At 71.6% G+C, this 112,971-nt stretch carries 101 protein-coding genes and 1 riboswitch; of the genes, 43 read left to right on the top strand and 58 right to left on the bottom strand.

Features of this window, described 5'->3' with window-relative positions; all coding sequences use genetic code 11:
• Positions 1–314 precede the first annotated feature (314 nt).
• From ABD346_RS01240 to ABD346_RS01220, 5 genes are all read right to left on the bottom strand, one after another.
• A complete protein-coding gene (locus ABD346_RS01240; protein WP_162952566.1) occupies positions 315–473 on the bottom strand; it encodes a DUF6760 family protein in 159 nt (52 codons plus the stop codon).
• A complete protein-coding gene (locus tag ABD346_RS01235; RefSeq protein WP_344370726.1) occupies positions 470–904 on the bottom strand; it encodes a hypothetical protein in 435 nt (144 codons plus the stop codon). The genes ABD346_RS01240 and ABD346_RS01235 overlap by 4 nt, the downstream gene beginning before the upstream one ends.
• Positions 904–1,347, bottom strand: a complete 444-nt coding sequence (locus ABD346_RS01230; RefSeq protein ID WP_344370724.1) for a phage tail protein — start codon at positions 1,345–1,347, stop codon at positions 904–906. The genes ABD346_RS01235 and ABD346_RS01230 overlap by 1 nt, the downstream gene beginning before the upstream one ends.
• Before the next feature lie 57 nt (positions 1,348–1,404).
• On the bottom strand, positions 1,405–2,988 hold the full coding sequence (locus ABD346_RS01225; protein WP_344370723.1) for a phage tail sheath family protein: 1,584 nt from the start codon (positions 2,986–2,988) through the stop codon (positions 1,405–1,407).
• A gap of 322 nt (positions 2,989–3,310) precedes the next feature.
• Positions 3,311–3,466, bottom strand: coding sequence for a hypothetical protein (locus tag ABD346_RS01220; RefSeq protein ID WP_344370720.1), 156 nt, complete (start codon positions 3,464–3,466; stop codon positions 3,311–3,313).
• Between the two features lie 187 nt (positions 3,467–3,653).
• Here ABD346_RS01220 and ABD346_RS01215 point away from each other — a divergent pair, with 187 nt between their 5' ends.
• Together ABD346_RS01215 and ABD346_RS01210 are read left to right on the top strand one after the other, a co-directional pair.
• Positions 3,654–4,487: a helix-turn-helix domain-containing protein gene (locus ABD346_RS01215; RefSeq protein ID WP_344370718.1), complete on the top strand. Its 834-nt coding sequence runs from the start codon at positions 3,654–3,656 to the stop codon at positions 4,485–4,487.
• Positions 4,477–4,704, top strand: coding sequence for a DUF397 domain-containing protein (locus ABD346_RS01210; RefSeq protein WP_344370717.1), 228 nt, complete (start codon positions 4,477–4,479; stop codon positions 4,702–4,704). Before ABD346_RS01215 ends, ABD346_RS01210 begins: the two co-directional genes overlap by 11 nt.
• A gap of 6 nt (positions 4,705–4,710) precedes the next feature.
• Here the strand turns inward: ABD346_RS01210 and ABD346_RS01205 are convergent, their stop codons facing one another.
• Entirely contained in the window at positions 4,711–6,168 is a 1,458-nt protein-coding gene (locus tag ABD346_RS01205) for a hypothetical protein (RefSeq protein WP_344370715.1), read from the bottom strand.
• 295 nt (positions 6,169–6,463) lie between these two features.
• On the opposite strand from ABD346_RS01205, the gene ABD346_RS01200 reads away from it, so the two are divergent.
• From ABD346_RS01200 to ABD346_RS01190, 3 genes are all read left to right on the top strand, one after another.
• Positions 6,464–9,760, top strand: coding sequence for an AfsR/SARP family transcriptional regulator (locus tag ABD346_RS01200; protein WP_344370714.1), 3,297 nt, complete (start codon positions 6,464–6,466; stop codon positions 9,758–9,760).
• A gap of 26 nt (positions 9,761–9,786) precedes the next feature.
• The gene (locus ABD346_RS01195; protein ID WP_344370712.1) at positions 9,787–11,361 is read left to right on the top strand and encodes a peptidoglycan-binding protein; all 1,575 of its coding nucleotides are present in this window, start codon (positions 9,787–9,789) and stop codon (positions 11,359–11,361) included.
• A gap of 229 nt (positions 11,362–11,590) precedes the next feature.
• Positions 11,591–13,021: a hydrogenase expression protein gene (locus tag ABD346_RS01190; RefSeq protein WP_344370711.1), complete on the top strand. Its 1,431-nt coding sequence runs from the start codon at positions 11,591–11,593 to the stop codon at positions 13,019–13,021.
• Positions 13,022–13,341: 320 nt separating this feature from the next.
• Here ABD346_RS01190 and ABD346_RS01185 read toward each other — a convergent pair whose 3' ends face one another.
• The 4 genes from ABD346_RS01185 to metG all read right to left on the bottom strand — a co-directional run bounded on the left by ABD346_RS01185 (position 13,342) and on the right by metG (position 18,809).
• Entirely contained in the window at positions 13,342–15,333 is a 1,992-nt protein-coding gene (locus tag ABD346_RS01185; RefSeq protein ID WP_344370709.1) for an AAA family ATPase, read from the bottom strand.
• Positions 15,330–16,037, bottom strand: coding sequence for a Pvc16 family protein (locus tag ABD346_RS01180; protein ID WP_344370707.1), 708 nt, complete (start codon positions 16,035–16,037; stop codon positions 15,330–15,332). Before ABD346_RS01180 ends, ABD346_RS01185 begins: the two co-directional genes overlap by 4 nt.
• Before the next feature lie 256 nt (positions 16,038–16,293).
• Complete coding sequence (locus ABD346_RS01175) at positions 16,294–16,971, bottom strand: helix-turn-helix transcriptional regulator (RefSeq protein ID WP_189967466.1); 678 nt, start codon at positions 16,969–16,971, stop codon at positions 16,294–16,296.
• A gap of 257 nt (positions 16,972–17,228) precedes the next feature.
• Positions 17,229–18,809: a methionine--tRNA ligase gene (metG, locus tag ABD346_RS01170; RefSeq protein WP_344370705.1), complete on the bottom strand. Its 1,581-nt coding sequence runs from the start codon at positions 18,807–18,809 to the stop codon at positions 17,229–17,231.
• A 154-nt stretch (positions 18,810–18,963) separates the two neighbouring features.
• Here metG and ABD346_RS01165 point away from each other — a divergent pair, with 154 nt between their 5' ends.
• On the top strand, positions 18,964–19,617 hold the full coding sequence (locus tag ABD346_RS01165; protein ID WP_344371201.1) for a response regulator transcription factor: 654 nt from the start codon (positions 18,964–18,966) through the stop codon (positions 19,615–19,617).
• Between the two features lie 13 nt (positions 19,618–19,630).
• Positions 19,631–20,761, top strand: a complete 1,131-nt coding sequence (locus tag ABD346_RS01160) for a sensor histidine kinase (protein WP_344370704.1) — start codon at positions 19,631–19,633, stop codon at positions 20,759–20,761.
• On the opposite strand, the gene ABD346_RS01155 is transcribed toward ABD346_RS01160, so the two are convergent.
• The 3 genes from ABD346_RS01155 to ABD346_RS01145 all read right to left on the bottom strand — a co-directional run bounded on the left by ABD346_RS01155 (position 20,758) and on the right by ABD346_RS01145 (position 25,217).
• Positions 20,758–22,251 carry a VWA domain-containing protein gene (locus ABD346_RS01155; protein ID WP_344370703.1) on the bottom strand — a complete coding sequence of 498 codons (1,494 nt, stop codon included), beginning with the start codon at positions 22,249–22,251 and terminating at the stop codon, positions 20,758–20,760. The genes ABD346_RS01160 and ABD346_RS01155 overlap by 4 nt on opposite strands.
• Before the next feature lie 495 nt (positions 22,252–22,746).
• Complete coding sequence (locus ABD346_RS01150; RefSeq protein WP_344370701.1) at positions 22,747–23,715, bottom strand: hypothetical protein; 969 nt, start codon at positions 23,713–23,715, stop codon at positions 22,747–22,749.
• Positions 23,716–23,729: 14 nt separating this feature from the next.
• Positions 23,730–25,217: an APC family permease gene (locus ABD346_RS01145; protein WP_344370700.1), complete on the bottom strand. Its 1,488-nt coding sequence runs from the start codon at positions 25,215–25,217 to the stop codon at positions 23,730–23,732.
• 318 nt (positions 25,218–25,535) lie between these two features.
• Here ABD346_RS01145 and ABD346_RS01140 point away from each other — a divergent pair, with 318 nt between their 5' ends.
• From ABD346_RS01140 to ABD346_RS01130, 3 genes are read left to right on the top strand one after another with little or no spacing between them, the layout of a single operon-like run.
• Positions 25,536–25,946, top strand: a complete 411-nt coding sequence (locus ABD346_RS01140) for a hypothetical protein (RefSeq protein ID WP_344370699.1) — start codon at positions 25,536–25,538, stop codon at positions 25,944–25,946.
• A 9-nt stretch (positions 25,947–25,955) separates the two neighbouring features.
• Complete coding sequence (locus ABD346_RS01135) at positions 25,956–26,525, top strand: hypothetical protein (protein WP_344370698.1); 570 nt, start codon at positions 25,956–25,958, stop codon at positions 26,523–26,525.
• Positions 26,522–26,896, top strand: coding sequence for a peptidase inhibitor family I36 protein (locus ABD346_RS01130; protein WP_344370696.1), 375 nt, complete (start codon positions 26,522–26,524; stop codon positions 26,894–26,896). The genes ABD346_RS01135 and ABD346_RS01130 overlap by 4 nt, the downstream gene beginning before the upstream one ends.
• A gap of 16 nt (positions 26,897–26,912) precedes the next feature.
• Here ABD346_RS01130 and ABD346_RS01125 read toward each other — a convergent pair whose 3' ends face one another.
• Complete coding sequence (locus ABD346_RS01125; protein WP_344370694.1) at positions 26,913–27,860, bottom strand: LysR family transcriptional regulator; 948 nt, start codon at positions 27,858–27,860, stop codon at positions 26,913–26,915.
• Between the two features lie 228 nt (positions 27,861–28,088).
• Between ABD346_RS01125 and snpA the strand changes: the two genes are divergently transcribed.
• Positions 28,089–28,733, top strand: a complete 645-nt coding sequence (snpA, locus tag ABD346_RS01120) for a snapalysin (protein WP_344370692.1) — start codon at positions 28,089–28,091, stop codon at positions 28,731–28,733.
• 20 nt (positions 28,734–28,753) lie between these two features.
• Positions 28,754–28,972, top strand: a complete 219-nt coding sequence (locus tag ABD346_RS01115; protein WP_344370691.1) for a hypothetical protein — start codon at positions 28,754–28,756, stop codon at positions 28,970–28,972.
• Between the two features lie 309 nt (positions 28,973–29,281).
• Here ABD346_RS01115 and ABD346_RS01110 read toward each other — a convergent pair whose 3' ends face one another.
• The 3 genes from ABD346_RS01110 to ABD346_RS01100 form a co-directional block, all read right to left on the bottom strand.
• Entirely contained in the window at positions 29,282–31,240 is a 1,959-nt protein-coding gene (locus tag ABD346_RS01110) for an FUSC family protein (RefSeq protein WP_344370689.1), read from the bottom strand.
• 252 nt (positions 31,241–31,492) lie between these two features.
• Positions 31,493–32,503 carry an endonuclease/exonuclease/phosphatase family protein gene (locus ABD346_RS01105; RefSeq protein WP_381225373.1) on the bottom strand — a complete coding sequence of 337 codons (1,011 nt, stop codon included), beginning with the start codon at positions 32,501–32,503 and terminating at the stop codon, positions 31,493–31,495.
• A gap of 129 nt (positions 32,504–32,632) precedes the next feature.
• Positions 32,633–33,523, bottom strand: a complete 891-nt coding sequence (locus ABD346_RS01100) for a hypothetical protein (protein WP_344370685.1) — start codon at positions 33,521–33,523, stop codon at positions 32,633–32,635.
• Positions 33,524–33,620: 97 nt separating this feature from the next.
• On the opposite strand from ABD346_RS01100, the gene ABD346_RS01095 reads away from it, so the two are divergent.
• The 4 genes from ABD346_RS01095 (at position 33,621) to trpS (ending at position 38,109) form a co-directional block, all read left to right on the top strand.
• The gene (locus tag ABD346_RS01095; protein WP_344370683.1) at positions 33,621–34,022 is read left to right on the top strand and encodes a hypothetical protein; all 402 of its coding nucleotides are present in this window, start codon (positions 33,621–33,623) and stop codon (positions 34,020–34,022) included.
• Between the two features lie 82 nt (positions 34,023–34,104).
• Positions 34,105–34,233: a DUF6126 family protein gene (locus ABD346_RS01090; RefSeq protein WP_344370681.1), complete on the top strand. Its 129-nt coding sequence runs from the start codon at positions 34,105–34,107 to the stop codon at positions 34,231–34,233.
• Between the two features lie 434 nt (positions 34,234–34,667).
• Positions 34,668–36,848, top strand: coding sequence for an FG-GAP repeat domain-containing protein (locus tag ABD346_RS01085; protein WP_344370679.1), 2,181 nt, complete (start codon positions 34,668–34,670; stop codon positions 36,846–36,848).
• Between the two features lie 262 nt (positions 36,849–37,110).
• Entirely contained in the window at positions 37,111–38,109 is a 999-nt protein-coding gene (trpS, locus tag ABD346_RS01080; protein WP_344370676.1) for a tryptophan--tRNA ligase, read from the top strand.
• 63 nt (positions 38,110–38,172) lie between these two features.
• Here the strand turns inward: trpS and ABD346_RS01075 are convergent, their stop codons facing one another.
• Positions 38,173–39,075, bottom strand: coding sequence for a LysR family transcriptional regulator (locus tag ABD346_RS01075; RefSeq protein WP_344370675.1), 903 nt, complete (start codon positions 39,073–39,075; stop codon positions 38,173–38,175).
• A 171-nt stretch (positions 39,076–39,246) separates the two neighbouring features.
• Here ABD346_RS01075 and ABD346_RS01070 point away from each other — a divergent pair, with 171 nt between their 5' ends.
• The 3 genes from ABD346_RS01070 to ABD346_RS01060 all read left to right on the top strand — a co-directional run bounded on the left by ABD346_RS01070 (position 39,247) and on the right by ABD346_RS01060 (position 41,715).
• On the top strand, positions 39,247–39,711 hold the full coding sequence (locus ABD346_RS01070; protein ID WP_344370673.1) for a nuclear transport factor 2 family protein: 465 nt from the start codon (positions 39,247–39,249) through the stop codon (positions 39,709–39,711).
• A gap of 65 nt (positions 39,712–39,776) precedes the next feature.
• The gene (locus tag ABD346_RS01065) at positions 39,777–40,715 is read left to right on the top strand and encodes a zinc-binding dehydrogenase (RefSeq protein WP_344370671.1); all 939 of its coding nucleotides are present in this window, start codon (positions 39,777–39,779) and stop codon (positions 40,713–40,715) included.
• Between the two features lie 331 nt (positions 40,716–41,046).
• Positions 41,047–41,715 carry a transglycosylase SLT domain-containing protein gene (locus tag ABD346_RS01060; RefSeq protein WP_344370669.1) on the top strand — a complete coding sequence of 223 codons (669 nt, stop codon included), beginning with the start codon at positions 41,047–41,049 and terminating at the stop codon, positions 41,713–41,715.
• A 37-nt stretch (positions 41,716–41,752) separates the two neighbouring features.
• Here ABD346_RS01060 and ABD346_RS01055 read toward each other — a convergent pair whose 3' ends face one another.
• Both ABD346_RS01055 and ABD346_RS01050 read right to left on the bottom strand, forming a co-directional pair.
• Positions 41,753–42,466: a helix-turn-helix domain-containing protein gene (locus ABD346_RS01055; protein ID WP_344370667.1), complete on the bottom strand. Its 714-nt coding sequence runs from the start codon at positions 42,464–42,466 to the stop codon at positions 41,753–41,755.
• 161 nt (positions 42,467–42,627) lie between these two features.
• Positions 42,628–43,020, bottom strand: a complete 393-nt coding sequence (locus tag ABD346_RS01050) for an SH3 domain-containing protein (RefSeq protein WP_344370666.1) — start codon at positions 43,018–43,020, stop codon at positions 42,628–42,630.
• A gap of 396 nt (positions 43,021–43,416) precedes the next feature.
• On the opposite strand from ABD346_RS01050, the gene ABD346_RS01045 reads away from it, so the two are divergent.
• Both ABD346_RS01045 and ABD346_RS01040 read left to right on the top strand, forming a co-directional pair.
• Complete coding sequence (locus tag ABD346_RS01045) at positions 43,417–44,880, top strand: MFS transporter (protein WP_344371200.1); 1,464 nt, start codon at positions 43,417–43,419, stop codon at positions 44,878–44,880.
• Positions 44,881–45,336: 456 nt separating this feature from the next.
• Positions 45,337–45,789 carry a hypothetical protein gene (locus ABD346_RS01040; RefSeq protein WP_344370664.1) on the top strand — a complete coding sequence of 151 codons (453 nt, stop codon included), beginning with the start codon at positions 45,337–45,339 and terminating at the stop codon, positions 45,787–45,789.
• Between the two features lie 90 nt (positions 45,790–45,879).
• Here the strand turns inward: ABD346_RS01040 and ABD346_RS01035 are convergent, their stop codons facing one another.
• Positions 45,880–47,178: an MFS transporter gene (locus ABD346_RS01035; RefSeq protein WP_344370663.1), complete on the bottom strand. Its 1,299-nt coding sequence runs from the start codon at positions 47,176–47,178 to the stop codon at positions 45,880–45,882.
• Positions 47,175–48,140: a RimK family alpha-L-glutamate ligase gene (locus ABD346_RS01030; protein ID WP_344370661.1), complete on the bottom strand. Its 966-nt coding sequence runs from the start codon at positions 48,138–48,140 to the stop codon at positions 47,175–47,177. The genes ABD346_RS01035 and ABD346_RS01030 overlap by 4 nt, the downstream gene beginning before the upstream one ends.
• A 404-nt stretch (positions 48,141–48,544) precedes the next feature.
• Here ABD346_RS01030 and ABD346_RS01025 point away from each other — a divergent pair, with 404 nt between their 5' ends.
• Positions 48,545–48,997: a hypothetical protein gene (locus ABD346_RS01025; RefSeq protein ID WP_344370660.1), complete on the top strand. Its 453-nt coding sequence runs from the start codon at positions 48,545–48,547 to the stop codon at positions 48,995–48,997.
• 178 nt (positions 48,998–49,175) lie between these two features.
• On the opposite strand, the gene ABD346_RS01020 is transcribed toward ABD346_RS01025, so the two are convergent.
• From ABD346_RS01020 to ABD346_RS01005, 4 genes are all read right to left on the bottom strand, one after another.
• Complete coding sequence (locus tag ABD346_RS01020; protein ID WP_344370658.1) at positions 49,176–49,604, bottom strand: hypothetical protein; 429 nt, start codon at positions 49,602–49,604, stop codon at positions 49,176–49,178.
• A gap of 22 nt (positions 49,605–49,626) precedes the next feature.
• Complete coding sequence (locus ABD346_RS01015; RefSeq protein WP_344370657.1) at positions 49,627–50,010, bottom strand: DUF4279 domain-containing protein; 384 nt, start codon at positions 50,008–50,010, stop codon at positions 49,627–49,629.
• A 79-nt stretch (positions 50,011–50,089) separates the two neighbouring features.
• Positions 50,090–51,403, bottom strand: a complete 1,314-nt coding sequence (locus tag ABD346_RS01010; protein WP_344370655.1) for a putative adhesin — start codon at positions 51,401–51,403, stop codon at positions 50,090–50,092.
• On the bottom strand, positions 51,400–51,780 hold the full coding sequence (locus tag ABD346_RS01005; RefSeq protein ID WP_344370653.1) for a hypothetical protein: 381 nt from the start codon (positions 51,778–51,780) through the stop codon (positions 51,400–51,402). The genes ABD346_RS01010 and ABD346_RS01005 overlap by 4 nt, the downstream gene beginning before the upstream one ends.
• Positions 51,781–52,044: 264 nt before the next feature.
• Here ABD346_RS01005 and ABD346_RS01000 point away from each other — a divergent pair, with 264 nt between their 5' ends.
• A complete protein-coding gene (locus ABD346_RS01000) occupies positions 52,045–52,512 on the top strand; it encodes a hypothetical protein (RefSeq protein WP_344370652.1) in 468 nt (155 codons plus the stop codon).
• Between the two features lie 12 nt (positions 52,513–52,524).
• Here the strand turns inward: ABD346_RS01000 and ABD346_RS00995 are convergent, their stop codons facing one another.
• The 3 genes from ABD346_RS00995 to ABD346_RS00985 are packed head-to-tail and all read right to left on the bottom strand — an operon-like array spanning position 52,525 to position 53,994.
• Entirely contained in the window at positions 52,525–52,752 is a 228-nt protein-coding gene (locus ABD346_RS00995) for a hypothetical protein (RefSeq protein ID WP_344370650.1), read from the bottom strand.
• 28 nt (positions 52,753–52,780) lie between these two features.
• Complete coding sequence (locus tag ABD346_RS00990; RefSeq protein ID WP_344370649.1) at positions 52,781–53,170, bottom strand: DUF397 domain-containing protein; 390 nt, start codon at positions 53,168–53,170, stop codon at positions 52,781–52,783.
• Positions 53,167–53,994, bottom strand: a complete 828-nt coding sequence (locus tag ABD346_RS00985; RefSeq protein WP_344370646.1) for a helix-turn-helix domain-containing protein — start codon at positions 53,992–53,994, stop codon at positions 53,167–53,169. The genes ABD346_RS00990 and ABD346_RS00985 overlap by 4 nt, the downstream gene beginning before the upstream one ends.
• Positions 53,995–54,161: 167 nt before the next feature.
• On the opposite strand from ABD346_RS00985, the gene ABD346_RS00980 reads away from it, so the two are divergent.
• The 5 genes from ABD346_RS00980 to ABD346_RS00960 all read left to right on the top strand — a co-directional run bounded on the left by ABD346_RS00980 (position 54,162) and on the right by ABD346_RS00960 (position 60,390).
• Complete coding sequence (locus ABD346_RS00980; RefSeq protein ID WP_344370644.1) at positions 54,162–56,093, top strand: APC family permease; 1,932 nt, start codon at positions 54,162–54,164, stop codon at positions 56,091–56,093.
• Between the two features lie 150 nt (positions 56,094–56,243).
• Positions 56,244–57,242 carry an alpha/beta hydrolase gene (locus tag ABD346_RS00975; protein WP_344370642.1) on the top strand — a complete coding sequence of 333 codons (999 nt, stop codon included), beginning with the start codon at positions 56,244–56,246 and terminating at the stop codon, positions 57,240–57,242.
• Positions 57,235–58,407, top strand: coding sequence for an acyltransferase family protein (locus ABD346_RS00970; RefSeq protein WP_344370641.1), 1,173 nt, complete (start codon positions 57,235–57,237; stop codon positions 58,405–58,407). The genes ABD346_RS00975 and ABD346_RS00970 overlap by 8 nt, the downstream gene beginning before the upstream one ends.
• A 25-nt stretch (positions 58,408–58,432) precedes the next feature.
• Complete coding sequence (locus ABD346_RS00965) at positions 58,433–59,716, top strand: sensor histidine kinase (RefSeq protein WP_344371199.1); 1,284 nt, start codon at positions 58,433–58,435, stop codon at positions 59,714–59,716.
• Between the two features lie 29 nt (positions 59,717–59,745).
• Positions 59,746–60,390 (top strand): response regulator, encoded by a 645-nt coding sequence (locus ABD346_RS00960; RefSeq protein ID WP_344371198.1) that lies wholly within the window; start codon positions 59,746–59,748, stop codon positions 60,388–60,390.
• 80 nt (positions 60,391–60,470) lie between these two features.
• Here ABD346_RS00960 and mgtA read toward each other — a convergent pair whose 3' ends face one another.
• Positions 60,471–63,197 carry a magnesium-translocating P-type ATPase gene (mgtA, locus tag ABD346_RS00955; protein WP_344370638.1) on the bottom strand — a complete coding sequence of 909 codons (2,727 nt, stop codon included), beginning with the start codon at positions 63,195–63,197 and terminating at the stop codon, positions 60,471–60,473.
• 404 nt (positions 63,198–63,601) lie between these two features.
• Here mgtA and ABD346_RS00950 point away from each other — a divergent pair, with 404 nt between their 5' ends.
• Both ABD346_RS00950 and ABD346_RS00945 read left to right on the top strand, forming a co-directional pair.
• Positions 63,602–63,835 carry a hypothetical protein gene (locus ABD346_RS00950; RefSeq protein WP_344370637.1) on the top strand — a complete coding sequence of 78 codons (234 nt, stop codon included), beginning with the start codon at positions 63,602–63,604 and terminating at the stop codon, positions 63,833–63,835.
• A gap of 38 nt (positions 63,836–63,873) precedes the next feature.
• Positions 63,874–64,485: a trimeric intracellular cation channel family protein gene (locus tag ABD346_RS00945; RefSeq protein ID WP_344370635.1), complete on the top strand. Its 612-nt coding sequence runs from the start codon at positions 63,874–63,876 to the stop codon at positions 64,483–64,485.
• Between the two features lie 13 nt (positions 64,486–64,498).
• Here ABD346_RS00945 and ABD346_RS00940 read toward each other — a convergent pair whose 3' ends face one another.
• The 11 genes from ABD346_RS00940 to ABD346_RS00890 form a co-directional block, all read right to left on the bottom strand.
• Complete coding sequence (locus tag ABD346_RS00940; protein ID WP_344370632.1) at positions 64,499–65,254, bottom strand: ABC transporter permease; 756 nt, start codon at positions 65,252–65,254, stop codon at positions 64,499–64,501.
• Positions 65,247–66,197 carry an ABC transporter ATP-binding protein gene (locus tag ABD346_RS00935; protein WP_344370631.1) on the bottom strand — a complete coding sequence of 317 codons (951 nt, stop codon included), beginning with the start codon at positions 66,195–66,197 and terminating at the stop codon, positions 65,247–65,249. The genes ABD346_RS00940 and ABD346_RS00935 overlap by 8 nt, the downstream gene beginning before the upstream one ends.
• A complete protein-coding gene (locus tag ABD346_RS00930; RefSeq protein ID WP_344370628.1) occupies positions 66,194–66,826 on the bottom strand; it encodes an ATP-binding cassette domain-containing protein in 633 nt (210 codons plus the stop codon). Before ABD346_RS00930 ends, ABD346_RS00935 begins: the two co-directional genes overlap by 4 nt.
• Positions 66,823–68,511, bottom strand: coding sequence for a hypothetical protein (locus tag ABD346_RS00925; protein ID WP_344370625.1), 1,689 nt, complete (start codon positions 68,509–68,511; stop codon positions 66,823–66,825). The genes ABD346_RS00930 and ABD346_RS00925 overlap by 4 nt, the downstream gene beginning before the upstream one ends.
• Positions 68,501–69,040, bottom strand: coding sequence for a hypothetical protein (locus ABD346_RS00920; protein ID WP_344370623.1), 540 nt, complete (start codon positions 69,038–69,040; stop codon positions 68,501–68,503). Before ABD346_RS00920 ends, ABD346_RS00925 begins: the two co-directional genes overlap by 11 nt.
• A gap of 55 nt (positions 69,041–69,095) precedes the next feature.
• Positions 69,096–69,749, bottom strand: coding sequence for a hypothetical protein (locus ABD346_RS00915; protein ID WP_344370621.1), 654 nt, complete (start codon positions 69,747–69,749; stop codon positions 69,096–69,098).
• A complete protein-coding gene (locus tag ABD346_RS00910) occupies positions 69,734–70,267 on the bottom strand; it encodes a stage II sporulation protein M (RefSeq protein ID WP_344370619.1) in 534 nt (177 codons plus the stop codon). Before ABD346_RS00910 ends, ABD346_RS00915 begins: the two co-directional genes overlap by 16 nt.
• Before the next feature lie 105 nt (positions 70,268–70,372).
• The gene (locus ABD346_RS00905; protein ID WP_189967560.1) at positions 70,373–70,654 is read right to left on the bottom strand and encodes a hypothetical protein; all 282 of its coding nucleotides are present in this window, start codon (positions 70,652–70,654) and stop codon (positions 70,373–70,375) included.
• A 150-nt stretch (positions 70,655–70,804) separates the two neighbouring features.
• The gene (locus ABD346_RS00900) at positions 70,805–71,053 is read right to left on the bottom strand and encodes a LuxR C-terminal-related transcriptional regulator (protein ID WP_344370617.1); all 249 of its coding nucleotides are present in this window, start codon (positions 71,051–71,053) and stop codon (positions 70,805–70,807) included.
• Positions 71,054–71,303: 250 nt separating this feature from the next.
• On the bottom strand, positions 71,304–72,155 hold the full coding sequence (locus ABD346_RS00895) for a lytic polysaccharide monooxygenase auxiliary activity family 9 protein (RefSeq protein ID WP_344370616.1): 852 nt from the start codon (positions 72,153–72,155) through the stop codon (positions 71,304–71,306).
• A 126-nt stretch (positions 72,156–72,281) separates the two neighbouring features.
• Complete coding sequence (locus ABD346_RS00890; protein WP_344370614.1) at positions 72,282–74,204, bottom strand: GTP-binding protein; 1,923 nt, start codon at positions 74,202–74,204, stop codon at positions 72,282–72,284.
• Positions 74,205–74,480: 276 nt separating this feature from the next.
• Here ABD346_RS00890 and cbiE point away from each other — a divergent pair, with 276 nt between their 5' ends.
• Positions 74,481–75,776, top strand: coding sequence for a precorrin-6y C5,15-methyltransferase (decarboxylating) subunit CbiE (gene cbiE / locus ABD346_RS00885; protein WP_344370612.1), 1,296 nt, complete (start codon positions 74,481–74,483; stop codon positions 75,774–75,776).
• A complete protein-coding gene (gene cobM, locus ABD346_RS00880) occupies positions 75,773–76,516 on the top strand; it encodes a precorrin-4 C(11)-methyltransferase (protein ID WP_344370610.1) in 744 nt (247 codons plus the stop codon). The genes cbiE and cobM overlap by 4 nt, the downstream gene beginning before the upstream one ends.
• Positions 76,517–76,621: 105 nt before the next feature.
• Here the strand turns inward: cobM and ABD346_RS00875 are convergent, their stop codons facing one another.
• Positions 76,622–77,752, bottom strand: coding sequence for a cobalt-precorrin-5B (C(1))-methyltransferase (locus ABD346_RS00875; RefSeq protein WP_344370609.1), 1,131 nt, complete (start codon positions 77,750–77,752; stop codon positions 76,622–76,624).
• A gap of 36 nt (positions 77,753–77,788) precedes the next feature.
• Here ABD346_RS00875 and ABD346_RS00870 point away from each other — a divergent pair, with 36 nt between their 5' ends.
• The gene (locus ABD346_RS00870; RefSeq protein WP_344370607.1) at positions 77,789–78,535 is read left to right on the top strand and encodes a cobalt-precorrin-6A reductase; all 747 of its coding nucleotides are present in this window, start codon (positions 77,789–77,791) and stop codon (positions 78,533–78,535) included.
• On the opposite strand, the gene ABD346_RS00865 is transcribed toward ABD346_RS00870, so the two are convergent.
• The 3 genes from ABD346_RS00865 to ABD346_RS00855 are packed head-to-tail and all read right to left on the bottom strand — an operon-like array spanning position 78,520 to position 82,072.
• On the bottom strand, positions 78,520–80,025 hold the full coding sequence (locus ABD346_RS00865; protein ID WP_344370605.1) for a precorrin-2 C(20)-methyltransferase: 1,506 nt from the start codon (positions 80,023–80,025) through the stop codon (positions 78,520–78,522). The two genes, ABD346_RS00870 and ABD346_RS00865, sit on opposite strands and share 16 nt — an antisense overlap.
• Positions 80,022–80,669, bottom strand: coding sequence for a precorrin-8X methylmutase (locus ABD346_RS00860; protein WP_189967578.1), 648 nt, complete (start codon positions 80,667–80,669; stop codon positions 80,022–80,024). The genes ABD346_RS00865 and ABD346_RS00860 overlap by 4 nt, the downstream gene beginning before the upstream one ends.
• Positions 80,666–82,072: a cobalamin biosynthesis protein CobG gene (locus ABD346_RS00855; protein ID WP_344370602.1), complete on the bottom strand. Its 1,407-nt coding sequence runs from the start codon at positions 82,070–82,072 to the stop codon at positions 80,666–80,668. Before ABD346_RS00855 ends, ABD346_RS00860 begins: the two co-directional genes overlap by 4 nt.
• Before the next feature lie 419 nt (positions 82,073–82,491).
• A riboswitch (cobalamin riboswitch) is annotated at positions 82,492–82,576 on the top strand.
• Positions 82,577–82,648: 72 nt separating this feature from the next.
• On the opposite strand from ABD346_RS00855, the gene cobN reads away from it, so the two are divergent.
• Positions 82,649–86,275: a cobaltochelatase subunit CobN gene (cobN, locus tag ABD346_RS00850; protein WP_344370600.1), complete on the top strand. Its 3,627-nt coding sequence runs from the start codon at positions 82,649–82,651 to the stop codon at positions 86,273–86,275.
• An 85-nt stretch (positions 86,276–86,360) separates the two neighbouring features.
• Here the strand turns inward: cobN and ABD346_RS00845 are convergent, their stop codons facing one another.
• A complete protein-coding gene (locus ABD346_RS00845) occupies positions 86,361–88,004 on the bottom strand; it encodes a sigma-70 family RNA polymerase sigma factor (RefSeq protein WP_344370598.1) in 1,644 nt (547 codons plus the stop codon).
• A 351-nt stretch (positions 88,005–88,355) separates the two neighbouring features.
• Complete coding sequence (locus ABD346_RS00840; RefSeq protein ID WP_344370595.1) at positions 88,356–89,345, bottom strand: GlxA family transcriptional regulator; 990 nt, start codon at positions 89,343–89,345, stop codon at positions 88,356–88,358.
• Between the two features lie 134 nt (positions 89,346–89,479).
• Between ABD346_RS00840 and ABD346_RS00835 the strand changes: the two genes are divergently transcribed.
• Positions 89,480–90,061, top strand: coding sequence for a cysteine hydrolase family protein (locus ABD346_RS00835; protein ID WP_344371197.1), 582 nt, complete (start codon positions 89,480–89,482; stop codon positions 90,059–90,061).
• A gap of 619 nt (positions 90,062–90,680) precedes the next feature.
• Positions 90,681–91,667, top strand: a complete 987-nt coding sequence (locus tag ABD346_RS00825) for a Dyp-type peroxidase (protein WP_344370591.1) — start codon at positions 90,681–90,683, stop codon at positions 91,665–91,667.
• 346 nt (positions 91,668–92,013) lie between these two features.
• On the opposite strand, the gene ABD346_RS00820 is transcribed toward ABD346_RS00825, so the two are convergent.
• Genes ABD346_RS00820 through ABD346_RS00800 form a run of 5 tightly spaced genes read right to left on the bottom strand, consistent with a single transcriptional unit; the run spans position 92,014 to position 97,681 of the window.
• Positions 92,014–93,000 carry an ABC transporter ATP-binding protein gene (locus tag ABD346_RS00820; RefSeq protein ID WP_344370589.1) on the bottom strand — a complete coding sequence of 329 codons (987 nt, stop codon included), beginning with the start codon at positions 92,998–93,000 and terminating at the stop codon, positions 92,014–92,016.
• On the bottom strand, positions 92,997–94,001 hold the full coding sequence (locus ABD346_RS00815; RefSeq protein ID WP_344370587.1) for an ABC transporter ATP-binding protein: 1,005 nt from the start codon (positions 93,999–94,001) through the stop codon (positions 92,997–92,999). Before ABD346_RS00815 ends, ABD346_RS00820 begins: the two co-directional genes overlap by 4 nt.
• Positions 94,001–94,987, bottom strand: coding sequence for an ABC transporter permease (locus tag ABD346_RS00810; protein ID WP_344370585.1), 987 nt, complete (start codon positions 94,985–94,987; stop codon positions 94,001–94,003). Before ABD346_RS00810 ends, ABD346_RS00815 begins: the two co-directional genes overlap by 1 nt.
• On the bottom strand, positions 94,984–95,919 hold the full coding sequence (locus tag ABD346_RS00805; protein WP_344370584.1) for an ABC transporter permease: 936 nt from the start codon (positions 95,917–95,919) through the stop codon (positions 94,984–94,986). Before ABD346_RS00805 ends, ABD346_RS00810 begins: the two co-directional genes overlap by 4 nt.
• A gap of 13 nt (positions 95,920–95,932) precedes the next feature.
• The gene (locus ABD346_RS00800; RefSeq protein ID WP_344370582.1) at positions 95,933–97,681 is read right to left on the bottom strand and encodes an ABC transporter substrate-binding protein; all 1,749 of its coding nucleotides are present in this window, start codon (positions 97,679–97,681) and stop codon (positions 95,933–95,935) included.
• Between the two features lie 221 nt (positions 97,682–97,902).
• Here ABD346_RS00800 and ABD346_RS00795 point away from each other — a divergent pair, with 221 nt between their 5' ends.
• The 4 genes from ABD346_RS00795 (at position 97,903) to ABD346_RS00780 (ending at position 101,718) form a co-directional block, all read left to right on the top strand.
• Positions 97,903–99,057 carry an NAD(P)/FAD-dependent oxidoreductase gene (locus tag ABD346_RS00795; protein WP_344370580.1) on the top strand — a complete coding sequence of 385 codons (1,155 nt, stop codon included), beginning with the start codon at positions 97,903–97,905 and terminating at the stop codon, positions 99,055–99,057.
• A 55-nt stretch (positions 99,058–99,112) separates the two neighbouring features.
• Positions 99,113–99,427 (top strand): (2Fe-2S)-binding protein, encoded by a 315-nt coding sequence (locus tag ABD346_RS00790; RefSeq protein WP_344370578.1) that lies wholly within the window; start codon positions 99,113–99,115, stop codon positions 99,425–99,427.
• Entirely contained in the window at positions 99,408–100,886 is a 1,479-nt protein-coding gene (locus ABD346_RS00785; RefSeq protein WP_344370577.1) for an FAD/NAD(P)-dependent oxidoreductase, read from the top strand. Before ABD346_RS00790 ends, ABD346_RS00785 begins: the two co-directional genes overlap by 20 nt.
• Before the next feature lie 124 nt (positions 100,887–101,010).
• Complete coding sequence (locus ABD346_RS00780; RefSeq protein WP_344370576.1) at positions 101,011–101,718, top strand: GntR family transcriptional regulator; 708 nt, start codon at positions 101,011–101,013, stop codon at positions 101,716–101,718.
• A 15-nt stretch (positions 101,719–101,733) separates the two neighbouring features.
• Here the strand turns inward: ABD346_RS00780 and ABD346_RS00775 are convergent, their stop codons facing one another.
• Complete coding sequence (locus ABD346_RS00775) at positions 101,734–102,609, bottom strand: AraC family transcriptional regulator (protein WP_344370573.1); 876 nt, start codon at positions 102,607–102,609, stop codon at positions 101,734–101,736.
• Between the two features lie 206 nt (positions 102,610–102,815).
• Here ABD346_RS00775 and ABD346_RS00770 point away from each other — a divergent pair, with 206 nt between their 5' ends.
• Complete coding sequence (locus ABD346_RS00770; protein ID WP_344370572.1) at positions 102,816–105,968, top strand: ATP-binding protein; 3,153 nt, start codon at positions 102,816–102,818, stop codon at positions 105,966–105,968.
• Here ABD346_RS00770 and ABD346_RS00765 read toward each other — a convergent pair.
• The 5 genes from ABD346_RS00765 to ABD346_RS00745 form a co-directional block, all read right to left on the bottom strand.
• The gene (locus ABD346_RS00765) at positions 105,946–106,740 is read right to left on the bottom strand and encodes an ABC transporter permease (protein WP_344370571.1); all 795 of its coding nucleotides are present in this window, start codon (positions 106,738–106,740) and stop codon (positions 105,946–105,948) included. The two genes, ABD346_RS00770 and ABD346_RS00765, sit on opposite strands and share 23 nt — an antisense overlap.
• On the bottom strand, positions 106,737–107,714 hold the full coding sequence (locus ABD346_RS00760) for an ATP-binding cassette domain-containing protein (RefSeq protein WP_344370570.1): 978 nt from the start codon (positions 107,712–107,714) through the stop codon (positions 106,737–106,739). The genes ABD346_RS00765 and ABD346_RS00760 overlap by 4 nt, the downstream gene beginning before the upstream one ends.
• A 265-nt stretch (positions 107,715–107,979) precedes the next feature.
• Positions 107,980–108,399: a TOBE domain-containing protein gene (locus ABD346_RS00755; RefSeq protein WP_344370568.1), complete on the bottom strand. Its 420-nt coding sequence runs from the start codon at positions 108,397–108,399 to the stop codon at positions 107,980–107,982.
• A gap of 355 nt (positions 108,400–108,754) precedes the next feature.
• Complete coding sequence (locus tag ABD346_RS00750; protein WP_344370567.1) at positions 108,755–109,405, bottom strand: disulfide bond formation protein B; 651 nt, start codon at positions 109,403–109,405, stop codon at positions 108,755–108,757.
• A 14-nt stretch (positions 109,406–109,419) separates the two neighbouring features.
• Positions 109,420–109,581, bottom strand: a complete 162-nt coding sequence (locus ABD346_RS00745; protein WP_159047794.1) for a hypothetical protein — start codon at positions 109,579–109,581, stop codon at positions 109,420–109,422.
• A gap of 1,080 nt (positions 109,582–110,661) precedes the next feature.
• Here ABD346_RS00745 and ABD346_RS00740 point away from each other — a divergent pair.
• Positions 110,662–111,885 carry an AAA family ATPase gene (locus ABD346_RS00740; RefSeq protein WP_344370564.1) on the top strand — a complete coding sequence of 408 codons (1,224 nt, stop codon included), beginning with the start codon at positions 110,662–110,664 and terminating at the stop codon, positions 111,883–111,885.
• Positions 111,886–111,959: 74 nt separating this feature from the next.
• Entirely contained in the window at positions 111,960–112,556 is a 597-nt protein-coding gene (locus ABD346_RS00735) for a hypothetical protein (protein ID WP_344370562.1), read from the top strand.
• Positions 112,557–112,971: the final 415 nt, after the last annotated feature.

Below are 112,971 nucleotides of genomic sequence, written 5' to 3'. Positions count from 1 at the left end.
GAGGACGGGGAACCCGTTACCGGGGTCAGGGCGTTGTGGAGGACTCCGTGGGGGGCCGTGGGGGAGACCGCGTGGGTCAGGGGGCGGACCACCGAGAGGTCCTGGTGGGCGGCCAGGGTGGAGCCGAAGGCGCGTTCCGCCGTGAGGCGGGGGGCGGCCAGGGCGCGCTGCATCGGGGGCGCGGCGGCCCAGCCCCCGTCGCCCTGGGCGGGGGCTGGGGCAGGCGAGGGCTCGGGGGTCGCGGAGGCGGGGGCCGCAACCCCTTCGCCTTCCGCCGGCCGGTTACGCCGGCGCTTGAACAGGCCCATCCCCCGTCACCGCTCCCCTTCGCCTTGTTCCACCAGTGCCGCCACCCGCCGTACGTACGCCCGCCGGTCCGCATGCTCCAGGTCGAGGATGGAGTCCATGTCCCAGTGGAAGTGGTAGGCGAGGTACGCGGTCTCCTCCTCGATCCGGTCGGCCGCGTACGTCACGATTCCCCCAGGCGGCTCCCGGCCAGCTCGACCTCGAAGGACTGCTCGCAGTGCGGGCAGGCCACGGCCGCCCGGGTGTGCCCCTCGGCGTTGATCTGCCGGTAGAAGTCCTGGAGGAAGGCCAGGTCGGAGGCGAACATGTTCTCCACCGTGCCGTCGTGGACGTCACCGAGCGTGCCGAGCCGGGTGATGACCCGGCCGAGCAGGACCACCGACAGGTACGCCGGGTTCTCGCGGACCCGTACGTCCCGCAGCGGGACCAGCTCGTCGCGGGCCGTGGCGAGCCGCATCGCGCCGCGCCGGTGCACGGTGCCCGACTCGTCCACGTACCCGCGCGGCAGCTCGAACTCGAACTCGGTGCGCAGGGTCTCCCGCGCGCCCGTACTCAACGGAGCCTCGGCTGCCGCAACTCCAGGACCTTCGCGGCGCATTACTCGATGACCAGCTCTTCGAAGGTGATGGAGACCTGCTCCGTCATGGCGGCGGCGTCGCCGGCCTTGACCGAGCTGATCTCGACCTTGTTGCACCAGGCGTTGCGCAGGTGGTAGCGCTTCACCGGGTTGTCCATGTAGTCCATCATGATGATCGAGGCGTTCTTGCGGGCCGAGCCCATGTTCCCGTCGATGGACTGCTTGATCCACTCGGAGAACGTGGCGGACTGCGTGGCGCCGCGCGTCACCGTGCACTCGCCGGCCTTCTTGACGCCGGGCAGCTTCTTGATGATCGGCTTGCCGTCGGCCGAGACCTGCTGGTACTCGATGACGTCCTGCTCCATCGAGAGGCTGCTGACCTCCTGCAGGTACTCGACCATGATGCCGTCGATCTGCAGGCCGAAATTGTGTGTGGTGAGCGCATCACCGGGCTGAAGCGACATGCTGGGTTACTCCTGTTCGGGCGAATTCGGCAAAAGAACGAGCGAGGTGAGGCGGGCTTACTCCTCCAGCTCGCCGCCGCCGCCCGAGAACTGGGCGAGCCGGAACACGACGAACTCGGCGGGCTTGACGGGCGCGATGCCGATCTCGCAGACCACGCGGCCGAGGTCGACCGACTCCGGCGGGTTGGTCTCCTCGTCGCACTTCACGTAGAAGGCGTCCTCGGGGCGCTGGCCGAACAGGGCGCCGTTGCGCCACTCGTTGACCAGGAAGGCGGAGATGTTGCGGCGGATCCGGGCCCACAGCGCGTGGTCGTTCGGCTCGAACACGACCCACTGGGTGCCGATCAGGATCGACTCTTCCAGGTAGTTGAAGTAGCGGCGCACGTTCAGGTAGCGCCAGGCCGGGTCGGAAGCAAGAGTGCGGGCGCCCCAGACGCGGATGCCGCGGCCCGGGAAGGCGCGGATGCAGTTCACGCCGATCGGGTTGAGGAGGTCCTGCTCGCCGCGGGTGATCTGGAGTTCCAGGTCGACGGCGCCGCGCACGATCTCGTTCGCGGGGGCCTTGTGGACGCCGCGCTCGGCGTCGTTGCGGGCCCAGATGCCGGCCATGTGCCCGGACGGCGGCACGATCTTGGTCTGGCCGGTGGACGGGTCGAAGGACTTGATCCACGGGTAGTACAGGGCGGCGTACCGGGAGTCGTAACCGGCGCCCTCCATCCGCCACTTGCGGATGTCGCGGGCGTTGAGCCCGGGCGGCGGGTCGAGGACGGCCATGCGGTCGCCCATCAGCTCGCAGTGCGCGACGAGGCCGAGCTGGACGGCCTTGACCTGCTCCAGGTCGATCAGGCCCTGCTGGTAGGCGGCCATCAGGTCGGGCACCGCGACCATGTTGATCTCGTCGAGGGCCTCCAGGCCGCCGAAGCCGGTGCGGTCGGCGGAGTCGCCGATGAACTGGCCGGACTCGATCCGGGCGAGGGTGCCACCGGTCGGGGCCGGGGCGGGGGCGGCGGCCGGCGGGGCCAGGGTGACGGCCTGCGCGTCCGGCTTGGCCAGCTGGCCACCGGCCACGGCCTCCTCGACGGTGATCGTCTTGGAGCGCTGCTTGACCTGCGTCACGACGAAGTTGCGCGCCGACTTCTTCGCGCTGACGTCGAAGTTCTCGACGACGGTGTCGCCGTCCTTCACGACCAGCTTGAAGCGGTCGCCATTGGCCTCGCCCTCGGCGTCCTGCACCTCGACGGTCAGCGCGCCGCCGGTGGAGCCCGCCGTGATCGCGGAGACCTTGAACGTGCCGAGCGCCACGGCCTCACCGGCGGTGATCGCCTGCGGCGCGGCGGCGGCCGCGGCCTGCGGGGCACCCTGCCCGGCGCCGTTCTCGGTGCCGCCGACACGCACGACGTAGGCGGCCGTACCGCCGTTGTTGAAGAAGCCGTAGACGGAGTGCGCCAGGTAGTACCCGTCCGTGAACTCGCCGAACTCGGCGACGTACTGGGACCAGTTGGTCACCAGCGTCGGCTCGTTGAGCGGCCCCACGGGCGCGAGCCCGACGAAGGCGGCCACCGAGGTGCCGACCCCTTCGATGGGCCGGGATCCGCTGGCGACTTCCTCGACATAGACGCCGGGGGACAGGTAGTTGGGCACGGGAAGCTGCTCCTTGTTACTGGGTGTACGGAGATATGGGCCAGCGCCCGGAGACCGCGGGGCCAAGGGGGTGCCGGGTCGGACGGCTCACTCAGAATCCGAGCTGCATGCGGTTGTCCCGCCCCCCGAAACGCTGCTACCGGCCAATTACCCCTCAAGCCTCGCGCGGCCCGGCCCGCGCGGGGAGGGGAGAAGGTGCGTGGACGAGGGCAGCACAAGCTGCCCTTCCGGTCATCGGCGCGGGTTCTCCCGGCCGGATCGGGTACGGCAGCCGTCGTACCCGGGCACGGGGCCCGAACGCGGAAGGTCCGGAAGGGAGGGGTCAGGCCTCGCCCTCGTCCTCGGCCGGCGGGACCGGCCCCGGCGGCGGGCAGGGCCGGCCGGTGCTCAGCCGGTTCGCCTCGCGCACCTTCTCCAGCAGCTCCTCCCTCCGCCGGGCGTCCTCGGCCGCCTGCTGTTCCGCACTGCTGTCACCCATGGCGCGCACCCCCTAGGCACGTATGCCGACTCCCGTCCACGCCGCCCCAGTCCGTGATCGTGCAGTAGCTGTCCGTACTTCCAGCAGCGTGCTCCCCCGACGGCTAGCCTGAACAGTGGGCGCGGCTCTCCAACTCCTTTGTACGGAAGCGTCGTTGGACGGATGTGTACGGAAGGGGGTGCTTTCGATGGCCGGTCGGGGACGTGCCGAACAGGTCCAGTCGCCGCGCGAGTTCTACGGCGAGGAGCTGCGGCTGCGCCGCGAGGCCGCGGGGCTGACCCAGAGCGAGCTCGGCGAGCGCGTCATCTGCTCCGGCTCGCTGATCGCGCACTTCGAGGCGGGCCGGCGCAAGCCGCGCCCGGATCTGGCGGAACGCCTCGACGCGGCACTCGGCACCGAGGGCTTCTTCGTGCGGATGCTGCGCACCCTGGACACGTTCCGCTTCGCCGACCACTTCGCGGCCGCCGCCGACGCCGAGCAGCTGGCCACCGTCATCGAGGAGTACGCCCCGATCCTGGTGCCCGGCATCCTCCAGACGGAGGCGTACGCGCGCGCCGTCTTCCGCGCCTACCAGCCGCAGGCGCACCCCGACGAGCTGGAGACCAAGGTCGTCAACCGGCTGCGCCGGGCCGACATCCTGACCGACCACGCCAGCCCCCACGTGTGGGTGATCCTTGGCGAAAACGTTCTGGGCACGGCGGTCGGCGGCCCGGCCGTGATGGCCGAACAGCTGCGGCACGTGGCCGCCCTGGGGCGCTCGGGCCGGGTCCTGACGCAGGTCGTGCCGCGTTCGGTGGGTGCGCACGGGGCGATGGGCAGCATGCTCAGCCTGATGCGCTTCGCGGACGAACCGGACCTCGCCTATGTCGAGGGCACCCACACCGGGGTGCTGCACGACGATCCGGCGGTGGTCGGCCGCTGCCGGTATGCCTACGATCTGGCACGGGCCGCCGCGTTGCCGCCGGAGGCGTCCCTGGCTCTGCTCGAAACGGCGGCGGAGGAATACGACCATGAGCACTGAGCGCACCTTGGACCCGGCCCCAGCCGCCGCCGGCCCCACCGGCTGGCGGAAGTCGAGCCACAGCGCGGGTGACAACGGCAGCTGCCTGGAGGTCGCCGAGTCCGGCTTCGCCTCCCGCCTCCTCGTCCCCGTACGCGACAGCAAGCGGCCGGGCGGCCCGGCCCTGTTCTTCCCGGCGCGGGCCTGGACGGCGTTCATCGAGGGGGTCAAGGGCTGAACTCCCCTACTGCGCGGCGGCGTCGGGTCCGGCCGGCGGGCGGCCGACGCGCAGCGTCATGGGGTTGTTGAAGTAGCCCGAGGCCGCCTGCTGCTCGTGGAAGCTCTCGCCGGGGCCGCCGCCGTAGACGCGGAAGAACCAGGAGCGGCAGGTGTGGTCCTCGAAGTCCTGCTGGAGCTGGAGGCGCGGCATGCCCTTCTTCTTCTTGACCTCGGGGTCCTTGACCAGGGCGGCCAGCACCTCGTCGAACTTCTTCTTGAAGGCCTGCTGGTCGTCGCTCTCAAGCAGCGGCTTGAGCTGGCTGAACCAGCCGCCGCCGCTCTTGGCCCGCTGGTAGAGCACCTCGTACAGCTCGGAGCGTGCCTTGGTGTCGAACTCGTTGCGGGCGTAGTTCTCCAGGGTCACCTGGCAGGTGCCGTCCAGGGAGCGGGCGACGACCGCCGCGAAGTGGTAGCCCCAGACGTTCTCGCCGCGGTCCACGGCCGGCGACACCGAGTGGTCGAGGTTGTCCTGGGCGAGCATGCTGAAGATCCCGAAGCCCTCGCCGGGCCCTGGTGAGGCGTACTTGTTGATGCCGAGGCGGGCCTCGGTGCCGTCCCGGCCGCCGTCGCGGGTGGCCTCGCCGTAGCTGCGGCCGAGGTCCTGGACCGGGGCCTGGCCGCCCTGGGCCGCGGTGACCGCGCCGTCGACGCCGAGCGTGCCGATGGTGTCCTGCGCGACCGCGCTCGCCAGGCGGTTGGCGCGGGCGTCGCTGTCGGAGTTGGGGGTGAGCAGGAAGCTCCCGTCGCCGCCTCCGAGCACCGCCTGCGCCCGCTTCGAGTGCTCGGAGCCGATGAGGCTGCACGCCACCGAGATGCAGGTGGAGCGCAACAGCGAGACGAACGGCCCCATTTGGCTCGCCGGGGTGGCGTCCTTGACCACGCTGGGCCGGACGCGGAGCAGCCGCTGCCCGCCTACACCGATGCTGCGGCCGCCGCCGGTGACCAGCTCGACGCTGCTGCCGACCGCGCGCAGCGCCGTGTTGGCGGTGTCGACGACGGCCTGCACCGCGTAGAACTCCTTGGGTTCGTCCACCCCGTGGACGGCGAGGGTGCCGTCGTCGGCCACCCTGAGCGGGGCGTGGTCGGGGCCGACCTCGGCGAGCTCGTAGCGCAACCGCTCCCGGATGTCGCGCGGTTCACCACCGCCACCCATCGCGACCACCGGCTCCGGGCCCTGCGCGACGAAGTACGGGCCGCGCTCGCCGGGTTGGGGCGTCGCGTCGTACGAGCCGCCGGGATGTTCGGTGATCCGCTGGATGGAGGCCGGGTCCCGGCTCCGGTCGGCGGCCGGGGCGAACAGCTGGGCCACCGCCGCGTTTCCGGCGGTGCGGTGCAGCCGGGCGAGTGCGGACTCGCGCCGCGCCGCGCCGCCCGCCGGGGTGCCCGGGCGTCGCCCGGCCTGCTGTTCCTGCGTGACCCGCACGGTAAGTGCACACTCCCCTCGTTCGCTGCCTCGCGATTCTTGGCACCTGCGATACGGAACGCAGGAGGCACAAGGCCCGTCTTGGGGGCAGGGAGGGTGCCCTTTCGACCGGTTACTCGCGGGATACAAGGGTGAGTTCAAGCCAACTCCGTGTGCGATACATGTGCTGATGGGGGCCCGCGGAAGGTCCTGGCGTAGCGTTCAGTGGGCCGGACGAACAGCATCCGGTGGGCCGAAAGGGCAAACGTCGGGGGACGGATCGGCCGGGCGAGTCGAAGGGAAGAGGCGGCGGCGCGTGACGGAATCCGGCGGAACGGGCGAGGGCGGCACGACGGGCGGCACAGCCGACGGACTGCGGTTCCGGATGCTCGGGCCCGTCGAGGGCGACCTCGGCGGCCGGCCCCTGCGGCTCGGACCGCCCCAGCAGCGGGCGCTCCTCGCCGTGCTGCTGCTGCGCGAGGGCCGCCCGGTCTCCATGCCGGAGCTCCTCGACGCGATCTGGGGCGAACGGCTGCCCCCGCGCGGGGTCGGCACCCTGCGTACGTACGTGTCCCGCCTGCGCACCCTCCTTGAGCCGTCCCGGCCCGCCCGCACCCCGGCCAGGCTCCTCGTCTCGGCCGACGACGGATACGCCCTGCGGGTGCCCTCCGCCGCGCTCGACACCGCGGTCTTCGAGGCGCGCCTGGCCGAGGCGGCCCGGCTGCGCGGCGCGGGCGACACCGCGGCCGCCCACCGCGAACTGACCGGGGCGCTCGCCCTGTGGGGCGGCAGCCCCCTCGCCGGCCTGCCCGGCCCGCACGCCGAGCGCCAGCGCGACCGCCTCACCGAACTGTGGCTCTCCGCCCGCGAGGACCACTTCCACGGCGCCCTGGCCCTGAATCGCCACGCGGCCGTGATCGCCTCCCTGCGCTCCTTCGCCGCGGAGCACCCCCTGCGCGAACGAACCCAGGCCCTCCTGATGCTGGCCCTCCACAGAGCGGGCCGCCAAGCAGACGCGTTCGCGGTGTACGAGACCACCCGCCGCACGCTGGACACAGAACTGGGCGTCCCCCCGGGCCCCGAACTGACGGCCTTGCACACGAGGCTGCTGACCCGTCCCATGCAGGAGCCCCCGGTCCAGGAGACCCCTTCTCATCACGCTGTGGGCACCCGTTCCGCAGGGCGACAGGGCTCTCCCCCGGTCGAGCGAAGCCGAGACCTCGGGGAAGGGCGGGCACAGCGAACGCCGCCCGCCGGAACCCCCGTGACCGCCCCCACCCCGCCGCAGCCGACCCCCGCACCCGGCCCCGCGCAGCGGGTCGACGGGGCCGGGCCCACAACCCCGGCTCCGCCTCACTCGCAGCTCCGCACAAAGAGCCGCCCCGCCCAACTCCCGCCTCCCATAAGCGACTTCACGGGACGGGAGGATCCCCTCAAGGAACTGGGCACCCTCCTGAGGGAGGCCGGAGACGCCCAGGCCATGGGCATGGCAGTCCTCACGGGCCTGGGCGGCGCAGGCAAAACCGCCCTCGCCATAACCGCGGCCCACCGCGCCCGAAAGTCCTTCCCCGACGGCCAGCTCTACGCAGACCTCCGCGGCAACGACCCCGACCCCGCGGACAGCGCGGACGTCCTGACCCACCTCCTCCGGTCCATGGGCGTACCCGAGGGCGCGATCCCCGACGACGCCGGCCAGCGCGGAGCCCTGTACCGCTCCCAGCTCGCGGGCAAGCGCGTACTCGTGCTCCTGGACAACGCCCATGACACCGCCCAGATCCGCCCCCTCCTCCCCGGCACCCCGGGGAGCGCCGTCCTCGTCACCAGCCGCGCCCGCATCGTCGGCCTCCCCGGCGCCCGCCTCCTCGACGTGGAGGCGATGACCGAGCAGGACGCGCTGGCCATGCTGGAGGCGATCGTGGGCGGCGAGCGCGTCCAGGCCGAGCCGGAGGCGGCCCGCCAACTCGTGGTTGCCTGCGGCAGGCTGCCGCTCGCCGTGCGCATCGCCGCCGCCCGCCTCACCGCCCGCTCCGACTGGGCCCTGGCCGATCTGACGGCCCGGCTGCGAGACGAGCGGCACCGCCTGGACGAGCTGGAGGCCGACGGCCTGGGCGTGGACGCGGCCTTCCGGCTCAGCTACGAAGGCCTCGACGCGGACGCCGCCCGCGCCTTCCGCCTGGCGTCCGCCGCCGCCGTGCCCGTCTTCGGACGGGCCACCGCGGCCGCCCTGCTCGGCGTGGACGAGTACAGCGCCGAGGACGCCCTGGAGGCGCTGGTCGACGCCGGGCTCATCGAGGCCTGCGGCGTGGACCGCTACCGTTTCCACGACCTCGTACGGATCTTCGCCCGCCGGGTCCTCGACGACTCGCCGGACGCGGCCGAGCGGCCCGCCGCCCAGCGCCGGCTGCTCGACCACGTCCTGGCCACCGTCCGCAACGCCATCCGCCGGCTTCGCCCGCTCAGCGGCGTACCCGATCTGCTGCACGCGCCGCAGGCGCCCGGGTACCGCCCGGCCGACGCCGAGGCGGCCCGCGCCTGGCTCCAGGAGTCGCACCAGCTGATCCGCGCCACCGCCGAGCAGGCACTCGGCAAGGGGCCCTGGGAGGACCTGGGGGCGGAGGCCGTGCGGCCCGCCGTCGACCTCCTGACCGGCTGGGCCCACCTCGTCCTCGGCACCGCGCGCCGCCGCGAACTGGGCGGCCCGGCCCGCCTCGCCCTGTCCGTGGCGCACTGCCACGGCGACTCCCGCTCGGCGGGCCGCGCGCTGCGCCTGATCGCCGCCGTACCGCAGCAGGGCACCGACACCTACCCGCGCATCGAACGCACCCTGCGCCAGGCCCTGCGGTTCGCGGCGCTTGCCTCCGACCCGCTCACCGAGTCGGAGGCGGCGCACGAACTCGCCATGATCCTGGCCGCGATGGGCCGCCCCGCCGAGGCGCTGCCCCTGTTCGAGCAGGCGTACGCGCGCTTCGTCGAGCTGGACGGCCGGGGCGACGCGGTGCGCGTCCTCGCCCATGTCGTACGCGCCCACATGCTGCTCGGCCACAAGGAGCGCGCCGAGGCGGCGGCCGATGAAGTCCTGCGTACTGCAAGGGAGTTGGGCGACCGGGGTACGCTCGGGCATGTGCTGTACCAGATCGGCTGCGCCCTGCTCGCGGGCGGCCGTCCGGTACGGGCCGCCGCCCATCTGCGGGAGTCGCGCCAGCACCACCAGTGGGTCGGCGACCTGCGCTGGGAGGCGCTGGCCTGGGCGCGGCTCGCGCACTGCGCGCTGGCCCGGGAGCGGCCCGGGGAGGCCGCGGCCTGTGCGACACAGGCCCTGTCCATCGAGGGCGACCTCGGCGACCCGTTCTGCCGCGGTCTCGCGCTCGCGGCACGCGGCCGGGCGCTGCTCACGCTCGGCGAGACCCCGGCGCTGTCCGCCCTTGCCTCGCTGCGCACCGCGCACCGGCTGCTCAGCGCCCGCGGCGCGGCGGAGGCCGACGAGCTGACCTCGCTGATGTCGACCGCGCCCACGGCGGCGAGGCAGCCGACCGGCCCGCCGGGCAGCCCGGTCGCCGGGGCTCCGAGTGCAGCCAGGGCTGCCCTCTGCCAGAGCCTTTTGGGCAGGGGGTAGCGCGGCGCGCCCCCTAGCCTTCGATCATGACCATGTGGACGTCTCTGGACCCGGCCGCCGTCGCCGTAGATCCCGGTGGGCGGGCCACCGCACGGCTGCGGGTACGCAACACCGGGGACACGGTCGAGGAGTACCGCCTCTCGGTGGTCGGCACCCCCGCGGGCTGGGCCCGCGTGGAACCCGACACCCTGCGCCTCTACCCCGGCAGCGAGGGCACCGCGGAGATCTCCTTCGCGCCGCCCCGCTCGCCGGACGCCCCGGCGGGCCCGGCCCCGTACGGCATCCGCGTGGAGCCCCGCGAGCACCCCGACCTGCGGGACGTGCTCGAAGGGCAGGTCACGGTCGCGCCCTTCACCGAGGTGCGTGCCGAACTGCTTCCGCCGAGCCTGGTGGGCCGGTTCCGAGGGCGGGCCTCGGTGGCTGTCGACAACCTCGGCAACACCCCGCTCACGGCGTCGCTGACCCTGCGCGACGAGACCAACCGGCTCACCTACGACATGACGCCGAACTCGGTGCAGATCGCGCCCGGCCGGGCCGCGTTCGCCAAGCTCGACGTCCGCCCCCAGCACGTCCGTTGGACCGGCAGGGCGGAGCAGCACCGCATCACGGTCGCGGTGCGCCGCTCCGGCGACGACACCGGTCTCGAACTCATCGGCACCTTCGACCAGCGTCCGGTGCTGCCGCGCTGGCTGATGGTCGCCGGCAGCGCGATGGTGACGGCGGCCGTCGCGTTCGTGGTCCTTTGGCTGGCCTTCCAGCCGAAGGTGACCACCGCATCCGGCGAGCTGCAGGCCGGGTCCAGCGCGCAGCCGGTGCCGCAGGGCGCCGAATCCCCGCTGCCCTCGGCGCCCGTGTCCGCCCCGCCCGCGGCCCCGCCCGGCGGCGCGCAGGCCCCGGCCGGTGACGGCTCGGGCGGTGGTGGAGGCGGCGGTGGCGGCGACGCCTCGGAGCTCGGCAGCGGGCCGCCCGTCGTGCCGCCCCCGCCGAAGCAGGCCAAGCCCGCTCCGAACGCGCCCGCGGGCCCGGTCTGGGACATGGGCTACAAGCCCGACGACATCGTCACGTTCGCGCAGTACCGCCTGGCCACCCTCGGCAACGAGAACGAGTGCACCCTGAAGCCCGGCTGGACCGCCGGGATCATCGACAAGGCCACCCAGACCTCCCTGGCCTGCTATCAGGCGCACGTCATGCGGGACAAGAAGAGCAGCATGCAGCTGACGGCCACCGACAAGAAGCCGGGCACCCTCGGCCGGGCCACTCTCACCTCGATGTGGGCGCAGGGCATCCGCGTGGAGAACGTGAAGAGCGGCGCGCAGAACTACGACGTCACGAAGCTGGCGGCGGCGCTGTGGTGGGCCAACCAGTCCTCGATCTCCGACGGGGACCTCACCCGCGACCGCTTCTACGCCAACAAGGGCATCGACTACTTCAAGGCGGGCCAGAAGAACGGCTATGCGACGAAGTCGGACGCGGGTCTCGCGCAGGCGATCAAGGACTACCAGGCGAACGTCGGCCTCAAGGCGACCGGTGTCGCCGACGCGCAGACCATCAACTGGCTGATCGGCGGCGACGTCAAGGACCGCGGCAAGCCGGGCCGTTAGCGCGGGCGTTAGCGGACGTTAGGCGCTGCTGATCGCGGCCTGAGAGGCTGCTCGCATCCACAGACTCCCGGGCGGTTGTTCCCCCGCAACCGCCCGGGTTCCCTTTCTCGGGCCGCCCCTCGCCGGGGCCGCCCGACTAGGGGCGATGGCCGCTCGGGCAGCAGGTCCTGCCCCCGGAACTGCCCCTTCCGTCCCTGTACTTCGCCCACCGCCGGAATTAACTCGTGGGGTGAGTATGTGGACTGCCCTGGAGCCCCCCGCCACCACCGTTGCCCCCGGTGACAGCGCCGTCGTACGGCTGCGGGTGCGCAATACGGGCGACACCGTCGAGGAGTACCGGTTCACGCCGGTCGGGGACGCCGCCGGCTGGGCGCACGTCGAACCGGCCACGCTGCGCCTCTACCCCGGGGCGGAAGGGATCACCGAGATCACCTTCGCGCCGCCCCGCACCTCGGACGCCGTGGCGGGCCAGAGCCCCTTCGGCATCCGGGTCGAGCCGCGCGAGCACCCCGGCGAGGCCGATGTCGTCGAGGGCCGGCTCACCATCGCCCCGTTCGTCGAGATGCGCGCCGAGCTGGTTCCGCGCACCGTCAAGGGCCGGCGCGTGGCCAAGGGCCGGGTGGCCGTCGACAACCTGGGCAACCAGCCGCTGACCGCGTCCTTCTCCACCCGGGACAACGGCGACTCCGTCACCGTCGAGGCCAACCCCACCGCGGTCCAGGTCGACCCGGGCCGGGCCGGATTCGCCGAGCTGCAGCTCACCTCGGCGAACGTGAGCTGGTTCGGCGGGATCCGCCAGCACCAGTTCACCGTCTCGGTGCTGCGATCGGGCGATCCCGCCCCGCAGGAGCTGCGCGGCACCTATGTGCAGCCGTCGGTGTTCCCGCGCTGGGTGCTCGCGGTCGGGTCGGTGCTGGTGGCGGCGGCCGTCGCGTTCGCGCTGATCTGGTTCCAGCACGACGTGGGCGTCAAGAGCCAGGCCTCCGAGAAGGCGCCCTCCAAGGAGGAGCCGCTGCCGCAGGGCTCCAACACGCCGCTGCCGTCGGCCCCGCCGGCACCCTCCAAGCAGCCCCCGCCGCCCTCCGTGCCGGCCCCGCCCCCGCCCGCCGGCGACCGGCCGAAGCCGAAGGACCCCGGTGGCGGTGGCAGCGGAGGCGGCGGTGGGGACAGCGCTCCCAAGCCGCCCAAGTACGACCCGAACAAGCAGGTGCGGATCCAGTCCGGGCTCGGATACCTCCTCGTCTCGCCGACGGACCAGAAGCCGGAGGGCCGGCTCGTCTACACGGCGCCGACGAGCTTCAACACGCCCCCCTGGGACCAGTTCTGGCACGTACACCCGCTGCCCAACAACGAGTTCGCCTTCACCTCGTCGTCCGAGCCGTGGGCTGTCGCGGACAACACCCGGGAGGGCAACCAGATCCAGATGTGGGGCGCGTCGGGCGGCGAGGCGAGCCTGTCCAACGGGTCGATGACTGCCAACCAGAAGTGGTCGATCCAGCCGATCAGCGGTGGTGACGGTTTTGTGCGGCTCGTGAGCCGGGACGACAACTGGTGCCTGTCGGATCTGACGCCGAACGACCGCAAGAACCTTCAGGTGGCCGAGGTCCGCCCCTGCGGAGCCCTCCCGGACGACCAGCAGCGCTGGAAGATCCTCCAGTAACCCCGGGCCGGGCGCCCCGGGGCTCCGCCCCAGACCCCGGGATGCGCCCCGCCCACCCCTCCCCGAAACCCTCCGGGGGTTGGGAGGGAGGGAAGGTCCGTTTCCTGGGGCTCCGCCCCAGACCCCGTTCGCGCCTGAAGGGCGCTCGTCCTCAAACGCCGGACGGGCTGGGCATGCCCGCCGGGGCACCCTGCCAGGAGCAGCCCCGTCAGGGGCGCGGGGCTGTGACATTGTGCGGCTCCGCCGCGTGGGCGCGAGCAACTACGGCGCTGCCAGGGGCGCGGGGAACTGCGCAAACGGCGGCCCCCGCACCCAGGGGGCTACGGGGCCCAGGCCATGCCCGTACCCGGCACAAGGCGCCCCGACTTCACGTACTCCCGTCGTGCCCCCGCCCGGACATCCTCCGCGGTCACCGGAGAACCCCGGCCCGCCGCCAGATACCCCGCCGTCACCGCCGCGGAGCGAATCGCACCGCCGGCCAGCTCGAACTCCTTCGCGCACGCGTCCAGTTCGACCCCCAGCCCCTCGTCCTGCGGCACCCCCGCCAGGCAACTCCGCCACAGCGCCGCGCGCAGCGCGACATCGGGGAAGGGGAAGTCGACCACCAGGTCGAGCCGTCGCGTGAACGCCTCGTCGATGTTCGCCCGCAGGTTGGTCGTAAGGACCGCGATGCCGTCGAACGCCTCAAGCCTCTGCAACAGATACGCACTCTCCAGGTTCGCGTACCGGTCGTGCGAGCTCTTCACCTCCGACCGCTTGCCGAACACCGCGTCCGCCTCGTCGAAGAGCAGCACCGAGTCGGTGCGGTCCGCCTCTACGAAGATCTTTTCCAGGTTCTTCTCCGTCTCGCCGACGTACTTGTCGACCACCGAGGAGAGGTCCACCACATACATGTCCAGGCCCAGCTCGCCCGCCACGACCTCCGCCGCCAGCGTCTTGCCCGTGCCGGAGTCCCCCGCGAACAGCGCGACCACGCCCCGTCCGCGCCCGCCGCCCGTACGCAGCCGCCACTCCCCGAGGACCCGGTCCCGGTGCCTGGCCCGTCCCGCGAGCTCGTGCAGCATTCCGAGCGGCTCCTCGGGCAGGACGAGGTCCGCGAACCCGACGGCGGGCCGGACCCGGCGCGCATGCCGGTCGAGCAGCGGCGCCGAGAGCTGCCGGGCACTCTTCTGCACGTGCCCGAGCCCCACCGGCACCCCCTCGAACCCGGCCAGGGCCAGCGCCCCCCGCGCGGCCCGCCGCACCTGCCCCGCGCCAAGCCGGTAGGGCCCGACCGCCTCCGCCAAGTCACCTGCGTACGACGGGAGTTCCTCGGTCCAGGCCGTCAGCGGGTCGGTCTCGGCGGACGTGTCCTCCAGGGCCAGGAGCGCCGCGCCGGGCGCCCATGTGGGGTCGTACGGGTCGGTCCCGGCGAACACCACGGTCACGTCCGGTACCGCCAATTCCCGTACCAGAGGGCCGGATTCCTTGTCCGGCAGCTCCACCACGATCGCCGTGCCCGTCCCGCGCAGCCTCGCCTCGCGCAGCAGCGCTCGGGCCGCCGTCCGGTCGGTCTGCTCGGGACGGTGGCGCAGCACGGTCCGGCCGGCGCCGCGCAGGGCCGCCGTCACCGCGTCCGCCCCGCTCCCCGCCCTGCGCTCGCGCAGATGGACGGCGACCGGGCTCGGCGCGAGCGCGATCCGCGCCGCCAGCCCCTCGTCCGGGGCGCTCCCGCCCGGCGGAAGCAACTCGACACGCACGCCGAGGAGTTGACCGTCCAGGGTGTCATCCCCCAGGAGGTGTGCCACCACCCGCTCCGGGACCCGCAGCGCGCGCCCCGGCAGCGGCCGGTCCTCGTCCTCCAGGGCCACCAGACCGCCCGTGATCAGCGGCGCCGCCGGGTGGAGCCGGCCGCGCGCGTCGGGGTCGTACGGTCCGGTCCCGGCGAGTTCCAGGGCGAGCGCCACGGAGGCCCGGCGCCGGCCCACGTCGTCGTTGAGGTAGCCGTACAGCGGCTCGAAGCGCCGGTCCACGTCGGGGGCGAGCGCCGCGACGAGGAGCAGCTCGTCGACCGGGCCGAGCCCGAAGTCCCGCGCGAGGGCGGTGAGCCGGTCGCCTGCCTCCGGTGCGAATTCCCCGACGGCTGAGGGGAGTTCAGATGCTGCAACCCCCTCGGCACTGGCCAGTCGGGCCGCCGTCTCCGCCGAGACGTACAGGCCACGCAGCGGGTCCTGAGCCGTCGGATCGTCGGCGGAACGGGCCGCGACCAGCGCCGCGACCGCGGTCCGCAGATGGTCGAGCCGGAGCAGCAGGGCGCGAGCGGCCACGTTCACCGGGCGCCGCCGTCCTGCGCGGCACCCTTGCGAGCGCCACCGTCCGACGCACCGCCGTCCCGCGCGCCGGCGTCCAGCACGCCCCCGCTCCGCGAGCCCCGCATGATCCGCGGCTTCGCGTCGTCCGGCACGCCGTCCCTGCCGCGCACCGTGACCACGCCCTCGGTGACCGGCGGCGCCACGTCGTACACCGGCGTGACCGGGAACGGCGTCGTGATCACCACGTCGAGCGACGGCTTCAGCTCGCCGCCGAGCGCCGACCAGATGTCGGCCAGCGAGCGCGACTCGGCCGGGGGCACCCCGACCGTCAGCGGCAGGGACACGTTGTACGCGTCGAGCGCCCGCGGAACGTACTCCTGCGGCAGCATCTCGTGCGGCAGCAGGCACGCCAACGCGCCGGACAGCAGGCGGTGTTCGTCCTCGGGGCGGCTGGTCCACGCCGTCAGGAGGTAGGAGAGGCGGTACCAGCGGGGCGGCTGGCGGCGGCGCAGGACGATGCCGTTGGCGTCCCGTTCCGCGTACGAGCCGCGCTCGCGGCGGGCCACGTCCTCGCGGATGTCGTACAGGTAGGCGTTCAGGGTGGGGGTGTTGCGCCGGGCCGCCCAGTCGCGGGTGGGCGCCTCGAAGACGACATCCCCCGTTCCCTCGGGCAGCGCCCCGCCGCGCAGAATGCGCCGCAGCGCCTCGTCGATTTCGTGGATCATTGAGCCAATTTCCCGAGGTGTCGGATGCGGCCGAAGCGAGTTGCCTCCGGCGGCGATGGAGCATGAAGTCGTGCAGCGTGCAGCACAGTTGAGCGGCCTGTCGACGGCCGGCCGGGCTTGAGGAACACCGGTGCGGTACGCGCCCCTTCGGGGGCGCGGGGAACTGCGCGACCAGCCTCCCCCAAGCTCTCGACGTCGTTCGAGCAGGGGGGACCCCCATCGGCCCGCAGTCGCATACCCGGACTCCGGGCGGAGCCTAGATGTACCCCTCCCGCAGCGCATACGCCACCGCATGCGCGCGGTTGGTGAGCTGGAGGCGGGTCATGAGGGCGTGCAGGATGTTCTTGACCGTGCGTTCCGAGTAGGCGAGCTTCTCGGAGATCTGCCGGGTGTCCAGGCCCTCGGCGACCAGGCGCAGGACGTCCACCTCGCGCGGTGCCATGCCGAAGAGCGGCGCGGTCGAGGAGGACCCGGCCGACGCGGACGTGGTCTCCGAGCGGCGAAGGCGGCCGACCTGCACGAGGAGTCTGCTGATCAGGTCCGGCGGCAGCTCGCCCTCGCCGCGCGCCGCGCTGTGCACGGCCTTCAACAGGCGCTGCTCGGTGGCCTGATGGCGCCACAGGATCGCGCGAACGCCGTACTCGACGACGGTCAGCAGATCGGGCTCGCGCAGTTCGCGGGCTATGAGCACCACGCGCTGCTCGCCGCCGCGCACGACGCGGCGCAGCTCCGCGGAGGCCGAGTCGTCGACCTGGTCGACGAGCATGACGGCGACCGCGGGGTCGGCCTGGCGGCCGTCCGTCTCGCGGGTCTCCCGGGTGTCGCGCAGGACTTCGACGGTGGGCTGGTGCTGCAGGTGGCTGATGACCCCGGCCCGGCTCAGCGGATCGGAGGCGTGAACGGTCACCGTGACACGATTCGCGAGCAATGGCATTTCCCTGTCCTTTCCCTCTCCCCGTGCTTATCGACCGGCCCACTCTGGTCGGGTCCGATCAACAGCGAATCAACAACCGTTGAATGAGCCACCAATCCGGCCATGAGCGATCGAAGTCGTCAGGAAAAGAGGGTCGGGAGAGGGCGGAGAGGGGCGGGAAAGGCTTGCGGGGCCCGGGATCACCAGACCCCGGGCCCCGCACCGTACGTACATCGACGTACGGACAACAACCCCTTGCGCAGCCGTACAACAACCCCTTACGCGGGCTTCTCCTCCAGGCGCGGGAAGAGCACCGCGCCCTTGGTGACCTTCGAACCGGCCGGCAGCAGGCCCCACGCGCCGGCGTCCTGGACGCGCTGCTCGGCGAGCGAGCCGAGCGGTGCCTCCGCACCGAGCGAGTCCCACAGCTTCTGCGAGGTGTCCGGCATCACGGAGTTGAGCAGGACCGCGACCCCGCGCAGGGATTCGGCGGCGGTGTACAGGATCGTCGCGAGGCGGGCCCTGCCCTCGGGTGATTCGTCCTTGGCGACCTTCCACGGCTCCTGCTCCGTGAGGTAGCCGTTGACCTGCTTGACGAAGTCGAAGACGGCCAGGATGCCGCCCTGGAAGTCGAGTTCGTCGCCGATGCGCCGGTCGGCCTCGGCGACGGCCTTCGCCAGACCGTCCTGGACGGCCTTCTCGGCGTCGCCGTCGGCGATCGCCGCGGGCAGCTCGCCGCCGAAGTACTTGCCGACCATCGCGGCGACCCGGGACGCCAGGTTGCCGTAGTCGTTGGCGAGTTCGGAGGTGTAGCGGACGGTGAAGTCCTCCCAGGAGAACGAGCCGTCCTGGCCGAAGGCGATGGCCCGCAGGAAGTACCAGCGGTAGGCGTCGACGCCGAAGTGCGAGGTCAGGTCCTGCGGCTTGATGCCGGTCAGGTTGGACTTCGACATCTTCTCGCCGCCGACCATCAGCCAGCCGTTGGCGGCGATCCTGCCCGGCACCGGAAGGCCCTGGGCCATCAGCATCGCGGGCCAGATGATCGCGTGGAAGCGCAGGATGTCCTTGCCCACGAGGTGCACGTCGGCCGGGAAGATCTCCTCGAACCGGGCCTGGTCGGCGCCGTACCCGACGGCCGTCGCGTAGTTGAGCAGCGCGTCCACCCACACGTAGATCACGTGCTCGGTGTCCCACGGCACCGGCACGCCCCAGTCGAAGGTCGACCGCGAGATCGACAGGTCCTGAAGGCCCTTCCGCACGAAGTTGAGCACCTCGTTGCGGGCCGACTCGGGCTGGATGAAGCCCGGGTTCGCCTCGTAGAACTCAAGGAGCCTCGGACCGTACTCGCTCAGCTTGAAGAAGTAGTTCTCCTCCTTGAGGAGCTCCACCGGCTTCTTGTGGATGGCGCACAGCTCGCTGCCGTCCTCGGCCTTGATCAGGTCGCCGGGGAGCTTGTACTCCTCGCAGCCCACGCAGTACGGGCCCTCGTAGCCGCCCTTGTAGATCTCGCCCTTGTCGTACAGGTCCTGGACGAACTCCTGCACCCGGTCGGTGTGCCGCTTCTGGGTGGTGCGGATGAAGTCGTCGTTCTTGATGTTCAGGTGTTCCCAGAGCGGCTGCCACGCCTCGCCGACGAGCTTGTCGCACCACTCCTGGGGCGTGACGCCGTTCGCCTCGGCCGTGCGCATGATCTTCTGGCCGTGCTCGTCCGTGCCCGTCAGGTACCAGACCTTCTCGCCGCGCTGGCGGTGCCAGCGGGTGAGCACGTCACCGGCGACGGTGGTGTAGGCGTGGCCCAGGTGCGGGGCATCGTTGACGTAGTAGATGGGCGTCGAAACGTAGTACGTCGGCGAAGGCATGCGCGGAATCCTATCGGCCGTCCTATCCGTGTCCGCCCGGGATGTCCGGATGGCGGACGTGGTGAGGCCACGGAGAGGTTTGCGAAACACCCGTTGTCGTAGCAAGGACGCATCCTGGGACGGAAGGGGGCACGTGCACACGAAGGACGAGAACATGCGGGTACTGGTCGCCGAGGACGAGGAGGTCCTCGCCGAGCTCGTCGCCACCGGGCTGCGGCGGGCCGGCTTCGCCGTGGACACGGTCTACAGCGGGGACGCGGCCCTCGCGTACCTCGGCCTTCACGACTACGACGTGGTGGTGCTCGACCGGGACCTGCCGCGCGTGCACGGCGACGAGGTGGCCCGCCGCCTGGTCGCGGACGCCTCCCGCACCCGCATCCTCATGCTGACCGCGTCCGCGTCCATGGAGGACCGGGTCGAGGGCCTCGACCTCGGCGCGGACGACTATCTGGGCAAGCCCTTCGAGTTCCCCGAGCTGGTCTCCCGGGTCCGCGCGCTCCGGCGGCGCAGCGCCCGCCCGGTCCCGCCGGTCCTGGAACGGCACGGGCTGCGCCTGGACACCGTGCGGCGCACCGCGCACCGCGACGGCCAGGAGCTGGACCTCTCGCCCAAGGAGTTCGCGGTGCTCCAGATCCTCCTGGAGGCGGACGGTGCGACCGTCTCGGCCGAGGAGCTCCTGGAGCGCGCCTGGGACGCCAACGCGGACCCGTTCACGGGCGCCGTACGCGTCGCGATGAGCAAGCTGCGCGGAAAGCTCGGTGAGCCGGCGCTGATCCGTACCGTCCAGGGCGTGGGGTACGCGCTGTGAGGGGCGGGTCCCGGTGATCAGGACTCGTATAGCGCTGATCTTCGGCGGCGTCTTCCTGGTGCTCGGCGCGGCGCTGCTCGCCGTCGTGAACCTGCTCTCGCGGGCGGGCACGCAGGAACAGGCGACCGCGATCGCGACACGTGCGACCACCCTCCGTGTCCCCGGCGTGCCCGCCTACAAGGGCCAGGCCATGCCCCTCGAACCGCTGACCGTCTACCGGGTCACCTCGGACGTCAGCGACGCCGCGTCCAGCCAGACCGCCCTGTGGTCCACCCTCGCGCTGGTCGCGATAGCGCTGCTCGCGGTCGTGGTGGGCTGGTGGACGGCGGGCCGGCTGCTTCGCCCCGTACACGTCATGACGGCGCGGGCCCGCAAGCTGACCGCGAGCAACCTGCACGAAAGGGTCGGGGCGGCGGGCCCCGACGACGAGCTGAAGGAACTCGGCGACACCATCGACGACCTGCTCGGCCGCCTCGAAGCCGCCTTCGACAGCCAGCGCCGCTTCATCGCCAACGCCTCGCACGAACTGCGCACCCCGCTCGCCACCCAGCGCGCCGCGATCCAGATCGGCCTCGACGGCGAGCCGGGCCCCGCCGAGCTGGAGGCCACCCGCAGCACCCTGCTCGACAACAACCGCCGCAGCGAGCAGCTCATCGAGGGGCTTTTGATGCTGGCCCGCAGCGAGCGGGGCCTGGAGCAGCGCGAGGAGGTGGACCTCGCGGAGGTCGTACGGGAGGAGGCGGCGCGCTACGACACGGTCGAGGTCGATGCGGCGCCCGCTGTGGTGCGGGGCAACCGGGCGCTGCTCGCCCGCCTGACCGCGAACCTCCTCGCCAACGCGGTCACCTACAACGAACCGGGCGGGGCGGTGGAGGTCACGGTGTACGGCGGCCGTCTCGTGGTGGCCAACCCCACCGGCCCGGTGGTGGCAGAGGACGAGATCCCGTCCCTGTTCGAGCCCTTCCGGCGGGGCGAGGGCCGCGACCGGATGGGCCCGGGGGCGGGCCTGGGCCTGTCCATCGTGCGCTCGATCGCGCTGGCGCACGGGGGGACGGCCACGGCGGAGCCGGGCACCGAGGGAGGCCTGACCGTAACGGTCTCCCTGCCGAAGGCACCCGGCCCGCGTACGAGGACCAGGGGTTAGGGGCGGAACGAGCTGAGCAGCCCCTGGTAGACCTCGGCGTCGCTGAGCTCACGGGGAGCGGGCCCGGCGTGGAAGAACCCGATGTGGTCGTTCTCGGCTTCTGCTCCGCGCAGAAAATCGAACGCCTTGGAGTCGTCCTCACCGAAGGCGACGAATTGCCAGTACAGAGCCTTGTCGGCGACGTCGGCGAGGGCCTGGCGGGCGGGGAGCTTGGCGTCGGGGGCGCCGTCGGTCTGGAACACGACGAGCACGGGCCCCTCGTGCCCCGCCTTCTCGACGTGCTCGACGACCTCCTCGACACCCCGGTGATAACTGGTCCGCCCGAGCCGCCCGAGCCCGGCGTGCGTCGTGTCGACGAGGCCTTCGTACGAGTCGAGGGTGAGGTCGACGACCCCGTCGACATCGGTCGAGAAGAACACGGTGTGCACCGTGGCGTCCTCGTCGAGGTGCGCGGCGAGCGCGAGCACCTGCTCGGCGAGCCCTTGGGCGCTGCCGTCCTTGTAGTAGGGCCGCATGGACCCGGACCGGTCGAGCACGAGGTACACCTTGGCGCGGGCCCCGCTGATCCCGGCCTTCTTGAGCGCGGCCCCGGCAGCCTTGTAGGCCCCGGAGAGCCCGGGAGCCCGGGACTTGACCTTGGCGGGGGAGAGGGCGGACTTGGGGGCGGCCGCCTCGACGGGAACGGCCTCGGGCTCGGAGTCTGCCGGGGTGGGCTCGGGCGCGGCCTCGGAGCGGGCGGGCTCGGGCTCGTCCTGAGTGGGCTCGGGGTGCGGCTCGGCTTCCAGCTGTACGGGCTCAGGCTCGGGGTGCGGCTCGGCTTCGGCTTGCACGGGCTCGGGTGCGACTTCGGCCTGAGCGGGCTCGGGGTCGATGACGGGCTCGGCCGGAATGGCGTCGGCCTGCGGTTCGGCTTCGGTCCGAGCGGGCTCCGCCTCTGCCTGCGTCTCCGCCTTCGCGGGCTCGGGGTCCGGCTCGGGCTCGATGACAGGCTCAGCCTGTACGGGCTCGGGGCCGGGCTCCGGCTCGGCGATGGGGGCGACTTGGGCCTCCACCTGCACCGGAGCGGGCTCGACGACCGCCTCGGGTTCGGCCGCCGCCTCCGGCTCGGGCTTCGCCTCCGTACGGGGCTGAGGCAGCTCGACGACGGCGTTGGCGGAGCCGGGGGAACCAGCAGTGTCGGACACGGACGCCGACGCGGAATCGGACTCAGACCCAGTGTCGGAGCCGGACTCGGACGCGGACTCGGAGTCGGACGAGGACGCAGGCGGGCGAGGCCCGTCGAAGGCGGCGGCGACGAGTTCCTCCGCCGAGGACAGGACGACTTCTTCCGCGGGGGCCGGAATGGAAGGCGCGGCAGCGTCGGTGGTGACCGGTGCCTCGACGGCTTCCGGGGTGCGTTCGGCCTGGGGCGGTACGGAAGCCGCCGTCGGCTCGGCGCGCTCCGCGCGATCGCGTCCGAACACCTTGCGCAGCAAGCTCCGAATGCCCATGGGCGAGGCCTTTCGCATGAGTTGGGTGCGATAAGTACCGCGCTGCGCCACAGTTCCGGGATCAGATCCCTGGCCAGCACGGACACGTAAGGTTAGCGACCCGGAGGACGGTTTCCCGGAAGGGGCCGGTTCCGCGTCCCAAAGCGGAGCGGGCCCGTGACATTGCAAGGCTCCACCATGTGGCGCGCCAGCCGGTGCCGGGTGCCCTACCGGGGGCGTGGGGAACGGCGCGCGCAACCGAGCACGGCCTGCAGCCGAAGGCGGTTTCAGGGACGTGCGCCTGTGACATCGCGCGGCTCCCCCGCATGGCCCCACGCAGCGGCGCCGGGTGCCCACAGGGGCGCGGGGAACGGCACGACCAGCCCACGACGGCCCGCGGTCGAAGGCGGGTTTCAGGGGCGCGGGGAACTGCGCGACCAGCCCCCACCGGGCCCGCACCCGAAAGGCGAGCCCTCTCACCCCACCGGGCCGCACCCGAAAGGCGAGCCCCAGCCCTCAAGCCCCACCCTGCCCGCGCCAGCGGACGATCTGGGAAGCCGGGTCCCCCGTATAAACCCAGGGCACCAACGCGACCCGCTCCCCCAGCAACCCCACCAACGCCGCCCCCTCATGCCTGAGCCCCGCGCAACACGCCGCATGCGCAAGGTAGTTGAGCTCGGCGGCTTCGGAGGAGCGGATGGGCCCCGGGGGCCGCCCGCCGAGCCAGCGGTCATGCGTTCGCCGAAGCTCGGTCACGGCAAGCTCGTGGTTCCAGTGCTGCCCGAACCCCCGGACAGGCCGCCCCTTCGCGGCATCGGAGACGTACCGGTACTCCTCCACCCGGGCGATCTGCACCAGCACAGGAAGCGGCGACCCGGCCGGGGCGGCACCCGCCGCGTCCCGCGCGAAGTCGTACATCGAGCCGTGCGTCCCGTGCCAGCGCGCGGAGAAGTACCGCAGCATCTGGACGTGCCCTTCGAGGTGGTACGGGTCGCGCCGCCGCAACTCGTCCCACCACCCCCTCAGTTCGCGCCGCGCGACCCCGCCCTCGTACAGCCGCACCACCGTGAGGAGCGAGGCCCACGGGGTCGGGTCGGCGGGGCGGGCGTCGGCCGCGCCGAGGCAGGCCATGACGGCGACGTCGATACGGTCGCGGTCGGTCCCGGCGCCGCGCCCGGCCGCGATGGCGCGGTTGAAGACGCGGGTCACCTCGGTGGCCGCGCGCAGCACCGCCGCGTCCGGGCTGTCGGGTTCGGCGGCCCGCCAGGCCTCGACGACGGTCGACCCGGCGGCGGCGTTCGCGAGCGCCCGGATCCGGTGCGTACGCAGCGCCCAGTCGTCGCCGGTGGCCCGCAGCAGATCGCGTACGCCCTGCCAGCGGCCGATGACGATGTCGTGCCGGGCGACGGTGAGCGCGCGGTCGCCGAGGTCGGCGTCGAAGCGTATGGCCGTCTTCCGGTAGGCCCGGCGGCGCAGTGCTGCCATGCGCGTACCGCCTCTCAGAAGTCGGTGGGATGCCCAGCCTGGACGTAACTGGGTGTCTTTGTCCGGGAGTTGGGGGACCAGGTACCCACTTCGAATGAACGGGTCGCGTCCAGCCGTGCGGGACGGTAGTACGCGCTGCCCCGCCGCCAGTACCAGAGCATGGGGACGAGGCCCGCGAGCAGGCTGCCGATGCCGATCGCGACGGCGGCGCCGCTGAGCCGGGTCAGCGAGGCGCCGAACACGCAGAACATGAAGACCGAGCCGAGCAGCGGCCAGGCCCCGCCGAGCAGGAAGGAGCTGACGGATTCGGTGAGGGTGCGGCGGTAGGCGACGACCGCGGCGAGGCCGGCGAGGCCGTAGTACAGGGTGGTCTGGAGGCCGATCGCGGCGAGCGCGTCGGACATGATGTCCTGCACGGAGCCGAGCGCGTTGGAGGCGACGAACAGCAGCAGCGCCACCGCGCCGACCACCACGATCGCCACCCAGGGCGTGTTCCACCGCCGGTGTACGGCACCGAGCCCGCCCGGCATCGTACGGTCGCGGCCCATCGCGAACAGGGAGCGGGTGACCTGGATGAGGGTGGTCTCCAGGGTGGCGATGGTGGAGAGGACCACGGCGAGCACCATGAGCCTGCCGCCGACGCCGGGCCAGATGTGCTCGCCGAGCAGGGCGAGCACGTTGGACTGGCCGGCCGCGATCTCTCCGCTGGTGAGCAGCACGTTCACGGCGACGGTGAAGGCGACGAACAGGGCGAAGACGATGCCGACCCCGACCAGGGCCGCGAGCCCGGCGGTGCGGCGGCTGTCGCGGGTCTCCTCGCTGAGGTTGCTGGTGACGTCCCAGCCCCAGTAGTAGAACGCGGCGATCAGGGTGCCCGCGGCGAACCCGGACACCCCGTCGAAGTGCCCGAACCCCAGCCACCCCCAGTCGAACGGAACGACCCCGCCGCCCTCACCGACCTGAACGAGCGCCCCGACGGAGAACCCGCCGAGAATCACCAACTCGACTCCAGAAATGACGAGTTGGGCCTTGGCCGACAGCCGGGCACCCCCCAGCACCACCCCCAGCATCAACACGAACCACCCGGCACCCGTAGCGGTGGCGAGAGCGGTATTGCGGGCGAGAGCGGGGTCGAAGAGGCCGAGGGTCATCTGCCCGGCGGGCAGCGAGCCGGCCACCATGAACAAGGTGGCGGCGACGACGAGGGCCCACCCGCTGATGAACCCGAGAAAGGGATGCAGGGTGCGCCCGACCCACGAGTAGGCGGCCCCCGCGTTGACGTCGATCCGCCCGAGCCGTCCGAAGGCCAGCACGATGCCGAGCATGGGGATCGCGCAGTAGAGCAGCGCCGCCGGACTGGCGAGCCCGACCGCGCCCACGAGCACGGAGGTGGTGGCGGCCAGCGAATAGGCGGGCGCGCTGCCCGCGACCGCCATGACAACGGTGTCGAACGTGGACAGCACATTGGGCTGAAGCCCTCTGCCACCGGAACTGCTGCTCATGGCTCGAACATCCTTTGACGGCACGACATATGGCGGTATGTCAGAAGCCCGGGTTTTTGCGGTACGTCAACTGGCCTTGCGGCACCCCGACAACCCGAAGCCGACCGCATCGTAGTCGCCGGAACGGGCCCCCCGGCCATCCCGTCCGTGGGGAACGGGCGTCCGCCGGACGGGCGCCCTGGCGTTCGTGATCACCAGGGCGTCGCGCGGCCCCGACCCGCCTCCCTCACCCGTCCGGGTGGTAGCGGGCATAGGCGTGCAAACCATGGGAAGTGTGAGCACGCTCGCCTCGTTCTTCGTTACCCGGGGGACTCCCATATGCGTCAACTCGCTCTCAAATCCGCCCTGTTCGCAGCCGCCCTCGCTGCCGCACTCGTGCCGGCCGCCCAGGCCGTGCCGGTCGGCCGCGCCGCCCCGGCCGCCGCTCCTGCCGTCCACGCCGTTCCGCCGGGGCAGGTGTACTTCTGGCCCGGTCCTAATCAAATGGGGAACGGTGGGGCCTGGGCCTACAAGCCGCCGGGGTACCGGGAGGCCGATCCCCGGATCAAGCGGCATGCCTATTCCTTCGACTCGCACGCGACCGTCACCGTCTACGCCATCAGCCACCAGGGCGGCGGCGGGTGTCTCTACCGGGCGATCCTGCCGGACGACTACGACAACAACTGGACGGCCTGGGCCACCAAGTTCGACGGGGTGAGTGACAACACGATGGGGTGCGAGCCGGGCTGATCCGCGCCGATGCGTTCACCGTTCGAGCGGGGTCGCCCCTGGCTCCTTCTCGCGGCCCTGTTCCTGGCCGCCGGATGCACCGCCCCGCAATCCTCACCGCGCCCCGACCCCGACGACGTCATCAAGGCCGCCACCCAGCGGCTCACCGACCACTGCCTCACCCGGCAGGGGCTCGTGCCGCCCCGGCCGGGGCAGAGCCCGCCGCCCGAGCAGCAGCAGAAGGTCAGTGCCGCGCTCTTCGGCACCGGCCCGGCCCAGCTGTCCGTCAACCTCCCCACCGGCTACGTCGTACGCACCCACACCGACGGCTGCCTCGCCGCCGCCCAGCAGCGGCTCTACGGGGATCAGCCGGGCTGGTTCCGGGCGTCCGTCGTCGTCAACAACCTCAAGCCCGAGGCCGACCACAACCACCAGAGCCTCGCCGAGGTCCGCGCCCGGCACCCTGCCGAGATCGCCGACTTCGAGCGGCTGCGCGCCCACGCGCTGTCCCAGGCCACCGCCCTGCTGAACAGTCCATCGACGAGTCCGTCAACCGGTCCGTCGACGAGTCCATCGACGACAGGAGAACCGTCCCCATGAAGCGATTCACCGCCCTCCTCGCCGCCTCCCTCATCTCCGTCGGAGGTGTTCTGGCCACCTCCGCCACCGCCCAGGCCTCGGCCCCCTGCCGCAGCGGGTTCTTCTGTGTCTGGACCGACGCCGACTTCCAGGGCATGAAGATCGAGCACAGCGGCGACGACCACTGGTGGGAGGGCGACATGTTCAAGCACGACTCGTCGTGGGCGAACCACGGCATCTCCGGCCCCGGGGTCAAGGACCACGTCCAGGTGCACGAGGGGCGTGAGCTGCTCGGACGGGTCACCATCTGCCTCGCACCCGGGCAGGAGGTCGGATACGACCGCGGCGCCAACGACCAGGGCGGGTCCCACACATGGACCTCCGGCTGCTGAGGCCTGCGCGAGCCCGCTAGGGCCGCCGGCCCCGCTCCTCCAGCCACGTCCGGTACGCGGGTGAGTGGGAGGCCGCCTCCCAGTACGCCGACTCCAAGTCGGTGCCCACCCCGGCCAGTTCACCTCCGTACGCCCCGCTGCGGACCGCCAGGAGCAGCCGTACTCCCAGCGGGTCGTCCCGCAGGGGGCGTACGGCCATGTCGGAGCGGGGGCGGGAGGTGGGCTGGCACAGGGTGACGACCTCGCCCGTCGCGACCAGGCCTGCCGCCGTCAGGTAATCGCCGTGCAGGACACGGGGGTTGAGGCCAGCCGCGTTGAGGACCCGGCGCAGGCCCTCCCATTCGCCGTCCACGCTGGGGTCGACCATCCACTGGTCGGCGGCCAGGTCGGCCAGATCCACGAGGGTCTTGTGCGCCTCCGGGTGGTCGGCCGCCAGGCACACGAACTGGGGCTCGCGCTCCACGAGCGTACGGATCTCAAGGCCCGGCGGTATCCGCAGCGGGCAGCCCTCCACTTCGTGGACGAACGCCACGTCCAGCTCGCCCGCCGCGACTTGGCGGAGCAGAGCGGTGGCCGAAACCGCCACCTGGAGTTCCGTCTCCGTGCCGGGCAGCCGCTCCCGCAGACGGCGCAGCCAGCCGGGGATCGCGCGGCTCGCGGTGGAGCCGATGCGCAGCCGGTCGCCTTCGGCGGCGCGGGCTGCCGCGGCCCGGGTGTCGGCGACCAGCGCGCTCAGCGAGGCGAGCAGCGGACGGGCCCGGCCGACCACGCCCCGGCCCAGAACCGTGGGCACACAGCCGGTTCGCTCGCGCGAGAAGAGGCGGCCGCCCAACGTCTTCTCGATGCGCCGCAGTTGGGTCGTCAGGGCGGGCTGGCTCGTGCCGAGCGCCCGCGCGGCGCCGTGCAGACTGCCGGCGTCGGCGATGGCGCACAGCACCCGCAGATGTCTCACCTCCAGCTCCATGGGCTGAGGTTAGGGCGTACTAAGTGATCGCACCAGATGTCCAAAACCCCACTGATACGCGGGAGTTATCGCAGATCGGCATCATTCCCGTACGCCGCTGTGGCCTCCACAATCACCAATCACCGGGACGGCGCCACAGCGCGTCCCCCGGGCACCGATCAGCAGAGCCCCCACCCGCGGACGGCCCACCCAGCCGGGCGCGGATCCCCGACGGATTGGTAACCCCCCATGAGACACTCCCGCACGTTTGCCGTGACCGCCGCGCTGGGCCTGGCCCTCGCGGGCTTCGGCGCGATCCCCGCGACCGCCGCCACGCCTTCCACCGCGGCGGCCGCGCACTACACCGCCGCGGGCAAGCACTCCGCCGCCAACGACCAGGCGTTCTACGACGCGGTCATGAAGTCGGTCGCCAAGAAGCGCGCCGCCAACCCGCTCGCCGCCTCGGTCACCGTGTACTACAGCACCGCCAACGCCCCCAGCTTCACCTCCCAGATATCGCAGGCCGCGCAGATCTGGAACTCCTCCGTCCAGAACGTCCGGCTCGCGCAGAGCAACTCCGGCGCGGACTTCCAGTACTACGAGGGCGACGACCCCCAGAACGGTTCGTACGCCTCGACCGACGGGCACGGCAACGGCTACATCTTCCTCGACTACAGCCAGAACCAGCAGTACTACTCGGTGCGGGTCGTCGCGCACGAGACCGGGCACGTGCTCGGGCTGCCCGACCACTACTCGGGGCCGTGCAGTGAGCTGATGTCCGGCGGCGGGCCCGGCACGTCGTGCCGCAACGCGTACCCGAACAGCACGGAGAAGTCCCGGGTGAACAGCCTGTGGCGCAACGGGCTCGCCTCGGCGGTCAAGCCGGCCGCGTAGGCCTCTGGCAGCATGGGGGGATGCCCAGCGTCTCTCCCCGCCGATCTTGCCCGTCCTGCGGCCGTGCCGTTGCCGTCGTGGCGGGCAAGTTCGTGCGCCACGATCCCCGTACGCGGGAGTCGTCCGCCGAGCTGACGCTCTGCCCCGGCTCGAAGATGCGGGCCCCCGCGGACGCCACCCAACGAACCCTGGACGGCTTCGAACTCGCCCCGTTCCCGGGGCAGTTGCCCCTTTTCTGAGCCCCTCCCCGCCCCTTCCCCCAACCCTCCGGGGGTGGGTGGGTGGGGTGGGGCTCCGGTCGGTGGTGGTTCGGCTGCGGGTTGTTCGTGGCTGGTCGCGCAGTTCCCCGCGCCCCTGGCAGGGTCGATGCTGGTCGGGGTGAGCATCTTCAGCCCGTCATGGGGGTCCCCCCTGGCCCTTGAGGCCTTGGGGGAGTTTGAGGACGAGCGCCCTTCAGGCGCGATACGGGGTCTGGGGCTGAGCCCCAGGAGTCCGGCTCAGCCACCTCACACCCCCGGAGGGTTTCGGGGAGGGGCGGGGTGGGGGCTCTACCGGGCGGGCGAGGCGATGGCTCGGGCGGCTCTCACCTCCTGGCGGAGCGGCGCCAGGACCGACTCCTCGTCGCCCGGGAGATCCGCCCGGACCCCCACCAGCGTCACGCTGGAGCGCAACCCCTCCGCCAGCCCCCGCAGCTCGGTCGCGATCTCCGCAACCTCGCCCGCCGCAGGCGGAACCGCCCCGTGATTCACCCGCACCCGCGCCGCCGTGGTCGCGTCCACGATCCGTTCGACGGCGACGACGAGCGGCCACCACGCCGCAGCCCGGGGGCCCGTCGGCGGCGGCTCGGTCAACGCCCGCTGGAATTCGCTCCGTACGGTCGAGAGGTCCCGGTAGAGCCGGCGGCGGCGCCGGACCCGCTCCGCCCGGTCGTCCTCGGAGGAGAACGCGTACTCCACGTACTCCGCCGTCGCCGCCACCGCGTCCGCGAGCCGCGCCCCGATGCGGGCGTGCCAGCTCTCGGGCCACAGCAGATAGCCGGCGACCAGCGCGATCGCGCAGCCGATGAGGCTGTCCCACAGGCGGGGCATGACCAGGTTGAAGCCCTGGTGGTTGAGGACGTCCGAGAGGAGCAGGATCACCGGGGTGATGGCCGCCGTCTGGAAGGCGTACCCCTTCGCGGAGAAGGCGGGGATCAGCGCCGCGAGCAGCAGCATCACCGGCACGTCCCACCACCCGCGCGGCACCTCCGCGAGGACGGCCGCCGCGATGACGAGCCCGCCCGCCGTGCCGACCGCCCGCATCAGGGCCCGCGCGAAGACCGAGCCGAAGTCGGGCTTGAGGACGAAGACGATGGTCAGGGCGACCCAGTACGAGCGTTCCACCGGGACCACCGAGACCAGGGCCTGCGCGAGCCCGATGCACAGGGCGAGGCGGAGTCCGTAGCGCCAGGAGGCCCCGGAGAGCAGGACGTTGCGGGCCGCGCGGCGGAAGCGGATGCGCAGGGCGGCCGGTCGGCCGAGGCGGTCGTCGATGTTGGAGTGGTCGACGTCGGGGTTGTGCACCACGGCGAAGGCGTGCCGCAGTGCGGTGTCCAGGGCCCGCTCGGCCGGGGTCGCGGGCGCGGGCAGGTCCGGTTCGACCGCGCCGGTGCGGCCCTCGACGACCGCGTCCGCCAACTGCCGTACGGCGGCGGGGATCGCGGCGTCCACGCCCCAGCCGCGCAGGTGCACGGCGGGCGCCGCCTCGACGATCGGAATGACGACGTTGAGCTGGGCGAGCAGGCGCACCAGCTCCTCGCGGCGGCCGTGTTCGCGGGCCCGGCGGGCGAGGATCAGGTCGTAGGCGGTGTTGAGGGCCTGGGTGACGGCCTGGCGTCTGGTGTCGTACGCATCGGTCGTCGCGGCCTCGATCGCTTCGGCAACCGCGCGATAGGTCCCGGCGACGGCGTCCCGTTCGGGTTCGGTACGCCGCAGGGGCCAGCCGAGCAGGCTCAGGAGCAGCACGAACAGGCCGCCGAGGCTGAGCAGCAGCGGCGCCTTCCACCAGGGTCCGGGCATGGGCAGGCCCGCGCCGACCACGGCGTTGAGGAGGAGCAGGAGACCGGAGACCGAGGCCACCGCGCCGATCGTGGAGATCATCCCGGAGGCGAGCGCGACCAGCGTCAGCGCGGCGACCGCGAGCCAGCCGTGCCCGAAGACGAGGCTGCCGACGGTCACGCCGAGCGCGCCGAACAGCTGGGGCACGGCGATGTTGAAGATCCGCATCCGGTACGCGTCCGCGGTGTCGCCGATGACCCCGCTGAGCGCGCCCATGGAGGCGAGCGCGCCGTACGCGCTCTGCCCGGTCGCCATGCCCACGGCCAGCGGCGCGGCCATCGCGATCGCGGCGCGGGCGACGGCCGGCCAGGGGATGGGGGTGGGGGCGGGCCGCAGCCCCCCGATGAGCCATTCCGGCGGCGCGAGCCGCCCCTGCCGTACGCCGTCCCCCGCCCGCTTCTGATCAGCCATGACCACACGACACCGTATGGAGATCACTTGGTGCAAACAGGGCGGCCAACGGAACCGTAAATGTTGTCCACAGCCTGTGGATAATTCTTTCGATTCCGACCACTCAGCTTCCGACCACACCGAATCCGGCCGTCCTGATGTGCCGCCGCTTGCGGATCATCCCCGAAACCGTCGCCCACCCGGGCTCCCTACGATGCTGACCCGCCGGGGCGGGGCCCGCATGTCGGCGCTGCGGCCGTACACGGTGAGATGTCAGCCGCCGTACAGGCTGAGCCCCACGAGCAGCGCCCGGTGGTCGGTGCCGCGCAGTTTCAGGAAGCGCGCGGACGTCGCCTTGAAGGAGTCGCCGTTCACCAGGACGTGGTCGATCTGGGTGCGCAGCGGCGTGGTGCGGTCGGCGGGCCAGGACCAGGTGCGCGACTGTCCGGTGAGCCGTGCGCTGTCGTGCAGGGCGCCCTCGTCCAGCACGGAACGGAACAGGGCGTGGTCCTGGGTGGCGTTGAAGTCCCCGGCCAGGATGACCGGCTGTCCCTTCGCCGACTTCGCGAACTCCCGGATCCTGCCCAGCTCTTGACGCCATTTTCCGTCGTCGCCGGGCAGCGGAGGCGAGGGGTGCGCGAGCTGGAGCCGTACGTCGCGCCCGCCGATGGTGGCCACCGCGCCGGGCATCGCCATCACCGACTCGATGGGCCCGGCCGGCTTCAGCGGAAACCGGCTCAGGATCGCGGAGCCCGCCGAACCGTCCTCGCGTACGACATCGCGGTACGGGTAGTCGGCCTCGGGCAGGTCCGCGGCGAGCGCGTCGGAGCAGCGGAAGCTGCACTCCTCGACGAACACGAGGTCGGGCTTCTCGCGCTTGACGGTGGCGATCAGGTCGTCCGTCGCCCAGCCGAACTCGGTGTTGGACGCGAGGACGGTGAACTCCGCCAGGATCGGCCCCTTCGGCCGGGTCGTGTCGGCGCCGTACGGCTGGGTGTACCAGCCGGTGACCGCGAGGACCGCCACGCCCCACACCATGCCGGTGCGCCACCGCCCCAGCGCCGCGAGCGCGAGCCCCGCGCCGCCCGGCACGAGCAGCCAGGGCAGGAAGGCGAGGGCCTGCGGCACGGGCGTGACCCCGTCCGAATCGGCGGCCCGGCACCCCACCACCACGCTGACCCCGGCCAGCAGGAGCGCCCCGGCCAGCGCGGACACCACCCGCCAGGGATGCCGTCGCCGTACGTCGGGCGCCGCCGCCAAAGCCGGTACGGTCCCGGTGCCCAAGGTGTCCAAGGCGGCCTGCCTCCCGCTAGCCGGTCACAGCGTTCGCATCCTCCCCCAAAGACGGCCCGGCGCCCGGCACGGTTGCTCAAGCCTTTGCCCGCGCCGACCGCCAGGCGATTGCCGACGCGGTCAGGACAGGTCTGTCGACCCCGCCCGTACCGGTCCTGGCCGGGGCCCTTCGGCGGCCGGCCGCCCTCGTTTCCCCAGCCGGCCCGCGAGCCAGGCCCCGAGCGCCAGCGCGAGCCCGAACGCGAGGACGGCCCACGCCGCCGTGCTGAGGAAGTCGGTGAGCGCGTCGTAGACCGCCCCCGCTGCCGACGGATCGGAGTCCGCGGGGAGCCCGTCCAGCGTGAGCGACCTGCCGACGGCGACCAGGACGTGCAGAACCGCCGCGCCCACCGCAAGCCCGATCCCCACCCCGATGAGGGCGCGGCGGCGGCGTACCGCGACGGCCACCGCCCCGCCCGCCGCCGCCAGACAGACGACCGCACCCCAGACGCCGACGCGCCGGAGCCACCGGAAGACGGTGCGGACCGGCCCGAGTCTCGTCGACTCGACGACGGTCAGGTCGGTGTGTTCCACGGGAATCTCGTTCGCGAACGGCACGCCGCGCGCCTCCAGTTCGGTCTTGATCTGCCGGATCGCCGGGGCCAGGTCGATGCGTACGTCGTTGCCGTCGCCGTTGTGGGTGAGGGCGGACACGACGCTCGCGTGCGCGGCCCGGTTGGCGGTGTTCCACACGTCCTGGAAGGCGGAGGTGGTGGTGAAGGACCGCACGGCCCCGCCGATCAGCGAGGCGACCGAGGCCTGGAGCGGCCCCACGTCGATGTTCCGCATGATCGCGTCGGTGACCTTGGCGGCCACCTCGCCGCGCACGGCCCGGTTCCCGGCGAGCGGAGCCATGGCGGCGACGTAGCGGTCACTGCTGCCGATCTCCGTCTTCGCCCAGGCGGCGATCGCGCCCAGCGGGACGAGGACGGCCGCAAGCACGATCAGCACCGCCGACAGGAAGCTGCGCACCCGTCCACGAAATCCCGGGTTGCCCATCGGCGCGCGCGGGTGTGGGCTATATGGGGGACGCACACACGTGCCCCGGGCAAGCGGAAGGAGTGCTGCCATGGCCGCACACGCTTCGGTACCCGCCACGAGCCGTCGCACGGCTCACCCTCACCCTCTGAGCAGGGCCGTCCTCGCGATCCCCGTCGTCCTGGGGGTGATGTACGGGCTGTACACCTTCGCCAACCAGCGTGGCGGCGGCGCGATCACCGGCGGCCAGATCGTCCTCGGCGTCGTGTCGGGCCTGGTCGTGATCGGCCTGGGCATCGGCCTCCTCAGCATCCAGTCCGCCCTGCCCCGCGAGCTCCGCGCGGCGGCGTACGGCACGCTGTTCGGCGCCGCGATGGGCTTCCTGTACAGCCTGTCCGACCACAGCGTGCTGAGGTCGTCGGGCATGGGGGCGATCTTCGGCGGGGCGATGTTCCTGGTGTCGTTCTACGTGTTCTACACACACGAGGACTGAGCGCCCACCGGTCCTCCCGGCCCCGGTCCGCCTCCGCCCCCGTACCCTGGAACGCACCAGTACGGGGCGGAGGAGGCGACCGGTGGCCGACAGCGAGAAGAGCCAGGAGCGCAGCATCGCCCTGCGCGCGGGCTTCTACATCTTCGGCACCCATGTCTTCGCCGGCTTCGTGTGGCTGCTGTTCTATGTGGGCGGCCACGCCCACCAGTAGGGGGGCAAACGAGCCCCAGCCACGTGTGGGCTCCGCCCGCAAGCCCGGGCCACATGGAGCCCCGGCACATGGAGCCCTGGCACATGGAGCCCCGGCACATGGAGCCCCGGCACATGGAGCCCTGGCACATGGCTCCCAGCCACATATGCGCCCCGCCCATGGCCCCCGGTCATATATAGCTCCCGGCCGCATATGAGCCCTGCCCATGGTGCCCAGCCACACCTAGCCCCCACCCATGTGCCGCACACCCACAAGTAGCCCCGAACATCCCCAACAACTAGTCCCCGCAGGGGAGTTCGGGATTCCGAATCTGCTGTTAACCTCCCGGCTACTCGCATGCTGGGCCCGAGCCGGGCGGCTTCTCTATCCTCGCGCGGCATGCACGCGCGGCTTCGCGTACCCCGCATGCTTCCCACGCATGAGGCGGAGTACTTGTGGCAGAGAACAGGCACGCCCGACGGAGCACGCTGCTGCGCAGGGTGTTGAGCACGACGCTGACGTCCGGACTGGCGCTCGGCGCGCTCGGCGCCCTCGGTACGACGGCCGCCGAGGCCGGCCCCCGACCCCACCCGGCCATCGAGACCGACCAGTGGGGAGCCCCGTACGCACTCACCGACGGCACCACGATCCAGACGCTGGTCGACACCAGAACGACCAAGGACGGCACGGTGGTCGCCCTGTGGTCCAGACTCGCCGCCAACCGCTCGCAGCGTGATCTCCTGGTGGCGGTGCGTCCGGCGGGGACCACCAAGTGGGGGCCCGTGCGCACCCTGGCGAGCTCCACGTACGACACGTCCTCGCCCGTCGACGCGCACCTCCTCGCCGCGCCGGACGGCTCGGTCACTGTGGCCTGGGTCGACGTGGCCGCCACCGGCGCCGTGCTGCGCACCTCCGCGCTGCCCGCCGGGGCCACGTCCTGGTCGTCCCCGGTACAGATAGCCGCGGCCGACCGCATCCAGGACATCCAGCTCGCGGGCACACCCTCGGGACGCACCGTCGTGGTGTGGGCACATGGCGTCGACCCGCAGTACGAGGTGTTCGCGGCCGAGCGCACCGGCGCGGGCGGCACCTGGTCGGCGCCCGCCCGCCTCGACGCCACGGGCGCCGGGGCACAGGACGCGTACCCCCGGGTCGCGGTGGCCGCGGACGGCTCGGTCGACGTCGTGTGGACCGAGTACGGGTCCACGGGCGCGGCCTTCAAGTCCGCCGAGCAGGGTGCGTCGACCGCCACCTGGAGCGCCCCGCACGACACGTTCCCCACCCCGGTCCCGGCCGCCGAGGCCCGTCTGGCGACGGGCCCGGGCGGAACCCTCGCGCTGACGTGGCTCGCGGGCGGCGCCCTCAACTACGCGCAGAAACCGGCCGCGACCGGCACCTGGGGCCCCGTCGAGAGCGCCGCGAGCACGGACAGCTTCGGCGACGCCGTGCCGTACCCGCTGACCGGCCCGAACGGTGACGTCACCCTCGTCTGGTCCGACTACCAGTCGGATGCGGACGGCTTCTACATCCGCACCTCGACCCGGGCCGCCGCGACCGGCACCTGGTCGGCGGTGCAGACCCTGTCGACGCAGTACGCGGGCATGACGCCCTTCGGCGCGGACATCTCGGCCGACGGCACGGTGCACGCCGGGTGGAGCCAGCCCGCCGACGACGGAAACTCCGACCGCTTCGTGGTGGCCACCCGCATGGCAGGCGCCTGGAGCACGCCCAAGGAGCTCAGCGCCAACCCGTCCGGGTATGCGCGCGGCGGCATATCCGTGGGCGGCCCCGACAACCGCCCGACCGCCCTGTGGGAGGACCCCACCGGCACCTCCACCACCCGCCTGATGACCGCCACGACCGCCCCGGGCCCCGCCACCTGGCGCGACTACAACGGCGACGGCAGGGGCGACCTCCTGGCCCTCACCCCCGGCGGCACCCTCACCATCCGCACCGGCAACGGCAGCGGCGACGTCACCCCCGGCCCCTCCGCGCCGGGCTGGCCCACCACCTCCCGCTACGTCCCGGCCGGAGACCTCACCAACGACGGCAACAACGAACTCCTCGTACGCGACGCCTCCGGGCAGCTCACCCGCTACGACGGCGCCACGAACAAGCCCTTCGCCCCGAGCGGCCCGCACCTCGCGCTCGGCGCGGGCTGGAACGCGTACGACCAGCTCACCGTCCCCGGCGACCTGACCGGCGACACCCGCCCCGACCTCCTGGCCCGCACCCCCTCGGGCGACCTCTACATGTACGCCGACAACGGCGCGGGCCGCTTCAAGGACCCCGTCAAGATCGGCTTCGGCTGGGGGATCTACAACACGGTCATCGGCGCGGGCGACCTGAACGGTGACGGTTTCGGCGACCTGCTCGCACGGGACACGTCCGGAGTGCTGTGGCGCTACGACGGCAACGGCCGGGGCACCTTCGGCGACCGGGTCCGCCTGGGCGCGGGCTGGGGCATCTACAACGCGCTCGCCGGAGTCGGCGACATCACCGGCGACGGCAAGGCGGACCTCGTGGCCCGCGACACCGACGGCGTCCTGTGGCGCTACCCCGGAAACGGCGCCGGCGCGTACACCGACCGCGTACGGATAGGCGGCGGCTGGCAGACGTATCTGAACCTCTACTGACCCCGGGCTCCGCGCGGCGCGTGCCGAAAGACCCTGGGCACGCGCCGTGACGCCGGGCTACAGTGAACCCATGTCGTCCGTGTCGCAGTGCCGTACTCACCTCTGCTGGTGGCGCTCCTCCTAGGAGCGGCCACGACTCACACGCGCGACAACGTCAGCGGGCCGTTCATCACTGGACGGCCCTTTTTGCTGCCCTCGCCGGCTTTGCGCAGGGGGCGCCGTCCAGGCCCGCCCCCACCCCACTGCCCACGAGGAGCCCACGATGAGCACTGCGACCACCACCGACCGCATCCTGACCGGCGACCGCCCCACCGGCCCCCTGCACCTGGGCCACTACTTCGGCACCCTCCAGAACCGGGTCCGCCTGCAGAACGAGGGCGTGGACCTCTTCCTCGTCATCCCGGACTACCAGGTGCTGACGGACAGAGACGTGGCGGAGCGCCTGACGGAAAACGTGGAAGACGTGGTCCTGGACTACCTGGGAGCGGGCGTGGACCCGACGCGATCGACGGTCTTCACCCACAGCGCGATCCCGGCCCTGAACCAACTCCTGCTCCCCTTCCTGAGTTTGGTGTCGGCAGCGGAGTTGAGCCGCAACCCCACCGTCAAGGACGAGATCGCGCACTCCCGCCAAGCAGCGGTCTCGGGCCTGATGTTCACCTACCCCGCCCATCAGGCCGCCGACATCCTGTTCTGCAAGGCGAACCTGGTCCCGGTCGGCAAGGACCAGGTCCCGCACCTGGAACTGACCCGCACGATCGCCCGCCGCTTCAACGAGCGGTACGGCCCGGTCTTCCCGGAACCGCGCACCTTGCTCTCGAACGCCCCGCTCCTCCTCGGTACGGACGGCACGAAAATGAGCAAGAGCAGGTCCAACTCCATTGCTCTGAAGGCGAGTTCGGACGAAACGGCCCGCCTGATCAGATCCGCGAAAACGGACACGATCCGCGAGATCTCATACGACCCGGAGCACCGCCCAGAGGTGAGCAACCTGGTCCTGCTGGCAGCCCTCTGCCAGGGCCGCGACCCGCACGAGGTCGCCTCCGCGATCGGCGACGGCGGCTCGGCGGCCCTGAAGGCAACGGTGACGGAGGCCGTCAACACCCACTTCGCCCCGCTGCGGGCCCGGCGCGCCGAATACGCGCAGGACATGGCGTACGTACGCAAGCTGATCGCCGAGGGCAACGAGCGAGCGAACGAGATCGCGGAGACCACGCTGGACGAGGTGAGGAAGGCGATGGGCACGTTCCGGATGCCCTAGGCGCGGGGAACTGCGCGACCAGCCCCCACCGGGCCGCAGCCGAAGCGCGGGACGCGGGAGCTCCTACGCGTGCAGCCACCCTTCACTCCGGGCCGTCTCCGACGCCGTCCGCAGCAGATGGGCGACGGCCGGCCGACGGCCCCGCCCCCGGGTCAGGAGATGGAGCTCGATCGTGGCCGAGGGGCGCAGGGGGCGCCACACCAGCGTGGCAGGGAGCCCGTCCACCGCCGACTCCCCCAGGACGGACACCGCCTCCCCTCGCGCCACCGGCGTGTGCGCCGCGTCGAACGACAGCTGCCGCAAAAGGAGTTGGGGCGAAATCCCCGCCCTCTCGAAGATCCCCAGAATCGCATCGAAGTGCCCCGGGTTCGCCTCGCGCGGGTGGACGAGGAGCCGCTCGCCCGCGAGCGAGGACACCGCGACCGCATCCCGCGCGGCCAGCGCGTGCGAGGAAGGCAGCAGCACCCCCTGCGGTTCGAGGCGTACGACCGTGCGCACCAGCTCCGGGGTCGGGGGCGGGCACCTGACCAGGCCTGCGTCGAGCGTGCCGTCGGTCACCCCGGACACGATGTCGGCGGTGGGCAGGAGCCGGGTGGTCACCGCGAGGTGAGGGTGCGCCGAGGCGAGGGCCGCGAGCAGGGCGGGCGCGGTCCCGTACCCCGTGCTCGTGCTGTACCCCAGCGTCAGCGCGTCCCGCTCGGACTCGGCGAAGCCGCGCACGTCACGCCACAGCCGGTCCGCCGACTCGCAGAGCTCCGCCCCGCGCTCCATCAACAGCCGCCCCGCTTCCGTCGGTTCGACGGAGTGCGTGGTGCGGTCCAGGAGGCGTACCCCGAGCTCCTGCTCCAGCTGGCGGACCTGGCGGCTGAGCGCGGGCTGGGCGATGTGCAGACGTTCGGCGGCACGCGTGAAGTTCCGCTCCTCGGCGACGGCCAGGAAGTAGCGCAGGCGACGGAGTTCGGACATGCCGAGCAGCTTACGACCGTGGGTGAGCAGCCGTTATGCCGGTACGGCATGGGGCGGTCCCGAACAGGTCTTTCCCTCCGCACACGCCCCCTTCCTAGTGTTCAGGTGTCGGAACGAGGCACCCCGGACAACCCCGGAGACCTCGGCGAAACCCACCCCAGGGAGCAGGAAATGACCACCTCGACCAGCACCCCCGCGGACACCACCACCCCTGCGAACGCCGCCGCCACCGCCAGCACCACCGAGGCCAGCCGCGCCGTGATCCTCAACTACATGGACACCCTCACCACCGGCGACTTCGACGCCCTGCGGGAGTTCTTCGCGCCGGACGTGACCTGGACGCTCGCCGGTGACCTGCCCCTGTCGCGGACTTGGGTCGGCCCCAGCGCGATCCTCGACGAGTTCATCCCGGCGATGGTGTCGCGGCTCGACGCGGAGTCGCTCGAGCTCGAATTCGAGGGTGTCATGGCCGACGGCGAGCGGGTCCTCGCCGAGTGGAACACGCGGGCCGTCGCCAAGTCGGGCCTGCCGTACGACCAGCACTGCCTGGCCATCTTCACCGTCCGGGACGGGCGGATCGTCGAGGTGCGCGAGTACTTCGACACCCTGCACGCCAAGAACGTCGTCTTCGTCTGACCCCTGGGGCCCCCACCCCCCACCCCTCCCCACCCCCCACCCCCGAGCCTCCGAGAGGAAACGTCATGAAGGCCCTACTGCCCGGCTCTCCCGACGAGGCCGACAAGCCCGTCGTCCTCGGTGAGGCACCCGAACCAGGTCCCGCCGACGATGAGTTGGTCGTCTCCGTCGAGGCGTATTCGGTCAACCGGGGCGAGACCTTCCAGCTCGACGGGCAGCTCGACCGAACGTGGCCGGGCTGGCGGCCCGGCAAGGACGTGGCCGGTACGGTCGTACGCCCCGCCGCCGACGGGAGCGGCCCCGCTGTGGGCACCCGGGTGGTGGCGCACCCGCCCGCGTTCGGATGGGCCGAACGGGTCGCGGTGGCGAGCGCGAGTGTCGCCCAACTCCCCGACAGCGTCGACGCCGTGACCGCCGCAGCTCTGCCGCTCGCGGGCATGACCGCACTGCGGCTGCTCCGCGCGGCGGGCCCCGTCGCCGGCCGCCGCGTCCTGATCACCGGCGCGAGCGGCGGCGTCGGCCACTATGTGACCGAGCTCGCCGCGTCGTCGGGCGCCGCCGTCACCGCCGTCGTCGCGACCCCCGAACGAGGCGCCCGGTTGGTCGAGTTGGGCGCGACCGAGCTGGTCACGGCCGTAGCCGAGGCCGAGGGGCCGTATGACATCGTCCTCGAATCGGTCGGCGGAGATTCGCTCCCCGCGGCCCTCGCCCGCCTCGCCCCCGGAGGACTGCTCGTCTGGTTCGGCCAGGCCAGCCGCACCCCTGTGACCCTGAACTTCTTCGACTTCTTCAAGGGCCCGAACCAGGCCCGCCTCGCTCACTTCGACTACACCTCCTCCGACACGTCGTACGCCTCCGACCTCGCCACACTCGTCCGCCTGGTCGAAGCCGGGCGGCTGCACCCCGAGATCGGCTCGGTCCGCGACTGGTCGCGGACGGCCGAGGTCATCGCCGACCTGCGGGCCCGCAAGGTGCGCGGAAATGCCGTACTCACCTTGTCCTGACGGTATGCGAGCAGCCGCCGGAACGGCTCCCCCGCGCGGGGGAGACGGATGGTTCGCTCGGGGGATGGAACGGGTCGTGCCGTGCGAGAACCTGAAAGGGCACGGGGGAGCGGACGGGGGAGTGGCGGCGACAGTGGCCCACGGGGCCCGGTGCGTCGCCACTCGCACCCCCACACCTCCCACACTCCAACAGGGCCGCACATTCCCCCTCGGCATTGATTGGGGGGAGTGATTCCCCCTCATGCAGTCGGGTCGCTTCGAAGGGCGCTTTCCTAGACTGGGCTTTCCTGGAACGGGCGCGACGGGCCCGGACCCGACAGACAGGGTGGCGATGGCTGAACAGCGCAGGCGCGGGCGTGCCCAGTGGTTGCTGCTTCCGATTGCCGCGCTCATCGGCTGGGGATGCGTACACGTCGGGCTGCTGGGCTCGGATTCGGGGAGCCCGGCGCGTACACCGCCGGCCGGGGCGTCCTCGTCCGCGAAGCCGTCACCCGCCCCGTCCTCGCCGAGTGGCTCGTACGACCCCGCCGACTACGCACCCCAGGTCCGTACGTACGCGAAGAAGGCCGGGGTCAGTGCGCAGCTCCTGATGGCGATCCTCTACAACGAGGACTACAAGCCGCACGACGCGGCCTTCGAGCGGAGCTGGCAGAAGTACAAGCCGGACGCGGCGTTCGGCATCGCGAACATGCACCGGGCGGCGTTCGACCAGACCAAGCGGGGGCGGGACTTCGCGTCCCGCAAGTGGGAGGAGCTGCCGGACGACCGGGCGCTCGCGGTGGAGGCGGCGGCCTGGTACCTGCACGACATGTCCGCGCAGCTCCCCTCGCACTGGGCGGGTTCGTACACGCGGGAGGAGCTGATGGCGCTCGGATACAACGCGGGCGGCGGCAATATGGCGGCGTTCGCGCGGGGGGCGAAGACGGGGAGCCAGGCGTCGGACTATCTGACGCGGCTGCGGGACAACTGGAAGAAGGCGGGGACGGCCGTCGGGGGTTAGGGCTCTTCGGCCGCGTCTTCGAGCAGCGGGCCCAAAGTCAGGGCTGTCCCGGCGGCACGTCGCCCGTGCACAGCATCTTGTGGTTGACCTCCGCGCACGCCTCGGCCTGCTGCGGGTCGGGGGCCACCAGCATCGGGCTCTCGGTGTCCGCGCCGGTCGAGCTGTTGCGTACTTCGGACCAGATGGTGTCGCAGGACGGGCTGTAGCGGAGCCTCACCGCGTACGAGGCCGTGGTCAGGGCGCTCTGCGTGCGGGCGTCGGTGCGGCAGGGGGAGGCGGAGGGGGCGTCGCCCTGGCAGCTCGCACCCTGGCAGGCGGTCGGCGCGGGGGCGCCCGGGGCCGCTTCGTGATGGTGCGGCAGGGCGGCCCAGGCGGCGCTGGTGACCAGCGCGAGCGCGGCGGCGACGGTGATCGTGCGGCGGTGGGGGCGGCGGGCGGAGGGCGCCCCGGGCAGCTCCGGCTCCGGTTGCGGCGAGGCGGTGGGCCGAGGGGGCCGTACCGCGCGTTCCCAGAGGTCGAGGAGACGCGCGTGGTGCTCGGCGCCGCCCAGGGCGCCGAAGGCGTCGACCGCGTCGCGCGGCGGGAGGTTGTCGCCGTTGAGATAGCGGTGCCAGGCGGATTTGCTGTACGCGGTTCGGGTGGCCAGACCGGCCAGGCTCAGGCCCGAGGTCTGTTTGAGGTGCCTCAACTCCTCGACGAGGAGCCTGAGTTCGGGTCGGGTCGACTCGGGCAGCTGTCGCCACTGGGCCACGCGGTCCCTCCCAAAAGTCCACAACATCCTGTTCCGGGGGCATCTGTACCCCAGAGGGGCCGGAGTCAAGCTCCGGCCCCTTGGGCGAACGGGCGAGGTGGTGGGTCGGGCCCCGACCGCAAGTCCCCGACGGTCAGGGCCCGACCGTCAGATCCCGGTGCTCAGCACCACGGCAGGGAGGACCCGGCCGGGACCCGTACGTAGTGGGCGGAGACGTAACGGCCGTGGTGTCCGGCCAGGCGGTACCAGACACGGTTGCCGTGCACCGAGGTGCCGTTCGTCTTGCAGGTCAGATACACCTTGCGCCCCGAGCGGAGGGTGCCGGTGGTCCGGTAGGAGGTGCCGGCGCCGGAGCGGATGTGCAGCCGGTGGCCGTACGCGGTGACCACCACACCACGGGCGTGGATCCGGTGGTGGTGATGGGCGGTGGCAACGGTCGCCTGCGCCGGGGCGGCGGACGCGGCGGCGGGGGTCGCGGCCATCGCGGTGGCCGGGAACAGCGCGAGCAGGGCGGCGACGGCGACGACGCCGCTACGCACGGTGCTTCGGTTCATGTGTGTCTCTCCAAGGTGCGGGGTCCCCGAGTAAGTGACCCTGTGTCAGCAACTGTGTCCGGGGAGCAACGGCGGAATTCGTCCCAGCCGTGCCTGGGACGAATAGGGACGGTGCCGCCGGGGCCGGGCCCGGCACGGCAGGCGCGTACGGGCGCTCGCGGGGCCCGCGTTCACTCGCGTGGCGGAACGCCTGGGCCTCACTTAGCGTGAGGAAGGGGTCCAGGAGACCACCGAGGAGACCGGCACATGGGCCGTCACACCAAGGACTCTGTCGAGGTAGGGCGCGCCGAGCGCATAGCGGCCGCGTCCGAGCGGCCGAGGTCGCTCGCCGCCCCGCAGCCGGGCACCGCTCCGCCGCCGGGCGTCGCGTACGCCCGTGAAGGCGTGCCGCCGCCGATGGCCCCGCACACCGGGGCCAGGCACGAGCACCGCTGGCTCGTCCTCGGTGTGATCGCGCTCGCCCAGCTCATGGTCGTCCTCGACGCGACCATCGTGAACATCGCGCTGCCCTCCGCGCAGCGCGATCTCGGCTTCACCGACGGAAACCGCCAGTGGATCGTCACGGCGTACGCGCTGGCCTTCGGCTCGCTGCTGCTGCTCGGCGGGCGGATCGCCGACCTCGTCGGACGCAAGGTCGTCTTCCTGACCGGCCTGGTCGGCTTCGCGCTCGCCTCCGCGATCGGCGGCGCGGCGCCCAACTTCGACGTGCTGGTCACCGCCCGGGCCCTGCAGGGCGTGTTCGGCGCGCTGCTGGCACCGGCGGCCCTCTCACTCCTGACCACCACATTCACCGATCCGAAGGAACGCGCGAAGGCGTTCGGCATCTATGGCGCGGTCGCGGGTACGGGCGGCGCGGTGGGACTGCTGCTCGGCGGAGTGCTGACCGAGTACCTCGACTGGCGCTGGTGCCTGTACGTCAACCTCCTCTTCGCCGCGCTGGCCTTCCTCGGCGCGCTGCGCCTGCTGCACCCGGGGGCCCCGCAGGACCGCCCGAAGCTCGACATCCCGGGCACGGTCCTCGTCTCGGCGGGCCTGTTCTGCATCGTGTACGGCTTCTCCAACGCGGAGACGCACGCGTGGAGTTCGGTGCAGACCTGGGGATTCCTGGCGGTGGGCGGCGTGCTCCTGATGGCATTCGCCGCATGGCAGACAAGGGCGAAGCACCCCTTGCTCCCCCTCCGCGTCGTACTGGACCGGGACCGGGGTGCCTCGTACCTGGTCATGTTCATCTCGGGCGCGGGCATGTTCGGCGTGTTCCTGTTCCTGACGTACTACCTCCAGCAGATCCTGCGGTACTCGCCGGTCAAGACCGGGCTCGCCTTCCTGCCGATGGTGTTCGCGATGATCGTGAGTTCGGTGGTCGCGCAGAACAAACTGGTCCCCCGGCTGGGCGCGAAGCCGATCGTGCCGCTGGGCATGGGGCTGGGGGCGGCCGGGCTCGCGTGGATGACGGCGCTCGACGCGACGAGCGGATACGCCGGGCATGTGCTGCCCCCGCTGCTGGTGATGGGCGTCGGTATGGGCCTGATCTTCGCTCCGGCGATGAGCATGGCCACGGCGGGGGTGGCCGCGCACGACGCGGGCGTCGCCTCGGCGATGGTCAACACCAGCCAGCAGGTGGGCGGTTCGATCGGCACGGCGCTGCTGAATACGCTGGCGACGAGCGCGGCCACGAACTATCTGGTGGGCCGCCGGCCCACCCCCGCGGTGAGGGTCCAGGCCCAGCTGCACAGCTACTCGACGGCGTACTGGTGGTCGGCGGCGTTCTTCGCGCTGGGCCTGGTGGTGTCGGTGATCCTGTACCGAAAGGGCCCGCCACGCCCGGCGGTCGGGCCTTCGGAAGGGGTGGTGCATATGTGAGGGGGGTGGGGGAGGGACCACCGGATCACCCGGGCTTGTCGTCCACTGGGTCGTAACGCCGACCAGTTCGACCTCGCGCTGCGCGGCTACCGGGACCGCTTCCTCGGTGCCTCGGCGATCGGCCCGGGACGACCGGCCCGTTCGGGCTTTCCGACCCGGCCGGGCCCGCAGGCTGCTCACCGAGGCGGGCTTCCGCGAGCCGCATGTCGAAGGCCTTGCCGCGCCGATGCACTTCGGCGCCGACGCCGACAGCGCGCACCGTTTCGTCCTCGGCCTGCTCGGCTGGATGCTCAACGGACCGAGACGTCGGCCATTGGGGGGCGCCGGTCGGCTCCCGGGACATTTGTCCTGTGGCAGTCGGGATTCTTCGCTCTGCCGTGGGGCCCCTCTCCGGCGGGAGTATTTGTGGTGTCGGCAAGGGGTCGGCGGGCAGTGGGAAACGGTGAGGGGAACGCCATGAGCGCCACGGTTGTGATGGAGATGCCGGTTCAGGTCGAGGAGTCTGGCGTCGAGGGTGTCGTGCTCAAGGGGCTGCCGAACTGGTACTTCCCGCTGGTGGGGCTCTTCGCGGGGATCTTCGACATCGCTCGTGCCTACCCGGTGCTGTACGCGCTGATTCCGGTGGTGGCGATCGTGCAGATCGTGCTCGCGTTCACGGTTCTCAAGGCCCGTATGCGGTACATGAAGTCGCTGTGGAAGAACAAGCGCACTCGGTTCCTGGCGCTCGGTCTCCTCGTCGTCCGGTTCGTCATCCGGTACGGGCTCGGTGTCGCCGGTCTCGCGCTGGGTGCGGCCGCTGGGCAGCTCACGCTCGGGATCGTGATGGCGGTCATCGGTACCGCGATGGCCTGGGGCGACCAGTGGCTCATCCTCCGCACCCTCAAGCACGCCCAGGTCAAGGCCGTCTGACCTCGCTACCCCCGGCGCCCCCGCTCCTCCAGCCCCCAGGAGGACGGGGGCTCCGGCATGTTCAGGGGCCGAGTCTGCGGAAGGGCGTCGTCACCGCGCCGGGGCGGGTGTCGTGACCGGCGGGCGGCCGTTCGTCAGGGGCGACGGCCTCCGGTGGAGCACGCCGACCGTCACCGCCGCCGCCGCTGACACCGCCCCGCCCAGGGCCAGGGCGGCCCGGGGCCCCGCGGCGTGGGCCAGCCAGCCGATGCAGGGGGCGACCAGGGGTGTCGTGCCGAGGGAGGCCAGCATGTACAGGCTCATCACCCGGCCCCGTATGTCGTCGCCGACGCCGAGCTGGAGCCGGGCCTTGGCGGCCGTCAGGAACACCAACAGTGCCGTGCCCGTAGGAATCAGCATGAGGAGGAAGGCCAGTTGATCCGGCATCAGGCTGCTCGCTGCTTCCAGGACGCCGAAGACCGTCGCCGCGGCTGCCATGTGGCCGCCGCTGGGCCGCTGGTAGCGGACGGCGAGCAGGGAGCCGAGTACGGATCCGGCGGCGAGTGCCGCGTTGCCGAGTCCGAAGGTGGCGGCCGGTGCCCGGTAGACGTGGGTGGCCATGAGGGCGGTGGTGATCTGGAAGTTCATGCCGAATGCGGCGACGATCGCGACGAGCACCAGCGTCCGTGCGAGATCGGGGTGGTCGCCCACGTAACGCAGCCCCGCCCGCACCTGGCCCGCCGCGCGGGTGGTGGGCGGGGCCGGGTTCAGGGACGCGGGGTCCATGCGGAGCAGGCAGACGACCACGGCCAGGTAGGACAGCGCGTTGGCCACGAAGGCCGGTGCCGGGCCGCACACCACGATGAGGGGGCCGGCCAGCGCCGGGCCCGCCATGCGGGCGAGGTTGAGGACCGCGCTGTTGAAGGCCAGGGCGCTGACCAGCTGGCCCGGGCCCACGGATTCCGCGATGAAGGCCTGAAGGGCCGGCTTCTCGACGACCATGGTCAGCCCGAACGCCAGGGCCAGGGCATACAGGGCGTCCAGGTCCACCGTGCCCGTCACCACCAGGGCGGCGGGAGCCAGCGCGATCACGCCCATCACCGCCTGGGTGACCATCAGGATCCGCCGCCGCGAGTACCGGTCCACGAGGACGCCGCCGTACGGGCCGAGGATCAGCAGCGGCAGGAACTGCAGGGCCGTGGTGATGCCGAGGACGGTCCCGTTTCCGTGCGACAACTCCAGGGCCAGCCAGTCCTGGGCCACCTTCTGCATCCACGTTCCGGTGTTGGACGCGGTCTGGCCGAGGGCGAAGAGCCGGAAGTTGGGGCTCTTCAGCAGGGGCCAGCGCCGCGACGGGCGGGACGGCAGGTGCAGGGCCCATCTCCTGGCCGGCGAGGAGTCGATGTTCACCAGACGGCAGGCACCTTCTGGGCTGCCGCGCGCAGGCGGGTCCGGCAGGCCGCCACGACGGCCCGGGTGACGCCCGGCATCGCGGGTCGCCAGCCGACATTCGCATTGACCTCGCACAGGGTGAAGCCGCCGCCCGGCGCGAAGAGCAGATCGACCCCCGCCACGCCCAGGCCCAGCACCTCCGCGGCCCGCACGGCCAGCTTCTCGCCCTCCGGATAGCGGCCCGTGCACACCCGCGCGGTCCCGCCCAGCGCCAGGTTGGACCGGAACTCCCCGTCCGGCGCGGTACGGACCTGTGCCGCCACCGCACGGCCCTCGACCACGATCACCCGCAGGTCACGCCCGTACGAGTACTCCAGATACTCCTGGAACAGGTACGGGCTGTCCTGGCCGAGGCTGCCCTGGATGCCTTGGAGCATCGCCCGGTGGGGAGCCAGGAACACCTGCTCGCCGCGGTGGCCGCGCACCGCCTTCACGACACACGGCTGCGGTGCCCCGGCCCGGATCGCCTCCGCCAGCGGCGCATCGGCGTACGTCCAGGTGTCGGGCACCGGAAGGCCCGCGAGGGCGAGCTGCTGCAGGTGCCAGAACTTGTTCAGACATGCCAGCACCGCATCGACCGGGTTCAGCAGAACGGTTCCCATCGCCTCCAGGTGCCGCAACAGCGTGATCTCGCGGTCGGTGCGCGCCGCGGGCGTCCACACCCGTGCGTACGCGAGCTTCGGCGCGGCCAGTTCGCACCCGTCCAGGTCGAACAGCGCCGGCCGCCCGCCCTGCACGGCCATCAGCAGATCCTTGCTGCACACCACGGCACACCGGTCACCGAACTCCGAGGAGAACGCCTCCGCGATACGTCCCGTCAGTTCCCGTCCCTTCAGGCCCGCCCCCAGGACGAACCAGAATTCGGCCGCACGCCCCCCCAGGCACTCACCACCGGTCGACTCGACATCCGCCACGGACACCCAACTCCCCTCACCCACCAGGTACGCGGACTCAGTCCGGGCCGCCGGGGTGCGGCCGGGGCTGCCTCAGGAGTGCCCGTCGTACGCGGCGCTCGGGCCCGGCGAGGGTGGATCCCTCCGATCCGCTGACCGCACTGAACGTACACACTGATTGGCATTTCATAGCGTTAATAACTCCCGCTCTGTGGCATATGGGTGAGTGTGTCTCAGGCCACCGCCGACGCGAAGAGAAGCCTCGGCCTCGTCCCGTGCCGTCGGCCATTGGGGGGCACCGGTCGGCTCCCGGGACATTTGTCCTGTGGCAGTCGGGATTCTTCGCTCTGCCGCGGGGCCCCTCTTCGGCGGGAGTATTTGTGGTGTCGGCAAGGGGCCGGCGGGCAGTGCGAAACGGTGAGGGGAACGCCATGAGCGCCACGGTTGTGATGGAGATGCCGGTTCAGGTCGAGGAGTCTGGCGTCGAGGGTGTCGTGCTCAAGGGGCTGCCGAACTGGTACTTCCCGCTGGTGGGTCTCTTCGCGGGGATCTTCGACATCGCTCGTGCCTACCCGGTGCTGTACGTGCTGATTCCGGTGGTGGCGATCGTGCAGATCGTGCTGGCGTTCACGGTTCTCAAGGCTCGTATGCGGTACATGAAGTCGCTGTGGAAGAACAAGCGGACCCGGTTCCTGGCGCTTGGGCTCCTCGTCGTCCGGTTCGTCATCCGGTACGGGCTGGGTGTCGCCGGTCTCGCGCTGGGTGCGGCTGCTGGGCAGCTCACGCTCGGGATCGTGATGGCGGTCATCGGTACCGCGATGGCCTGGGGCGACCAGTGGCTGATCCTGCGCACCCTCAAGCACGCCCAGGTCAAGGCCGTCTGACCTCGCTGCCCCCGGCGCCCCCGCTCCTCCAGCCCCCAGGAGGACGGGGGCTCCGGCATGTTCAGTGCTTTCCGGCGTCAGACCTGTTTCCCGGGGACGGGATCAGGTCGTACGTCACGGATTCGTCCTGTTGTGGATGGCCCGGAGTGCGGGGGTAGTGGCGCCGGACCCTGTCCCGTCAGTCGAGCCAATCCAGCGGGTCAGTTGCTGGCTCTCCTGTAACGGAGAGGACCGTGCACCTCACCGGAAGAGCCATGACGGCAAGCTGCTGCTGGGAAGCAGGGGAAATGAAAAGGGTGTCGCCTGTTTCGGCAACCCCGGAGATTTCGATGTGCACCGAATAACCCAAGGAGATCAGTTCCCTGATCTTTGCGGCGCGCGGTTGGATGTGGCTCGCGAGCGACTTCAGCTGCTGCTCCAGGCGTGGGGAGTTGGTCTCCGAATACACGAGGGCCCACCAGCCCTCTTGGGAGACAACGCCGACGCCGGCCTCACTGATGCTGCCTGCCCGAGGCAGTTCAAGCGCATCGCTGATGGCTTGCGGGTCGAGGACGGTTCGAGTCACCACGAGCGACGTCGAAACGGTTTTCCAGGACTGTGCAGACAATTTGGTATCTCCGCGCCTAAGCTCAGCGTTCGTTCAAGTTGGGGGTCAGCACGAGAGGGATCCCGATGCTCGCGGCACGCGCCATCTGCTCTGCGGTGAACGGCAGGGAACCGTCATGGCCCGCGAACCCGTACACCGAAAGGATGGCCTCATACCCCTGCGCTACCAGGTTCGCGATCTGTGCCCTCTTGTCCTCGGCGACGGACAAGAGCGCGTCCATCTGCAACGAGAAATCCCGTGAGTAATCGTTATCGAACTCAAGCCGCCACCGCCCATCCGTTGAACCGCTCGTATCCCACCGGTCGTATCCAGGCGCTCGGGTGGAGGTCGGATTGAGCACCAGTTCCTGTGTGACGACAGCAGGGTCCATGTCGGCGCCTTTGATGACGAGCGCGGCCTCGGTCATTACCCATGGCCACGTCGAGTGAGTGTCGCTTCCCATCGAAGCCCCTCCCGTATTAATTGCATTACCAGTCAAGCAGGGCCTACTTTACCTCCTCCCTGCATGCGGCCCAGTGCACATTTCCCATATCGGGTTTCAATAGGTCCGACAAGCTGGTTTTTCGGCCGACTGTAGTCGAATTCTCGTATACGGTGAATCCGCCCTGTCCCAGTGCTTCAGGCGGGCCAAGTGTATAGTTCGGTATTTTGTCGCCCGGATGGAACGTCTCGACTGCCGCTCCAGGATAGGAGCCGCCTTCCACTGCTACCCCATTTAGTCCAGGGATCATTTTACCGTGCTCGATATAGAAAGAGAGGGTTGTCCCTGGAGGCACCGTGATATCTCCGGCACCAGATTTGTAGAAGCCATGCCCGGCCAGCACTGTTTCCCCGTCCGGTCGGCCGCCCTCCAGTACTCGCGTCGCGTAGTAGCGGCCGTCGGTATCTGGCCATTTCCCCGCAATGGGCTTGGGGTTGCTGCCTATTACGGCTTGTTTGACTTCGGCGAATGACGGCAGTTCGGCGGGGTTGCTCCCTCTGCTCACCTCAAACGGTGAACGCCCCGACGTCGGCATTCCTGGCAACCCTTGTCCCGGCAGCTGTGCAAAAGGATTTCTGCTGAGGTTCAGTGGGGTACCGAAGAGTTCTTTGAAACCGCCTGCTTCGGCGCCTACTTGAGCCGTGCTGCCGGCGGCGCCGAACAGGCCCCCGTAGAGCATGCCGTCGGTAACTGCGCCGCTTGCCTCGTCGAGGCTGAAACCGCCCTGCAATCCAGCGGCAATCTTGAGTGGCTGGGCGACGGCGAGGTCGACGGTGACGGACTCGATGCCTGCGATGGCGGCGGTGGCGAAAGCTGTGCCCGCGATGGTGGCGACCTCGGTGGTGAGGGCTATACCGGCGGTGGTGGCTACTTCGACGATCGCGGTGGTGGCAGCCGCGGCAGCCGCCTCGGAGATGCCGAGGGTGAAGAAGGCGAGGCCGGTGCCTACGGCGATGGTGGCTCCGGCGATCTCCAGCTCGTGGTCGAGCTTCTTCTTGGCCTCGGCCACGGCGTCGGCGTAGCTGTCGATCCCCTTCGCCAGGTCACGAGGACCGTCGACGAGATCTTGGAGCCAGCCCTTCTTGTCCCGGTAGTAGCGGGCCCAGAACGGGTCGGCGAAGGCCGCGATGGCCTCGCCCTTGTTGTTGTGGATCAACGCCTGGGCGGCCTTGTTGGCGGCTGCGGCTACGTCCTCCATGTCGTCGGCGAACTTCCGCCAGGCGTTGGCGATGTCGCGCAGCTTGCCCACATCGCCGGCGGGCCACTCGATACCGGTGACGTCAGTGACGATCTCCCGGACCTTGTCGCCGGCACTCACTGACCCGGACTCCCGTCGCGGTTTCCGGCGTCATCATGCTGCTGGTTGGGCCGCGGCACCGGCTTGCGGAACATGGAACCGATCAGGGCGTCGTTGTCGATGTGCCCATCTGCCATGTCGACCATGGCCAGGTTGATGCTGGCCAGCCCGTCCTTGACGATCCTGGCTGACTTGTCGATCCGGGCGATGAGCGGGCCGTACTTGTCATGGAACTGCTCGCCCGGCTTGTCATCACCCCACGCGGCCCCCGCCTTGGCCAACGATCCCGCCAGCGTGCTCAGAGCACGCTCCATCGCCACGCTCTGCTCGTGGAACGTCGGTGCGGTCGCCTTCAAGTCAGCGGTCTTGATGTCGAGGATCTCGCCGTCATCGCCCACTGGATGTCCCTCCCCGTAGTCTTCGCGGCCGTATGACCCTAACCAGAGGCCTCAGTTGAGTCGCGACGGGGTTGCGGCTGGCGGGTGTGGCCGTGGTCCTCGATGACGCCGAACTCACTGTGCGCCCCGAGGCGGTCGACGGCGATGACATTTGTCCTGTGGCAGTCGGGATTCTTCGCTCTGCCGTGGGATGCCTTCCCGGCGGGAGTATCTGTGGTGTCGGCAAGGGGCCGGCGGGCGGTGGGAAACGGTGAGGGGAACGCCATGAGTGCCACGGTTGTGATGGAGATGCCGGTTCAGGTCGAGGCCGAGGAGTCTGGCGTCGAGGGTGTCGTGCTCAAGGGGTTGCCGAACTGGTACTTCCCGCTGGTGGGGCTCTTCGCGGGGATCTTCGACATCGCTCGTGCCTACCCGGTGCTGTACGCGTTGATTCCGGTGGTGGCGATCGTGCAGATCGTGCTGGCGTTCACGGTTCTCAAGGCTCGTATGCGGTACATGAAGTCGCTGTGGAAGAACAAGCGGACCCGGTTCCTGGCGCTCGGTCTCCTCGTCGTCCGGTTCGTCATCCGGTACGGGCTGGGTGTCGCCGGTCTCGCGCTGGGCGCGGCTGCCGGGCAGCTCACGCTCGGGATCGTGATGGCGGTCATCGGTGCCGCGATGGCCTGGGGCGACCAGTGGCTGATCCTGCGCACCCTCAAGCACGCCCAGGCCGCCCAGCCCAAGGCCGCCTGACCCCGCTGACCGCTACTTCCCCGGCGCCAGGATCCCCCGGTTCTCCAGGAAGAGCAGCATGTGTCCGCAGTCCACGCAGGCCACGGCATCGAGCGCGCTCGTTCTGGCGAACATCTTGTCCGGACGGTAGAACTTGACCGTGGGAAGGGACATGCCCGCGTAGACCGTGACGGACTCGACCTTCCCGTCGCACAGCGGGCAGGACTCCGGTGGTACGGAGGGCAGTTGCGGTATCGCCATGGCGCCGATCCTATGCAGCCGCCCCCGCTCAGGACGCCTTGACCTCGCCCACGAAACGGGCCCACGCGGTGACACCCACGACGAGTACCGGTCCGGTTGGGTTCTTGCTGTCCCGGACTGGGATGACCGTCCCGAAGCCGTCAGCCACTTCGAGGCAGTCGCCGCCGTCCGCGTTGCTGTGCGACGACTTACGCCAAGCCCCGTCGGCCACCTCAAGGCAGCTTCCGCCCTCAGCGTTGCTGTGTGAGGACTTACGCCATGCGCCGTCGGCTACCTCCACGCAGTTACCGCCCTCAGCATTGCTGTAGGACGACCTGCGCCACGCGCCCTCCGCCACTTCGAGACAGTCCCCGCCTTCCTCGTTGCTGTAGGAGGACTTCCTCCAGCGGGCAGCGGCCAGGGAACGCGTTATCTTCATGCTGCGTAGTCCTCCATCGCCGCCTGGATCATGGCCAGGGACGCCGTCGGCGACAACGCGACGGCCCTGGCGAGATCGTAGGCTTTGAAGTAGCTCGCCACCAGGGCCGGGCTGTCCAACAGCTGGCCAGAATGGGCTGCTTCGAGGTAGACGACCGGCGGGGCATCGGTGAACGCCATCACCTTGACCGATGCGTGCATGAGAGGCAATGGCCCTGCGTCGAACGGCAGCAGCTGCACCACTACGGCACCGCTGTTCGCCAACTCGCAGATGTGAGCCAGCTGTTCACGCATCACCTCGGCGCCGCCCACGGGGATCCGCAGCGCGGACTCATGCAGGATGCACCACAACTCAGGCGCCGTCGGTCCATCAAGAAGCTTGGCCCGTTCCCTGCGGGTCGACACGTTGTGCTCGACGTCCTCCTCGGACGCGAAAGGCCGACCCGCACGGGTCAGGGCGCGGGTGTACGCCGGAGTCTGTAGGAGGCCCGGCACCACCATGGGCGTCCAGTGGAAGATCGCGGAAGCCATCGCCTCAAGCTCCGCCGCAAGGCGGAAGTACTCCGCATGCTGCGAAGCCTGCTCCATCGCCTCGCACATCCGGGTCAGGATGCCGTCCGTGTGCAGCGCAGCGTCGAGCAGCTTGGCCATTTCCTTGGTCGGGCGGCGGGTCGCCGACTCCATCAGGCCGATGTACGCGCCCGAGCAGAAGACCAGCGCGCCCAGTTCCTCCTGGGAGAGGCCCGCCTCCTCGCGTTTGCGGCGCAGCTCGGTGCCGTAGAAGGCGCGGGGTGAGTCCCACGGGTTGAGGTCCTTGGGTCGCATGGGCAACTCCCTTGTGCCACACCGGTGTTGGATGGGTCGGGCGTACTGCCCATCGAGGGTAGCTCCGTACGGTCACCGTCCGCGCACGGAACGTGAAATCACCCGTACGGCCGCAGCCGGTGCGGCAAACCATTAGATATGGGGCATTACGGCTACTTTCCTCAGTTATGGGAGTTTCGAGTTCCGCGAAGCGGATGCTGGTCGGGCGGCCGCTGGACACCAGCCGGCTGGGTGAGACGCTGCTGCCCAAGCGGCTCGCGCTGCCGATCTTCTGTAGCGACCCGCTCTCCTCGGTCGCGTACGCCACCGAGGAGATCCTGCTGATCCTCGCGCTCGGCGGAGCCACCCTGCTGCACCTCACCTGGTACGCGGCGGCGGCCATCATCTTCCTGCTGGTGGTTGTGGTGGCCTCGTACCGGCAGACCTGTTACGCCTATCCGGGGGGCGGCGGCGCGTACGTCGTCAGTGCCGAGAACCTCGGGCCCACCGCCGCGCTCACCGCGGCCAGCGCGCTGCTCGTCGACTACGTACTCACCGTTGCGGTGTCCGTGGTCTCCGGCGTGGCGGCCATCACGTCCGCGATTCCTTCGCTCGCCGATCACCAAGTCGCCCTGTCCGTCACGTTCGTGGTGATCCTGACCGTCATGAACCTGCGGGGGGTGCGCGAGTCGGGGCGGGTCTTCGCGATCCCCACGTACGGCTTCGTGTTCGTGATCTACGTGATGTTCGCGTTCGCCGCGGTGCGGCTCGCCACCGGCGCCACCATCCGCGCGGAGTCCGCCGCGCTGCCCATCCAGGCGGCCGGGACGTACGCCGGGATCGCCGTCGTGCTGCTCGCCATGCGTGCGTTCGCCTCCGGGTGTACGGCGCTGACGGGTGTGGAGGCGATCAGCAACGGCGTCCCCGCGTTCCAGAAGCCGAAGAGCCGCAACGCCGCCAACACCCTTGCCGCGATGGGCCTGTTGTCGGTCACCATGTTCGCCGGGATCACCGCGCTCGCCATGGTCTACAAGGTCCATGTGGCCGCCGACCCCACGGAGTTGGGGCTGCCCGCCGGGACCGCGATGTCCACCGCGCTCGCGCAGATCGCGCGGGCCACGTTCGGGCACGTGGACATCATGTTCTACCTGGTGCAGACGTTCACTGCGGGCGTGCTGATCCTGGCCGCGAACACCGCGTTCAACGGGTTCCCGATGCTCGCCTCGATCCTGGCCCGCGACCGGTACGCGCCGCGCCAGCTCTACAACCGGGGCGACCGGCTCGTCTACTCCAACGGTGTCGTGCTGCTCGCGCTGGCCGCGATCGCGCTGATCGTGGCGTTCGACGCGGAGCTGTCGCGGCTGATCCAGCTGTACATCATCGGCGTCTTCGTCTCGTTCACGCTGTCGCAGGCCGGCATGGTCAAGCACTGGCGCAAGGAGCTGGCGACCCCGAAGGGTCGGGAGAACCGGCGGCACATCCACCGCTCACTCGCCATCAACTCGGTCGGCGCGACCATGACCGCGATCGTCCTCGTCATCGTCCTGATCACCAAGTTCACGCACGGGGCGTGGCTGGTCATCATCGCGATGCCGCTCCTGTTCTTCGGGATGAAGGGTGTACGGCGCCATTACGAGCAGGTGGCGAGGGAGGTCGCCGTGCCCCCGGACGCCAAGCCGCGCAGGCCCTCCCGCCACCACGCGTTCGTCCTCGTCGCCAGTGTGCACGCGCCCACCCTGAAGGCGATCGGCTTCGCCCAGGCGCTGCGGCCCGACACGCTGACCGCGCTCACGGCCGCCGCCGACGAGGACGCGGTCAAGCTGCGCGAACAGTGGGCCGAGCATGACCTGGGCGTACCACTGAAGATCATCGACTCGCCGTACCGCGAGGTCGTCGCCCCGGTGCTCGCCCACGTGAAGGAGACGGCGGACTCCGATCCGGGGGCGATGGTGTCCGTGGTCATCCCCGAGTACATCGTGGGCCACTGGTGGGAGCAGCCGCTGCACAACCAGAACGCGCTGCGGCTGAAGGCGCGACTGCTGTTCATGCCGGGGGTGACGGTGATCGATGTGCCGTATCGGTTGCAGTCCGCGCGGAAGGACGAGCCGGTCAAACGGTGACTGCGTAGTGCTCCCGTAGTACTCGGGAGCCACCCCCTCGCTCTCAGGAGCCACCCGAGAAGTGAGCTCTCCAGGGCGACGCCGATGACATGGGCCGATTCATAACTTCCTTACCGACAGCAGCAATGCACCGGTACGGAAGGGTCCCTCATGGCGTCGCGCCGCTCGCCGCACGGCCAGCAACCAGATGGCAGACATCCGCATCCGCGTACCGGGCGGTTGCGCCGGTCCCTGGTCGCGCTGCTCGTCGCCGCGTCGGTGGCGGTGCCGCTGTCGGGTGCGGCCCGGCCTGCCGCGGTGCCCGCACCCGCTCCGGCCGATCTCGGCCCGCTCACGGTGGCCGGTCTCGACGCCCGGTACGCGGCCAACCGCGCCGCCGTCCTGGCCGCCGGGAAGATGGCCGACGACTACGGGGACCGGCGCAGGGCGCGGGCACTGGACGCGATGGCGGAGCCGGGCCGGACCTTCCTCTCCTTCGACGGGCGCGACGGCGGACGCACCGCCGAGGTGTTCGGCGACCTGGCCCGCGCGGAGCGCATCGCGGTCCTGGTCCCGGGCTCGGACACCAATCTCGACCAGTACGCGCGGCTCCGGAACGGCGCGCTGGCCCTGTCGCAGCAGCTCGGCCCGCGCGCGGCGGTCATCGCCTGGATGGGGTACGAGACCCCTGCCACGGTGAGCCCCGAGATCCTGACGCCGGGCCGGGCGGATGACGCTGCACCCCAACTGACGTCATTCGTACGAGAGTTGGTGGCAGCCAAGTCCGCCGCCCGCACCACTCTCCTCTGCCACTCCTACGGCTCGGTGGTCTGCGCGAAGGCGGCGTCCGGCGTCGATGTCGCCGCCGTCGTCCTGTACGGGAGCCCTGGAACGGGGTTCGACACGGCGGCCGCGCTGCACACCCGGGCCGCGGTGTGGGCGGGCCGGGGCGGTGCCGACTGGATCTCCGACGTACCGCACGCCAGCCTCCAACTCCCCTGTGTGACGGTCGGGTTCGGCACCGACCCCGTATCCCGTCACTTCGGCGCCCAGCTCTTCGACGCGGGGCCCGGCGGGCACAGCGACTACCTGAAGCCCGGCTCCGTACCGCTGAAGAACATCGCCCGGATCGTGAACGGAGAGGGGCTGGAGGGGGGTCGTCATGCGTGACCTAGTCCGCCGTATCGAGGACGCGACACCGGCCGGCCGTGACCGTGCCGTGGACGCGCTGCGGGCCTTCGCCATCCTCGGGGTGGTGCTCGGCCACTGGCTGGTCACCGCGCTCGTCTTCGACAGCGGCACGGTACGCGCCGCGAGCCCGCTCCAGCACATGCCCCAACTGGCGCCCATATCCTGGGCGTTCCAGACGCTGGCCGTGTTCTTCCTGGTGGGCGGGCAGGTTGCGACGAAGAGTTACGCGTCCGCCCGCGCCCGGGGTGTGACGTACGGGCAGTGGCTGCGAGCGCGGCTCGGGAGGCTGTTCCGGCCGGTGGCGGCGGTGCTCGTGGTGTGGCTGGTCGCGGCGGGCGGGATGCTCGCGTCGGGCGTGGGGCTCGACACGCTGCACACCCTGGTCAAACTGGTTCTGTCGCCGCTGTGGTTCCTGCTGGTCTTCGCGGCCCTGACGGCGGCGACGCCGCTCGTGTCCCGAGTGCATCCGCTGTGGCCGCTCGCGGTCGTCCTGTACGTGGACGTGTACCGCTTCGGGAACGGCGGAGCGCCGTGGACGGGGTGGCTCAACCTGCCCGCGGGGTGGCTGGTGCCGTACTGCCTGGGGGCGCTGTGGGCCCGGCGGGGCGTGGGTACGTCGCTGCGGGCGACGGGGTGGGTGCTGCTGGCCGGGGGTGCCCTGGGCACCGCGCTGCTCGTGCTGTTCGCGGGGTATCCGGCCTCGATGGTGGGGGTGCCGGGGGCCGCGATATCCAACCTGAACCCGCCGACGCTGGCCGCGGTCACGTTCGGGCTCGCGCAGTGCGGGGCCGCGTTGTTGCTGCTCGGCCCGCTGCGCAGGGCGCTGCGGCGGCCGACGCTGTGGGCGGTGGTGGCGCTGGTGAACCTGTCCGCGATGACGATTTTCCTGTGGCACCAGACGTCGATGATGGCGGTCACGTGCCTGGGCCTGTTCGCGGGCGGGGACCTGCCCGGCCTGCACACCGTGCCCGACGGCGGCACATGGGTGCTGGCCCGCCTTGCCTGGCTGCCGGTGTTCGCGCTGATGCTGACGGTGTGCTGGGTGACGTTCCGTACGTACGAACAGTCCAGGCGCGGGCGCCGGGGGACGAGAGTGGTGCGCGAAGGGCGTCCCGCTCGGACGGGGGAGATGCGGCGTGCCTAGGGTGAGCTTCGTGAAACAGGGGGACATGGAACGGGCGCGGCAGGTGGGGCGATGGGGCACTTCGCGGCTGCGGGCGGTGCCGCGCGTCCTGCGCCAGGACCTGCTGACCGTCTCCGGGCCGGCGCCGGGCAGGGCGCAGGAGGGCTGGCTCGCGTGGCGGCCGGCGCTCGTGGTGCCGCTGCTGATCGGCGCGGTGGTCACGATGGTGGGCGGCGCCAACCAGTACGTCAACGACTTTCACCTGGGCAGGGTGGCGGGGGTGACGCTCGCCGCGCTGCAGTCGGCGGCGCTGATCGCGGTCCTGTACCGGCCGCTGGCGGCGTGGTGGGCGACGACGGCCGTCACCCTCGTCACCGGGCTGTGGGCGGCGGGCCACGCCGATGGGGACGCGCCCTATCCGTGGAGCGGTGTGGGGGTCGTGCTGTCGGCGCTGGTCCTCTTCTTCGTCGCCCTCAGGCACCGGCCGAGGGTCGCGGTCGAGACGTTCGCGATCAGCTACGGCGCGGGGATGCTGTGCACGGCCTTCCATGTCGGGGAGCAGACCACCGGCGGGCTCGCGCTCGTGCTGTTCTCGATCGCGGTCGTGGTGGGGGCGGCGCTGCGCGGCCGCAGGGTGGCCCGTACGCAGCTCGTCGAGCAGGAGGAGATCACCGCCGAGGAGCGGGCCCGGCGCACGCTCCTTGAGGAGCGCAGCCGGATCGCGCGCGAGCTGCACGATGTGGTGGCCCACCACATGTCGGTCATCTCCATCCAGGCACAGGTCGCCCCACACCTTGTGGAAAACCCGTCGGACGAGCTGAAGGAGAACCTGGCGGGGATACGGCAGAACGCGGTGGAGGCGCTCACCGAACTACGGCGCGTGCTGGGCGTACTGCGTTCCGAGGACCCGGCGGCCGAGGGTGCTCGCCATGCCCCTCAGCCGTCGCTCGACCGTCTTGATGAGCTGGTGGCGAACGTGCGGGGGGCGGGGGTGTCGGTGACCGCCGATGTGGTGGGTACGCCGCGCTCCCTCTCCCCCGGGGTGGAACTGTCCGCCTTCCGCATCGTGCAGGAGGCGCTGAGCAACGCGATGCGGCACGCTCCGGGGGCGGCGGTGCGGGTGCTGCTCGGCTACCACCGGGCCGTCCTGGTCGTACGGGTCACCAACACGGCCCCGGACCGCCCGGTCGCACCGTCGCCCGGGGCGGGGCACGGGCTGCTGGGGATGAGGGAGCGCACTGCGATGCTGGGCGGTGAACTGGCGTCGGGGGCGACGCCGGACGGAGGGTACGAAGTGAGCGCGACACTTCCGCTGGAGGGCAGGCCGTGACGATCCGGGTGCTGATAGTCGACGACCAGATGATGGTGCGTCAGGGGTTTACGGTGCTGCTCAACGCGGAGCCGGACATCGAGGTGGTGGGGCAGGCGGTCGACGGCCTGGACGCGGTCGCGCGTACCGCCGAACTCGCCCCCGACGTCGTGCTGATGGACATCCGCATGCCGGCACTGGACGGCATCGAGGCCACCCGTCGCATCACGGGGGTGGCCGGTCCGGAGGCGTCGGAGGTGAAGGTGCTCGTTCTCACCACCTTCGACCTCGACGAGTACGTGTACGAGGCGCTGCGCGCGGGGGCGTCCGGGTTTCTGCTGAAGGACGCCTCCGCCGAGGAACTCGCCCATGCCGTACGGGTGGTGGCGTCCGGGGACGCCCTGCTCGCCCCGAACATCACCAAGCGGCTGATCGCGGAGTTCTCGCGGCTGACGGAGGCGCCGCGGGCTCCGGCGAAGGGGAGGGTGGGCGACCTCACGGACCGCGAGACGGAGGTGCTGTGCCTGATCGCGCAGGGCCTGTCGAATGCGGAGATCGCGGGGCGGCTGGTGCTGGCGGAGCAGACCGTGAAGACCCACGTGAGCCGCATCCTGGTCAAGCTGGGGCTGCGGGACCGGACGCAGGCGGCGGTGTTTGCGTATGAGTGGGGGGTGGTGAGGGCGGGCGGCGTGTGAGGGGGGCTTGCACGCCCGCCCGTTGCTCGGGGTGGGACGGCCCAGCCGCTGAACGGGCGGGCGGGAAAGGGGAGAGCCCTCTACAGCCACCCGAACCGCCGCGCGTACCACCCCTTCACCAGCTGCGTCAGCGTGCAGTACGCCAGCAGCACTCCCACCAGCCACGGGAAGTACGACATCGGCACCGGCACGAAGCCCAGCGTCGCGGCCAGCGGTGAGAAGGGGAGGTACAGGCCCGTCGCCACCGCCAGGATCGTCATCACCATCACCGGCCACGTCGCCCGGGACTGGATGAACGGGATCTTGCGCGTACGGATCATGTGGACGATCAGGGTCTGCGACAGCAGGCCCTCGATGAACCAACCCGACTGGAACAGCGCCTGGTTGTCCTCCGAATTCGCTCCGAAGACATTCCACATGATCACGAACATCGCGATGTCGAAGATCGAGCTGATGGGCCCGATCGTCACCATGTAGCGCCCGATCCCCTTCGCGTCCCAGTTGCGCGGCTTGCGCAGGTACTCCTCGTCCATGCGGTCCCACGGCGTGGCCAGCTGGGCGATGTCGTACACCAGGTTCTGGACGAGCAGCATGATCGCCAGCATCGGCTGGAACGGGATGAAGGCCGACGCCACCAGTACCGAGAAGACGTTGCCGAAGTTCGACGACGCCGTCATCTTGATGTACTTGATCGTGTTGCCGAACGTCGTGCGGCCTTGCACCACACCCTGTTCGAGAACCGTCAGGTCCTTCTCCAGGAGGATGATGTCCGCCGACTCCTTGGCGATGTCCACCGCCGTGTCGACGGAGACGCCGACATCCGCGTCCCGCAGCGCCGCCGCGTCGTTGATGCCGTCCCCGAGGAAGCCCACCGTGCGCCCCTCGGCCTGCAGAGCCCGTACGATACGGGCCTTCTGGACGGGGTTGACCTTCGCGAACACCGTTGTGTCCGCGGCCAGTCGACGCAGCGCCGTCTCGTTCAGGGCGTCCAGCTTGGGGCCCGTCACGACCGTACCGACCTCGATGCCCACGTCCGCGCAGACCCGCGCCGCGACCAGCTCGTTGTCGCCGGTGATCACCTTCACCGCGATGCCGTTGTCCGCGAGGCCGCGCAGCGCCGCGGCCGCGTCCGCCTTCGGCGGGTCGAGGAAGGCGAGGAAGCCGACCAGGGTGAGGCCGGATTCGTCCGCGACGGTGTACGTGTCGCGGGCCTTGGGGATCGTACGGGTCGCCACGGCCAGGACCCTCAGACCCTGGCGGTTGTGGTCCTCGGCGGTGCGGGTGACGTGCCACCGGAGCTGATCGGTGAGCTCGACTTGCTCGCCCCGGTCCCTCATGTGCGTACAGAGGCCGAGGACCTCCTCCACCGCACCCTTGGTGATCAGGATGTGTTCGGGGCGGCCCGCTGCCCCGAGCAGGCCCTTGCGATGGAGAACGACGGACATGCGGCGCCGGGCGAAGTCGAAGGGGATCTCGTCGACCATCGAGAACCGTGCGTCGACGACAACCTCCTCGGCCTCGTCGACGCGGTCGATGACCGCCTGATCCATGAGGTTGCGCAGGCCGGTCTGGAAGTGGGCGTTCAAGTACCCATACTCCAGGACCTCGTTGTCCTCCCGGCCGTGGACGTCGAGGTAGCGGTCGAGGACGATGCGGTCCTCGGTGAGCGTGCCCGTCTTGTCGGTGCACAGGACGTCCATCGCGCCCAGGTTCTGGATCGCGTTGAGCCGCTTGACGACGACCTTCTTCTTCGCCATCGCGACGGCTCCGCGCGCGAGGTTCGCGGAGACGACCATCGGCAGCATCTCGGGCGTGAGCCCGACCGCGACGGCGATGGCGAACAGGAACGCCTCGTCCCAGTCGCCCTTCGTGATCCCGTTGATCGCGAACACGACGGGGACCATCACCAGCATGAAGCGGATGAGCAGGAAGCTGACCTTGCGCACCCCGTGGTCGAAGTTGGTCTGCGGACGCTCCCCGACGAGCGAGCCCGCCATCGAGCCGAAGTAGGTGTCCGCGCCGGTGGCGACCACAACTCCCGTCGCGGTACCGGATGTCACGGACGTGCCCATCAGGCAGAGGTTGTCCGCGTCGACGGGGTCGGTGGCCGACGGAGACCGGTTGTCCTCCCCGCTCCTCGCGTCGGCCTTGGCGACCGGCAGTGACTCGCCCGAAAGGGCTGCCTGACTCACCATCAGATCCTTGGCGGTGACCAGCCGCAGGTCCGCCGGGATCAGGTCGCCCGCCCCCAGCTTGACCATGTCGCCCGGGACCACCTGGTCCATCGGGATCTCGACGGTGGTCGTCAGCGCCCCGCGGCCGGAGCGGCGCTGGACGGCGGTGGTCGTGGTGACCAGCTTCTTCAGCGCGTCGGCGGCCCGCCCGGAGCGGAACTCCTGCCAGAAGCGCAGCAGTCCGCTGACGGCGACCATCACGGACAGGATGACGACACCGGGGTCCGCCGGGTCCTGCCAGTACATGACGGCGGCGAGGAGGATGAGCACGGCGATGAACGGGTTCGCGTACGCCCTGGCCAACTGCGCGTACCAGCGCGGGGCGCGCTCCTGGGCGACCACGTTGAGTCCGTGCCGCGCCTGGCGGTCGAGCACCTCGGCCCGGCAGAGCCCGTCGCGGTCGACGCCGTAGTCCTTGAGTACGTGTGCGGTGGGCTGCGCGGCGATGGCGCCGAGCCGCTCGCCGACGACGCGGGTACGGGCCTCCAGCTCGGCGGCCCGCCGCTCGCGACGCCCGAGCCGGCCCGGCGGTGCGAGCTTCTCGGGGGTGGGGGCAGGGGTGAGCATGGTCATGACGAAACCTCCCTGGGGTCGTCAGGGGTGGGGCGGGATGGGGTGCGCCTGTGGGTGTGTGCCGCGCTTGAGCGCATGCCGACCGCGTGTGCGGAGGGTGCGCTCGGCTCCGGGAAAAGGGCCGGCCGGCCGGTTCAGCCGACGGGCAGGGCGCGGCGAGGACTTCGGTCGGGACTCATTCCCGAACACCTCCTCGCTGCGGGCACGGGGACGACGGCCGTGCGTGTATTTGCGTCGATACGAAAGTAACATACTTGCGCGGATGCGAAAGTAGCCCGAAAGGCCTGGTGGAGGCTGAGGTCCGGAGCCCGGCCCCGAGCTCATGCTTTCGGCGGGTCGTGAGGGCCGGGGACCCGGCCCAACGGCCGATCCGCGGAGTGCGCACCACCCGGCACGATCGGGGGATGGACTTCACCCGTCGTATCGCGGTGACCGCGGTACTGGCGGGAACCCTGGCCGTCCCGGCTGTGTGCGCCGTCCCGGCTCAGGCGGCGTCCACCGCTGCGGCCCACGCGGCCCCGGCCCGTGCGGCCTCGGCGGCCGAGCGCGATGATCCGGCGCTCGACGTCGTGGCGGTCTCGATCACCGCCCTGGCCTCCGTGGGCGGCCTGCTGATCGCCCGCCGCCGCCCGCGCTGAACCACGTTCTTCCTGCTTCTCCACCCGGGGGTGTCCTCATGCTGCTGCACGTGCTGTACCTGATCGGTGTCGCCGCGTTCGCGGCCAGTGGTGTGCTGGCCGCGCACCGGGCGAACATGGACCCCTTCGGCGGCCTGGTCCTGGCCTTCGCCGCGTCGGTGTCCGGCGGCACCCTGCGCGACCTGATCCTCGACCGCCACCCGCTGTACTGGACGCACGACTGGGTCCTGCTGACCGTCATCGCCTGCACCGCCGTCGCCACGATGCTGTACCTGCGGCGCCGGGAACTTCCGCAGCGTTCGCTGATGGTGGTGGACGCGGTGGGCCTCGCCGTGGTCACGGTGATGGGCGCCCACGCCGCGGTGGACGCCGGGGTCACCCCGGCCGCGGTGGTGATCCTCGCCGTACTGACCGGCGTCACGGGCGAGGTCGTACGCGACGTGCTGTGCGGCCAGTTCCCGCCGCTGCTGCTCCGCGAGGAGGTGTACGCGACCGCCGCGCTGACCGGCGCGGTCTGCTACCAGGTCCTCCACTGGCTGGAGGCGGGCCCGGTCCTGACGACGGTCGCCGCCGCCGGGGCCGTCCTCGTGCTCCGGCTGACGGCGATCTTCCGGGATCTGCATCTGCCGCGGTTGCAGGGGGTGCGCTGATTCCGGTGGTGCGTCAGACCTCGCGCCGGGAGAACAGCGCGTACGCCGCGAACGCGGCCACCAGCGTCCACAGCAGCAGGACCCCGCCGCCCGCCGCGGGTGTCAGGTCGCCGGGTTCCTGGTGGACCTGCATCAGCCGCAGCCCGGCCCGGTCCGGCAGCAGGCGGGCGAAGGAAGCGAGTCGGGACGAGGCGCCGAGCAGGCTGGACACGAGGAACAGCAGCGGCAGCAGGATGCCGAGCGCGGCGATCGACCGCCGCACCATGAAGGTGACCGCCCCCGCGCAGACCGCGATGAGCGCGCCATAGAGACCGGCCCCCAGCGTCGTACGCAGCACGGCGGCGAGCGGGAGTTCGGACGGCGCCGCGCCCAGGGCCCGAGTGCCGCAGAGCAGGGCCGCGCCGCCGGTCAGCAGGCCCCAGGCGAGGCCGACCGCCGCGAGCAGGGTGAGCTTGGCCGTCAGGAACCGGGCCCGGCCGGGCACCGCGGCGAGCGAGGTGCGGATCATGCCGGTGCCGAACTCCGACCCCACCGACAGGACGGCCAGGACCACGAGGGCGAGCTGGCCGAGCTGCATTCCGGAGTAGGAGAGCCCGATGGGGTCGAAGCCCCTGCGGTCGGCCGGTGACGCGCGCCGGAACTCGGGTCCGATCAGCAGACAGAGCAGCAGGCCTGTCAGCACGGTCACGAGGAGCCCGGTGAGCAGCAGTGCCGGGGTGGAGCGCAGCGAGCGCAGTTTGAACCACTCGGCGGCGAGCGCGTCACGCACGGCCTGCCACCTCGCTCCGGCGCTCGCCGGTCAGGGGCGTGCCCGCCCGGTACTCGGCCGCCTCGTCGGTCAGCCGTAGATAGATCTCCGCCAACTCCGGCTCCACGGGGGTGAGTTCATGGACAGCGCAGCCCTGCTGCGCGGCGAGGTCGCCGATCCGGCGTGCGGACAGGCCGGTCACGAGGGCCGGTCCGTTCGGGCTCTTGTCGTGGGTCAGCTCTCCTCCGGCTCTTCTCAGCACATCCGCCAGGGCGGGGAGTTGGTCGGATCGCAGTCTGACCGTGGGGGTTCCGCCGCTCAGGAGGTCGCCGAGCGGGCCGTCGCTGAGGACCCGGCCCTGGCCGATGACCAGGACGTGGTCGGCGACCAGAGCCATCTCGTTCATCAGATGGCTGGAGACGAGCACGGTGCGGCCCTCGTCGGCGAGGGCGCGCACCAGCGTGCGGAACCAGCGGATGCCCTCCGGGTCGAGGCCGTTCACCGGCTCGTCCAGGATCAGCAGTTCGGGATCGCCGAGCAGGGCGGCGGCGATGCCGAGCCGCTGCCGCATACCGAGCGAGAACCCGCGTACCGGTCTGCGCGCGGCGGTGGCAAGGCCGACCAGTTCGAGCACCTCGTCCACCCGGGCCGGTTCGATGCGATGGGTGCGGGCGAGCCAGCCGAGGTGGGCGCGCGGGCTGCGGGCGGGGTGGACGGCCGACGCGTCGAGCAGCGCGCCCACGGAGCGCAAGGGCGTGGGGAGTTCGCGGTAGGGGACGCCGAGGACGGTCGCGGTCCCGGAGTCGGGCCGTCCCAGACCCATGACCATGCGCAGGGTGGTCGACTTGCCCGCCCCGTTGGGTCCGAGGAACGCGGTCACCCGGCCCGGAGCGACATGGAAGGAGAGGCCGTCCAGGATGCGTCGGCCCGCGTAGGTCTTCACCAGGCGCTGTACGTCGATCATTCGCCGTCTCCGGTCGTGGGGGCGAGGGCGCCGAGGTCGATGGTCCGGTCGATGAGCAGGGGCTCACCGGTGTCCAGGTGCGACACCAGGACGGTGGTCAGCCCATCCCGGACCCGTCGCCGCAGGTCGTCGGTGACCGAGGCGACGGCGTCCGGGTCGAGCGCGTTGAACGGCTCGTCGAGCAGCAGCAGCCGGGGCTCGTGCGCGGTGGCACAGACGTAACCGAGCTTCTTGCGCTGGCCGAGGGAGAGTTCCCCGACGAGTACGTCCCGGCGGTCCGCGAGCCCCAGTGCCCCGGCGCGATCGAGCAGTGCCTTCTTGCGGACCCCCCACAACCGGCCCACCAGCGCCAACTGTTCGCCGGTGGTGAGGTGTTCGTACAGTGGGGGCGGCTCCTGCAGGAAGCCGCGCAGGGCACGGACCGCCCGGTCGCCGGGGTCGCGGCCCGCGATGGTGACCGAGCCGGCCGACGGTGTGCACAGGCCGGCGAACACGGCGAGGAGGGTGCTCTTTCCGCAGCCGTTGGGTCCCGCGAGACGGACCGATTGCCCCGCCTCGATATGCAGGTCGAGGCCGCCGAAGAGCTCGGTCCCGCCGCGCCGGACGGAGAGGCCTGATGTCGCGATCACTGTGGTTTCCCCGGGGGTCGGTGGGCGAGTGGTGGGCGTGGTCCGGGCAGGTCCGTGCCGCTCAGGCGGCGCAGACCGAGCGCGTACACCGCCAGGACGGCGCCGAGGAGCGCGCATCCCAGCAGGCTGTTCACGGTGCTGTCGGTGAGCGATCCGATCAGCGCGAGACCGGCTGTCGCGGGCAGCGTGAGGAGGGCCGCGAACACGCCCTCCACCAGGTCCGCCGTCGGGGGCCGGGAGACCCGCCCCGCGTCGAAGCCCTCGGTGCGCGGTACCGCGTACCAGGTGAGGACCGAGGCGCCGCCCGCCGCGAGCGCCACGACGGGCAGCAGCAGGACGGTTACGCCCCACTCGGCGCCGCTCACCCCGCCCAGCGCGGCCACCCCGAGGAAGAGCGGTGCGGTCACGGCGAGTACGGCCAGCGCGCAGGCGACGGCCTTCGCCGCCGGCCAGGCGCCCGACGGCAGTGGGGACTGGCGCAGCAGGTCCCAGGAGGCCCGGTCGGCCTCGATGCCGCAGCTCTGGATCACCTCGCCGGTCGTCGTCAGCGCCGCCGCGATGAGCAGACCCGCCAGCGCGGGCGCGGGCAGCTGCCACAGGGGGCGGTCGAGAGCGGCCGCGATCCCCGCGCAGAACGCCCCGCAGGCGATGCTCAGCCGCTGGAGCCGGGCGAGCCCGCCGACCACCGCCGGGTCGCCGCGCCGCAGCCGCAGCCGGGTCAGCTTCACGACGAGGGACAGGGGGGCCGGCCTGCGGGGGGCGGTGCGCGGGCGCCGGGCGGTGCGGTGGTGGATCCGGTACGGGGCCGAGGGGTTCGCCGCGTCGCGCCGGGCGGTGGCCCGCACGCGCAGGGCGGCGGTGGCGGCCGCGAGTACGGCGACCGCGAGGTAGCCGGCCGCGGTCCAGCCGAGACGGGCCGGGGTGTGCAAGGTGGTCCACAGGCCGGGTCGGCCGGCGGCGAGCGCGTCCGCGACCAGGCGGGTCACCGTGGCCTCGGCCTCGTCCGGAGTCGCCCCGAGGTTCCGGACGAAGGGAGCCGCGAACAGACCGGCGCAGCAGCCGGCCACAGCGGCGAGCAGCGCCCGGGGCAGCTGCGCGATCCGGGTGACCCGCACCATGAACAGGGCGACCAGCAGGACGCGCAGGGCCCCGGCCACGGCGACGGTCCCGCAGGCGTTGACGGCGAGGACCGGCAGCAGGTCGCGGCCGTGGCCGGTGGCGGCGAGCCAGGGCAGCGCGACCGCGCCGAGGGCCACCAGGAGCGCGAGGGCGGTCCCGGCCGTGGGGACGACGAGCCGGGCGGCGACCACCTGGCCCCGGGACACCGGCAGCGTACGCAGGACGCTCGTGTCCGCGGGACGTACCAGGGAGCGGGCCGACGACAGGTCGGCGCCCAGGAGTTGAGCCGCAGTCCAGGCCACCGCCGGAGCCCAGGTCAGCGAGGCGAGACCGGCGGGCGTGAGGCCGCCGACCGGGGCCAGCGCGCCCAGGGTGCGGCCGAGCAGCGCCAGGGCGCCGAGCACCGCCGCCGTACCGGCGGACAGGATGACGACGGCCGCGCGCCGCCGCCGACGCCCCTCGGCGCCCGCGCCGGACATGAGGTTCAGGCGTCGGCGGGTGTCGGCAAGGCACAGCGCGGCGGCCACGTGCGGCCACCGGGCGGGGCCCGTGGAGTCAGGCCTCATCCGGCGCGGGCTCCTTCCGGCGCCGCCGGGCCCCACCGGCATACCGCTGGGCGGGGCAGAGCACCGCGGCCGGGATGACGAGCGCCACGAAGACCCCCGCGAGCAGGTGCAGACCGGGCGCCCCCGGGAGCCTGAGGCCGAGGAAGCCGAGGGGAGCCCACCACACCACGCCGCCGACGACGAGCAGGAGGCCCCCGGACCGGGCGAAGGACACCATCAGACCCATCACGACCAGCACGATGCCGCTGATCAGCCAGACGAAACCGAGCAGGTGGAGGATGTCCATCACGTTGCCGGGGTCCCCGGTGAGGTCGTCCGACGCCTCCACCGCCCGTCTGGTCGCGTCCATACTGGTGCTGAACCGTGCGAAGTACGCGAGGGCGCAGGCACCGGACGCCACCGCCGCGACCCCGCCCGCGATCCGCACGGCCGGATGCACCAGGCCGTCCGCGATCACGGCCCAGCAGCGCAGGGCGAGTCCGATGACTTTCCGGTTCCCCAGGATGCTGAGGACAAGACGCTGGATCACAGTTCTCCGGCCGTACGGTGTGCGTCGGGGCGGTTCTTCTCGGGGGGTTCGGGGCTCAGGAGGGCAGCAGCAGAAGCGTCCCGGCGTACAGGACGGTGAGGGCGCCCGCCGTGGCCAGCGCGCGAGGCCAGGCGGCTCCCGCGAGGGCCCGGGCGGCCCAGAGGAGCGCACCGAAGAGCAGCGGAAGCCAGGCATCGGTACGCGTCAACGCCGGTACGGCATCGGCCAGTTGTGCTCTGCCGAAGAAGGCCAGGATGCCCTGTCCGGCCAGCTTGGCGAGGACGTACAGGCCCCAGGCGAGGGTGAACGTGCGGCGCACGCCGGTGAAGTCGAACGTGGCCGGGTCGGGGGTGCGCCACCGCAGGGCCAGTGCGCCGAGCACCCCGAAGAGCACGCCGAGCACGCCGATCGTCACCAGGTTGGCCAGGGTCGCGGTGCTCCACCCGATGGCCGTGCCGATCCCCACCGCGCCGTCCGGCGCGTCCGGCAGGCGGACCTGGAGGCGCGCCCGGATCTCGTCCCACAGCGGTACGCAGAACACGGCGGTGCAGAGCAGCAGCAGCGCGATGCCGAGCGCGTGGGCGCGCCGGGTCGGGAGCCGGTCCGACGGCCCGCCCGCGGCCGACGGCATGGCCGGCGCCCTGCCGAAGTCGCCGACGTACACCGGAAGTCGGGCAGCTTCCGGCGTACGTCCTATGTGCTCACCCATGTCTCCACTCCCGCAGCTACGACAAGACCTGCCAGCGACACCGCCCAGAGCCGGGCGGCATCGACGATCTGGGACCACCACTCGGTACGGCCGACCGGGCGGCCGAGGCCGGAACGGGCCCAGGTCACCAGCGGCACCAGACCCGCGCCGGCGGCGACCGCCACAGCCGCCAGCTCCAGCGGCATGTGCGGCAGCAGATGCCGGACCACCCCCTCGCCGCCGAGGGCTGGGGCCGCCTGGCCCCAGCTGTGACCGGCGAGCGCACCGGTGACCAGGGCCACCGGCACCGTGGCCAGACCGGCCGTGACGAGGCCGAGGAACAGGGCGCCGGAAACGCCGACGTTCCTGAGCAGGATCGACTGGAAGAGCTCCCAGTCGCCGTCCTGCCGGACCCGGGTCAACGCGCTCGCGTCCGTCGGCGCGTTGAGCCAGCCGACGCCGAACGCCGTGAACCAGAGCACCGCGCCGCACAAAAGGCTCGGCCATTGCCGGCGGAGGAGGCCGGCCGTCGTCCTCATCGCATTTCCCGACCCGTTGTTGCTTTACCGAATGAATAACACTTGAGCGGCCCGTGACCGCCGGGATTCCACTGGTACGAATCCCGGCGGCACATGAAATGCACGTCAGGCGACGAAGGCCTTGCGGCCACCGCGCTTGATGGCCTGCTTGGCGGCCCACATGAGGGCGCCGCCGATGGCCAGACCGCCGGACGCCAGGCCGATCGCCGAGGCGATGTCCATGCCCGCCATGATCGACTGCCAGGCGGCCGAGGCCGCGTCGTTGCTCATCTTGAACGAGCTCTTGAGGAAGAACGGCGCGGCGACGGCGGCGACCATGAAGGCGCCGAAGACGGCCGAGCCGACGGCGGCCGCGGGCATGACGCGACGGATGGTCGAACGGTTCATGAGGTGGGGATTCCTTCCCGGAGGCTATGGATGATCCGGGCGCGGATGCCGCGCTGCGCACCGTCCCGTGCGCCGCTCCGGCGTCCCGGGCAGCACCTTTGATCTTGCCGTCCGTGATCGACTTGTTCCATTGCCTCTTAGGGCAATGCCCTAAGAGGCAATGGAATCCGGGGTCAGAGCTTCGCGATGCTGGACGGACACCAAGGTCGCCTCAAGCCTGGAGTCGAGGTCGAGTTTGCGTACGACGCTCGTGATGTGGGCCTTGACCGTGCGCTCGGCGATGCCGAGGCGCCGGGCGAGCGCCCGGTTCGGCTCGGCCTGGGCGAGGTTGCGCAGGACCTCTCGTTCCCGGCAGGTCAGCCGGTCCAGCTTTCTGGTGTCGAATTCCACCACGCTCATCGCTTCAACTCCCCCTGTCGGTTCTCCGTGCCGCTGCCCGGGGTCGATGGGGGCGGCACAACAGAAAGAGCCGGACGATGCTGTTCGTGCCAGTCCTGGTCGGGACTACCGCGACGCCGTCCGGCTCGCTGACTTGACCTGAAGTTTACCTATTCGGTCGGAATTTGCGAGCTGTGCGTGGGCTGACTCACATTTACCTCCGGGAAACTTCACGGCTCAACGGGTGGAGCGCTCGGGCGGGTTGCCCGGCTCAGCCGCGGCGGCGGCGCAGGAGGAGGAGGCCCCCTGCTGCGGCGCTTGCGGTGGAGACGGCGGCCAGGGCCTGGGGGGCTGTGGAGTCGGACGGGCTCGGCGGGGTCGCGGCGGGGGGTGTGGGGTCGCCGCCGTGGCCGTGGTGGGCCACGGTGGAGTGGGGGGCGTCCGCGGTCATCTTCTGCTCCGACGGCGCCGCGGCGGCCTTCGTGGTGCTGCCGTACACCACGTCCGAGCAGCTGTAGAACGCCTCCGGGCTGTCATCGCGCTGCCAGACCTTGTAGATGATGTGGCGACCCGTGCGGGCCGGCAGCGTACCGGTGAAGTTGTAGTAGCCGTCGGTCGCCGTTCTGGAGGTCCGGTAGGTGGCTACGGGGGTGTCGTCCAGGTCGGACCACTTCAGCGGCTTGGTCGGGTCGAAGCCCTGCTTGGTGATGTACACCGTCATCGTGCCCGAATGCGCCGCCGTCACCCGGAACTTGAAGTCGAACTGCCCCGCCGCGACGCCGGTGGACGGCCAGTCGGTACGGGCCCAGTCGAGGGCGCGGTACTTGTCCCGGTTGGCCGAGCACAGTCTGCCGTCCGGGATGAGCTGGCGGGACTGGCCGTTGGCGTTGGCGATGTTCACTTCGTTCCAGTCGTACAGCGGCTGGGTGCCCGAGTCCGCGACGAGGTCCTTGCACACCTGCGACACCGGGTGCTCCGGGCCCTCGGCGTAACAGGCGGCGATCCGGCTGACCGGGTTGAACATGGCTCCGTGTGCGGAGGCGGGCGTCGGGGTGAGGGTGAGGAGCGTCAGGGAGGTCGCCCCGAGGACGCCCAGGGACGCTGCGGTACGCCGTGCGGACATGCGAGTGCTCCTTGATCGTGGGGAGGCGGGGCGACTGCGACGGTTCGCGGACGCGCCAAGTCGCCCTCTGGTAGCGGTAGTTGAGAGACTGGCATTGGTCTGGACCAAGTCGCAAGAGGTCTGCGACTACCTGTCCGCCCGGGGAGGCCGGTGGTCCGTCGGCCGGGGCGCCGGCCTGTCCTTCGCCGGGCGGGACCACCAGACGGCCTCGCCGTGGGTCAGGCCGGGCAGGCGCCGTTCGATCGCCGCGACCCGGCGGGCCGCCACCGTGCCGCGCAGCAGCCATCCCCCGGCGGCGGCCGCGCTCTCCTCGATGAGCGCGCCCAGGGAGGTGAGCCGGCCGGTCACCGTCGCGAGAGAGGCGGGCGGGATCTCCAGCTCGAAGGTCCGGTACGGCTCGTAGAGCGTGGTTCCGGCGTCGTGCAGGGCGCCCTCCAGGACGATCCGGGTCAGCGCGCGGAAGTCGCCCGCCGTACTCATGACGCTGTCGAAGCCGGAGCGTACGAGCGTGACCGCGCAGTCCGTGACCGCCCAGCCCAGCGGGCCCGTACGCAGTGCGTCGTGCACCGTCTCCTCCACGGCCTGGTGGAACGCGCGGGGCAGCGCGCCCAGTTCGGTCTCGTACCGGAAGGTGTTGCCACTGCCGTACGGGGCGGGTTCGACGCGGAGTCCGACGGTGGCCCAGTGCCCGGTGGGCGCCGGTCCGCGATGCATCTCTCCGGCGAACTCCCCTGTGGTGGTGGGGCGTTCGGTGTGCACCGTTCGGCTCGGCTCGAAGACCGCCTCGATGCCGTACGTGTCCGCGAGCGTCGCGGCGATGACCTCCTTCTGCACCTCCCCGTACAGGAACACCGAGGTGGCGCCGCCGGGTTCGGTACGGGCGCGGATCAGCGGGTCCTGTTCCGCGAGGTCCTTCAGGGCGGCGTCGAGCCGGGCGGCCGTCGCGGTGCCGGGGTCTCGGGGGCGTACGACCGACTGGAGGGTGGGGGCGGCGAAGCGGGGGCCGGGCTCGTTCGGGTGGCCTGGGTGGCCCAGGTGGTCGCCTACGCGGATGTCGGGGAGCCCGCGCAGTTTGCCGATGTTGCCGGGGGTGAGGGCGGGGCCGGGGTCGGCTCCGACGATGCTCAGTGAGGTCAGGCGGCCGGTGTGGGTACCGGTGGGGGTGGTGAACGTCAGTGTCTGACGTACCTTCACCTCGCCTTCGAAGAGGCGGAGGTATGCCGTTTTGTGGCCGGTCGCCGCGTCGCGTTCCACCGCGAAGACCGTGCCCCGGGGCGGGGCCGTGGGGTTCGGCTGCGGTGCTGGGATCAGGGTGACCATGGCGTTGATCAGGGCTTCGATGCCCTGGCCGCCGATCGCCGAGCCGAAGTGGACGGGGTGTACGAGTGCCCTTGCGGTCTGGTCGGCCAGGGCTTTGCCGAGTTCGGCGGGGGTGGGGGGCGGGCCGTCCACGACTCGGGCGAGGAGCTCGTCGTCGTGGTCCGCCAGCAACTCGCCGACCGCGGTGGTGAATTCGGTGTCGTACGGCTTCGGTGAGGCGGTCGCCGCTTTTGTGCCCGCGTTTCGTACCGCCGTCATGGCGACGATGTGCGGGGTCAGTCTGCGGCGGATGTCCGCGAGGAGTGCCTCCGTGCGGGCACCGGCACGGTCGATCTTGTTGACGAAGATCAGCGTCGGGAGGCGGCTCTCGCGCAGGGTGCGCATGAGGATGCGGGTCTGTGCCTGTACGCCTTCCACCGCGGACAGGACCAGGACCGCGCCGTCCAGAACGCCCAGGGCGCGCTCCACCTCGGCGATGAAGTCGCTGTGGCCCGGGGTGTCGATGAGGTTGACCTGGGTGTCGCCCACGCGGAACGACGCGACGGCGGAGTGCACGGTGATGCCGCGCTGCCGCTCGATCGCGTTGGTGTCGGTCTGGGTGCTGCCGGCGTCCACGCTGCCGAGCCGGTCGATCGTGCCGGTGTCGAAGAGCAGGCGCTCGGTCAGGCTGGTCTTACCGGCGTCTACGTGGGCGAGGATGCCGATGTTCAGGGTGCGGGTGGGGCGCATGAGTGCGGAGGTCTCCGGAGGGGGCCGTGAGGTGTGGGCTCTGGGCGGTCTCGGAGAGTCGGCGCACGGGTCGCTCCGCGGGGATGAGGGGCTTGGCTGGGCTCGGTCAGGGTAGGGCGGGGCGGGGTGGGGGTGCGAGGGGTTTTTGGAGCGGGGTCCGGGGCGGAGTCCCGGTGCATCCCGGCGGCCCGCACCCCTCCCCGGGACGTTCGGCTCCGGTGGGTGGACAGTAGAGTGCGGCTCCGTCCCCCGCGCACTCACACCGAGGTACCCACCGTGACCCCCCACCCCCCCAACCCCCTCCCCGACGTCACCGTCATCGGGATCGGGGCCGACGGGTGGGACGGGCTCGCTCCCGCCTCGCGGGACGCGCTCGGCGCCGCCCACGTCGTCATAGGCGGGGCCCGGCAGCTCGCTCTGCTGCCCGAGGTGTGCGACGTGGAACGAGTTGCCTGGCCCACCCCGCTCCGGCCCGCCGTCCCCGTACTCCTCGAAGCGCACCGCGGGCGCCGCATCGCCGTGCTCGCCAGCGGTGATCCCATGTTCTACGGGATCGGGCGCACCCTCACCGAGGTCCTCGGAGTCCCGCCCCGCGTTCTGCCGCATCCCTCCTCCCTCTCCCATGCCTGCGCCCGCCTCGGCTGGGCCGTCGAGGAGACCGAGGTCGTCACCGTCGTCGGGCGGCCGCTCGGCCGGATCGCCGCCGCCCTCCACGACCGGCGCCGGCTCCTCGTGCTCAGCGCCGGTGCCGACACCCCCGCCGACGTCGCCGCCCTCCTGCGCGACCGCGGGTTCGGGCCCAGCCGGATGCGCGTGCTCGAACGGCTCGGAGCGGAGGACGAGCGCTGCGTCGAGGGGGTCGCCGACGGGTGGGACCTCCCGCCCGGCGACGCCCTCAATGTCATCGCAGTCGACTGCCGCCGCGCCCCCGACGCCCTCCGCCTCGGTGCCGCGCCAGGGCTGCCCGACGCCGCGTACGAGCACGACGGGCAGCTCACCAAGCGGCACATCCGCGCCGCCACCCTCGGCGCGCTCGCGCCCGCGCCCGGCGAACTGCTCTGGGACGTCGGCGGCGGCTCCGGCTCCATCGCGGTCGAGTGGATGCGTACGCACCCCTCCTGCCGGGCCTTCACCGTCGAGCGCGACCCCGTACGGGCCGGCCGCATCGCCCGCAACGCCGACCGGCTCGGCGTGCCCGCGCTGCGCGTCGTCACCGGCGCCGCCCCTGCCGCACTGGCCCAACTCCCCACCCCCGACGCCGTGTTCATCGGCGGAGGGCTCACCGCACCCGGGCTCCTCGCGGCCTGCTGGGACGCACTTCCCGTCGGCGGACGGCTCGTCGCCAACACCGTCACCCTGGAGTCCGAGGCGCTGCTCGCCGAGTGGTACCGGCGCCGTGGCGGCGAGCTCGTACGGCTCGCGGTCGCGCACGCCGTGCCGGTCGGGGGGTTCACCGGGTGGCGGCAGGCCATGCCCGTCACGCAGTGGTGCGTCACCAAGTCCTCCGATCGGTCCTCCGGTCCGATCGACCTCGCCCCCGACCCCGACCTTTCACCAGGAGCAGCCACATGACCGTGTACTTCATCGGCGCGGGGCCCGGTGCCGCCGACCTGATCACGGTGCGCGGCGCCCGTACGCTCGCCTCCTGCCGGGTCTGCCTGTACGCGGGCAGCCTCGTCCCGCGCGAACTCCTCGCCGAGTGCCCCGAGGGGGCTCGCTTGGTGGACACCGCGCAGCTCAACCTGGACGAGATCGTGGGGGAGTTGGTACGCGCCCACGAGGCCGGGCAGGACGTGGCCCGGCTGCACTCCGGGGACCCGTCCGTGTTCAGTGCCGTCGCCGAGCAGATGCGGCGGCTCGACGCGGCCGGGGTGCCCTACGAGGTCGTGCCGGGGGTGCCCGCGTTCGCCGCGGCCGCGGCTGCCCTCAAGCGGGAGCTCACCGTGCCCACGGTCGGCCAGACCGTCATCCTGACCCGCATCGCCCAGCGCGCCACGGCCATGCCGGAGGGGGAGGATCTCGCGACGCTGGGGCGCAGCGGGGCGCTTCTCGTTCTGCACCTGGCCACGGGATATGTCGACCGGGTCGTCGAGGAGTTGCTGCCGCATTACGGGGCGGACTGTCCTGCGGCGGTGGTCGCCTTTGCCTCGCGGCCCGAGGAGCTCGTTCTGCGCGGGACGCTGGCCGACATCGCGGGGCAGGTGAAGGAGGCGGGCGTTGTGCGTACGGCTGTGATCCTGGTGGGGCGTGTCCTGGGCGCTGCGGGGTTCAGGGACAGCCACCTGTATTCGGCCGACCGCCACCGCTGCTAGCCCCGGGGGCTCCGCCCCCGCCGCCCCGCTCCTCGAACGCCGGAGGGGGGGTGGGGCGCCTCCCGGGTTCCGGGCGGAGCCCCGGCACCTCCGGGTTCGCGGGCGTCACGGACCGGCCGGGTCGCTTCGGCCCACCACATTCCCCGCCCTGTCGATGCAGATCACATCCACCACCACCGGCGCCCCCCGCAGCACCCCCAGCGCCTCGTCCCGCGCCCGGGACGCCACCAGGTCGCCCAGCGGCACCCCCGCCGCAGCGCACAGCTGCAGGGCGGCCAGGCCCGTGTTGGCCTGCTCCACCTCCGCTGCCAGCGGCGCCGACGCGCCGCCCTCGCGCGCCAGGTCCGCCAGGAACTGTTTGTTCACCTGGGAGCGGGCCGAGTGCAGGTCCAGGTGGCCCGCCGCCAGCTTCGAGAGTTTGGCGAAGCCGCCGCAGATCGTCAGGCGGTCCACCGGATGGCGGCGTACGTACTTCAGGACCGCGCCCGCGAAGTCCCCCATGTCCAGGAGCGCGTCCTCGGGCAGGCCGTACTCCGTCACCACCGTCTTCTCGGACGTCGAGCCCGTGCACCCCGCCACATGCGTACGGCCCGCCGCCCTCGCCACGTCCACGCCCCGCCGGATCGAGTCGATCCACGCCGAGCAGGAGTACGGGACGACGATGCCCGTCGTGCCCAGGATCGACAGGCCGCCCAGGATGCCCAGGCGAGGGTTCCACGTCGAGCGGGCGATCTCGGCGCCGTGGTCCACGGAGATGGTCACCTCGACGTCGCCCGTCGCGCCGTGCCGACCCGCCACCAGCGCCACATGGTCCCGCATCATCTGGCGCGGGACCGGGTTGATCGCCGGTTCGCCCACCGGCAGCGGCAGGCCCGGCAGGGTGATCGTGCCCACCCCCTCGCCCGCCCGGAACACCACTCCCGAGCCCGGCGGAAGCAGCCGTACCGTCGAGCGGATCAGGGCGCCGTGCGTCACGTCCGGGTCGTCGCCCGCGTCCTTCACCACCGCCGCCATGGCGTGGCCGGCCGCCAGTTCCTCCGCGGCCAGCGCGAACGCCGGGGTCTGGCCGCGCGGCAGCGTGATCGTCACCGGGTCGGGGAACTCGCCGGTCAGCAGCGCGGTGTACGCGGCCGTCGTCGCCGCCGTCGCGCAGGCACCGGTCGTCCAGCCGGGGCGCAGCCCGGTGTGCTTGAGTTGGGCGCTGCGTCCGCCCTTCGCCTCACCCGCGGAACTCATGGCCCTCGGCCTCACTCACGAACGGAATCCGATCCTGTGCACGTCTTGATTCTGGGGGGTACGGGCGAGGCCCGTCGGCTGGCGGGGCTGTTGCACGGCGCCGAGGTCGCCGGGCTGCGCGTGACCAGTTCGCTCGCGGGGCGGGTCGCCGCGCCCCGGATGCCGGACGGGGAGGTCCGCGTCGGCGGGTTCGGCGGTGCCGAGGGGCTCGCCCAGTGGCTGCGTACGCACGAGGTGGACGCGCTCATCGACGCCACCCACCCCTTCGCCCGGACCATCAGTTTCAACGCGGCGGCCGCCGCGGCCGCAGCCCATGTTCCCCTGCTCGCGCTGCGCCGGCCCGGCTGGGTCCCCGGCGAAGGCGACCGCTGGCACCCGGCGGACTCCCTCGACGAGGCCGCCGCGCTGCTCCCCGCGCTCGGCCGCCGCGTCTTCCTGACCACCGGGCGCATGGGTCTCGCAGCCTTCGCCCATCTCGATCAGTTGTGGTTTCTGATGCGGTCCGTCGATGCGCCCGAGCCGCCCTGCCCGGTACGGATGGAGGTGCTGCTCGACCGTGGGCCCTTCACGCTCGAAGGGGAGCGCGAAGTGCTGCGGCGCGCCGCCATCGACGTGCTCGTCACCAAGGACAGCGGGGGCGCCGCCACCTCGCCCAAGCTCACCGCCGCCCGCGAGGCCCAGATCCCCGTCGTCGTCGTGCGGCGGCCGCCCGTGCCGGACGGGGTCGCCGTGGCGGCCACCCCCGAGGAGGCGGCCGCCTGGGTCCGTCAGTTCTCCGGGTAGCGGCGCGGGGTCCAGACGATCTCCTCGCCGTCCCCGCGCCGTACGGTCCGGGTCTGCGAGGAGCCGATAAGGAGGATCGTGCGCATGTCGACCTCGGCCGGGTCCAGGTCGGTCAGGCGCACGATGCGGACCCGCTCGGCGGGGCCGCCCACGTCCCGGGCGACCACGACCGGGGTGTCCGGCGCCCGGTGTTCCAGGAGCAGTTCGCGGGCCTTGGCGACCTGCCACGTGCGGCTCGCGGAGCCGGGGTTGTAGAGCGCGAGGACGAGATCGGCCGAGGCCGCCGCGCGCAGGCGCTCCGCGATGACCTCCCAGGGCTTGAGCCGGTCGGACAGCGAGATCGTCGCGTAGTCGTGGCCGAGCGGGGCGCCCGCGCGGGCGGCGGCCGCGTTGGCCGCGGTCACCCCCGGCAGGACCCGCACGGGAACGTCCGCGTACTCCGGCTGCGAGGCCACCTCGAGGACGGCCGTCGCCATCGCGAAGATGCCCGGGTCGCCGCCCGAGACGACCGCGACTCGCCTTCCCCGCATGGCCAGTTGGAGCGCGAACTCGGCGCGCTCCGACTCCACCTTGTTGTCCGAGCCGTGCCGCCGCTGCCCGGGGCGCTCCGGCACCCGGTCCACGTACGTCGTGTAGCCGACCACGTCGTCGGCGGCGGCGAGCGCGCCCCGCGTCTCGGGGGTCAGCCACAGCGGGCCCGCCGGACCCGTGCCGACCACCACGACCTCGCCGCGTTCGCGCTCCGGCGGGGTGGCGTCGATACGGCTGGGGAGCACCGCGACGGAGAAGTACGGCACCGACTCGGCCTCGATGTCGGCGAGTCGGCCCGTGCGCTCGCCCTCCATGGTGGCGCGCTCCACGTACCGCGCCTCGTCCAGGCGGCCCGAACGCTCAAGCGCCCGGCGCACCTTGGTGAACGTACGGCCCAGCTTCATCACCACCGCCGAGTCGGTCGCGGCCAGGCGTGCGGTGAGCTCCTCCTCCGGGAGCGTGCCGGGCAGGATCGTCAGCACCTCCTCGGCCTCCACCAGCGGCTCTCCGAGCCGGGCGGCCGCGGCGCTCACCGAGGTCACCCCGGGGATCACCTCGGTCGGATAGCGGTGCGCGAGCCGCTTGTGCATGTGCTGGTACGAGCCGTAGAACAGCGGGTCGCCCTCGGCGAGCACGGCGACCGTGCGGCCCGCGTCGAGGTGCTCGGCGAGCCGGGCCGAGGCCTCCTCGTAGAAGTCGTTCAGGGCGCCCCGGTAGCCGCCGGGGTGGTCGGTGGTCTCCACCGTGAGCGGATAGACCAGCTTCTCCTCGATGTGGTCGGCACGGATGTGCTTCGCCGCGATCGAGCGCGCTATGGACCGGCCGTGCCGCGCCGAGTGGTACGCCACCACGTCCGCCTCGGCGATGGCCTCCACCGCGCGTACGGTCATGAGGGAGGGGTCACCGGGCCCGAGCCCGACCCCGTAAAGACGGCCCGTGTTGTCGTTCTTCTCGTTCATTCCGTCTCGCTCGCGATCGCGTTGAGTGCGGCCGCGGCGATCGCGCTGCCGCCGCGCCGGCCCCGTACCACCAGGTGTTCCAGGCCCGAGGGGTGCGCGGCGAGCGCGTCCTTGGACTCGGCGGCGCCGATGAAACCGACCGGTACGCCGATGACGGCGGCCGGCCGCGGCGCGCCCTCCTCGATCATTTCGAGCAGCCGGAACAGGGCGGTGGGCGCGTTGCCGACGGCCACCACCGCGCCGTCGAGGCGGTCGCGCCACAGCTCCAGGGCGGCGGCGCTGCGCGTCGTGCCCATCTTCGCGGCGAGCTCGGGCACCGACGGGTCGGCGAGCGTGCACAGCACCTCGTTGTCGGCGGGCAGCCGCTTGCGGGTCACCCCGCTGGCCACCATCCGCGCGTCGCACAGGATCGGCGCGCCCGCGCGCAGCGCCTCGCGGGCCCGGGCCACGACGCCGGGCGTCCAGCCGAGGTCGCGGGTCAGGTCCGTCATGCCGCAGGCGTGGATCATGCGGACCGCGACCTGGCTCACGTCGGCGGGCAGGCCGGTGAGGTCCGCCTCGGCGCGGATCGTGGCGAAGGACTGGCGGTAGATCTCCGCGCCGTCCTTCTCGTAGTCGAACACTGTCACTGTGCGCTCGCTCATCTCGTCGTCGTCCCTGTTCCCGTTCCGGTTCCCGTCGCCTGCGTGCGGGCCGTTCCTGTTGCCGCCGTGCCCCGTGCCGCGGCGACGGCAATCGCCAACTCGCCATCGTCCAGGGGTACTTGTCGTTCTCCGTCGCCTCGTACCATCACCGTGTAGTGGCCGTCGGGGGTGGCCGTCACGTCCACCCAGTCGCCGTGCGGGTGTCCGCAGCGGCGTTCGCAGCCCGACCAGTAGACCGGGAGTGCGCCCGGGCCCGGCAAGGCGTCCCGGCGGACGTCGGCCAGCGCCTTGGCGCAGCCGGGGCGGCCGGTGCACGCCCCGACCCCGGCCCATGGGGCGTCCGGAGTGGTGATGAACCCGGCGTCGTGGAGCCGGCGCAGCTTCTCGTGAGCCGCGCGCTCGTCGAACCCGGGGAGGACGAATCCGCGCCACGGGGTGATCCTGACCTCGCCGCCGGGGCCGGCGAGCGCCCGTAGCTGGGTGCTGGTCACGCGGCCGAGTACGGGGGCCACGATCACGGCGTACGTTCCGTCGGGGGCGGCAGCGGTGCCGGGTTCCGGGGCGGTGGTGTGCGCGTCCGGTACGGGGGCGGGCTCGGCCGGGATGCCCGCGCAGGCCAGGGTGCGGGTGAGGGCGACCTCGTGGCCCGGGGGGAGTTCGCGCACGCGCCAGGCGCCGGTGCCCGCGGCGGCCGCGGAGGCGAGGAAGGCGCGGGCGGCTTCCAGTGCCGCGCGGGGGGCGTCGGCCGCGGCCACGCCGACGGCGCTCGCCCCGACCCGTACGACCGCTCTGCCCTCCGCCTGTGCGAGCAAGGTCACATCGGCGCCGAGGTCCGCGACGTCTCCGCGGCCGTCGTCCAGGGCGAACAGGAAGCGGCCCGAGAGTGCGGGCGTCCAGTCCTGTGTGCACAGGAGGGTGTCCAGTTCGCGCAGCCAGGGGTGCAGGGTGCCGTGGCCCCGGCCGTCGAGGCCGGCCAGGGGGGAGGCCACGATGTTGCGGATCCGCTCGTGCCGCTCGGAGGGCAACAGGGCGGTGTGGCGCTGGAGTTCGGCGAGGCCGGTGCCGCAGGTGTCGCCGATGCCGCGCAACTCGGCGTTGCCGCGGGAGGTGATGCCGAGGTGGCCGTCCCCGTACCGCTCGGCCGCGGCGGCCAGCGCGTTGACCTGACGATTCGTCAGAATCCCGCCGGGGAGCCGGAGTCGGGCCAGCTTGCCGTCGTCCGCGGTGTGCAGGCGGAGGGCGCCGGGGCAGGCGTCGTCGCGGTCCCGTACGACGGGGGTGGGGCGGGTGGGCGCCTCGGCGGCATCCCGGGCCGTCGCCGGGGCGCCGTGCACGACAGCTCCCAAGGGGTCCGCCATGCGGGGTTTGCCCTGGTTGGGGGGTGTTGTGGAGGGGGGCGGCATGGCGGCGAGCATACCCACGACCGAGGCGGCGGCCACCCGGGCGGGCTTTTCCCCCACCCCGCCCCTTCCCGAGACCCGCCGGGGGTTGGAGAGGGGTGAAGCCGGTTTCCTGGGGCTCCGCCCCAGACCCCGTATCGCGCCTTAAGGGCGCTCGTCCTCAAACGCCGGACAGGCTAAAGATGCTCGCCCGGCCAGCACCGACCCTGCCAGGGGCGCGGGGAACTGCGCGACCAGCCACCCACGGCCCGCGCTGAACCTCACCACCCGCGGAAGCGCCCCGCACCCACCCCGCGGAAGCGACCCCCACCTCCGGAGCCCGGATGGGCGGCGGGTGCCCCGGCGCCCCGGGGCCACTCCGCCAGGTCGCTACTATGCAGGCAACGGGCCACCGGCCCGTCGCGCCGGTGACGGCGTCAGGGGAGGAAGCCCGGTGTGATTCCGGCGCGGTCCCGCCACTGTGAGCCCGGACCCGAGCCCCCGCTCGGCCGGGCGAGTCAGGAACTCCCCCCTCCCTTCGGGGAGACCCATTCCGACACCACCCGGGGCGCGGACACCCCGAGGAAGGCCTGACGCCGCATGCTTGAGGACCCCCAGGGCACCCGCCCCCGCCCCATCCTGCTTCTGTCGACGTCCGACACCGACCTCCTCAGCGCCCGCGCCGCGAACGACGGCCCGGTGCCCTACCGGTTCGCCAACCCGTCCCGGCTCGCCCTCGACGCCCTGCCCGGGCTCATCGACGGCGTCGGGCTCGTCGTCGTACGACTGCTCGGCGGCGTACGCGCCTGGCAGGACGGGTTGGACCAGCTCACCGCGAGCGGGCTCCCCGTCGTCGTGCTCACCGGCGAACAGGCCCCGGACGCCCAGCTCATGGCCGCCTCCACCGTCCCCGTCGGCATCGCAGCCGAGGCGCACGCCTACCTCGCGCACGGCGGCCCGGCCAACCTCGACCAGCTCGCCCGCTTCCTGTCCGACACCGTGCTGCTCACCGGCCACGGCTTCGAGCCGCCCGCACCCGCCCCGTCCTGGGGGCCCCTTGAGCGCACGGCCCGTACGGTCGAAGGCCCGACCGTCGCCGTTCTCTACTACCGCGCCCACCACATGAGCGGCAACACCGCGTTCGTGGACACCCTGTGCGGGGCCATCGAGGACGCCGGGGGCCGCCCGCTCCCGCTGTACGTGTCCTCGCTGCGTGACCCCGAGCCCGCGCTCATCGACGAACTGCGCGCCGCCGACGCCATCGTGACCACCGTCCTCGCGGCGGGCGGCACCAAGCCGGCCACCGCATCGGCCGGCGGCGACGACGAGTCCTGGGACGCGGGCGCCCTCAGCGGCCTCGACGTACCCATCCTCCAGGCGCTCTGCCTCACCGGCTCCCGCAGCGCATGGGAGGAGAACGACGAGGGCGTGTCCCCGCTGGACGCGGCCAGCCAGATCGCCGTCCCCGAGTTCGACGGCCGCCTCATCACCGTCCCGTTCTCCTTCAAGGAGATCGATGAGGACGGATTGCCCGCCTACGTTGCCGACACCGAGCGCGCCGCTCGCGTTGCCGGGATCGCCGTGCGGCATGCCCGGCTCCGGCACATCCCGGCCGCCGACAAGCGGCTCGCCCTCGTGCTCTCCGCGTACCCCACCAAGCACTCCCGGATCGGCAACGCGGTCGGCCTCGACACCCCCGCCAGCGCCGTCGCGCTCCTTCGCCGGCTGCGCGCCGAGGGCTACGACTTCGGGCCCGAGGACGAGATCCCGGGCCTGGTCTCCGGCGACGGCGACGAGCTGATCCGCGCCCTGATCGACGCGGGCGGCCACGACCAGGACTGGCTCACCGAGGAGCAGCTGGCCGCCAACCCGGTCCGCATCCCGGCCGCCGACTACAAGCGCTGGTACGCGACCCTCCCCAAGGAGCTGCGCGAGAACGTCGAGCAGCACTGGGGGCCGCCGCCCGGCGAGATGTTCCTCGACCGGTCCCGCAATCCCGAGGGCGACATCGTGCTCGCGGCCCTGCGCCGCGGCAACCTGCTGATCCTCATCCAGCCGCCGCGCGGCTTCGGCGAGAACCCGATCGCGATCTACCACGACCCCGATCTGCCGCCCTCGCACCACTACTTGGCCGCCTACCGCTGGATCGCGGCCTCCACCGCCGACGGCGGATTCGGCGCCGACGCGATGATCCACCTCGGCAAGCACGGCAACCTGGAGTGGCTGCCCGGCAAGAACGCGGGCCTGTCCGCCGCCTGCGGCCCGGACGCCGCGCTCGGCGACATCCCGCTGGTCTACCCGTTCCTGGTCAACGACCCGGGCGAGGGCACCCAGGCCAAGCGCCGCGTGCACGCCACGCTCATCGACCACCTGGTGCCGCCGATGGCCCGCGCCGACTCGTACGGCGACATCGCGCGCCTGGAGCAACTCCTCGACGAGCACGCCCAGATCGCGTCCATGGACCCGGCCAAGCTGCCCGCGATCCGCGCCCAGATCTGGACGCTGATCCAGGCCGCCAAGCTCGACCACGACCTGGGGCTGGAAGACCGCCCCGAGGACGAGGGCTTCGACGAGTTCATCATGCATCTCGACGGCTGGCTCTGCGAGATCAAGGACGTCCAGATCCGCGACGGCCTGCACGTGCTCGGCAACGCCCCGGCCGGCGCCGACCGCGTCAACCTGGTCCTCGCGATCCTGCGCGCCCGCCAGATCTGGGGCGGCACCACCGCCCTGCCGGGCCTGCGCGAGGCCCTCGGCCTGGACGAGTCCGCGGCCACCCGCACGGATGCCGACGAGGCCGAGGAGCAGGCCCGCGCCCTCGTGCAGTTGATGGACGACGCCGGATGGGACCTGGCCGCGATTCCCGCCGACCAGCCCCAACAGGTCCGCGAAATCCTGGAGTTCGCGGCCCGCGAGGTCGTTCCGCGCCTCGCCGCGACCACCGCCGAACTCGACCACACCGTCCACGCCCTGGGCGGCGGCTTCGTCCCGGCGGGCCCCTCGGGCTCCCCCCTCCGCGGCCTGGTCAACGTCCTGCCGACCGGCCGCAACTTCTACTCCGTCGACCCCAAGGCCGTCCCCTCCCGGCTCGCCTGGGAGACCGGCCAGGCCCTCGCCGAGTCCCTCGCCAACCGCTACCGCACCGACAACGGCGACTGGCCGACCTCGGTCGGGCTCTCCCTGTGGGGTACGAGCGCGATGCGCACGGCGGGCGACGACGTGGCCGAGGCGATGGCGCTGCTCGGCGTCCGCCCCGTCTGGGACGACGCCTCGCGCCGGGTCACCGGCCTGGAGCCGATCCCGCTCGACGAGCTGGGCCGCCCCCGCATCGACGTGACCCTGCGCATCTCGGGCTTCTTCCGCGACGCCTTCCCGCACACGATCGGCCTCCTCGACGACGCGGTCCGCCTCGCGGCCTCGCTCGACGAGGGGGCCGACCAGAACTACGTACGCGCCCACACCCAGGCCGACCTCGCCGAGCACGGCGACGAACGCCGGGCCACCACGCGCATCTTCGGCTCCCGCCCCGGCACCTACGGCGCGGGCCTGCTCCAGCTCATCGACTCCCGCGACTGGCGCACCGACGCCGACCTCGCCGAGGTCTACACGGTGTGGGGCGGCTACGCGTACGGCCGCGAACTGGACGGCCGCCCGGCGCGGGACGAGATGGAGACGGCGTACAAGCGGATCGCGGTCGCGGCGAAGAACACCGACACCCGCGAGCACGACATCGCCGACTCGGACGACTACTTCCAGTACCACGGCGGCATGGTGGCGACCGTCCGCGCCCTGCGGGGCACCGCCCCCGAGGCGTACATCGGCGACTCGACGCGCCCCGAGACGGTCAAGACCCGCACCCTGGTCGAGGAGACCTCGCGGGTCTTCCGGGCCCGCGTGGTGAACCCCAAGTGGATCGAGGCGATGCGCCGCCACGGCTACAAGGGTGCCTTCGAACTCGCCGCGACGGTGGACTACTTGTTCGGCTACGACGCCACGACGGGCGTGGTCGCCGACTGGATGTACGACAAGCTGACCGAGACGTACGTCCTGGACCCGGCCAACCGCGAGTTCCTCCAGAACGCCAACCCGTGGGCCCTGCACGGCATCGCGGAACGCCTCCTGGAGGCGGAGTCCCGCGGCATGTGGGCGAAGCCCGACCCGGCGGTCCTGGAGGCCCTTCGCCAGGTGTACCTGGAGACCGAGGGGGACCTGGAGGACGAGGGCTGAGTTTTTCGGTGGGGATGGCGGGCCCGGGTCTCTTCTGATCCGGGCCCACTTTCTTCGGCGTTATCCCTGGGTGCTTTCCTCGGCGTTATCCCTGGGTGCCGAAGTCCTGGGTCCACCAGGGCCCGCCGGACCCGTAGTGCACGCCGATGCCGATCTCCTTGAACGCGCAGTTCAGGATGTTGGCGCGGTGACCGGGGCTGTGCATCCAGGAGTCCATGACGGCGGCCGCGTCGGCCTGACCCCGGGCGATGTTCTCGCCGTACGTACTCCACTTGTACCCGGCGGCGGTGATGCGTTCGCCGGGACCGGCGCCGCTGGGGTCGGTGTGGTCGAAGAAGTTCTGCGCGGCCATGTTCTCGGAGTGCTTGAGTGCGGCGTCGTAGAGCTTGGCGTTGCTGGTGAGCGCGGAGCAACCGGCCTTGGCCCGCTCGGAGTTGACGAGGGCGAGCACGTCCTGGGCGGCGGCCGGCTCGCCGGATTCGGTGCTGGCGGCCGCACGCTTGGCGGTGGGGCTGGGCTTGGGCGGCACGGGGCGCGAGGAGGGCTTGGCGGGGGGAGCGGAGGGCTTGGCGCTGGGGCGGGCCGAACTGCTCGGCCTGCCCGGTGAGTTGGAGGCGGAGGGGGTGGGCGGCACCGGCTTCGTGCTGACACCGTCGGGCGCGGCCTCGGTCGTGGTGAGGGGCGCGTCGGCGACGGTGTGGGATGCGTCGTCCCCCGAGTCGATGAAGAACTGGAAGGCCCCGCCGAGGGCGGCGATCGCGGCGACCCCGGCGATGACGGCGGCGGCCCGGCGCCGGCGCCGCGCCCGCTGGTCGCGCCGGTCGCGCCGGGAGGTGGGGCCGCGGCGCTTGTGGGCGGCGTGGGCGGCTCGGGGGGACACCGGGGCTTGAGGGGTGGGCCGGGTGGTGGCGTGGGCGGCGGTCTGCAGGTCGGGCGTCTGCCCGTGCAGCGCGGCGAGAAGACCGGCCGTCGCTGTCGCCGGGACGAGGGCGAGGCCGACAAGCAGCCCCTCGGCGGGTATGAGCCCGCTCCAGTGCCCGGAGCAGACGGCGCAGGTGCGGGCGTGCCGGGCTATGCGCTTGCGCCAGAGGGCGGAGGGCAGGCCGTCCCAGGAGAGAGCGAGCCCGGAGAGCTCGCCGCAGCGCTCGACCCCGGCGAGGGCGCGCACGACGACGCGGGCGGTCTCCAGCTGGCCCTTCATCCGCTGGATGCGTACGGCGGCGTGCTCGGGGGACAGGTCGAGTGCGGAGGCGACCTCGCCCCGGGTGAGGACGCCGGCCGCCTCCAGCCACCACAGCGACAGGAGCGCGCGGTCGTCGGTCTCCAGCCAGCGGGTGGCCTCGGTGACCTCCTTGCGCTGCCCGGAGAGCCCGAGCTTGACGATGGTGAGGTCGACGAAGTCGGCGCCCGGGTCGGCGACGTCGTAGGCGTCCTGGAGTCCGCCGTCGACGGGGGTACGGCGGTGGCCCTGCCAGTACCGCCGGATCTCGTTCATGGTGACGGCGACCAGCCAGGACCGGAAGGCCTCCGGCTCACGCAGCGAGCCGAGCCCGTCGAGCATGCGCAGCAGGCTCTCCTGCACGACATCGTCGACGTCGGCGTGCCCGTTCAGCGCGCGGCCGACGATGTTGTACACGAGCGGCAGATACCCGGCGACGAGCTCGTCCCGCGCCCGCTGATCCCCGTCCCGGGCCGCGACGACCACTGCGGCTGCCTGTTCACTGATCACGCCTAGTCCACTCTCCCCGGAGCATCGAACCTAACTGACCCGACGGAGAGGAGACAGTGCGGAGGTGACCGGATAACAGAAACCTGCGGGCAGATAGGGGATGCCTTCTGCCAAGTGCTGGCTGCTTCTGACAGGTTTTGGCTGGTGGGGGCGGTGCGGCGGCCAGGGGGTGCTGAGGGTGTGGTCCTCGTCACGCCCGTTGAGCCGATCGGGTGAGTCCGTTCGGGTGAGGGCGGCGGGGCCCGCCGGGGTCATGCGGCGAATCCGCACGAAGTCGCAGCCCCGCGCCCTGGCGGGATGGGTGCAGGCTCCCCCCGGGGCTGAGCCGGGGCGAGACCCAAGTCGCGCTGCCTACACGGTGGTTGGGGTGGAGGCGAACGAGGCCCGATAGGCGCGTGGGCTTGTCGTGAGGCGGGTGGCGAAGTGCTGGCGCATGGTGATTTCGCTGCCGAAGCCTGCTCGGCGGGCCACCTCCGGCATGGGCAGGTCGGTGCGTTCGAGGAGTTTCTGGGCTGTTGCGAGGCGCTGGTCGAGCAGCCAGCGGCGGGGCGTCGTGCCGGTGGTCGCGGTGAAGTGGCGGGCGAAGGAGCGGGGGGACATCCCGGCGCGCTCGGCGAGTGCGGGGACGGTCAGCGGCTCGTGAAGGTGGCTGAGCGCGTACGCCCGTACGTCGGCCAGGGCGTCCAGGTCCCGGTCGGTGCGCGGGGTGGGATGTTCGATGAACTGGGCCTGGTTCCCCATTCTGAACGGCGCGGTGACCATCGAGCGGGCGACCGTCGCGGCGGTCTCGGCACCATGTGCGATGCGTACGAGGTGCAGGCACAGGTCGAGGCCCGCTGCCGTGCCGGCCGAGGTCCAGATGTTGCCGTCCTCCACGAACAGCGCGTCCTGTTCGACGCGGACCCGCGGATGGCGGGCCCGGAACAGGTCGGTGAGCGCCCAGTGGGTCAGGGCGCGGCGGCCGTCGAGCAGTCCGGCCTGGGCCAGGGTGAACGCGCCGCCGCACAGGGAGGCGATCGTGGTGCCGCGGGCATGGGCGCGGCGCAGTGCGTCAAGTACGGGTGCGGGGGCGGGGGTTGTGTGGTCGTCCAGGCCGGGGACGAGGATCAGCTCGGCGCGGTCCAGCCAGGCCAGGGTCCGGTCCGGGATGAGGGTGAGGCCGCCGCGCATCGGCACGGGCGCCGGGTCCGCGGCGACCCGGCGCAGGTCGAAGGCGGGCACGCCCCGGTCGGTGCGGTCCGCACCCCACACTTCGGTGATCACGCTGACGTCGAAGGCCCGGATGCCGGGGAAGGCCAGCAGGGCGATGCGGTGGAGGGGACTGCGCGGCAGGCTCGGCATGCTGGCAGTAAATCATCGATCGCTGACTTCTGTACCTCTGGGACGGGGTGCTCCACAGCGGCAGCATGGTGGCCATGAGCAGCGCCAAGAGCAGCAATGACGAGAAGGTGCAGAGCATGGGCACGGGCAAGGGCATGGACATCGCGCCGAACGCGGCGCTCGTCGTCGTCGACGTACAGCAGGGCTTCGACGAGCCGTTCTGGGGGCCGCGCAACAATCCCTCCGCCGACGAGAACATCGCCGCGCTGATCGCCGCCTGGCAGGAGACCGGCCGGCCGGTCGTCTTCGTACGGCACGACTCGTCGAAGCCGGAGTCGCCGCTGCGGCCGGGGTACGCCGGCAACGACTTCAAGAAGTACGTGGAGGAGCGGCGGGGGCTGGGCAGCGGGCCGGAGCTGCTGGTCACGAAGACCGTGAACTCGGCGTTCTACGGTTCGCCCGACCTGGACGCCTGGTTCAAGGCGGCCGGGATCCGCCAGTTCGCGGTGACCGGGATCCAGACCAACATGTGCGTCGAGACCACGGCCCGGATGGGCGGCAACCTCGGCTACGAGGTGCTGCTCCCGCTCGACGCCACCCACACCTTCGACCTGGCCGGCCCCTTCGGCTGGCACCGGTCCGCCGACGAGCTGGCCCGGGCCACCGCGGTGTCCCTGCACGGCGGCGGCTTCGCGACCGTCGTGACGACGGCGGGGCTCCTGGCGGCATGCCGGTAGCGGGGAAATCGCGGTGCCGGGCTGGGTAGGCTCCCCGGGTGACCCACGCCCCTGGAAGGCACCCGGAGCCCGGGCCCGCACCGACGCCGGACATCACGTACACGCGGTGCAAGCGGTGCGGTACGGAGTTGGCGGGGCTGGACGGGCGGTATTCGTGCGGGGTGTGCGGGTGGTCCAACCACTGGTCCGAGGGGCATCGGCCGTTGCCCGTCGCCGGGGACGACCCCGATGCGCCTCCGGCGCCGTTCAATCCCTTGGGGGAGCGGTAACGGCTCGGCGCGTACGGGGAGTTGGGGCGGGCGAGGTGCGCCGGGGCTCTCCCCCAGACCCCGGGTGCCCCCACCCGCCCCTTGCCCCGGAGGCCGCTCGCGGCACGCAGGGCCGAGGGAACCCGGTGACCCGGCGTTGCAGGTGTATCGTGCGCAGCACCTTCGTCGCGAAATGTACTGTTTTGTACGATGACTTGAGTGCTTCCAGGCCCGCCCGGCTCCGTCGCCGCACCCTCCTCACCACCCTCCCCGTGGCCTTCGCGCTGGGCGGATGTGACTCCGCGCCCCCGCGCGAGGCTTCGCGGCGGCCCGCTCAAGGGGCGCTTCGGGGGCCCGTGCGGCAGGCCGGGGTGACCGAGCCGCGGGCTCAGCACGCGCTCGTCCTCTCCTACGACCTGACGCCGGGCACGCACGGGGCCTCCGGGCGGGACGCCGTACGGCGGCTGCTCGCGCGGTGGAGCGAGGCGCTGTCCGGGCTTGAGCCGGGGGCCACCGCGACCGTCGGGATCGGGCCCGCGCTGCCGAAGCGGCTCGGGGTCGGGGCGCCCGAGGGGCTGCGGGAACTGCCCGCGTTCGACGGGGAGCACCTCGATGCCGGGGCCGGCGGCGGCGAGATCGGGGTGCAGATCTGTGCGCCGGACCCGTGGGCGTGCGAACGGGCCGCCGGGCTGCTCGCGGGCGCCGGCACCGGGGTGTTGCAGCCGCGCTGGCGGCAGGCCGGGTTCCTGCCGGGCGAGCTGCCCGGGCCGCAGTCCGGTCCCTTCACGGCCGTGCGCGACGGCGAGACCCCGCGCGATCCGCTCGGGTTCAAGGACGGGACGACGAACCCCACCGACGCGGAGAGCGAGCGGTGGGTGTGGCTGCCGGGCCCCGGTCCGTACGCGGACGGCACCTTCCTCGTCGTCCGCCGGGTACGGCTGCGTGCCGAGGAGTTCGGGAGGCTGCCCGTTGCCCGGCAGGAGCAGATCATCGGGCGCCGCAGGCGTGGTGGCGAGCCGCTGGGGGGTGGCTCCGAGCGCGAGGGGGCGGACCTGGACGCGCGGACTCCGGAGGGCGGTTACGTGCTGCCCGCCGATGCGCATGTGAGGCTTGCGAACTCCCGGCTCGATGACGGGGCTCGCATGCTGCGGCGCGGCTACTCCTACGAGAACAGCCGGGCTGACCGGGGGTTGCTCTTCCTGGCCTACATGAAGGATCCAGAGCTCTTCGTGCGGGTGCAGCAGCGGCTGGTCGCGGGCGACGCGCTCAACTCCTTTGCGGAGCACTATGGTTCGGCGCTCTTCTATGTGCTGCCGGGGGCGGGGGCGGGGCGGCCACTTGGCATGGGGGTGCTCTGACGCTCCGCGAGGGGTGGGGACATTTGGGGCGCGGGCCCCTCCGGGCTGCGCCCGACCCTCCTGACAGCGGTCAGCCCGCGGGCCGTGGGTGGCTGGTCGCGCAGTTCCCCGCGCCCCTAAACCCGTTCTCGGCCGCGGGCCGTGGGTGGTTGCTCGCGCAGTTCCCCGCGCCCCTGGCAGGGTTGATGCTGGCCCGCACCGGGGCATTTCAGCCTGTCCGGCGTTTGAGGACGAGCGCCCTTCAGGCGCGAACGGGGTCTGGGGCGGAGCCCCAGGAAACTATGCTTCACCCCTCCAACCCCCGGAGGGTCTCGGGGAGGGGCGGGGTGGGGAAGCCCCCCCGGGGTCACCCCGCCCCCGGGAAGTGGCAGGCCACCTCCCTTCCCTCCCCCGGCACCACCCCCCGCAACACCGGCGCCTCCACCCGGCAGATCGCCGCCGCCCGCGCGCAGCGCGGATGAAACGCGCACCCCGGCGGCGGCGACGCCGGGCTGGGGGGGTCCCCCAGGAGCGTGATCCGCTCCCGGGCCCGCTCCGCCGCCGGATCCGGCAACGGCACCGCGGACAGCAGCGCCTGCGTGTACGGGTGGGCCGGCGCCGCGTACACCCGCTCCTTCGCGCCGATCTCCACCACCCGCCCCAGATACATCACCGCCACCCGGTCACACACCCGCTTCACCACCGACAGGTCATGCGCGATGAACAGGTACGCCAGGCCCAGTTCCTTCTGCAGGCGCTCCATCAGGTTCACGATCTGGGCCTGGACCGAGACGTCCAGCGCCGACACCGGCTCGTCCGCCACCACCAGCTTCGGGTCCAGGGCCAGGGCCCGGGCTATCCCGATCCGCTGGGCCTGGCCTCCCGAGAACTCGTGCGGGTAACGGTCGATGTGCTCGGGGATCAGGCCGACCAGATCCATCAGCTCCACCGCGCGAGCCCGCGCCGCCGACTCCGAGCGGCCGTGCGCGAGCAGCGGGTCCGCGATGATGCGGGCCACCGTCTGGCGCGGGTTCAGGGACGAGTGCGGGTCCTGGAAGACCATCTGGAGGTCCTTACGCACCGGCCGCAGCTCACGCCGGTTCAGGCGGCTGATGTCGCGGCCCTCGTACGCGATCGTCCCCGAGGTCGGCTCCAGGAGCCGCACGATCATGCGGCCCGTCGTGGACTTCCCGCAGCCCGACTCCCCGACCAGTCCCAGCGTCTCGCCCGCCGCCACGTCGAAGCTCACGCCGTCCACCGCCCGCACGGGCGCCGAGCGACTCCCGCGGCCCGGGAAGTGCATTCTCAACTCCCTTACGGACAACAAGGGGTGGGCAGTGGAAACATCGCTCATGACGTCACGCCTTCGTACGCGGGGAGGTGGCAGGCCACCGGGTGGCCGGACGGCCCGTCCAGCAGCGGGAGTTCGTTCGAGCAGCGCTCCCTCACCTCGGCGCTCGCGCTCGCCGCGCGCGGGCAGCGGGGTGCGAACGCGCAGCCCGGGGCCGGGTCGAGCAGGGAGGGCGGGCTGCCCGGGATGGCCCGCAGGGGGGCGTCGTCGTCATCGTCCAGGCGGGGGAGCGAGTCGAGCAGGCCCCGGGTGTAGGGGTGGGCCGGCGTGGCGAACAGGTCGTCCACCGGGGCCTGTTCGGCCGCCCGGCCCCCGTACATCACCAGGACCTCGTGGGCCACCCGGGCCACCACCCCCAGGTCATGGGTGATCATCACGACCGCCAGGCCGCGCTCCTGCTGCAACCGGGCGAGCAGTTCCAGGATCTGGGCCTGGACGGTGACGTCGAGGGCTGTGGTCGGCTCGTCCGCGATGAGCAGCTCCGGCTCGCACGCCAGCGCCATTGCGATCATCGCGCGCTGGCGCATGCCGCCGCTGAACTGGTGCGGGTACTCGCCCGCCCGGCGCGCCGGCTCCGGGATGCCGACCTCCGCCAGCATCTCCACCGCCCGCTTGCGGGCCTGTGAGCGGCGGGAGCCGAAGTGCACCCGGTGGTGCTCCGCGATCTGCTCGCCGACCGTGTAGTACGGGTGCAGACTGGACAGCGGGTCCTGGAAGATCATCGCGATGCGGCGGCCGCGCACCCGGTTCAGGGCGCGTTCGGGCAGGCCCACCAGTTCCTGTCCGTCCAGGGTGATGGAGCCGGTGACTTCCGCGCCGGTGTGCAGGCCGAGCAAGGCCATCGACGTGACGGACTTGCCCGACCCGGATTCGCCGACGATGCCCAGCGTGCGGCCCCGGTGCACGTCGAAGGAGAGCGAGTCCACGGCCCGTACCGGACCCCGGGGGGTCGGGAACGTCACACTCAACTCCCTTACGGACAACAGGAGTTCATCCTCAGCCATTACAGCCTCACTCGCGGGTCGACTACCGCGTACAGAAGGTCGACGGCCAGGTTGGCGACGACGATGAAGGTCGCGGCGAGCAGGGTCACGCCGAGGATGACGGGCTGGTCGCCGGTGGACAGGGCGCCGTAGAAGAGCCGGCCGATGCCGGGCAGGCCGAAGATGGACTCGGTGATGACCGCGCCCGCCAGCAGCCCGCCCAGGTCCATGCCGAACAGGGTCAGGATCGGGGTCATCGCGGAGCGCAGGCCGTGTTTGACGACGACCGTGCGGCGCGGCAGGCCCTTGGCGCGGGCGGTGCGGATGTACGGCTCCGCCATCGTCTCGATCATCGAACTGCGGCTCTGGCGGGCGTACATGGCGGCGTACAGGACGGCGAGTGCGATCCAGGGGAGCAGCAGGTTGGACGCCCAGTGCACGGGGTCGGAGGCGAGGGAGACGTACTGGGGGTAGGGGAGCAGGCCCGCCACCCGGATCAGGCCGTAGATCAGCATGACCGAGGTGAAGTACACCGGCATCGAGGCCGCGGCGACCGCGCCGACCATCAGGGCGCGGTCGGTGAAGGTGTCCTTGCGCAGGGCGGCCGCGACGCCCGCGGACAGGCCGAGCAGGAGCCAGAGCGCGGCCGCGCCCAGGGCCAGGGAGGCCGAGACCGGGAGGCGGTCCATGAGGAGCGACCAGACGGACTCGCTGTTCTCGTACGAGTAGCCCAGGCACGGGAAGCCGCAGTGCAGCGCGTACTGGCCGGTGCCCATGGTGCGGCCGGTGAAGATCCCGGAGGCGAAGTCCCAGAACTGGCGCCACAGCGGCTGGTCCAGGCCCATGTGCGCGCGGATCGCCTCCAGGCGCTCGGCGCTGCACGACTTGCCGCAGGCGGCGGCCGCCGGGTCGGAGGGCAGGACGTAGAAGATGGTGAAGGTGACGGCGGCGATCGCGATCAGCACGCCGATCACGCCGAGGATCCGGCGGGCGAGGTAGCGGGTCATGTGCGGCTGCCCCTCGGGTCGAGTACGTCGCGCAGGGCGTCGCCGAGCAGGGTGAAGGCCAGCACGGTGAGGAAGAGGCAGGTACTCGGGATGACGAAGTACATCGGGTCGGTGTCGTAGAACGACACGCTCTCGGCGATCATCTGGCCCCAGGACGGGGTGGGCGGGCGCACGCCGACGCCGAGGTAGCTGAGCGCGGCCTCGGTGGCGATCATGCCGGGGACGATGAGCGTGGTGTACGCGATGACGGGTCCGGCGACCCCGGGCAGGATGTCGCGGGTCAGGATGCGCCAGGGGCCGGAGCCGCCGACGCGGGCGGCATCCACGTACTCGCGGTGTTTGAGCGAGAGGGTCTGGCCGCGGACGACGCGGGCGATGCCGGGCCAGCCGAACAGGCCGATCACGGCGGTCATCAGCAGGATGCGGTTGACGTCCTTGGCCACCGACATCATTGCGATCATGAAGATGAGGGACGGGAAGGACATGGTGAGGTCCATCAGGCGGGACAGGACCGCGTCGGTGCGCCCGCCGAAGTAGCCGGCCGCGATCCCGGCGGCCGTGCCCGCGACCACCACGATCGCGGTGGCGGTCAGGGCGATGAGCAGGGAGACCTGGGCGCCGTACACGACGCGGGCGAACAGGTCGCGGCCGGTGACGGGTTCGACGCCGAGCCAGTGGTCGGCGGAGATCCCGCCGAGCGGGCCGAGCGGCTGGCCGCCGAGGTAGGGGTCGACGGCGGTCTTGTCGAACGCGTCGGGCGACCAGCCGCCGAGCGCGCCGAGCAGCGGGGCGCCGGCCGCCATGACCAGGAAGAGCACGACGACGGCGAGGGAGATCTTCACGGAGGTACGGCGGCGCAGTTCCGCGCGGGCGAGCTGCCAGGGCCCGCGGCCGGCCACCGGTGCCGGCGGTTTCACCAGAGTGGTGGTCATGGTCGGACGGGCCTCAATTCCCGCTCTTGGCGGGGTTCTTGAGCCCGACGGTGGCGTAGTCGAGCTGGCCGCCGAAGGACGTCTGGCCGTAGCCGCCCGCGATGTTGGTGCCGAGCACCAGCGGCCAGCGCCGCACCAGGACCGGGACGGCGGGGGCCTTGGTGAGGATTTCGCCGTCGAGCTGCTGCCAGGCCTGGGAGGCGGCCTTGGTGTCGGTCATCGCGGAGATCTCGTCGACCCGCTTCATGGTCGCGTCGTCGCGGAAGAGCGACTGGTTGCCCTGGTTGCCCTTGTCCTTGATGTAGCGGCCGTCGAAGACGAACGGCAGGAACGTGGAGCCGGACGGGTAGTCCGGGCACCAGCCCGTGTACACGACGTCGGTGCGGTTCTTGGTGTCGCCGATGGTGGCGTAGAACGCGGACGGGTCGACGGTCTCGATGGTGACCTTGATCCCGGCCTTCGCGAGCGACTCCTGGATGGCCTCGGCGCGGCCCTTGTCGCCGGTGGAGACGGTCATCCTGGTCTCGAACCCGCCCGGCTTGCCCGCCTCCTTGAGGAGTTCCTTGGCCTTGGCGACGTCACCGGTGGTGGGGATCTTGAGGGTGTCGGGCTGCTTGCCGTCGAAGAGGGTGGCCGGCATGTACGCGGTGGACAGGTCGTTGAACGCGGGCCCGCCGGAGGAGGTGAGCACCGCGTCCTTGTCGAGCGCGTACATCACCGCCTGACGCACCTTCGCATCGGTGAACGGGGCGCGCCCGGTGTCCATTTGGACCATGTCGGTGCAGTTGGTGGACTCGGCGAGGAGGCGCGAGCGCACGGACGCGTTCGGCAGGACCTTCGACGCGCTCTCGGGGCGCAGCGCACCCCAGGAGACGGCGGAGGCGTCGGCGCCCTGGCTGGCGATGAGGCGGTCGTCGATCTGGGTGGCCTTGAGTCCCATCGTCACGACGATGCGGTCCGGGTAGGCCTTGCGGACCTGGTCGGTGGCGGGGTCCCAGTGGGTGTTGCGGACGAGGGTGAGCTGCTTGTTCCGCTGGTACGACTCGACCTTGTACGGGCCCGAGGAGAAGGGTCTGTTGTCGTACTTGGGCCCGTTGTCCTGGGCCTTGGGCACGGGCGCGAAGGTCGGCATGACGGTGGCGTTGGGGAACTCGGCGAAGTGCTTGCGGAGTTCGAAGACGATGGTGTGGTCGTCCGGGGTCTTGATGGAGTCGAGGTGCTTGCCCTGGGCGGGGCCCTGGTATCCCTCGGCGCCGGTGAGGTAGCGGGCCGCGTAGTCGGCGCCGCCGGGCAGGTCGGGCGAGAAGGACCGCTCGACGTTGTACTTGACGTCCTGCGCGGTGATCGGGGAGCCGTCCTCGTAGGTGAGGCCCTGTTTGAGATGGAACGTCCAGGTCCTGGCCCCGTTGGAGGAGGTGCCGAGGTCGGTGGCGAGGTCGGGTGTCAGCTCGTTGCCGCCGGCACCGGGGACGGCCTTGTAGGTCACCAGGGTGCGGTAGAGCAGCCGGGTGCCGAAGTCCATGTCGCTCATGACCCAGTTGCGGGCGGGGTCGAGGTGGGTGAAGTCCTGGTTGGACAGGACGGTGAGGGTGCCGCCCTTGACCGGCGTGCCGCCGACGACCTTGCCCACGTTCGCGACGGCCGGGTTCTTGCCGCCCCCCTCGCCCGCGCCCGTGTGCTTCCCCCCGGAACAGCCGGCGGCGCCGAGGGTGAGCGTCGCCGCGAGGGCGACGGCGAGGGCGGTGCAGGTGCGCTTGTTCATCAGTGGTCACTCCGTGAACGGGTCGGAACAGCCGGACGGCCGGACGGTCGGACAGCCGGTCGGCCCGAGGTGGCTGGCGGCTGGAATGTGACCCGTAACATAGTAATGTGAAATTGCACTGACAAGGTGTCGGGAAGTCTTTTATCCGATCCGGGCGAGTTCTTGGCAGGGACAGTGCCATGTGAAATATTACCGAGGTGCCCACGGGATCTGCGAGCTCCATGAGAAGCGCCTCGGACGTCATCGTCGTCGGGGCGGGGGTCGTGGGGGCCGCCTGCGCCTACTACGCGGCCCGGGCCGGTCTGAGCGTCACCGTGCTCGACCGGGGCCCGGTGGCGGGCGGCACCACGGGATCGGGCGAGGGCAACCTCCTCGTCTCCGACAAGGAACCCGGACCCGAGCTCGAACTCGCCCTGTTCTCCAGCACGTTGTGGCAGGAGCTCGCCGGACTGCTGCCGCGCGGGGTGGAGTACGAGCCCAAGGGGGGTCTCGTCGTCGCCCGTGACGAGCCCGGCATGGCCGCGCTGCGCACCTTCGCGGCGGGCCAGGAGAAGGCGGGCGTGACCGTGAGCGAAGTGGCGGCCGACCGGCTGCCCGACCTGGAGCCGCACCTGGCGCCCGGTCTCGCGGGGGGCTTCCACTATCCCCAGGACGCCCAGGTCATGCCCGCCCTCGCCGCCGCCCACCTGCTGCGTGCCTCGGGCGCCGAGGTCCGGCTCGGGCCAGGCGAGGAGGTCATGGGCCTGCTCACCGGGCCGGGCGGTGCGGTGCGGGGGGTGCGGACCGCCTCCGGTGCGCTGTACGCCCCGCACGTGGTGAACGCGGCCGGCACCTGGGGCGGCGAACTCGCCCGCCTGGCGGGGGTGTTGCTGCCCGTGCTCCCTCGCCGCGGCTTCGTCCTGGTCACCGAGCCGCTGCCGCGCGTGGTGCGGCACAAGGTGTACGCGGCGGACTACGTGGCGGACGTCGCCAGCGGTTCGGCGGCGCTCCAGACCTCGGCGGTGGTCGAGGGAACCCCGGCGGGCCCGGTCCTGATCGGCGCGAGCCGCGAACGCGTCGGCTTCGACCGCACGCTGTCCGTGGAGGTCCTGCGCCGGCTCGCAGCCGGGGCGACGGAGCTCTTCCCGGTCCTGGCAGGGGTGCGGACGATGCGGACGTACGCGGGCTTCCGCCCGTATCTGCCGGACCACCTTCCGGCGATCGGACCGGATGCGCGGGTGCCGGGGCTCTTGCACGCGTGCGGGCACGAGGGGGCGGGGATCGGGCTCGCCCCGGCGACGGGCCGGATCATCGCGGACGTGCTGACCGGAGCTCGACTCCCGTTGGAGACAGGGCCGTTCGACCCGGCGCGGTTCGAGCCCGAGGAAAGCCGTTGATCGCGTGGACACTACGGACACGCGCACGCTTGGACGCTTGGAAAGGAGGGCCGTGGTGGCCCGAACCCCCAGGGAGCTGGCCGGGGCGCGGCCGGACCCGGCCTTCGAGATCACGCTGGACGGCCGCCCGGTACCGGCGCTGCCGGGCCAGTCCGTCGCAGCCGCGCTGTGGGCGGCGGGCATCCTGTCCTGGCGGACGACCCGGGAGGGCGGCCGGCCTCGCGGGGCGTTCTGCGGGATCGGCCAGTGTTACGAGTGCCTGGCGGTGATCAACGGGGTGCCCAATCGGCGGGCCTGTCTGGTGCCGGCGGGAGCGGGGGATGCGGTCACGACGCAGGAAGGGCATGGGCATGCGGGACTTGGTGTCTGAAGTGCGCTCGGCGGACGGGGACGAACCGTACGACCTCGCTGTCGTCGGAGCCGGGCCCGCTGGGCTCGCCGGGGCCGTTACCGCGGCCGACCTCGGTCTGCGCGTCGCTCTGTTGGACCTCTCCGACCGGATCGGCGGACAGTTCTACCGGCAGCCCGCGGCCGGTCTGCATGCCACGTGCCCCGAGCGGCTGCACCACGACTGGGAAGCGTTCGCGGACCTGCGCAGGCGGCTGGAGGCGAGCGGGGTTGCCCACCTCGCCGGGCACCACGTCTGGACCGTCGAGCGAGGCGGGGGCGGTGCCGAGTGGGTGGTGCATGCGCTGACCGGGGCCGATGGCGGGGAGGAGCGCCCCGTACGGGTCCGGGCGCGGGCCCTGTTGCTTGCCACCGGGGCCTATGAGCGTCAACTCCCTTTCCCCGGCTGGACGTTGCCCGGGGTTGTCGGGGCCGCCGGGGCGCAGGCCATGCTCAAGGGCGGGCTCGTGCTGCCCGGGAAGCGGGTGGTCGTCGCCGGGAGCGGGCCGCTGCTGCTTGCCGTCGCTTCCTCGCTCGCCGAGGCCGGCGCGGAGGTTCCGGCCGTTGTCGAGGCGTCCGGGTATCTGGGGTACGCCCGCCACCCCCGCGCGCTCGCGGCCAACCCGCACAAGCTGGCCGAGGCCGTGACGCATGGCGCGGTGCTCCTGCGCCACCGGGTCGCGTTGCGGACTCGCAGTGCGGTGACCGAGGTGCACGGGGCCGAACGCGTGGAGGCCGTCACTGTCGCGCGGCTGGACGAGCAGTGGCGGCCGGTGCCGGGTACGGGGCGCAGGATCGCCTGCGACGCGCTGGCCGTCGGCCACGGCCTGATCCCCGGGATCGAACTGGCCACCACCCTCGGCTGCGCCACCCGCCGCACCCCGGACGGTGCCCGCGCCCTGGTCCTGGACACCCGCCAGGAGACCTCGGTACGCGGACTCTGGGCGGCGGGTGAGCCGGGCGGCATCGGGGGCGCCCAACTGGCCCTTGCAGAAGGGGAGTTGGCGGCGCGGGCGATCGCGGCCCGGCTCGGAAGGGACCCCGGCCCGGGCGGGCGCGTGCGGCAGCTGAAGTCCCGCCGCACCCGGCTGCGCAGCTTCGCCGAAGCGATGGCAACCCGGCACGCGCCGGGGCCCGGCTGGACCGACTGGCTCTCCGATGACACGGAGGTGTGCCGGTGCGAGGAGGTGAGCGCGGGCCGCATCCGGGAGGCGGTCCAGGAGTACGGCGCCCGGGACGCCCGTACGGTCAAACTGCTGACCCGGGCGGGGATGGGGTGGTGCCAGGGCCGTACGTGCGGGGCGGCGGTGTCCTGCCTGTCGGGCGACCCCGAACCCCCGGCGGAGCGCCGCCCGTTCGCGACGCCGGTCCCGCTGGGGGTGCTGGGGGGCCTTTCCCCCACCACGCCCCTCCCCGAGACCTGCCGGGGGTCGGAAGGGTGAAGCCGGGTTCGGTTTCCTGGGGCTCCGGGGCGCGGGGCGCAGTCCCGTAAGCGGGGCGGGACCCACCCATGGAAGCAACGTGACATTGTACTCTGGGTCTCCGCTCGGTACGGAGGAACAGCGCATGGGTCACCTGAAGCAGAGCAAGGTCATCACCACCACCGAGCGCCTGCGCGACCAGGTCGCCCACGCGCTGCGTGCCGCGCTGATCTCCGGCGAGCTCCGCCCCGGCCAGGTCTACTCCGCGCCCGGCCTCGCCGAGGACTTCGGGATCTCCGCGACCCCCGTGCGCGAGGCCATGCTCGACCTCGCGCGCGAGGGTCTTGTGGAGCCCGTCCGCAACAAGGGCTTCCGGGTCACCGAGGTCAACGAGCGCGACCTCGACCAGTACACCGAGATCCGCGCACTGATCGAGGTCCCCATGGTCGGCCGGATCACCCGCACCGCGGACCGCGCCGACCTCGAAGCGCTGCGGCCGGTCGCCGAGGAGATCGTGCGGGCCGCCCGCGACCACGACCTCATCGGCTACCTGGAGGCCGACCGGCAGTTTCACCTCTCGCTGCTCGCCCTGGGCGGCAACGAGCGCCTGGTCGAGACCGTCGGCGACCTGCGCAAGCGTTCCCGCCTGTACGGTCTGACCGCCCTCGACCAGCGCGACGAGCTCATCCCCTCCGCCGAGGAACACGTCGAACTCCTCGACCTCATGCTGGCCGGTGACGCCCGCGCCGCCGAGAAGTGCATGACCCGCCACCTCGGCCACGTCCGCTCCCTGTGGGCGCGGAGCGAGGCGGCCGAACCCAAGCCGAAGCGCCGCCTCGGCGCGGGCCGCTGAGCGGGCCCGTACCGTTTACGCGTCCCCGGGCTCGGTCCGCTCGATCGGGATCCAGAGGACGGCGTCCGTCACGTCGCCGGTCTCCGCCGGCCGGGTGCGCAGGATTTCCGGGCCCGGGCGGCTCTGGTACGGGTTCGACGGGAACCACTCGGTGAACACGTCCCGCCACAGGTGCTGGAGCGCCTCCGGGAACGGGCCGGTGCTCTCGAAGACCGCCCAGGTGCCGGCGGGCACGAGGAGCGAGTCGAGGTCCTCGGGCGGCGCCGTGTGGGTCAACACGGCGTGCCAGTAGTCGAGTTCGGTGCCCTCGGCCCGGCTGGGGTCGAGGTCGTCGCAGGCCGAGACGATGCCCTCGGGCTCCTGGTCGGACAGGGGGTGTATGCGCTGCGACGTCTCCTGCCCGATGCTCCGGACGAACTCGGCGATGGCCGGGTTCACCCCCTCGTGCACGAGCGGAACCCGCGCCTTCCGACCCACCAAATGAAACGCTTCCTTCTCCACGACCCGGTATCGCATGCTGGTGCTCCCTTCGACGATGAGACGGAAGGACATCCGGGGCTGGGACCGCAGGGCCGCGCCGGTACGGCGAGCCTCGCCGGGGCCGACGCCGTGCACGGCACGGAACGCCCGCGCGAACGCCTCCCCCGACGTGTAGCCGTACCGCACCGCCACATCGAGCAGCGTGCGCTGCCCCGCGAGCACCTCGGCGCCGGCGACGGTCAGCCGCCTGCGCCGCACGTATTCCGACAGCGGCATTCCGGCGAGTGCGGAGAACAGCCGCCGGAAGTGGTACTCCGACGTCATCGCGATGCGGGCGAGTTCGCCCACGTCGATGTCCCCGTCGAGCCGGTCCTCGATGTGGTCCATGGCCTGGTTGAGCCGTTTCAGCATCCCGGCCCCCCTTCCTTCCTTACGCACCCCACGCTAGGAGCGCCCCACTCCACCCGACCCGACATTCTGTGCCCGCCCCGATCGGTCCCTCGAACGCCCCGGAGTCCCGGTGCTGCGGTCCGGGGCGCGGCCCCGGGGAGCCCGGACGGTGGGTCAGGATGGCCCGGGAGGGGGCCCGAAGCCCCGGCGCTGGCTACTCTGCACGGGTGACCACCGAGTTGACCTTGCTTACGCGCGTCGCCTACCGGGGCCAGGAAGTGACCGCCCCCCGCCTGCGCGGCCTCCTCGCGCTGCTCGCCGAAGACCTGCGGGCGGGCTGCAGCACGGGCCGGCTGGTCGAGGGGCTGTGGCCCGAGGAGCAGCCCGAGCGGCCCGGCAAGGCCGTACAGGTGCTGGTCTCGCGGGCCCGGTCGCAGCTCGGCGCGGATCTCATCGCCAGCACCCCCACCGGGTACCGGCTCGCCCTCGCCGAGGAACAGGTCGACAGTTCCGCCCTGCTGTTGCACGCCGCGGCGTGCGAGGCACGGGCCCGGGCCGGCGAGCACGACGAGGCACTGGCCGAGGCCGAGGCCGGGCTGGCCCTGTGGGACGGAGCGACCGGTGACGGGGACGACCTGCACGACCCCGTCGCCGCCCTCTGCCTCGCCCGCGCCGGAGCCCACCGCACCCTCGCCCGCGGCCGCGCCCTCGCGCTCGCCCGGGTCGGCAGGAAGGCCGACGCGGTCAAGCCGCTCGCCCGGCTCGCCCGCGAACTCCCCCGGGACGAAGAGGTGCTGGCCGAACTCATACGCTGCGAGGCCGCCACCGCCGGCCCCGCAGCGGCTCTCACCCGGTACGACTCCTACCGCCGCGCCCTGCGCGACGAGCTCGGGGCCGACCCGGGCCGTGAACTCAGGGCGATCCACCAGGAGTTGCTGCGCGGCGAAGCCCCCGTCGTCCGGCACGGCGTGCTGCACGAGCCGAACCCGCTGCTCGGCCGGGACGCCGACGTCGCCGCGGTCACCGGGCTGCTGCGCAGCGCCCGGGTCGCCACCGTCGTCGGCCCCGGCGGGCTCGGCAAGACCCGGCTCGCGCACGCGGTGGGCCGCGCCGCCGAGCAGCGCGTGGTGCACTTCGTGCCGCTGGCCGGTGTCACCCTCGACGACGACGTGGCCGCCGAGGTCGCCTCCGTGCTCGGCGTCGCCCTGCGCACACCGGGGGCCGCCGGGATCATCGCGGGCATCGTCGGCGCGCTCGGCCAGGGCCCCGTGCTGCTCGTGCTCGACAACTGCGAGCACGTCATCCGGGGCGCCGCCGAGCTGGTGCGGGCGCTGGTGGCGGGCTCGAAGGAGCTGCGGGTACTCGCCACCAGCCGCGCCCCGCTCGGCCTGACGTCGGAGTCCGTGTACGCGCTGCCCGAGCTCGGCCTCGTATCGACGGTGGAGTTGTTCCGTCAGCGGGCGCGCGCCGCGCGGCCCGATGCCGAGCTGCCCGAGCGGGCCGTCGAGGAGCTGTGCCGCCAGCTGGACGGGCTGCCGCTCGCGGTCGAGCTGGCCGCGGCCCGGGTCCGGGTGCTTTCCGTGCCCGAGATCGCCCGGCGGCTGCGGGACCGGTTCGCGCTGCTGCGCGGCGGCGGAAGGGACGTACCGGAACGCCACCGCACCCTGCGCGCCGTCGTCGAGTGGAGCTGGAACCTCCTGGAACCCGAGGCCCAGGCCGCCCTGCGGATCCTGTCGGTGTTCCCCGGCGGCTTCACCGAGGACGCGGCCGAGCACGTACTGGCCGGCGACGACGCGCTGTTCCTCCTGGAGCAGCTCGCCGACCAGTCGCTGATCAAGGCGGCCGACACCGCGTCCGGGGTGCGCTTCCACATGCTGGAGACCGTGCGGGAGTTCAGCGCGGGCCGCCGCGAGGAGGCCGGCGAGGAGGAGCTCGTCACCGGCCGCTTCCTCGGCTGGGCGAGGGACTTCGGCCGGGCCCACAACGACGCGCTGTTCAGCCCCGAGTCGCTGAGGGTCTGGGAGTTCATCAGGACCGAGCAGGACAACCTCGTCCTCGCGCTGCGGCACGCGCTGGCCCGTGACGACTGTCCGGCCATCGCGGCGCTCACCGCCGTACTCGCCTCCCTGTGGGCCACCGACTCCAACTACACCCGGCTCACCGACCTCGCCGCCGATTCCGGAAGGCCGCTCTCCCACTTCCGGCCGGGCCCCGACGACATCGAGCCCGTCCGCAGTGCCGCCGTGGTGTGCGCGCTGAGCCTGTTCATGGGCTACGGACCGCACGCCGTACGCCAGTTGGTCATCGTGCGCCGGCTGCCGCCCGCCGAGCCCGACACGCTGCTCAAGGCCATGGACCGGGTGCTGCGCGTCCTGCCCGAGGTGCGCCCGCCGCACTACACCCGGCTGCTGGAGCTGTGCGACTCCGAGCACCCGCTGCTCGCGGGGGTCGCCGAGTGCTTCGCCAGCTATGTGTGGGAGCACGAGCACGAGATGGACCGCGCGCTGGACTCGGCCCGCCGGGGCCTGGAGGCTCTCACCCAGGTGCGCAATCCGGCGACCGAGATGCTCGGCCACGGCCGCATCAGCGAGCTGTGCCTGCAGAGCGAGCGGGGCGAGGAGGCGTACCGGCATCTGATGGCCGCGCTGAACGTCCTGGAGCGGACCGGGGACTGGTCCGACTCGGCCGGCTGGCACGACACGGTCGGCGTGCGCTGGGGGCTCGTACTCGCGTGCCTGCAGCTCGGTGACGTCGACGAGGCGGAGCACTGGCTGAACATGGCCACGCTCGAACTGGAGCCGGAGTCGGTGCGGGCCTTCAGCCCGGATCTCGCGGACCGCGCCGAGATCGCTCTGCTGCGGGGTCTGACCGAAGTCGGGCTCGGCCTGTGGCGGAAGGCGGTGGGGCAGATCCGCGAGGTCGACGCGCTGCATGCCAACGACCCGTTCGTACAGGCGTGGTCCCTGCAGATCCAGTCGGCCGCCGTGGCCGCACACGCCCGGCACGGCCGCCTTGAGCCGGTGGCCGAGCTGGTGCCCCGACTGAGCCTGCGTGTACTGGGGTTGCTGACCAGCCCGCGCCCCGAGGACAGCCCCGCCGAGCTGCCCGTCTCCGGCACGATGCTGCTCGCCATCGGCCTCGCCCGGATCGCGAAGGGCGACGCCGCCTCGGGCGTACGGCTCCTCGCGCTCTCCGAACGGCTGCGCGTGCACCGGGAGTTCCCGACCATGTCGACCGTCCGGTCCCGGCAGTCCGCCGAAGACGCCGACGGGGCGGCCTACGCCGACGCGGTGTCGGAGTACGCCGCCCTGGGGCGGAGCGACCTCGAAGCGGCCGCCGTGCACGTGCTGCGCGGCATCAGCGCTGCGGATCCTGATTGAACTTCGCCTTCGACCAGAAGTAGCCGAGGACGGTGAGGCCGAGCGACCAGGCGATCGCGAGCCACGCGTTGTTGCCGATCCCGGTGCCGAGCAGCAGGCCGCGCAGCGTCTCGATGGCCGGGGTGAACGGCTGGTACTGGGCGATCGGCTGGAACCAGCCCGGCATCGAGTGCAGCGGCACGAACGCGCTGGAAAGCAGCGGCAGCAGGATCAGCGGCATCGCGTTGTTGCTGGCAGCCTCGGCGTTCGGGCTGATCAGGCCCATGCCGACGGCGATCCAGGTCAGCGAGAGCGAGAAGAGCACGAGCAGTCCGAAGGCCGCGAACCACTCCAGGACGGTGGCGTCGGTGGAGCGGAAGCCGATGGCCACGCCGACCGCGCCGACGAGGACCACGCTGACGATCGACTGCAGCACGCTGCCGACGACGTGCCCGACGATCACCGAGCCGCGGTGGATCGCCATCGTACGGAAGCGGGCGATGATGCCCTCGGTCATGTCGTTGGAGACGGAGATCGCGGTGCCGACCACGGTGCTGCCGATGGTCATCAGGAGCAGGCCGGGGACGATGTAGGCGATGTACTTGGCGCGGTCGGGGCCGCCGCTGCCGATGCCCATGCTCATGGTGTCGCCGAAGATGTAGACGAAGAGCAGCAGCAGCATGATCGGCGTGAGCAGCAGGTTCAGGGTGAGCGACGGGTAGCGCCGGGCGTGCAGCAGGTTGCGGCGCAGCATCGTCGAGCAGTCGCGTACGGCGAGGGACAGGGAGCTCATCGGACGTTCTCCTTCAGGGCGGCCGGGGCGGCGGCGGTGGTGGGGTGGCTGGTCAGGGCGAAGAACACGTCGTCGAGGTCGGGGGTGTGGACGGTGAGTTCGTCCGCCTCGACGCCGGCGGAGTCCAGCCAGTCGAGGATGGCGCGCAGCTCGCGCTGGCTGCCGCCGCTCGGGATCTGCAGCGACAGGGACTCGTCGTCGCGGGTCGCCTCGCGCAGGGCGGCGGCGGCACTCTGGTACGCGGCCGGGTCGGTGAAACGGAGCCGGACGTGACCGCCGGGGACGAGCCGCTTGAGCTCGTTCGCGGTGCCCTGGGCGACGAGCTTGCCGCCGTTCAACACGGCGATACGGTCGGCGAGTTCGTCGGCCTCGTCCAGGTACTGGGTGGTGAGGAAGACGGTCACGCCGCCCGCGACGAGGCCGCGGATGATGTTCCACATGTTGTGCCGGCTGCGCGGGTCGAGGCCGGTGGTCGGCTCGTCGAGGAAGATGATCCGCGGGCTGCCGACCAGCGTCATGGCGATGTCGAGGCGCCGGCGCATGCCGCCGGAGTAGGTGGAGGCGGGCTTCTTCGCGGCCTCGACGAGGTCGAAGCGTTCGAGGAGTTCGGCGGCGACCCGGCGGCCCTCGCGGCGGGACAGGTGGTGCAGGTCCGCCATGAGCAGCATGTTCTCCTCACCGGTGATCAGGTTGTCCACCGCCGAGAACTGCCCGGTGACCCCGATCGCGGCGCGCACCGACTGGGGATGGGAGGCCAGGTTGTGGCCGCCGACCCACAGCTCGCCCGCGTCGGCGGTGATCAGCGTGGAGAGGATCTGCACGGCGGTGGTCTTCCCGGCGCCGTTCGGCCCGAGCAGCGAGAAGACGGTGCCCGCCGGGACGTTCAGGTCGATGCCGTCGAGAACGGTCTTGTCCCCGTAGGCCTTCCGCAGCCCGGTGGCTGCGATCGCGAGTTCGTTCGTCGTCGAGTTCATGCCGCAGAGCTTGCGGCGGCCCGGGTTCAGCGCGGTTTCAGCGCGGTTTCAGGGGCCCCGGTCCGGTGAATCCGGCACGTGGGGAAGGCCGGCCGGATGCGTGCGCAGGGCTGCTCGGGGGCTGGTCGGGGGCAGCTCGGGAGGGCCAACTGATCATTTTCGTACGGGAGTTGGCGGGTGTCCGGGCTCCTGGGGGGGCGACATGATGATGGGCCCCGTACCCGACCAGGTACGGGGCCCATCGGCGCATGCGTGGCGGGGTCGATCAGGCGGCGGCGAGGGAGATCTCGGTCGACTTGATCAGGGCGACGACGGAGGTGCCGGCGGCCAGGTTCAGGTCGGCGACGGCGTCCTTGGTGATCGCGGCGGTGAGCTCGCCACCCTGGACGTCGACCTTGACGGAGGCCATGGCGCCACCGGTGGCCACGTCGGCGACGGTGCCCGGGATCTGGTTCCGGATGGACAGGCCCTCGACCGGCCCGGTGGCCAGCGAGACCTCGGTGGACTTGATCAGCGTCTTGACCGCGGACCCCTCGGCGAGACCGAGCTCCTTGACGGCTTCGAGGGTGATCGCGGCGGTGATGTCCTGGCCGCCGTCGAGACGGACCTTGACGGTCGCCATGGCCTCGCCGGGGGTGATGGCGGTGACGGTGCCGGCGATCTGGTTGCGGATGCTCAGGCTCATGAAGAAAACGCCTCACGTGGGTGGTTCCGTTTTGTCAGGCTTTGGCCTGCAACATGGTCCACGCTATAGGCGTCCGGGGGCCGCGTTTCGAAGGGTGTCGCATCCGCGAGCCTCGTTCGGGGGAGAGGGGGGGGGCAGATTCGACGCGTCCGAAGGCCCCGAGTTTCCCGGGCCGTGCGGCTCGGCGATATGGGGGCTTTGGGCCGGGAGGGGGCGTGCGCTCCGGTAGGGGGCGAACTCGCCCAGGATGAAGAACGCCGCCCGCGTCATGCCCCTCGAAGCCATGCCCTCACTATCGCTCGGCTTCCGATACGTATCGGAAGCCGAGCGATAGTGAGGGCCGGCGAGAGGACCGTCAAAGGCCGAGGTCGGTGAAGAACTGGTAGCTGGTGGGGTCGCCGGACATCTGCCAGTTGATGCCCTGGAGGAGGAAGCAGGCGACCAGGTTGCTGGCGGCGAACAGGGTGATCACGGCCAGGGTGACGGTGGCGGCCTTGCGCAGCAGGGGCGAGGCGGCGGTGGCGTTCAGGGGCTCGGCCTGAGGGGTGAGGAACAGGGCGGCAGCGGCGGCCACGGCCGCGCCGAGGAAGGCGATCAGGGCCCAGGTGTACAGGTGCAGGCCGAAAAGGGCGCCGGCGTACCCGGGGTCGGGGGGCACGATGTGCATCAGGACCTGGGTGGCCGAGACGACGCTGCCGATGAGGGCGGCCATGATGGCCCAGCCCCATCCGGAGGCCCACTCGCGGGTGGTCACCTCGCCCCTGCGGGAACGGGCGATGATCCAGGCGGGGCCCACCGCGCTGAGCAGGAAGAACATTCGCTGCAGCAGGCACATGGGGCAGGGGTACTCCCACAGCCCGAACTGGAAGAAGTACGCACCCGCGAGGGTGCCGCACAGTCCGACAACGTAGGCGTGGGCGAACCAGAGGCCCAGCCGGTTGGACAGCCGGGCGGGGCTGCTGGAGCTGGTCAGTGTGGTGGTCGCGGTGGCGGTTGCAGTGGTCATGTGAACTCTCCCCCTCAGAGGGCGATGTGGAAGGTGTGGGTGATGACGTGGGGGAGGAACGCGATCGCCGTGGCGACCAGGGTCCCGGCCCAGAGCAGGCTGCGGGAGCGGGCCGGCCAGTCGCGGAGCACTGCCATCACACACAGGAAGATGAGGAGGAAGAGGAGGGTGTACATGAGGTCCCAGCTTCATCGGGGTCCATTGTTGTTTTCTTGCCTCCACCTTCCGCCCGGCCGCGCGGGGCCGGTAGTGGCAACGGGCCGATGCATCCATAGAACGGATCTATGCCCCCGGTATTGATCCACCGGTATTGATCCGTCGGTATTGGTCCAGCGGCATTGACCCATGCCCTCGATCCGCGGCGGGCGTCGGGGTGGCGGGGGCGAGAGGGGCGGGGCGCTCGCAGGCCCGACGCCCTGTCCCAGACCTCGGAATCCTGGTGAGCGAGGCCAGCTCAGACGTGCGGGGACCGCCCGAAACCGCCCCGGACAACAAACAACCCCCAAGCCGAAGACCTGGGGGTTCAAGGAACTGGAGCGAGTGACGGGAATCGAACCCGCGCTCTAAGCTTGGGAATCGCCCAGCACTTTGACGCGCACGCGGTCTCTGACCTGCGAGAACGACCGCCGACGGCCCGGCTCTGGCTGCCTCGTCGGAGCCCTTGGTGACCGTTGCTTACCGCCCCTACTGGCACGTTGTGGCACGGCTGGCAGCCCTACTCGGCTACTGTCCGGCGTTCAGGGACCCCCGCTATCCGCTGCGTGCGTGCCTCACGGCCATGGGACGGCAGAGCAGAGGCGCACCCCGGTATCTGAGGCCGTGTGCAACGCTCCCACTTGTTCGCTGCACGGCAGGGGCCCTGGTACACCGCCGCAGTCGTGGTTGAGGAGTGTGGGCTCTGCCCTACAGACTGCGACGTTCGGGTGGACGACCATTGCCTTGTTGGATGATCTGGGCATGTGACGGGGGAGGGTGAGATGCGCTGCCCCCGTTGGATCCGCTCCCGATCCTCTGAGGAACGGTCAGCCTTCGAGACTTCGCAAAGGTGGGTGGCCGTGTCAGCTGCACCGCCTACGCTGCATCACTGGCTCTTGCTGCTTGGAGGATTGCTACTGCTGTCATCTGCTCTGAGGATCTTATGTGGTGACAGGGTCGAAGGAGGCTACTCGACCTTGCTGCCTACGACGCACCACTGCGAGCCACCCTGAAGAGTCACGTACGCCACCTGGCGATCTGCTACCCGATAGGTTCATCTCATGCCTGGCCGCCTTCTAGAACTACATGTCGAGAACTTCCGCAGCCTTCGTGACGTGACCATCCCACTCGGTCCGCTCACCGTCTTGGTGGGCCCCAATGGTGTGGGCAAGTCGAACGTACTGAAGGTGTTCGACTTCCTGGCCGCGATCATCCGAACTGACCTCCAGCCGGCACTCGACGAGCGAGGGGGATTCGATGAGGTGGCTTTCTGGGGTGGCGACAAGCCGCCAACATCGATGGCGATCAGGCTCAAAGCGGACTGGACGACGCATGCGAGTGTCAAGGCTCCGGACGAGTATTCGCTGACCATTCGCAGGCGTTCCTCGCCTGGTGGTCGCGACTCCTACACGCTGTCGCGCCAGGAGAGTTTCCAGTTCAAGCGGACACAGGGCCGAGGTCGGCGGATCACAATCTCCGGTGATGAAGCCCGCGTCGTAGACAAAAGGGCTGGTCGTGAGTCCGATGGGGGTAGTTTTGGTATCCAGCGATTGAGCAGTGGTCTGTCTACCCTGCCTCGGCTGGGGCGTTCAGATGGCGGGGAGGAGGTTGCGAGAGTTGCGGATCGTTTGTCTTCTTTCAGGGTCTTCGACGTGGACGTAACTGCTGCTCGACAGCCGACTCGTGCCCGCTCGATCAGGGCTGGCCGCTTGGATTCCCATGCTGAGAACCTGGCTGCGTTTCTGATCCAGCTCAGTGCGGACGAGGAACGCTGGGACCTTCTGACGCGAGATGCTCGCCGTATCCTTCCCCAACTGGATGCCATCGAATTCGAGCAAGTCGGGGGCTATGCTGATCGACTCGCCGTGGTGCTCCATGAACACGGCCTGCGTCGGACCACTCCGCTTGCTGACGCCTCGTTCGGAACAGTGCGTCTCCTCGGTCTGCTAGCCATGCTTTACGATCCCCGGCCTCCGGCACTGACGTGTGTTGAAGAGATCGACCACGGTCTGCATCCGCAAGCTCTTGAGCTCATCGTGGAGCGATTGCGGGAAGCGTCACAGCGAACGCAGTTCATCGTGGCGACCCATTCGCCAGCGCTCGTCGACCGATTGGAGCCTCACGAGTTCGTCGTCTGCGATCGTGACGAAGCTGGCGCATCCATAATTCCTGCTCTGACAACAAATGAGATCGAGACGATCGTTGCAGAGACAGGTGATCAGCCTCTTGGCGAGCTGTGGTTCTCTGGCGTACTGGGTGGCGACTTGACGGAGGACGAGCTGTGAGTCGCAGGCGGATACCCAGGTCCCTGAGCCGAGGTGTGGTTGTGCTCGCAGGCGAGAGTGCGAATGATCGTCGCATGCTGGCTGCGTTCATCAAGGCCGCGCACCCTGCCCTTGCGCATGCCGTCACTCTTACTGAGATCACCGACCCGGTGCGGCTGCGGAAGAAGTCGGGTGCCAACTTGGCGACGGCAGCGGGCACCCTGGTGAGCAAGGCACGCGGCAAGGCCCGATTTAAGGGTGGCGAGTTCGTTGGGATCGCTGTCCATGAGGACATGGATGCCTGCCCTGGGCCCGCCTACGACACTGCGCGAAGGGCCGTCTCAGATGCGCTGGCGAAGGCGACTGGCGCCTCCGAGTCTGTCTACGCGCTCGCTGCCGCAGAGTCTGAGGCATGGCTCCTCCTCTTTCCGGAGGCGTTCACGATCTACCGACCCTCGTGGAGAATCCCGGCGACGTGGCAAGGGAAGGACAGCGGGCGTCGTCAGACTCCGAAGGAGGACCTCGAAAGCCTCCTCAACAGTCCGCGCTTCAGGGAGAGCGATGGGCCTGAGATCGTAGCTGCAGCCTTGGCGCATGGCCTGCTTGCGGAACCCAAGGGGACGAACCGTTCCTACCTGGAGTTCATGACAGATATTTCCGGCTGGGAGCCTCCTCGAATGTCGAGCCGCTGACCCACGGGCTGACGAACTGCTTGGGGCCAGCCTGCTCAGACGCTGGTTTGAGCTAAAGGTCTCGACAACGAAGAAGGCCCAGGTACCTGACCTGGGCCTTCTCTCAAGAGCGAGTGACGGGAATCGAACCCGCGCTCTAAGCTTGGGAATTACGTGGGGCTGGGGTACCTACATTGGGCCTGACCCTGCGGAAAGGTGGACGATGCCAGCCCTCTGTAGAGCGTCGTAACGCGCTGCTGGTGACCGCTGTTTACCGCAAGCAATGGCACGTTGTGGCACGCGCGGAGACCGCGGGACGTTTGAGGTAGCGGGGCGGGGGCGCCGACCCTCTGGGGGTCTACGGTGGGAGCCCGTCTAAGACGTCATCTCATTTGGCTGTCTCGGTAGACTGCTGGCTGTGGTGGGGATTGTTGAG

The sequence above is a fragment of the Streptomyces mauvecolor genome (assembly GCF_039532965.1).
Taxonomy (GTDB): domain Bacteria; phylum Actinomycetota; class Actinomycetes; order Streptomycetales; family Streptomycetaceae; genus Streptomyces; species Streptomyces violascens.
This window is presented reverse-complemented; position numbering and strand designations above follow the sequence as displayed.

Excerpts from the sequence above, each read along its gene's own strand:
- ABD346_RS00910 (WP_344370619.1), bottom strand. The coding sequence starts at position 70,267 with ATGAGGACGACGGCCGGCCTCCTCCGCCGGCAATGGCCGAGCCTTTTG.
- ABD346_RS00740 (WP_344370564.1), top strand. The coding sequence starts at position 110,662 with ATGCCTGGCCGCCTTCTAGAACTACATGTCGAGAACTTCCGCAGCCTT.
- ABD346_RS01215 (WP_344370718.1), top strand. The coding sequence starts at position 3,654 with ATGGCCGGTCGGGGACGTGCCGAACAGGTCCAGTCGCCGCGCGAGTTC.
- ABD346_RS00755 (WP_344370568.1), bottom strand. The coding sequence starts at position 108,399 with ATGAGCCTGAGCATCCGCAACCAGATCGCCGGCACCGTCACCGCCATC.
- ABD346_RS00735 (WP_344370562.1), top strand. The coding sequence starts at position 111,960 with ATGCTGGCTGCGTTCATCAAGGCCGCGCACCCTGCCCTTGCGCATGCC.
- ABD346_RS00780 (WP_344370576.1), top strand. The coding sequence starts at position 101,011 with ATGGGTCACCTGAAGCAGAGCAAGGTCATCACCACCACCGAGCGCCTG.
- ABD346_RS01000 (WP_344370652.1), top strand. The coding sequence starts at position 52,045 with ATGAGTGCCACGGTTGTGATGGAGATGCCGGTTCAGGTCGAGGCCGAG.
- ABD346_RS00820 (WP_344370589.1), bottom strand. The coding sequence starts at position 93,000 with ATGAGCGATGTTTCCACTGCCCACCCCTTGTTGTCCGTAAGGGAGTTG.
- ABD346_RS00775 (WP_344370573.1), bottom strand. The coding sequence starts at position 102,609 with ATGCTGAAACGGCTCAACCAGGCCATGGACCACATCGAGGACCGGCTC.
- ABD346_RS00995 (WP_344370650.1), bottom strand. The coding sequence starts at position 52,752 with ATGGCGATACCGCAACTGCCCTCCGTACCACCGGAGTCCTGCCCGCTG.
- ABD346_RS01140 (WP_344370699.1), top strand. The coding sequence starts at position 25,536 with ATGCGTCAACTCGCTCTCAAATCCGCCCTGTTCGCAGCCGCCCTCGCT.
- ABD346_RS01025 (WP_344370660.1), top strand. The coding sequence starts at position 48,545 with ATGAGCGCCACGGTTGTGATGGAGATGCCGGTTCAGGTCGAGGAGTCT.
- cobM (WP_344370610.1), top strand. The coding sequence starts at position 75,773 with ATGACCGTGTACTTCATCGGCGCGGGGCCCGGTGCCGCCGACCTGATC.
- ABD346_RS01045 (WP_344371200.1), top strand. The coding sequence starts at position 43,417 with ATGGCCCCGCACACCGGGGCCAGGCACGAGCACCGCTGGCTCGTCCTC.
- ABD346_RS00990 (WP_344370649.1), bottom strand. The coding sequence starts at position 53,170 with ATGAAGATAACGCGTTCCCTGGCCGCTGCCCGCTGGAGGAAGTCCTCC.
- ABD346_RS00855 (WP_344370602.1), bottom strand. The coding sequence starts at position 82,072 with ATGCCGCCCCCCTCCACAACACCCCCCAACCAGGGCAAACCCCGCATG.
- ABD346_RS00805 (WP_344370584.1), bottom strand. The coding sequence starts at position 95,919 with ATGACCACCACTCTGGTGAAACCGCCGGCACCGGTGGCCGGCCGCGGG.
- ABD346_RS00745 (WP_159047794.1), bottom strand. The coding sequence starts at position 109,581 with ATGTACACCCTCCTCTTCCTCCTCATCTTCCTGTGTGTGATGGCAGTG.
- ABD346_RS00860 (WP_189967578.1), bottom strand. The coding sequence starts at position 80,669 with ATGAGCGAGCGCACAGTGACAGTGTTCGACTACGAGAAGGACGGCGCG.
- ABD346_RS00785 (WP_344370577.1), top strand. The coding sequence starts at position 99,408 with ATGCGGGACTTGGTGTCTGAAGTGCGCTCGGCGGACGGGGACGAACCG.
- ABD346_RS00965 (WP_344371199.1), top strand. The coding sequence starts at position 58,433 with ATGGAACGGGCGCGGCAGGTGGGGCGATGGGGCACTTCGCGGCTGCGG.
- ABD346_RS00750 (WP_344370567.1), bottom strand. The coding sequence starts at position 109,405 with ATGACCACTGCAACCGCCACCGCGACCACCACACTGACCAGCTCCAGC.
- ABD346_RS01220 (WP_344370720.1), bottom strand. The coding sequence starts at position 3,466 with ATGGGTGACAGCAGTGCGGAACAGCAGGCGGCCGAGGACGCCCGGCGG.
- ABD346_RS00985 (WP_344370646.1), bottom strand. The coding sequence starts at position 53,994 with ATGCGACCCAAGGACCTCAACCCGTGGGACTCACCCCGCGCCTTCTAC.
- ABD346_RS01115 (WP_344370691.1), top strand. The coding sequence starts at position 28,754 with ATGCCCAGCGTCTCTCCCCGCCGATCTTGCCCGTCCTGCGGCCGTGCC.
- ABD346_RS00875 (WP_344370609.1), bottom strand. The coding sequence starts at position 77,752 with ATGAGTTCCGCGGGTGAGGCGAAGGGCGGACGCAGCGCCCAACTCAAG.
- ABD346_RS01165 (WP_344371201.1), top strand. The coding sequence starts at position 18,964 with ATGCGGGTACTGGTCGCCGAGGACGAGGAGGTCCTCGCCGAGCTCGTC.
- ABD346_RS00795 (WP_344370580.1), top strand. The coding sequence starts at position 97,903 with ATGAGAAGCGCCTCGGACGTCATCGTCGTCGGGGCGGGGGTCGTGGGG.
- ABD346_RS01050 (WP_344370666.1), bottom strand. The coding sequence starts at position 43,020 with ATGAACCGAAGCACCGTGCGTAGCGGCGTCGTCGCCGTCGCCGCCCTG.
- ABD346_RS00800 (WP_344370582.1), bottom strand. The coding sequence starts at position 97,681 with ATGAACAAGCGCACCTGCACCGCCCTCGCCGTCGCCCTCGCGGCGACG.
- ABD346_RS00960 (WP_344371198.1), top strand. The coding sequence starts at position 59,746 with ATGATGGTGCGTCAGGGGTTTACGGTGCTGCTCAACGCGGAGCCGGAC.
- ABD346_RS00950 (WP_344370637.1), top strand. The coding sequence starts at position 63,602 with ATGGACTTCACCCGTCGTATCGCGGTGACCGCGGTACTGGCGGGAACC.
- ABD346_RS01235 (WP_344370726.1), bottom strand. The coding sequence starts at position 904 with ATGCGCCGCGAAGGTCCTGGAGTTGCGGCAGCCGAGGCTCCGTTGAGT.
- ABD346_RS01095 (WP_344370683.1), top strand. The coding sequence starts at position 33,621 with ATGGCCGCACACGCTTCGGTACCCGCCACGAGCCGTCGCACGGCTCAC.
- ABD346_RS00760 (WP_344370570.1), bottom strand. The coding sequence starts at position 107,714 with ATGAACTCGACGACGAACGAACTCGCGATCGCAGCCACCGGGCTGCGG.
- ABD346_RS01070 (WP_344370673.1), top strand. The coding sequence starts at position 39,247 with ATGACCACCTCGACCAGCACCCCCGCGGACACCACCACCCCTGCGAAC.
- snpA (WP_344370692.1), top strand. The coding sequence starts at position 28,089 with ATGAGACACTCCCGCACGTTTGCCGTGACCGCCGCGCTGGGCCTGGCC.
- ABD346_RS01230 (WP_344370724.1), bottom strand. The coding sequence starts at position 1,347 with ATGTCGCTTCAGCCCGGTGATGCGCTCACCACACACAATTTCGGCCTG.
- ABD346_RS00935 (WP_344370631.1), bottom strand. The coding sequence starts at position 66,197 with ATGATCGACGTACAGCGCCTGGTGAAGACCTACGCGGGCCGACGCATC.
- ABD346_RS00765 (WP_344370571.1), bottom strand. The coding sequence starts at position 106,740 with ATGAGCTCCCTGTCCCTCGCCGTACGCGACTGCTCGACGATGCTGCGC.
- ABD346_RS01040 (WP_344370664.1), top strand. The coding sequence starts at position 45,337 with ATGAGCGCCACGGTTGTGATGGAGATGCCGGTTCAGGTCGAGGAGTCT.
- ABD346_RS00970 (WP_344370641.1), top strand. The coding sequence starts at position 57,235 with ATGCGTGACCTAGTCCGCCGTATCGAGGACGCGACACCGGCCGGCCGT.
- ABD346_RS00810 (WP_344370585.1), bottom strand. The coding sequence starts at position 94,987 with ATGACCCGCTACCTCGCCCGCCGGATCCTCGGCGTGATCGGCGTGCTG.
- ABD346_RS00835 (WP_344371197.1), top strand. The coding sequence starts at position 89,480 with ATGGACATCGCGCCGAACGCGGCGCTCGTCGTCGTCGACGTACAGCAG.
- ABD346_RS00895 (WP_344370616.1), bottom strand. The coding sequence starts at position 72,155 with ATGTCCGCACGGCGTACCGCAGCGTCCCTGGGCGTCCTCGGGGCGACC.
- ABD346_RS01145 (WP_344370700.1), bottom strand. The coding sequence starts at position 25,217 with ATGAGCAGCAGTTCCGGTGGCAGAGGGCTTCAGCCCAATGTGCTGTCC.
- ABD346_RS01065 (WP_344370671.1), top strand. The coding sequence starts at position 39,777 with ATGAAGGCCCTACTGCCCGGCTCTCCCGACGAGGCCGACAAGCCCGTC.
- ABD346_RS01110 (WP_344370689.1), bottom strand. The coding sequence starts at position 31,240 with ATGGCTGATCAGAAGCGGGCGGGGGACGGCGTACGGCAGGGGCGGCTC.
- ABD346_RS01060 (WP_344370669.1), top strand. The coding sequence starts at position 41,047 with ATGGCTGAACAGCGCAGGCGCGGGCGTGCCCAGTGGTTGCTGCTTCCG.
- ABD346_RS00925 (WP_344370625.1), bottom strand. The coding sequence starts at position 68,511 with ATGAGGCCTGACTCCACGGGCCCCGCCCGGTGGCCGCACGTGGCCGCC.
- ABD346_RS01155 (WP_344370703.1), bottom strand. The coding sequence starts at position 22,251 with ATGGGCATTCGGAGCTTGCTGCGCAAGGTGTTCGGACGCGATCGCGCG.
- ABD346_RS00980 (WP_344370644.1), top strand. The coding sequence starts at position 54,162 with ATGGGAGTTTCGAGTTCCGCGAAGCGGATGCTGGTCGGGCGGCCGCTG.
- ABD346_RS01135 (WP_344370698.1), top strand. The coding sequence starts at position 25,956 with ATGCGTTCACCGTTCGAGCGGGGTCGCCCCTGGCTCCTTCTCGCGGCC.
- mgtA (WP_344370638.1), bottom strand. The coding sequence starts at position 63,197 with ATGACCATGCTCACCCCTGCCCCCACCCCCGAGAAGCTCGCACCGCCG.
- cobN (WP_344370600.1), top strand. The coding sequence starts at position 82,649 with ATGCTTGAGGACCCCCAGGGCACCCGCCCCCGCCCCATCCTGCTTCTG.
- ABD346_RS00815 (WP_344370587.1), bottom strand. The coding sequence starts at position 94,001 with ATGGCTGAGGATGAACTCCTGTTGTCCGTAAGGGAGTTGAGTGTGACG.
- ABD346_RS01130 (WP_344370696.1), top strand. The coding sequence starts at position 26,522 with ATGAAGCGATTCACCGCCCTCCTCGCCGCCTCCCTCATCTCCGTCGGA.
- ABD346_RS01175 (WP_189967466.1), bottom strand. The coding sequence starts at position 16,971 with ATGCCATTGCTCGCGAATCGTGTCACGGTGACCGTTCACGCCTCCGAT.
- ABD346_RS00865 (WP_344370605.1), bottom strand. The coding sequence starts at position 80,025 with ATGAACGAGAAGAACGACAACACGGGCCGTCTTTACGGGGTCGGGCTC.
- ABD346_RS00975 (WP_344370642.1), top strand. The coding sequence starts at position 56,244 with ATGGCGTCGCGCCGCTCGCCGCACGGCCAGCAACCAGATGGCAGACAT.
- ABD346_RS01075 (WP_344370675.1), bottom strand. The coding sequence starts at position 39,075 with ATGTCCGAACTCCGTCGCCTGCGCTACTTCCTGGCCGTCGCCGAGGAG.
- trpS (WP_344370676.1), top strand. The coding sequence starts at position 37,111 with ATGAGCACTGCGACCACCACCGACCGCATCCTGACCGGCGACCGCCCC.
- ABD346_RS01210 (WP_344370717.1), top strand. The coding sequence starts at position 4,477 with ATGAGCACTGAGCGCACCTTGGACCCGGCCCCAGCCGCCGCCGGCCCC.
- ABD346_RS00900 (WP_344370617.1), bottom strand. The coding sequence starts at position 71,053 with ATGAGCGTGGTGGAATTCGACACCAGAAAGCTGGACCGGCTGACCTGC.
- ABD346_RS00945 (WP_344370635.1), top strand. The coding sequence starts at position 63,874 with ATGCTGCTGCACGTGCTGTACCTGATCGGTGTCGCCGCGTTCGCGGCC.
- ABD346_RS01150 (WP_344370701.1), bottom strand. The coding sequence starts at position 23,715 with ATGGCAGCACTGCGCCGCCGGGCCTACCGGAAGACGGCCATACGCTTC.
- ABD346_RS01180 (WP_344370707.1), bottom strand. The coding sequence starts at position 16,037 with ATGATCCACGAAATCGACGAGGCGCTGCGGCGCATTCTGCGCGGCGGG.
- ABD346_RS01195 (WP_344370712.1), top strand. The coding sequence starts at position 9,787 with ATGACCATGTGGACGTCTCTGGACCCGGCCGCCGTCGCCGTAGATCCC.
- ABD346_RS00915 (WP_344370621.1), bottom strand. The coding sequence starts at position 69,749 with ATGGGTGAGCACATAGGACGTACGCCGGAAGCTGCCCGACTTCCGGTG.
- ABD346_RS01015 (WP_344370657.1), bottom strand. The coding sequence starts at position 50,010 with ATGACCGAGGCCGCGCTCGTCATCAAAGGCGCCGACATGGACCCTGCT.
- ABD346_RS00905 (WP_189967560.1), bottom strand. The coding sequence starts at position 70,654 with ATGAACCGTTCGACCATCCGTCGCGTCATGCCCGCGGCCGCCGTCGGC.
- ABD346_RS00840 (WP_344370595.1), bottom strand. The coding sequence starts at position 89,345 with ATGCCGAGCCTGCCGCGCAGTCCCCTCCACCGCATCGCCCTGCTGGCC.
- metG (WP_344370705.1), bottom strand. The coding sequence starts at position 18,809 with ATGCCTTCGCCGACGTACTACGTTTCGACGCCCATCTACTACGTCAAC.
- ABD346_RS00890 (WP_344370614.1), bottom strand. The coding sequence starts at position 74,204 with ATGCGCCCCACCCGCACCCTGAACATCGGCATCCTCGCCCACGTAGAC.
- ABD346_RS01125 (WP_344370694.1), bottom strand. The coding sequence starts at position 27,860 with ATGGAGCTGGAGGTGAGACATCTGCGGGTGCTGTGCGCCATCGCCGAC.